Source organism: Nocardia sp. NPDC050697 (genome assembly GCF_040654395.1).
Taxonomy (GTDB): Bacteria; Actinomycetota; Actinomycetes; order Mycobacteriales; family Mycobacteriaceae; genus Nocardia.
This window is the reverse complement of record NZ_JBFAHY010000001.1, coordinates 1-112,430: the sequence shown is the minus strand read 5'-3', so window position 1 is coordinate 112,430 and position 112,430 is coordinate 1. Positions and strand designations below refer to the sequence as shown.

The 112,430-nt window shown below is 73.3% G+C and carries 109 protein-coding genes, 2 pseudogenes and 1 riboswitch (1 of these 112 running past the window's edge); of the genes and pseudogenes, 69 read left to right on the top strand and 42 right to left on the bottom strand.

Annotation, left to right across the window (positions count from 1 at the left end):
* Positions 1 to 238 carry the 5' end (the start) of a MarR family transcriptional regulator gene (locus AB0H71_RS00555; RefSeq protein WP_357013265.1) on the bottom strand. Its footprint begins 263 nt before the window's first position, so 238 of the gene's 501 nt are visible here — the first part of the coding sequence; the start codon lies at positions 236 to 238; its stop codon lies off the left edge, out of view.
* An 87-nt stretch (positions 239 to 325) separates the two neighbouring features.
* Here AB0H71_RS00555 and AB0H71_RS00550 point away from each other — a divergent pair, with 87 nt between their 5' ends.
* Positions 326 to 808, top strand: a complete 483-nt coding sequence (locus tag AB0H71_RS00550; protein WP_357013263.1) for a cupin domain-containing protein — start codon at positions 326 to 328, stop codon at positions 806 to 808.
* Between the two features lie 334 nt (positions 809 to 1,142).
* A complete protein-coding gene (locus tag AB0H71_RS00545) occupies positions 1,143 to 2,072 on the top strand; it encodes a hypothetical protein (protein WP_357013261.1) in 930 nt (309 codons plus the stop codon).
* A gap of 91 nt (positions 2,073 to 2,163) precedes the next feature.
* Here AB0H71_RS00545 and AB0H71_RS00540 read toward each other — a convergent pair.
* From AB0H71_RS00540 to AB0H71_RS00530, 3 genes and pseudogenes are all read right to left on the bottom strand, one after another.
* Positions 2,164 to 2,367 (bottom strand): annotated as a pseudogene (locus AB0H71_RS00540) (helix-turn-helix domain-containing protein); the annotation flags it as partial.
* A gap of 191 nt (positions 2,368 to 2,558) precedes the next feature.
* The gene (locus tag AB0H71_RS00535; protein WP_357013258.1) at positions 2,559 to 4,190 is read right to left on the bottom strand and encodes an ABC-F family ATP-binding cassette domain-containing protein; all 1,632 of its coding nucleotides are present in this window, start codon (positions 4,188 to 4,190) and stop codon (positions 2,559 to 2,561) included.
* A 181-nt stretch (positions 4,191 to 4,371) separates the two neighbouring features.
* A complete protein-coding gene (locus AB0H71_RS00530; protein ID WP_357013255.1) occupies positions 4,372 to 8,460 on the bottom strand; it encodes an MMPL family transporter in 4,089 nt (1,362 codons plus the stop codon).
* Positions 8,461 to 8,650: 190 nt separating this feature from the next.
* Here AB0H71_RS00530 and AB0H71_RS00525 point away from each other — a divergent pair, with 190 nt between their 5' ends.
* The 6 genes from AB0H71_RS00525 to AB0H71_RS00500 all read left to right on the top strand — a co-directional run bounded on the left by AB0H71_RS00525 (position 8,651) and on the right by AB0H71_RS00500 (position 13,733).
* The gene (locus AB0H71_RS00525; RefSeq protein WP_357013253.1) at positions 8,651 to 9,784 is read left to right on the top strand and encodes a lycopene cyclase family protein; all 1,134 of its coding nucleotides are present in this window, start codon (positions 8,651 to 8,653) and stop codon (positions 9,782 to 9,784) included.
* Positions 9,784 to 10,743: a Ku protein gene (locus AB0H71_RS00520; RefSeq protein WP_357013250.1), complete on the top strand. Its 960-nt coding sequence runs from the start codon at positions 9,784 to 9,786 to the stop codon at positions 10,741 to 10,743. The genes AB0H71_RS00525 and AB0H71_RS00520 overlap by 1 nt, the downstream gene beginning before the upstream one ends.
* 239 nt (positions 10,744 to 10,982) lie before the next feature.
* A complete protein-coding gene (locus AB0H71_RS00515; RefSeq protein WP_357013248.1) occupies positions 10,983 to 11,129 on the top strand; it encodes a hypothetical protein in 147 nt (48 codons plus the stop codon).
* A gap of 51 nt (positions 11,130 to 11,180) precedes the next feature.
* Complete coding sequence (locus AB0H71_RS00510) at positions 11,181 to 11,723, top strand: HNH endonuclease (protein WP_357013245.1); 543 nt, start codon at positions 11,181 to 11,183, stop codon at positions 11,721 to 11,723.
* Positions 11,724 to 11,744: 21 nt separating this feature from the next.
* Positions 11,745 to 12,002 (top strand): WhiB family transcriptional regulator, encoded by a 258-nt coding sequence (locus AB0H71_RS00505; protein WP_357013242.1) that lies wholly within the window; start codon positions 11,745 to 11,747, stop codon positions 12,000 to 12,002.
* 69 nt (positions 12,003 to 12,071) lie between these two features.
* Positions 12,072 to 13,733, top strand: coding sequence for a VWA domain-containing protein (locus AB0H71_RS00500; protein ID WP_357013239.1), 1,662 nt, complete (start codon positions 12,072 to 12,074; stop codon positions 13,731 to 13,733).
* Positions 13,734 to 13,772: 39 nt separating this feature from the next.
* Here the strand turns inward: AB0H71_RS00500 and gcvP are convergent, their stop codons facing one another.
* The 8 genes from gcvP to AB0H71_RS00460 all read right to left on the bottom strand — a co-directional run bounded on the left by gcvP (position 13,773) and on the right by AB0H71_RS00460 (position 22,325).
* Positions 13,773 to 16,571, bottom strand: a complete 2,799-nt coding sequence (gcvP, locus tag AB0H71_RS00495) for an aminomethyl-transferring glycine dehydrogenase (protein WP_357013236.1) — start codon at positions 16,569 to 16,571, stop codon at positions 13,773 to 13,775.
* A gap of 25 nt (positions 16,572 to 16,596) precedes the next feature.
* Positions 16,597 to 16,698, bottom strand: a riboswitch (glycine riboswitch).
* A gap of 195 nt (positions 16,699 to 16,893) precedes the next feature.
* Positions 16,894 to 18,246: a M14 family zinc carboxypeptidase gene (locus AB0H71_RS00490; protein WP_357013234.1), complete on the bottom strand. Its 1,353-nt coding sequence runs from the start codon at positions 18,244 to 18,246 to the stop codon at positions 16,894 to 16,896.
* Positions 18,247 to 18,332: 86 nt separating this feature from the next.
* Positions 18,333 to 18,890, bottom strand: a complete 558-nt coding sequence (locus tag AB0H71_RS00485; protein ID WP_357013231.1) for a MerR family transcriptional regulator — start codon at positions 18,888 to 18,890, stop codon at positions 18,333 to 18,335.
* 247 nt (positions 18,891 to 19,137) lie between these two features.
* Positions 19,138 to 19,611: a bifunctional nuclease family protein gene (locus tag AB0H71_RS00480; protein ID WP_067649689.1), complete on the bottom strand. Its 474-nt coding sequence runs from the start codon at positions 19,609 to 19,611 to the stop codon at positions 19,138 to 19,140.
* 163 nt (positions 19,612 to 19,774) lie between these two features.
* Complete coding sequence (locus AB0H71_RS00475; protein ID WP_357013228.1) at positions 19,775 to 20,533, bottom strand: MerR family transcriptional regulator; 759 nt, start codon at positions 20,531 to 20,533, stop codon at positions 19,775 to 19,777.
* 118 nt (positions 20,534 to 20,651) lie between these two features.
* The gene (gene garA / locus AB0H71_RS00470) at positions 20,652 to 21,137 is read right to left on the bottom strand and encodes a glycogen accumulation regulator GarA (protein ID WP_357013225.1); all 486 of its coding nucleotides are present in this window, start codon (positions 21,135 to 21,137) and stop codon (positions 20,652 to 20,654) included.
* 166 nt (positions 21,138 to 21,303) lie between these two features.
* Positions 21,304 to 21,702 (bottom strand): glycine cleavage system protein GcvH, encoded by a 399-nt coding sequence (gene gcvH / locus AB0H71_RS00465; protein WP_357013222.1) that lies wholly within the window; start codon positions 21,700 to 21,702, stop codon positions 21,304 to 21,306.
* Positions 21,699 to 22,325, bottom strand: coding sequence for a CDP-alcohol phosphatidyltransferase family protein (locus tag AB0H71_RS00460; RefSeq protein WP_357013220.1), 627 nt, complete (start codon positions 22,323 to 22,325; stop codon positions 21,699 to 21,701). The genes gcvH and AB0H71_RS00460 overlap by 4 nt, the downstream gene beginning before the upstream one ends.
* Positions 22,326 to 22,538: 213 nt before the next feature.
* On the opposite strand from AB0H71_RS00460, the gene AB0H71_RS00455 reads away from it, so the two are divergent.
* Together AB0H71_RS00455 and AB0H71_RS00450 are read left to right on the top strand one after the other, a co-directional pair.
* On the top strand, positions 22,539 to 23,888 hold the full coding sequence (locus AB0H71_RS00455) for a DUF2252 domain-containing protein (protein WP_357016069.1): 1,350 nt from the start codon (positions 22,539 to 22,541) through the stop codon (positions 23,886 to 23,888).
* A 54-nt stretch (positions 23,889 to 23,942) separates the two neighbouring features.
* Complete coding sequence (locus AB0H71_RS00450; RefSeq protein ID WP_357013218.1) at positions 23,943 to 24,821, top strand: nuclease-related domain-containing protein; 879 nt, start codon at positions 23,943 to 23,945, stop codon at positions 24,819 to 24,821.
* 38 nt (positions 24,822 to 24,859) lie between these two features.
* Here the strand turns inward: AB0H71_RS00450 and AB0H71_RS00445 are convergent, their stop codons facing one another.
* A complete protein-coding gene (locus AB0H71_RS00445; RefSeq protein WP_357013215.1) occupies positions 24,860 to 26,806 on the bottom strand; it encodes an acyl-CoA dehydrogenase in 1,947 nt (648 codons plus the stop codon).
* A 103-nt stretch (positions 26,807 to 26,909) separates the two neighbouring features.
* Between AB0H71_RS00445 and AB0H71_RS00440 the strand changes: the two genes are divergently transcribed.
* The 8 genes from AB0H71_RS00440 (at position 26,910) to AB0H71_RS00405 (ending at position 36,364) form a co-directional block, all read left to right on the top strand.
* On the top strand, positions 26,910 to 27,542 hold the full coding sequence (locus AB0H71_RS00440) for a TetR family transcriptional regulator (protein ID WP_357013212.1): 633 nt from the start codon (positions 26,910 to 26,912) through the stop codon (positions 27,540 to 27,542).
* Positions 27,539 to 28,447, top strand: coding sequence for an ABC transporter ATP-binding protein (locus tag AB0H71_RS00435; RefSeq protein WP_357013209.1), 909 nt, complete (start codon positions 27,539 to 27,541; stop codon positions 28,445 to 28,447). The genes AB0H71_RS00440 and AB0H71_RS00435 overlap by 4 nt, the downstream gene beginning before the upstream one ends.
* On the top strand, positions 28,444 to 30,054 hold the full coding sequence (locus tag AB0H71_RS00430; RefSeq protein ID WP_357013206.1) for an ABC transporter permease: 1,611 nt from the start codon (positions 28,444 to 28,446) through the stop codon (positions 30,052 to 30,054). Before AB0H71_RS00435 ends, AB0H71_RS00430 begins: the two co-directional genes overlap by 4 nt.
* 291 nt (positions 30,055 to 30,345) lie before the next feature.
* Positions 30,346 to 31,779 (top strand): threonine/serine exporter family protein, encoded by a 1,434-nt coding sequence (locus AB0H71_RS00425; protein ID WP_357016066.1) that lies wholly within the window; start codon positions 30,346 to 30,348, stop codon positions 31,777 to 31,779.
* 127 nt (positions 31,780 to 31,906) lie between these two features.
* Positions 31,907 to 32,569, top strand: coding sequence for a biliverdin-producing heme oxygenase (locus tag AB0H71_RS00420; protein WP_357013203.1), 663 nt, complete (start codon positions 31,907 to 31,909; stop codon positions 32,567 to 32,569).
* 352 nt (positions 32,570 to 32,921) lie between these two features.
* Complete coding sequence (locus AB0H71_RS00415; protein WP_357013201.1) at positions 32,922 to 33,980, top strand: SDR family oxidoreductase; 1,059 nt, start codon at positions 32,922 to 32,924, stop codon at positions 33,978 to 33,980.
* A 66-nt stretch (positions 33,981 to 34,046) separates the two neighbouring features.
* Positions 34,047 to 34,691 carry a TetR/AcrR family transcriptional regulator gene (locus tag AB0H71_RS00410; RefSeq protein ID WP_357013198.1) on the top strand — a complete coding sequence of 215 codons (645 nt, stop codon included), beginning with the start codon at positions 34,047 to 34,049 and terminating at the stop codon, positions 34,689 to 34,691.
* Positions 34,688 to 36,364 carry an FAD-binding dehydrogenase gene (locus AB0H71_RS00405; protein ID WP_357013195.1) on the top strand — a complete coding sequence of 559 codons (1,677 nt, stop codon included), beginning with the start codon at positions 34,688 to 34,690 and terminating at the stop codon, positions 36,362 to 36,364. The genes AB0H71_RS00410 and AB0H71_RS00405 overlap by 4 nt, the downstream gene beginning before the upstream one ends.
* Before the next feature lie 133 nt (positions 36,365 to 36,497).
* On the opposite strand, the gene AB0H71_RS00400 is transcribed toward AB0H71_RS00405, so the two are convergent.
* The 4 genes from AB0H71_RS00400 to AB0H71_RS00385 form a co-directional block, all read right to left on the bottom strand.
* Positions 36,498 to 37,319 carry an IclR family transcriptional regulator gene (locus AB0H71_RS00400; RefSeq protein ID WP_357013192.1) on the bottom strand — a complete coding sequence of 274 codons (822 nt, stop codon included), beginning with the start codon at positions 37,317 to 37,319 and terminating at the stop codon, positions 36,498 to 36,500.
* Between the two features lie 131 nt (positions 37,320 to 37,450).
* Positions 37,451 to 37,711 carry a three-helix bundle dimerization domain-containing protein gene (locus AB0H71_RS00395; protein ID WP_357013189.1) on the bottom strand — a complete coding sequence of 87 codons (261 nt, stop codon included), beginning with the start codon at positions 37,709 to 37,711 and terminating at the stop codon, positions 37,451 to 37,453.
* A 141-nt stretch (positions 37,712 to 37,852) separates the two neighbouring features.
* Positions 37,853 to 38,920, bottom strand: a complete 1,068-nt coding sequence (locus tag AB0H71_RS00390) for a diacylglycerol kinase (RefSeq protein ID WP_357013186.1) — start codon at positions 38,918 to 38,920, stop codon at positions 37,853 to 37,855.
* Between the two features lies 1 nt (position 38,921).
* The gene (locus AB0H71_RS00385; protein WP_357013183.1) at positions 38,922 to 39,713 is read right to left on the bottom strand and encodes an SDR family oxidoreductase; all 792 of its coding nucleotides are present in this window, start codon (positions 39,711 to 39,713) and stop codon (positions 38,922 to 38,924) included.
* 110 nt (positions 39,714 to 39,823) lie between these two features.
* Between AB0H71_RS00385 and AB0H71_RS00380 the strand changes: the two genes are divergently transcribed.
* The 6 genes from AB0H71_RS00380 to idi all read left to right on the top strand — a co-directional run bounded on the left by AB0H71_RS00380 (position 39,824) and on the right by idi (position 47,675).
* On the top strand, positions 39,824 to 40,678 hold the full coding sequence (locus tag AB0H71_RS00380; protein WP_357013180.1) for a helix-turn-helix domain-containing protein: 855 nt from the start codon (positions 39,824 to 39,826) through the stop codon (positions 40,676 to 40,678).
* 331 nt (positions 40,679 to 41,009) lie between these two features.
* Positions 41,010 to 42,431, top strand: coding sequence for a family 2B encapsulin nanocompartment shell protein (locus AB0H71_RS00375; protein WP_357013177.1), 1,422 nt, complete (start codon positions 41,010 to 41,012; stop codon positions 42,429 to 42,431).
* A gap of 4 nt (positions 42,432 to 42,435) precedes the next feature.
* Positions 42,436 to 44,697, top strand: coding sequence for a germacradienol/geosmin synthase (locus AB0H71_RS00370; protein ID WP_357013175.1), 2,262 nt, complete (start codon positions 42,436 to 42,438; stop codon positions 44,695 to 44,697).
* 20 nt (positions 44,698 to 44,717) lie between these two features.
* Complete coding sequence (locus AB0H71_RS00365; RefSeq protein ID WP_357016063.1) at positions 44,718 to 46,070, top strand: family 2B encapsulin nanocompartment shell protein; 1,353 nt, start codon at positions 44,718 to 44,720, stop codon at positions 46,068 to 46,070.
* Between the two features lie 37 nt (positions 46,071 to 46,107).
* On the top strand, positions 46,108 to 47,139 hold the full coding sequence (locus tag AB0H71_RS00360; protein WP_357013173.1) for a polyprenyl synthetase family protein: 1,032 nt from the start codon (positions 46,108 to 46,110) through the stop codon (positions 47,137 to 47,139).
* On the top strand, positions 47,136 to 47,675 hold the full coding sequence (idi, locus tag AB0H71_RS00355) for an isopentenyl-diphosphate Delta-isomerase (protein WP_357013170.1): 540 nt from the start codon (positions 47,136 to 47,138) through the stop codon (positions 47,673 to 47,675). Before AB0H71_RS00360 ends, idi begins: the two co-directional genes overlap by 4 nt.
* Here idi and AB0H71_RS00350 read toward each other — a convergent pair whose 3' ends face one another.
* A complete protein-coding gene (locus AB0H71_RS00350) occupies positions 47,676 to 48,047 on the bottom strand; it encodes a hypothetical protein (RefSeq protein WP_357013167.1) in 372 nt (123 codons plus the stop codon). It lies immediately after the preceding gene.
* Between the two features lie 82 nt (positions 48,048 to 48,129).
* Here AB0H71_RS00350 and AB0H71_RS00345 point away from each other — a divergent pair, with 82 nt between their 5' ends.
* Positions 48,130 to 48,765, top strand: a complete 636-nt coding sequence (locus AB0H71_RS00345) for a maleylpyruvate isomerase family mycothiol-dependent enzyme (RefSeq protein ID WP_357013164.1) — start codon at positions 48,130 to 48,132, stop codon at positions 48,763 to 48,765.
* A 114-nt stretch (positions 48,766 to 48,879) separates the two neighbouring features.
* Positions 48,880 to 49,551 carry a PaaI family thioesterase gene (locus tag AB0H71_RS00340; RefSeq protein ID WP_357013162.1) on the top strand — a complete coding sequence of 224 codons (672 nt, stop codon included), beginning with the start codon at positions 48,880 to 48,882 and terminating at the stop codon, positions 49,549 to 49,551.
* Here the strand turns inward: AB0H71_RS00340 and AB0H71_RS00335 are convergent, their stop codons facing one another.
* Genes AB0H71_RS00335 through AB0H71_RS00325 form a run of 3 tightly spaced genes read right to left on the bottom strand, consistent with a single transcriptional unit; the run spans position 49,552 to position 52,704 of the window.
* The gene (locus AB0H71_RS00335) at positions 49,552 to 50,715 is read right to left on the bottom strand and encodes a sulfotransferase (protein ID WP_357013160.1); all 1,164 of its coding nucleotides are present in this window, start codon (positions 50,713 to 50,715) and stop codon (positions 49,552 to 49,554) included.
* Positions 50,716 to 50,725: 10 nt separating this feature from the next.
* A complete protein-coding gene (locus AB0H71_RS00330) occupies positions 50,726 to 51,547 on the bottom strand; it encodes an SDR family oxidoreductase (protein ID WP_357013158.1) in 822 nt (273 codons plus the stop codon).
* Entirely contained in the window at positions 51,544 to 52,704 is a 1,161-nt protein-coding gene (locus tag AB0H71_RS00325; protein ID WP_357013156.1) for a hypothetical protein, read from the bottom strand. The genes AB0H71_RS00330 and AB0H71_RS00325 overlap by 4 nt, the downstream gene beginning before the upstream one ends.
* Before the next feature lie 85 nt (positions 52,705 to 52,789).
* Here AB0H71_RS00325 and AB0H71_RS00320 point away from each other — a divergent pair, with 85 nt between their 5' ends.
* The 12 genes from AB0H71_RS00320 (at position 52,790) to AB0H71_RS00265 (ending at position 67,586) form a co-directional block, all read left to right on the top strand.
* Positions 52,790 to 53,692 (top strand): helix-turn-helix domain-containing protein, encoded by a 903-nt coding sequence (locus AB0H71_RS00320; RefSeq protein ID WP_357013154.1) that lies wholly within the window; start codon positions 52,790 to 52,792, stop codon positions 53,690 to 53,692.
* Positions 53,693 to 53,733: 41 nt separating this feature from the next.
* Entirely contained in the window at positions 53,734 to 54,663 is a 930-nt protein-coding gene (gene cysD, locus AB0H71_RS00315) for a sulfate adenylyltransferase subunit CysD (RefSeq protein WP_357013151.1), read from the top strand.
* Entirely contained in the window at positions 54,663 to 56,489 is a 1,827-nt protein-coding gene (gene cysC, locus AB0H71_RS00310; protein WP_357013148.1) for an adenylyl-sulfate kinase, read from the top strand. The genes cysD and cysC overlap by 1 nt, the downstream gene beginning before the upstream one ends.
* 59 nt (positions 56,490 to 56,548) lie before the next feature.
* A complete protein-coding gene (locus tag AB0H71_RS00305) occupies positions 56,549 to 58,342 on the top strand; it encodes an acyl-CoA dehydrogenase (RefSeq protein WP_357013145.1) in 1,794 nt (597 codons plus the stop codon).
* The gene (locus tag AB0H71_RS00300; RefSeq protein ID WP_357013143.1) at positions 58,333 to 58,983 is read left to right on the top strand and encodes a QsdR family transcriptional regulator; all 651 of its coding nucleotides are present in this window, start codon (positions 58,333 to 58,335) and stop codon (positions 58,981 to 58,983) included. Before AB0H71_RS00305 ends, AB0H71_RS00300 begins: the two co-directional genes overlap by 10 nt.
* 178 nt (positions 58,984 to 59,161) lie before the next feature.
* Positions 59,162 to 59,956 (top strand): GntR family transcriptional regulator, encoded by a 795-nt coding sequence (locus tag AB0H71_RS00295; protein WP_357013140.1) that lies wholly within the window; start codon positions 59,162 to 59,164, stop codon positions 59,954 to 59,956.
* Positions 59,957 to 60,184, top strand: coding sequence for a ferredoxin family protein (locus AB0H71_RS00290; protein ID WP_357013138.1), 228 nt, complete (start codon positions 59,957 to 59,959; stop codon positions 60,182 to 60,184).
* A gap of 7 nt (positions 60,185 to 60,191) precedes the next feature.
* Positions 60,192 to 61,568: an ABC transporter substrate-binding protein gene (locus AB0H71_RS00285; protein WP_357013135.1), complete on the top strand. Its 1,377-nt coding sequence runs from the start codon at positions 60,192 to 60,194 to the stop codon at positions 61,566 to 61,568.
* Positions 61,565 to 62,542 carry an ABC transporter permease gene (locus AB0H71_RS00280; RefSeq protein ID WP_357013133.1) on the top strand — a complete coding sequence of 326 codons (978 nt, stop codon included), beginning with the start codon at positions 61,565 to 61,567 and terminating at the stop codon, positions 62,540 to 62,542. The genes AB0H71_RS00285 and AB0H71_RS00280 overlap by 4 nt, the downstream gene beginning before the upstream one ends.
* On the top strand, positions 62,539 to 63,276 hold the full coding sequence (locus tag AB0H71_RS00275; protein WP_357013130.1) for an ABC transporter ATP-binding protein: 738 nt from the start codon (positions 62,539 to 62,541) through the stop codon (positions 63,274 to 63,276). The genes AB0H71_RS00280 and AB0H71_RS00275 overlap by 4 nt, the downstream gene beginning before the upstream one ends.
* Before the next feature lie 244 nt (positions 63,277 to 63,520).
* Complete coding sequence (locus tag AB0H71_RS00270; protein WP_357013127.1) at positions 63,521 to 66,292, top strand: fumarate reductase/succinate dehydrogenase flavoprotein subunit; 2,772 nt, start codon at positions 63,521 to 63,523, stop codon at positions 66,290 to 66,292.
* Positions 66,293 to 66,386: 94 nt separating this feature from the next.
* Positions 66,387 to 67,586: a MarP family serine protease gene (locus AB0H71_RS00265; RefSeq protein WP_357013125.1), complete on the top strand. Its 1,200-nt coding sequence runs from the start codon at positions 66,387 to 66,389 to the stop codon at positions 67,584 to 67,586.
* A 7-nt stretch (positions 67,587 to 67,593) separates the two neighbouring features.
* Here the strand turns inward: AB0H71_RS00265 and AB0H71_RS00260 are convergent, their stop codons facing one another.
* The 3 genes from AB0H71_RS00260 to AB0H71_RS00250 form a co-directional block, all read right to left on the bottom strand.
* Complete coding sequence (locus tag AB0H71_RS00260; RefSeq protein ID WP_357013122.1) at positions 67,594 to 68,061, bottom strand: DUF4254 domain-containing protein; 468 nt, start codon at positions 68,059 to 68,061, stop codon at positions 67,594 to 67,596.
* A 114-nt stretch (positions 68,062 to 68,175) separates the two neighbouring features.
* Positions 68,176 to 68,769, bottom strand: coding sequence for a MarR family transcriptional regulator (locus AB0H71_RS00255; protein WP_357013119.1), 594 nt, complete (start codon positions 68,767 to 68,769; stop codon positions 68,176 to 68,178).
* A gap of 72 nt (positions 68,770 to 68,841) precedes the next feature.
* Positions 68,842 to 69,276 (bottom strand): organic hydroperoxide resistance protein, encoded by a 435-nt coding sequence (locus AB0H71_RS00250; RefSeq protein WP_357013117.1) that lies wholly within the window; start codon positions 69,274 to 69,276, stop codon positions 68,842 to 68,844.
* Positions 69,277 to 69,380: 104 nt separating this feature from the next.
* On the opposite strand from AB0H71_RS00250, the gene AB0H71_RS00245 reads away from it, so the two are divergent.
* Positions 69,381 to 69,734 carry a hypothetical protein gene (locus AB0H71_RS00245; RefSeq protein ID WP_357013115.1) on the top strand — a complete coding sequence of 118 codons (354 nt, stop codon included), beginning with the start codon at positions 69,381 to 69,383 and terminating at the stop codon, positions 69,732 to 69,734.
* Here the strand turns inward: AB0H71_RS00245 and AB0H71_RS00240 are convergent, their stop codons facing one another.
* Positions 69,735 to 70,472, bottom strand: coding sequence for an ATP-binding protein (locus tag AB0H71_RS00240; RefSeq protein WP_357013113.1), 738 nt, complete (start codon positions 70,470 to 70,472; stop codon positions 69,735 to 69,737). It lies immediately after the preceding gene.
* A 105-nt stretch (positions 70,473 to 70,577) separates the two neighbouring features.
* Here AB0H71_RS00240 and AB0H71_RS00235 point away from each other — a divergent pair, with 105 nt between their 5' ends.
* The gene (locus AB0H71_RS00235; RefSeq protein WP_357013111.1) at positions 70,578 to 71,042 is read left to right on the top strand and encodes a hypothetical protein; all 465 of its coding nucleotides are present in this window, start codon (positions 70,578 to 70,580) and stop codon (positions 71,040 to 71,042) included.
* A 10-nt stretch (positions 71,043 to 71,052) separates the two neighbouring features.
* Here the strand turns inward: AB0H71_RS00235 and AB0H71_RS00230 are convergent, their stop codons facing one another.
* On the bottom strand, positions 71,053 to 71,196 hold the full coding sequence (locus tag AB0H71_RS00230) for a hypothetical protein (RefSeq protein ID WP_357013109.1): 144 nt from the start codon (positions 71,194 to 71,196) through the stop codon (positions 71,053 to 71,055).
* A 311-nt stretch (positions 71,197 to 71,507) separates the two neighbouring features.
* On the opposite strand from AB0H71_RS00230, the gene AB0H71_RS00225 reads away from it, so the two are divergent.
* From AB0H71_RS00225 to AB0H71_RS00175, 11 genes are all read left to right on the top strand, one after another.
* A complete protein-coding gene (locus AB0H71_RS00225) occupies positions 71,508 to 71,864 on the top strand; it encodes an Lsr2 family protein (RefSeq protein ID WP_357013108.1) in 357 nt (118 codons plus the stop codon).
* Between the two features lie 140 nt (positions 71,865 to 72,004).
* The gene (locus AB0H71_RS00220) at positions 72,005 to 73,240 is read left to right on the top strand and encodes a transcriptional regulator (protein ID WP_357013106.1); all 1,236 of its coding nucleotides are present in this window, start codon (positions 72,005 to 72,007) and stop codon (positions 73,238 to 73,240) included.
* A gap of 179 nt (positions 73,241 to 73,419) precedes the next feature.
* Entirely contained in the window at positions 73,420 to 74,937 is a 1,518-nt protein-coding gene (gene adh / locus AB0H71_RS00215; RefSeq protein ID WP_357013104.1) for an aldehyde dehydrogenase, read from the top strand.
* Positions 74,937 to 75,335: a DUF779 domain-containing protein gene (locus AB0H71_RS00210; protein WP_357013102.1), complete on the top strand. Its 399-nt coding sequence runs from the start codon at positions 74,937 to 74,939 to the stop codon at positions 75,333 to 75,335. Before adh ends, AB0H71_RS00210 begins: the two co-directional genes overlap by 1 nt.
* Before the next feature lie 118 nt (positions 75,336 to 75,453).
* On the top strand, positions 75,454 to 76,098 hold the full coding sequence (locus AB0H71_RS00205; protein WP_357013100.1) for a hypothetical protein: 645 nt from the start codon (positions 75,454 to 75,456) through the stop codon (positions 76,096 to 76,098).
* An 18-nt stretch (positions 76,099 to 76,116) separates the two neighbouring features.
* Positions 76,117 to 76,782, top strand: coding sequence for a transcriptional repressor LexA (gene lexA, locus AB0H71_RS00200; RefSeq protein WP_357013098.1), 666 nt, complete (start codon positions 76,117 to 76,119; stop codon positions 76,780 to 76,782).
* A gap of 303 nt (positions 76,783 to 77,085) precedes the next feature.
* A complete protein-coding gene (locus AB0H71_RS00195) occupies positions 77,086 to 77,622 on the top strand; it encodes a hypothetical protein (RefSeq protein ID WP_357013095.1) in 537 nt (178 codons plus the stop codon).
* A 109-nt stretch (positions 77,623 to 77,731) separates the two neighbouring features.
* Complete coding sequence (locus AB0H71_RS00190) at positions 77,732 to 78,148, top strand: anti-sigma factor (protein WP_357013093.1); 417 nt, start codon at positions 77,732 to 77,734, stop codon at positions 78,146 to 78,148.
* Positions 78,149 to 78,265: 117 nt separating this feature from the next.
* Positions 78,266 to 79,537, top strand: a complete 1,272-nt coding sequence (locus tag AB0H71_RS00185) for a fused response regulator/phosphatase (protein ID WP_357013091.1) — start codon at positions 78,266 to 78,268, stop codon at positions 79,535 to 79,537.
* Complete coding sequence (locus tag AB0H71_RS00180) at positions 79,534 to 81,153, top strand: ATP-binding protein (RefSeq protein WP_357013089.1); 1,620 nt, start codon at positions 79,534 to 79,536, stop codon at positions 81,151 to 81,153. The genes AB0H71_RS00185 and AB0H71_RS00180 overlap by 4 nt, the downstream gene beginning before the upstream one ends.
* Positions 81,150 to 81,593, top strand: a complete 444-nt coding sequence (locus AB0H71_RS00175) for a response regulator (RefSeq protein ID WP_357013086.1) — start codon at positions 81,150 to 81,152, stop codon at positions 81,591 to 81,593. The genes AB0H71_RS00180 and AB0H71_RS00175 overlap by 4 nt, the downstream gene beginning before the upstream one ends.
* 186 nt (positions 81,594 to 81,779) lie before the next feature.
* On the opposite strand, the gene AB0H71_RS00170 is transcribed toward AB0H71_RS00175, so the two are convergent.
* Together AB0H71_RS00170 and AB0H71_RS00165 are read right to left on the bottom strand one after the other, a co-directional pair.
* Entirely contained in the window at positions 81,780 to 82,121 is a 342-nt protein-coding gene (locus AB0H71_RS00170; RefSeq protein WP_357013084.1) for an STAS domain-containing protein, read from the bottom strand.
* Positions 82,122 to 82,318: 197 nt separating this feature from the next.
* Positions 82,319 to 83,029: an oxygenase MpaB family protein gene (locus AB0H71_RS00165; RefSeq protein WP_357016060.1), complete on the bottom strand. Its 711-nt coding sequence runs from the start codon at positions 83,027 to 83,029 to the stop codon at positions 82,319 to 82,321.
* A gap of 178 nt (positions 83,030 to 83,207) precedes the next feature.
* On the opposite strand from AB0H71_RS00165, the gene AB0H71_RS00160 reads away from it, so the two are divergent.
* The gene (locus AB0H71_RS00160) at positions 83,208 to 84,656 is read left to right on the top strand and encodes an MDR family MFS transporter (protein ID WP_357013082.1); all 1,449 of its coding nucleotides are present in this window, start codon (positions 83,208 to 83,210) and stop codon (positions 84,654 to 84,656) included.
* Here AB0H71_RS00160 and AB0H71_RS00155 read toward each other — a convergent pair.
* Positions 84,653 to 85,318, bottom strand: coding sequence for a YoaK family protein (locus tag AB0H71_RS00155; protein ID WP_357013080.1), 666 nt, complete (start codon positions 85,316 to 85,318; stop codon positions 84,653 to 84,655). The two genes, AB0H71_RS00160 and AB0H71_RS00155, sit on opposite strands and share 4 nt — an antisense overlap.
* 165 nt (positions 85,319 to 85,483) lie before the next feature.
* The gene (locus tag AB0H71_RS00150) at positions 85,484 to 86,560 is read right to left on the bottom strand and encodes an NAD-dependent epimerase/dehydratase family protein (protein WP_357013079.1); all 1,077 of its coding nucleotides are present in this window, start codon (positions 86,558 to 86,560) and stop codon (positions 85,484 to 85,486) included.
* 165 nt (positions 86,561 to 86,725) lie between these two features.
* On the opposite strand from AB0H71_RS00150, the gene AB0H71_RS00145 reads away from it, so the two are divergent.
* The 4 genes from AB0H71_RS00145 to AB0H71_RS00130 all read left to right on the top strand — a co-directional run bounded on the left by AB0H71_RS00145 (position 86,726) and on the right by AB0H71_RS00130 (position 90,103).
* On the top strand, positions 86,726 to 87,484 hold the full coding sequence (locus tag AB0H71_RS00145) for a siderophore-interacting protein (RefSeq protein ID WP_357013078.1): 759 nt from the start codon (positions 86,726 to 86,728) through the stop codon (positions 87,482 to 87,484).
* A 72-nt stretch (positions 87,485 to 87,556) separates the two neighbouring features.
* Entirely contained in the window at positions 87,557 to 88,609 is a 1,053-nt protein-coding gene (locus AB0H71_RS00140; protein WP_357013077.1) for a Gfo/Idh/MocA family oxidoreductase, read from the top strand.
* Positions 88,610 to 88,665: 56 nt separating this feature from the next.
* The gene (locus AB0H71_RS00135) at positions 88,666 to 89,457 is read left to right on the top strand and encodes a M50 family metallopeptidase (protein ID WP_357013075.1); all 792 of its coding nucleotides are present in this window, start codon (positions 88,666 to 88,668) and stop codon (positions 89,455 to 89,457) included.
* An 82-nt stretch (positions 89,458 to 89,539) separates the two neighbouring features.
* On the top strand, positions 89,540 to 90,103 hold the full coding sequence (locus tag AB0H71_RS00130) for a type 1 glutamine amidotransferase domain-containing protein (RefSeq protein ID WP_357013074.1): 564 nt from the start codon (positions 89,540 to 89,542) through the stop codon (positions 90,101 to 90,103).
* Between the two features lie 111 nt (positions 90,104 to 90,214).
* Here the strand turns inward: AB0H71_RS00130 and AB0H71_RS00125 are convergent, their stop codons facing one another.
* Both AB0H71_RS00125 and AB0H71_RS00120 read right to left on the bottom strand, forming a co-directional pair.
* The gene (locus AB0H71_RS00125) at positions 90,215 to 90,691 is read right to left on the bottom strand and encodes a gluconokinase (RefSeq protein ID WP_357016057.1); all 477 of its coding nucleotides are present in this window, start codon (positions 90,689 to 90,691) and stop codon (positions 90,215 to 90,217) included.
* Between the two features lie 17 nt (positions 90,692 to 90,708).
* A complete protein-coding gene (locus AB0H71_RS00120; protein WP_357013073.1) occupies positions 90,709 to 91,536 on the bottom strand; it encodes an SDR family oxidoreductase in 828 nt (275 codons plus the stop codon).
* A gap of 64 nt (positions 91,537 to 91,600) precedes the next feature.
* On the opposite strand from AB0H71_RS00120, the gene AB0H71_RS00115 reads away from it, so the two are divergent.
* The 5 genes from AB0H71_RS00115 (at position 91,601) to AB0H71_RS00095 (ending at position 95,484) form a co-directional block, all read left to right on the top strand.
* Positions 91,601 to 92,518: an LLM class F420-dependent oxidoreductase gene (locus AB0H71_RS00115; protein WP_357013072.1), complete on the top strand. Its 918-nt coding sequence runs from the start codon at positions 91,601 to 91,603 to the stop codon at positions 92,516 to 92,518.
* A 105-nt stretch (positions 92,519 to 92,623) separates the two neighbouring features.
* Entirely contained in the window at positions 92,624 to 92,863 is a 240-nt protein-coding gene (locus AB0H71_RS00110; protein ID WP_357013071.1) for a CsbD family protein, read from the top strand.
* A gap of 125 nt (positions 92,864 to 92,988) precedes the next feature.
* The gene (locus tag AB0H71_RS00105; protein WP_357013070.1) at positions 92,989 to 93,819 is read left to right on the top strand and encodes a SigB/SigF/SigG family RNA polymerase sigma factor; all 831 of its coding nucleotides are present in this window, start codon (positions 92,989 to 92,991) and stop codon (positions 93,817 to 93,819) included.
* Positions 93,809 to 94,348: a CinA family protein gene (locus AB0H71_RS00100; RefSeq protein WP_357013069.1), complete on the top strand. Its 540-nt coding sequence runs from the start codon at positions 93,809 to 93,811 to the stop codon at positions 94,346 to 94,348. The genes AB0H71_RS00105 and AB0H71_RS00100 overlap by 11 nt, the downstream gene beginning before the upstream one ends.
* A 17-nt stretch (positions 94,349 to 94,365) precedes the next feature.
* Entirely contained in the window at positions 94,366 to 95,484 is a 1,119-nt protein-coding gene (locus AB0H71_RS00095) for a PQQ-dependent sugar dehydrogenase (RefSeq protein WP_357013068.1), read from the top strand.
* Between the two features lie 25 nt (positions 95,485 to 95,509).
* Here the strand turns inward: AB0H71_RS00095 and AB0H71_RS00090 are convergent.
* Both AB0H71_RS00090 and AB0H71_RS00085 read right to left on the bottom strand, forming a co-directional pair.
* Positions 95,510 to 95,854, bottom strand: a pseudogene (locus AB0H71_RS00090) (transglycosylase family protein); the annotation flags it as partial.
* A gap of 289 nt (positions 95,855 to 96,143) precedes the next feature.
* Positions 96,144 to 97,709 carry an NAD(P)/FAD-dependent oxidoreductase gene (locus AB0H71_RS00085; protein WP_357013067.1) on the bottom strand — a complete coding sequence of 522 codons (1,566 nt, stop codon included), beginning with the start codon at positions 97,707 to 97,709 and terminating at the stop codon, positions 96,144 to 96,146.
* Positions 97,710 to 97,885: 176 nt separating this feature from the next.
* On the opposite strand from AB0H71_RS00085, the gene AB0H71_RS00080 reads away from it, so the two are divergent.
* The gene (locus AB0H71_RS00080) at positions 97,886 to 98,110 is read left to right on the top strand and encodes a hypothetical protein (RefSeq protein WP_357013066.1); all 225 of its coding nucleotides are present in this window, start codon (positions 97,886 to 97,888) and stop codon (positions 98,108 to 98,110) included.
* A gap of 3 nt (positions 98,111 to 98,113) precedes the next feature.
* Here AB0H71_RS00080 and AB0H71_RS00075 read toward each other — a convergent pair whose 3' ends face one another.
* Both AB0H71_RS00075 and AB0H71_RS00070 read right to left on the bottom strand, forming a co-directional pair.
* Positions 98,114 to 98,563, bottom strand: a complete 450-nt coding sequence (locus AB0H71_RS00075) for a hypothetical protein (RefSeq protein ID WP_357013064.1) — start codon at positions 98,561 to 98,563, stop codon at positions 98,114 to 98,116.
* 113 nt (positions 98,564 to 98,676) lie between these two features.
* Positions 98,677 to 99,567, bottom strand: coding sequence for a universal stress protein (locus tag AB0H71_RS00070; RefSeq protein ID WP_357013062.1), 891 nt, complete (start codon positions 99,565 to 99,567; stop codon positions 98,677 to 98,679).
* 129 nt (positions 99,568 to 99,696) lie between these two features.
* Between AB0H71_RS00070 and AB0H71_RS00065 the strand changes: the two genes are divergently transcribed.
* The 5 genes from AB0H71_RS00065 (at position 99,697) to AB0H71_RS00045 (ending at position 104,709) form a co-directional block, all read left to right on the top strand.
* Positions 99,697 to 101,103: an amidase gene (locus tag AB0H71_RS00065; RefSeq protein ID WP_357013061.1), complete on the top strand. Its 1,407-nt coding sequence runs from the start codon at positions 99,697 to 99,699 to the stop codon at positions 101,101 to 101,103.
* A gap of 78 nt (positions 101,104 to 101,181) precedes the next feature.
* Positions 101,182 to 101,682 carry a hemerythrin domain-containing protein gene (locus tag AB0H71_RS00060; protein ID WP_357013060.1) on the top strand — a complete coding sequence of 167 codons (501 nt, stop codon included), beginning with the start codon at positions 101,182 to 101,184 and terminating at the stop codon, positions 101,680 to 101,682.
* Positions 101,682 to 102,812, top strand: a complete 1,131-nt coding sequence (locus AB0H71_RS00055) for a glutamate--cysteine ligase (RefSeq protein ID WP_357013059.1) — start codon at positions 101,682 to 101,684, stop codon at positions 102,810 to 102,812. The genes AB0H71_RS00060 and AB0H71_RS00055 overlap by 1 nt, the downstream gene beginning before the upstream one ends.
* A gap of 15 nt (positions 102,813 to 102,827) precedes the next feature.
* A complete protein-coding gene (locus AB0H71_RS00050; RefSeq protein WP_357013058.1) occupies positions 102,828 to 104,015 on the top strand; it encodes a zinc-dependent alcohol dehydrogenase in 1,188 nt (395 codons plus the stop codon).
* Positions 104,016 to 104,025: 10 nt separating this feature from the next.
* A complete protein-coding gene (locus tag AB0H71_RS00045; protein WP_357013057.1) occupies positions 104,026 to 104,709 on the top strand; it encodes a phosphoribosylanthranilate isomerase in 684 nt (227 codons plus the stop codon).
* Here AB0H71_RS00045 and AB0H71_RS00040 read toward each other — a convergent pair.
* The 5 genes from AB0H71_RS00040 to aztB all read right to left on the bottom strand — a co-directional run bounded on the left by AB0H71_RS00040 (position 104,684) and on the right by aztB (position 110,083).
* A complete protein-coding gene (locus AB0H71_RS00040) occupies positions 104,684 to 105,268 on the bottom strand; it encodes a dihydrofolate reductase family protein (RefSeq protein ID WP_357013056.1) in 585 nt (194 codons plus the stop codon). The genes AB0H71_RS00045 and AB0H71_RS00040 overlap by 26 nt on opposite strands.
* Positions 105,269 to 105,336: 68 nt before the next feature.
* Complete coding sequence (locus AB0H71_RS00035; RefSeq protein ID WP_357013054.1) at positions 105,337 to 105,999, bottom strand: S1 family peptidase; 663 nt, start codon at positions 105,997 to 105,999, stop codon at positions 105,337 to 105,339.
* Positions 106,000 to 106,083: 84 nt separating this feature from the next.
* Positions 106,084 to 107,220 (bottom strand): zinc metallochaperone AztD, encoded by a 1,137-nt coding sequence (aztD, locus tag AB0H71_RS00030; protein WP_357013053.1) that lies wholly within the window; start codon positions 107,218 to 107,220, stop codon positions 106,084 to 106,086.
* A 20-nt stretch (positions 107,221 to 107,240) separates the two neighbouring features.
* Positions 107,241 to 108,125 (bottom strand): zinc ABC transporter substrate-binding protein AztC, encoded by an 885-nt coding sequence (gene aztC, locus AB0H71_RS00025; protein WP_357013051.1) that lies wholly within the window; start codon positions 108,123 to 108,125, stop codon positions 107,241 to 107,243.
* Entirely contained in the window at positions 108,122 to 110,083 is a 1,962-nt protein-coding gene (aztB, locus tag AB0H71_RS00020; protein ID WP_357013050.1) for a zinc ABC transporter permease AztB, read from the bottom strand. Before aztB ends, aztC begins: the two co-directional genes overlap by 4 nt.
* Positions 110,084 to 110,142: 59 nt before the next feature.
* Here aztB and aztA point away from each other — a divergent pair, with 59 nt between their 5' ends.
* Complete coding sequence (aztA, locus tag AB0H71_RS00015; protein WP_357013049.1) at positions 110,143 to 110,937, top strand: zinc ABC transporter ATP-binding protein AztA; 795 nt, start codon at positions 110,143 to 110,145, stop codon at positions 110,935 to 110,937.
* Positions 110,938 to 110,993: 56 nt separating this feature from the next.
* Positions 110,994 to 111,887 carry an SGNH/GDSL hydrolase family protein gene (locus AB0H71_RS00010; RefSeq protein WP_357013048.1) on the top strand — a complete coding sequence of 298 codons (894 nt, stop codon included), beginning with the start codon at positions 110,994 to 110,996 and terminating at the stop codon, positions 111,885 to 111,887.
* A gap of 177 nt (positions 111,888 to 112,064) precedes the next feature.
* On the opposite strand, the gene AB0H71_RS00005 is transcribed toward AB0H71_RS00010, so the two are convergent.
* Positions 112,065 to 112,430 (bottom strand): ATP/GTP-binding protein (locus tag AB0H71_RS00005; protein WP_357013047.1); only part of this gene is annotated, 366 nt, incomplete at its 5' end.

The window sequence follows — 112,430 nt, the reverse complement described above, 5'->3', positions numbered from 1 at the left end:
TGTCGGCCAGCGCGGAGGGGTTCAGCGCGAAGGGCTCGCCCGAGCGGCGCAGCGCCGCCAGCACGTCGAACTCCCCGCGCTGTAGCCCGTGCGCGGTGAAGACCCCCTCGATCTCGCGGTCGAGCACCGCCGCGACCCGGCTCAGCCTGCCGACGATCGCCATCGCCGCCGTGTCCAGGTCCGGCCGCTCCCGCCGCCACTGCGCTTCGATCGCGTCGACCGCGTCCGGCTCCACCATGGACACCATCCTATTCGGTGCCTTATAGTTCGGTGGCTATATAGTTCGTCACCTAATTATATTGAGCCGAATCATCAGGAGCGCACCGTGAACGCCGTCATCCGCCACCCCGCCGACATCGAGACCCTGACCGCCAACGCCGTCACCATGCGGCTGCTCATCGACGCCGACGCGACCGGCGGCGCCCTGAACACCCTCGAGGTCACCATGCCGCGCGGCGCCGACGGGGCCAGTCCGCACTTCCACACCCGCTCCGACGAGCTCTTCTACATCGCCGACGGGGAGCTCCAGCTGCTCGCGGGCGACCGCATCGTCACCGTCGGCGCGGGCGGCTCGGTGCTGGTGCCGCGGCACATGCCGCACGCCTTCGGCGCCACCCCCGACAGCGGCGCCCGCATCCTGATCGCGCTGGTCCCCGGCGTGCGCCGCTTCGAGTACTTCCGCCTGCTCGAGCGGATCTCGCGCGGCGAATCGAACCTCGAGGAGCTGGCCGCGAGCCAGGAGGAGTACGACAACCACTTCGTCGACGCCCCGGACTGGTGGCGCGAACGCAACGCCAATCGCCGTTGACACCCCGGCATTACGCGCGCCCGAGCCGCGCCAAAGCCCCGTGGAACGCCCCGCCGGGCGCTATGCTTCGGACGTGTGCATCGGCCGCCCGCAAACTCGGGGCAGCAGGTGGCCAGTGACTCGGCGGGCACGGTGGCAGCGACGGCGCGGGTACCTCGACGAGCCGGTTCTCGCCGGATAGACCCAACCGTGAGCAGCAGCACCGAGCAGGACGGAGCCCCCCGTGATCGCGACCCGCCGTCCCGCCCGCGCCCGCTCGAGCCGGGATTCAGCCACCTCCGGATATCTACCGGCGAATTCTCCGCAATCGGGACGACGAGGGGGCTGACCGCCGGTGACACCACACGGGCCGAGCACGATCCTGGTCGTCGCCGACGCCGACGACCGGCACGCCGCGGCACTGGCGGCGACCGTACGAGAACAGCACGGCCTCACCGCCATCCGCCTCGACCCCCGCGAATTCCCCTCCCGCACCGGCAGTTTCCGGGTCGACCCGAGCGGCACCGCGCGCTCGCTCTCCCGGATCGTCGGGCTGGACGACGTGCGCTCGGTGTGGTGGCGGCGCACCACCGGGCACACCGTCCCGCACGCGGGCGGGGCCGAGGCGCAATCGGAGAGCGACGGCTTCCTGCAGGGGCTGCTCTGGTCCATCCCGGCGTACTGGGTCAACGACCCGGGCGCCGACCGCACGGCGTCCCGCCGCATCGTGCAGCTGGAGACCGCGCGGCGGGCCGGCTTCGCCATCCCGGAGACCCTGATCACGAACGATCCGGACGAGGCGCGCAGCTTCGTCGGCGGGCGGCCGGGGGCGGTGGTGCGCAAGCGCGGGAACGCCGGCGGCCGGGCCCGCACCCGGCTCTGCACCGACGCCGACCTCGGCGATATCGAGGCCATCCGGAACACCCCGACCGCGTTCCAGGACTACATCGCCGCCGAATGCGACCTGCGCGTGGTCTGGGTGGACGGGGTGGAGTGGGCGGTCCGGGTGGCGCCGGGCCACGGCGAGCGCGGCGCGCCCCCCGCCCACCTGCGTCCGGAGCGGCTGCCGGCCTCGGTGGGCAAGTCGCTCACCACGCTCATGGGCGCGCTCGGGCTCAGCTTCGGGGTGCTCGACCTGCGGATCGGCCTGGACGGCGAGTACTACTTCCTCGAAGTGGACCCGCAGGGCCGGTTCGCCCACCTGGCCACCAGGGCGGAGCTCCCCATCTTCCGCAGCCTGGCGAACCTGCTCGTCCTCGGGGACGGCGCGGTGGCCGACCTGTGAGCCGGGTGCTCGGCCGAACCACCGTGCGCCGCAATCGTTCCCGGGCACAGCCGAGCCACCCGGACGAGCCGGGCACCGCCTGGTATCGGCGCTAGGACGCTGCCTTGCGCCGGTTCGCACCGCCGCGGCTGCGCAATTGCACATCCGATTCCACGAGCACATTGTGGATGAAGCCGTACGAGCGGCCGGTCGACTGGGCCAGCGATCGGATGCTGGCTCCGGCTTCGTACTGCTTCTTGAGCTGGGACTGCAGCCGATCGCGGGACTTCCCGGTGACCCGGGTCCCCTTCGCGAGCGGCGGCTCACCGGCGACCTTCGCGCCGGCCGATCTGGTAGAGGCTGTCCTGGGCGCGGCAGTCTTGCCGGTTCCGGGCCGATCCTTGCGTGTGGGCCTGTCGCTCATTGGCTTCCTCCGAGTCGCCGAGCAGCGCTCATTCCAGGCTAGACAAGGCACCGGCCACGATCAACGGCGATTTGTGATGAAAGTCACGCGAGCTGAATCAATTCCAGATATTCGGCCGACCAGTGGTCCTCGGTGCCGTCCGGGAGCAGGATCACGCGCTCCGGATTCAGCGCCTCGGCCGCGCCCGGATCGTGCGTCACCAGCACCACCGCGCCCGCGTAGGTGCGCAGCGCGTCCAGCACCTGCTCGCGGGAGACCGGGTCCAGGTTGTTCGTCGGCTCGTCCAGCAGCAGCACGTTCGCCGCCGAGGAGACCAGCCCGGCCAGCGCCAGCCGGGTCTTCTCGCCGCCGGAGAGCGTGCCCGCGGGCTGCTCCAGCTGCGGCCCGGTGAACATGAAGGCGCCGAGCAGGCCACGCAGCTCCTGCTCGCCGGCGTCCGGCGCGGCGTGCCTGATGTTCTCCCAGACCGTCGCGCGGTCGTCCAGGGTGTCGTGCTCCTGGGCGAAGTAGCCGACCTTGAGCCCGTGCCCCGGGTCCAGCTGCCCGGCGCTCGGCTGCTCGACCCCGGCCAGCAGCCGCAGCAGCGTGGTCTTGCCCGCGCCGTTCAGCCCGAGCACCACCACCCGGCTGCCGCGGTCGATGGCCAGGTCGACGCCGGTGAAGATCTCCAGCGAGCCGTACATCTTGGTCAGGTTCGAGGCCATGAGCGGGGTCTTGCCGCAGGTGGCGGGCTCCGGGAACTTGATCCTGGCCACCTTGTCGGCCACCCGCACATCGTCCAGCTCGGCCAGCAGCCGGTCGGCGCGCTTCGCCATCTGTTGCGCCGCAGTGGCTTTCGTCGCCTTGGCGCCGAGCTTGGCGGCCTGCGCCTTGAGCGCGGAGGCCTTCTTCTCGGCATTGGCGCGCTCGCGGCGACGGCGCTGCTCGTCGGTGGCGCGCGCGTCCAGGTACTTCTGCCAGCCCATGTTGTAGATGTCGGCCTCGCCGCGCACGGCGTCCAGGAACCACACCTTGTTCACCACGTCGGCGAGCAGGTCGACGTCGTGGCTGATCACGATGAGCCCGCCGTCGTGGTTCTGCAGGAAGCCGCGCAGCCAGGTGATGGAGTCGGCGTCGAGGTGGTTGGTCGGCTCGTCCAGCAGCAGCACCGTGTCCGAGCGGCCGCCGCTGCCATCCGAGGCGGCGAAGAGGATCCTGGCCAGCTCGATGCGGCGGCGCTGACCGCCGGAGAGGGTGCGCAGCGCCTGGCCGAGCACCCGGTCCGGCAGCCCGAGGCTGCTGCAGATCCGGGCCGCCTCGCTCTCCGCCACGTACCCGCCGAGCGCGGAGAACCGCTCCTCCAGCCGGCCGTACTTGCGGACCGCGCGCTCCCGCTCGGCGTCGTCGGCGACCTCCGCCATCAGCGCCTGCTGCTTCTCCATCTGCCGGATCAGCGCGTCCAGGCCGCGCGCCGAGAGCACCCGATCCCTGGCCAGCACGTCCAGATCGCCCTCGCGCGGGTCCTGCGGGAGGTAGCCGACATCGCCCGAGCGGAGCACCGTGCCCGCATAGGGCTCGCCCTCGCCGGCCAGGATGCGCAGCGTGGTGGTCTTCCCCGCGCCGTTCCGGCCGACCAGGCCGATCCGGTCGCCGTTCTGCACCCGCAGCGCCGAGCCGGGCGCGGTGAGCAGGGTGCGGACTCCGGCCCGGACCTCCAGGTCGGTCGCGGTGATCACAGGAAAATCTCCTCGCTTTTCGTCTCGGACGGCGGGGGCGATCTTTCGCCTTTGCGCAGTGTGCGCGGCCCGCGCGCCCCGGAACCACCGATTTTACCGGTCGCCGGGAGGTGCTCTGCCGTCGCTACCGATCTGCTCGGGTGGAGTGCGCTGGTCACCGGGGTTCCCCGGGGGAGAGGGGCTAGGGGGTTTCCTCCGCCGCGGTGGTCTTGCGCGGGGTGCGCTCGGCCGGGGTTTTGGTCGCGCCGTTCGCGATGGGGGTCGCGGTTTTGCGCGCGGTCGTGCGCTTGGCCGGGGTTTTGCGGGCGGGAGTTTTCTTCGCGGGAGGGGTTGTGTTGGTCGAGGTTTCGGGTGCGGGTGACGTCGCGGTGGGAGTTGTTTCCGCGGCGGGAGTTGCGGGCGCGTCGGAGAAGAGCGGCAGGGGTGTCGGCGCCGCGGCGCCGGGCGACGGTTCGACCGCGGGCGTCGCGTCGGCCGAGAACTCCGGCTGAGCCGGGTCCGAGGAGGCCGGAGGCGCCGCCTTGCGAGTCGCCCGCTTGGCCGGAGCCCGCTTGGCCGCGGTGCCCGCAGCCCTCTTGCGCGCTGCGGTCCGCTTCGGCGGACGTGGCGTCGGCTCGGCCGCGGTCGAAGCCGCCTGCTCCGTCACCGTCGCGTCCACCGCGTCCGCGGGCGTCGGGTCCACGGCCGCCTGATCCACGGGCGCAGGAGTCGCGGGCGCAGGAGTCGCGGGCGTCAGGCCTACGGCCGCCGAGTCCACAGGCGTCGCGTCCGCCGTGCCCAGGTCGGTGGCCGTCGGGTCCGCAGGCTCGGGGCCGGTGGGCGTCGCGTCCGCAGGCGTCGCGTCGGCGACCGGTGACGCGGGCGCCTTGCGGGCGGTGGTCCGCTTGGCCGGAGTCTTCCGAGCCGCTGGCTTCTCGGCGGGAGCCGCTTGCGAAGCCGCCGTTTTGCGGGCAGTGGTCTTGCGCGGAGTGGCCTTCTCAACCGGCGCCGCTTCGTCCCCGGTGCTGGCAGGCGTCGGCGTAGCGGAGGTCTCGAGCGGGACCTCGGCTTGCGGAGCAGCCGACTTGCGCGCGGTCCTCCGCGGAGTGGCCTTCTTCGCGGGCGTCGCCTCGGCGGCGGGAGCTGGGGTTCCGCCCTCGACCGGCGCAGGAGTCACCGCCTTGCGCGCGGAGGTCTTCCGCGCCGCGGTCTTCTTCGCGGGCACCACCTCATCACCGACGGCGGCTGGAGCCACCTTCTTGGCGGGGGTCTTCCGCGCGGTCGCGCGCTTGGCCGGCGCCTCGGCCGCAGCGGCCGCCTTGCGCGGCGCGCGCTTGGCGGGCGCCTTCTCGGCGGGCTCATTCTCGGCGGGCGCCACCGAAAGATGTTCGCTGACAACAGATTCTGCCGCAACAGCCTTCCGCGGCGCGCGCTTCCGCACCGCCGCCTTCTCGACGGGCGCGGCGTCCGCCGCTGCGACACCAGCGGCGGCGTCACCGGACCCCACGACCGGGGGCGGCAGGTCATCAGTCGCGCCCGCATCGGTGGCAGCAGTCGCGTCACCCGACTCTGGAGCCGTCGGCAACACGCCATCCGTCGCCGCCTGACCGGTCTCTAGAGCCGTCGGCGGCACTCCATCCATCGCCTCCGCGGCAACGGCTGCAGCCGACTCACCGGCTTCTACAGCCGTCGGCAGGTCATCCGTCACCTCCGCGGCAACGGCAGCAGCCGACTCACCGGTCTCCACGGCTGTGGTCGGCCCATCATCGGTGGTAACCGTCTCGCCCTCGACTGCGGCAGTAGTCGCCGCTGAATCGACATCGGCAGCCGGAGCAGCATCCGCGCGGGCAGGCGCGGCCGTGGCCGGGCCGATCTCGGCGACGGGAGCGGCGACATCGCCCTCCGAGGTGGCCGACACCGCGCCTCCGACCCGCGCGGACGAGCCCACCCGCTCCGACCCGCCGCGCGGCACCGCCCGCGAACCGTTCCGCTCGCCAGCGGCCCGCTCCCGCTTCCCGGCCCGGAACGCCGACGGCTCCCGCGTCGAAACCCCGCCCGCGACCGGCACCGGAGCGGAAGAACCACTCGGCTTCTCGTCGATCAACCACCGCGCGGGAGTGTCGGCAACCGGAACCGGTTCCGGCGACCCCTCGTCGAAACCGAACCGCGCGTGCGCCCGGCGCAGGAATCCGGGCGCGTACCAGACGCGATCCCCGAGCACCTTCATCCCGGCGGGCAGGAGGAACCCGCGCACGAGGGTGGCGTCGACCAGCACGGCGAGCGGCAACCCGATGCCGAACGCCTTCATGAAGGTGATGTCGGAGGCGAGGAAGCCGAGCAGCACCAGGGAGATGAGCACGGCGGCGGCGGTGACGATGCGCCCGATCCGCTCCAGCCCGAGCGCCACCGCGGCCTCGCTGTCGCCGGTGCGCCGGTACTCCTCGCCGATCCGGCTGAGCAGGAAGACCTGGTAGTCCATGGCGAGGCCGAAGGCGACGCCGAAGAGCATGACCGGGACGGTGGGCGGCAGGTCACCGGTGACGGTGAAGTCGAGCAGCCCGGAGAGGTGCCCGTCCTGGAAGATCCAGACCAGGGCGCCGAAGGTGGCGGTGAGGCTGAGCGCGCTCAGGACGAGCGCCAGCACCGGGAGTACCACGCTGCCGGTGAGCAGGAAGAGCGCGACGAGCATGAACACGATCACGAAGCCGAGCGCCAAGGGCAGCGCGGCGGTGACCGAGGCCAGCGCGTCGCTGTTGGTCGCGGCGATGCCGCCGATCAGCACCGGCGAGGGGGCGGGCACGGCGCGCACCTCGTCGACCAGGCGGTCGAGCGCGGCGGGGTCGTCGGTGGCGGGGACGATGGTCAGGTAGGCGGCGCCGTCGGCGCCGAAGCCGGCGTGCAGCGCGCCGGGCGCGGCGAACTGCATGCCGCCGGCGTAGCTGCCGGTGACGGTGTCGACCCGGCGCACGTCGGGCAGGTCGGAGAGCGCGGTGGCGTACCCGCCGACGCCGTCGGCGGAGTCCGGCAGCACGGCGAAGAGCCCGTTCTGCTCGGTGATCCCGAACTCGGCGGCGAGCGTCTCGGCGATCTGCCGCGACGCCATCTCGCGCGGCAGCGCCCTCTCATCCGGGAAACCGAGGTTGACGTGCAGGAACGGCGCGCCGAGGAGCAGCAGCAGGGCGGCGACGGCGAGCCCGATGGGCAGCGGGCGGCGCATGACCACGGTGGCGAGCCGGTGCCAGAAGCCGTCGGCGGCGGCGCCGGTGGCGCGGCGCCGCGGCCGCAGCCGGCCGCGGTCGATGCGGTGGCCGAGCAGCAGCAGGAGCGCGGGCAGCACGGTCAGCGAGACCACCGCGGCGAGCGCCGCGACCAGCAGCCCGGCGTACCCCATCGAGCGCACCGCGACCAGCGGGAAGAACAGCAGCCCGGCGAGCGCGATGGCGACGGTGACGGCGGAGAAGGCGACGGTCCGCCCGGCGGAGCGCATGGTCGCGGTGAGCGCGGCCGCCGGCTCGGCGCCGCCGTCGAGTTCGTCGCGGAAGCGGCTGATCAGCAGCAGGCTGTAGTCGATGGCGAGGCCGAGGCCGAGCAGCGTGGCGACATTGCTCGCGGTGGCGGCGACATCGGTGAGGCTCGCGACGGCGGTGAGCGCGCCCACCGTGAGCAGCACGGTGACGGCGGCGACCACCAGCGGCAGCGCGGCGGCGACCAGCCCGCCGAAGACGAAGAGCAGCGCGATCAGCGTGACCGGGAAGGCGATGGATTCGCCGAGCAGCACGTCCTTCTCGGTCTGCTGCACGGTCTCGCGCAGCAGCATGGCGTAGCCGCCGACCCGGACCTCGACGGGGTCGTGCGCGCCGCCGAAGCGCTCGGCGAGATCGCCGATCCGCGCGTCCACCTCGGACTCGGTGCCGAGCACGCTGGCGACGATCAGCCCCTTGCCGCCGTCGGCGCTGCGCAGTGCTGCCGGTTTGCCGTCGGTCCAGTAGGAGCTGACGCGGGCGACGCCGGGCTCGGCGGCGAGGTCGCGGGCGAGAGCGCTCGCGGCGGCGCTCGCGGCGGGGTCGTCGACCGAGGAGCCGGTCTCGACGAGCAGCACCAGATTCGGCGCCGCCTCGCCGAAGGTGTCGCGCAGAACCGTTGCGGCACGGGCGGATTCGCTGCCCTGATCGCTGTAGCCCCCGCCCTGCACCTTGTCGAACAGGCCGGATCCGAACGCGCCGAGGCCGAGTGCGAGCGCCGCGAAGACGACGAGAATCACCCCGGCGCGGCGCCTGGTCAGTTCGAACACCGAGAGTCCCCTCGTCCTGCGATCGCTACGTTTCGCGCCGCCGACCTGGGCGATCATCGCCGCACCGGCCCGGCACGCGGCGATAGTAACAATGCCCGCCGCAACGTTGCTGAGCGCGAAGGTGATTCCCGTCGCACCCGGGCGGCGGCGCCGGCGGACGATAGGCTGCCCGCGAAACCGGAGGAGCAGTATGGCGGATTCCGCACACGCGGCGGCGACGTTCGACATCGTGGTCTGCGGGCAGGGCCCGGCCGGGCGCGCGCTCGCGCACCGGTGCCTGGCGCACGGACTCACGGTGGCGGTGGTCGATCCGGCGCCGGAGCGGCGCTGGCGGGCCACCTACGCGGTGTGGGCGGACGAGCTCCCCGGCTGGCTGGACCGCGGAGTCGTGGCGGCGACGGTGCCGGAGCCGGTGGCCTGGGGGCGCCGCGAGCACCGCCTGGCCCGCGCCTACGCGGTGCTCGACACCGGGCGGCTGCAGGACGCGCTTTCCCCCGCGGGTGCGGCGGTCTTCCCCGACCGGGCGGTGCGGTGCGAGCCGCACCGCGTCACCCTGGCCTCCGGCACGGAGCTGCGCGGCGACCGGGTCATCGACGCACGCGGGCTGCGCCGCGACCCGGCCCGCGCCGAGCAGACCGCGCACGGCGTACTGGTCCCCGCCGACCGGGTGCGCGGCACCGAGACGCTCTTCATGGACTGGCGCCGGGACAACGGCGCCGACCCGGCCGCACCGCCCTCCTTCCTCTACGCGGTCCCGCTCGACGCGGGCACCGTGCTGCTCGAGGAGACCTGCCTGGCCGGCCGCCCCGCCCTGGACGACGCCGAACTGCGCCGCCGCCTGCACCGCCGCCTCGCCGCCCGCTCCATCGCCCTGACCGGCACCGAGGAGATTGAGCGGGTCCGCTTCCCGGTGCAGGGCGGGCGGCCGGGGCCGGAGCGCTTCGGCGCGGCGGGCGGCCTGCTGCACCCGGCCACCGGCTACAGCGTCGCCGCGTCGCTCGCCGCCGCCGACACCGCCGCCACCGGCGGGATGTATTGGACCCCGCGGGCACGGGCGGTCGCGGCGCTGCGCGCGGCCGGGCTGCGGGCGCTGCTCGCGCTGCCACCGGAGCGGGTCCCGGACTTCTTCGACGCCTTCTTCACCCTCCCCGCACACCGCCAGCGCGCCTACCTCTCGGGCCCGGACGACCTGACCGGGGTGCTCGCCGCCATGGCGGGGCTCTTCCCGCAACTTCCCCGCAGCACCCGGCTCACGGTGGCTCGCGCAACCCTCGACCTGCGCGTCCGCTCGCAGAGACCGGGCGGTTCGGCCATGATGGAGTGATGCGGGCTATCTGGAAGGGCTCGATCGCGTTCGGGCTGGTGAACGTCCCGGTGAAGGTGTACACCGCCACCGAGGACCACGACATCCGGTTCCATCAGGTGCACGCCAAGGACGGCGGGCGGATCAAGTACGACCGGGTGTGCAGCGTGTGCGGGGAATCCGTGCAGTACGCCGATATCGACAAGGCCTACGAATCGCCGGAGGGCGCGAAGGTGGTGCTCACCGACGAGGACTTCGCCAAGCTCCCCGCGGCGGAGAAGCACGAGATCCCGGTGCTGCAGTTCGTGCCGTCCGAGCAGATCGACCCGATCCTGTTCGAGAAGAGCTACTACCTGGAGCCGGACTCGACCACCCCCAAGGCGTACGTGTTGCTCGCCGCGACCCTGGAGCGCATCGACCGCACCGCGCTCGTGCACTTCACGCTGCGCCAGAAGACCAGGCTGGCCGCGCTCCGGGTGCACGACGGGGTGCTGCTGCTGCAGACCCTGCTCTGGCCGGACGAGGTGCGCGCGGTGGACTTCGAGTCGCTGCAGGACGCCTCCAAGCCGCGCCCGCAGGAGATCTCCATGGCGGAGACGCTGGTGGAGTCGATGTCCGACGACTTCGAGCCCGAGCAGTTCACCGACGAGTACCAGATCGAGCTGCGCAAGGTGCTGGACGAGGCCATCGCCAATGGCTCGGACACCCTGGTCAGCCGCCCGGAGCCGGAGAAGGAGCAGGTCGACGCCGAGGTGGTGGATCTGGTGGCGGCGCTGCAGCGCAGTCTCGAGGCCAGTGGCCGCCGGGCCGCGGGCGGTGGCGCCGCGAAGAAAGCGCCCGCGAAGAAGACGGCGAGCAAGGCCGCCAAGGAGCCGGCGAAGAAGACCGCCGCCAAGAAGACCGCGAGCAAGAGCACCGCGAAGAAGACCACCGCGCGCAAGGCGCCCGCCAAGAAGGCGCAGGAACGCAAGGGCGCCTGACACCTCCGGCGCCGGGCGGCCTGCTGTCCGAGCAGCTGTACGGGCACGACGCCCACGTTGGCGGCCCGCAGGGACGGCTGGTTCGTCTTCGACGACGGCACCCACACCGACCTCGGCAGGCTGCGCTGAGCCGCGCCTGCGGCCGGAAAAAAATGAGCGGACAGCCGCCGATCCGGTGTGCCACCATGTCCGCATACCGCCGATCGGGCGGAACGAGCACAGCGAAGGAGGTGACGGCCGTGATCGACATCAGCCCCGGAGACGGGATGCGCAGCGTGCACCGGAACGGCCGTCGCCTGGCCGAGGCCGCGGCGGGCACCGAATCGCGGACACCGCCCGGCTACCGGCCGCAGCGGTACGGCGTCCCGGGTACCCCGGCCGCCTGACCAGCGCCTCCCCTCTCCCCTCGTTCACCCGACCCCGAAGGCCGGTGTCCCATGACGCTCTCCGTCGTCCCCTCGCACCCTCCCCCCACCACCGAGAACTGGATCCACGCCAGCGTGCTCGTGCTGAATGCCAGCTACGAGGCGCTGCACGAGGTCACCGCCGACCGCGCCGTCACCCTGGTGCTCGCCGGGGCGGCGGAGGCCATGTTCGCCCGCGAGCCCTACTTCCCGATCCGCTCGCAGCGGCACGAGATCGCGCTGCCGGAGACCATCCGGCTGCTGCGGTACGTGCACGTGGCGCAGCGGCCCGCCGTGCACGACGAGAGCCCGGCGACCGCGGCGGGCGTGCTGCGCCGGGACGACCGGCGCTGCGGCTACTGCGGCGCGCGGGCGCACACCGTCGACCACATCCGGCCGCGCAGCCGGGGCGGCCCGAACACCTGGGGCAACCTCGTCGCCTGCTGCGCGCCGTGCAATACCGCCAAGGCGAACCGGACGCCGGAGGAGGCGGGGCTGACCCTGCTCTGGCAGCCGAAGGCCCCCGACCCGCTGGCCAAGCGGCAGCGGGACATCTGGCGCCGGCTCGCCGAGTGACCACCGAGAAAGGAGAAGGACGTGACCGTCGACACCACTACCACTCTGGCCACACTGCTCCCGCTCTCGGACGCGCGGGGCTGGCACCGGGCCGCCTGCCGGGGTGACCCGAACCACGAGGCGTGGTTCCCGTACCCGTCGGAAGACTTCGGCTACGCCCGGGCGATCTGCGCGAATTGCCCGATTCGCGCCGGGTGCGCGGAGTTCGCCGCGGACACCGGCCAGTCCGGGGTCTGGGGCGGGCACGAGTACGACCGCGGCCGGCTCGTGCGGGAGTGAACGGTGCGGGCCGCCGCCGGAACAGCGGTGGCGGCGCGCACCCCCGCCTGCCACATAGACTGCCGCTCCGTGGGAACTCATCGCAGCAGCGAATCCGGTTCGCGGGGCGTCAGCGCAGGCGTGATCGCCGCAGTGGTGGCGGTGGTGGTGCTGATCGTGGCGGTCGTCGGCTGGTTCCAGCTGCGCGACCGCGGCGACAGCCGCGACACCGCCGCCGCCGCGGAGTGCGTGGAGGGCACCGCCACGCTGGACGTGACGGTCGACCCGGTGCTCGCCGACCCGGTCCGGGCGATCGCCGACCGCTACAACGCCACCGCGCCCCGGGTGCGCGACCACTGCGCCGAGGTGCACGTGACCGCGCGCGCCTCCGCCGATGTGGCCGCCGCCTTCGCGTCGGGTACCTGGACCTCGCCGCTGGGGGCGCAGCCCGCACTCTGGATCCCGGACTCCACCCGCTCGGTCGAGGCGGTCCGGGTGCCGGGGCTGATCGAGGGCAACCCGACCTCGGTGGCGACCAGCGCCATCGTGCTCGCCGTCGCCGAGCCGCTGCGCGCCGCGCTCGACCAGGCCAAGGCGGCGTGGTCGGATCTGCCCCGGCTGCAGCAGGGGTCGCTGAGCGAGATCGGGCTGAGCGGTTGGGGCGGGCTGCGGATGGCGCTGCCCGCCGGCGACACCTCGACCGCGGCGGCGGTCGCCGTCGGCTCCTCGCTCTCCGGCGCCGACCCGCTCACCCTCGACGCCGCGCGCACCGGCCAGGTGGTCTCGGCCATCTCGGTGCTCGCCGCCGAGGCACCGCAGTCCGCGGACCCGCTGACCGCGCTCATCCAGGCCGCCTCCGGCAACCCGGACGCCCCCGTGCACGCCGTCGCCGCCACCGAGCAGCAGGTGAAGGCGCAGGCCGGGGCCGCGATCTACCGGCCGATCGGGGCCGCGCCGCTGGCCGACTACCCGGCCGCGCTGATGACCGGCGGCTGGGTGGACGAGACCGAGAACCTGATCGCCGGGCTCTTCACCGACTACCTGCGCGCCCCGGCGCAGTCCGCGCTGCTCGCCCAGGCCGGGTTCACCGCCCCCATGGCCGCGCCGACGCCGGACAAGGCCACGCTCGACGCCGTGCGGCAGACCGTGGAGAACCCGGTGCTCGGGGTGAGCACCACGGTGCTGCTCGACGTCTCGTCGTCCATGGGCGCCAAGGAGGGCACCATGACCCGGCTGGCGAACGCGCTGGCCGCGCTGCGCTCCACCCTCACCACCCTGCCGCCGGAGTTCGGGCTCGGCGTCTGGACCTTCGGCAAGAACCTGGACGGCGGCAAGCCGTACCAGGTGCAGACCCCGACCGCCGCGCTCACCGACGCCCAGCGCAGCACGCTGGACACGGCGCTCGGCGCGGTCAAGCCCTCGGAGTCCAAGACCGACCAGGCGTACCCGGCGCTGCTCGCCGCCTACCAGGAGGTGACGGCGAAGCCCGCCGCGGGCCGCACCAACTCCATCCTGCTCATCACCGACGGCCCGGACGACGACTCCGCCATCACCGGCGCCCAGCTGCTCGCCCGGATCGCGGAGGCGAAGGGGGCCACGCCGGTGCGGGTCGACGTGGTGGCCATCGGCACCGGCGACGGCGACACCCTGCGCACCCTCGCCGCGAACACCGGCGGCACCTACGCCACGGTGCCCGGCACCAACGACCTGAAGTTCGGCACCGCCGTGGTGCAGGCGCTCACCAACCCCTGATCGTGCGGGCGTAGACCGCGATGGTCTCGGGCACCCCGGTCACTCGGCGTACGCCTCGACCGGCGGGCAGGAGCAGACCAGGTTGCGGTCGCCGAAGGCGCCGTCGATGCGGCGCACCGGCGGCCACACCTTGGCGCGGGTGTGCGCGACCCCGCGCGGGTACACCGCGACCTCCCGGGAGTACGGGTGGCTCCACTCCCCGACCAGCGAGGCGGCGGTGTGCGGGGCGCCGCGCAGCGGGTTGTCGTCGGCGGGCCAGGCCCCGGAGCCGACCTGGTCGATCTCCCGGCGGATGGCGATCATGGCATCGCAGAACTCGTCCAGCTCGGCCAGGTTCTCGCTCTCGGTCGGCTCCACCATGAGCGTCCCGGCCACCGGGAAGCTCATGGTCGGCGCGTGGAAGCCGTAGTCGGCCAGCCGCTTCGCGACATCGTCGACGGTGACGCCGGTGCGCTTGGTGATGGCGCGCAGGTCCAGGATGCACTCGTGCGCGACCATGCCGTGCTCGCCGGTGTAGAGCACCGGGAAGTGCTCGTCCAGCCGCCGGGCGATGTAGTTGGCCGAGGCGATGGCGGTGAGGGTGGCGCGGCGCAGCCCGTCGGCGCCCATCATCCGGATGTAGGCCCAGGTGATCGGCAGGATCGAGGCGGAGCCGTAGTGCGCGGCGGAGACCGCGTGCGAGCCGCTCTCCAGCGGGTCGCCGGGCAGGTAGGCGGCGAGGTGCGAGCGCACCGCCACCGGGCCGACGCCGGGCCCGCCGCCGCCGTGCGGGATGCAGAAGGTCTTGTGCAGGTTGAGGTGGCTGACGTCGCCGCCGAAGCGGCCCGGCCGGGCCAGCCCGACCAGCGCGTTCAGATTGGCGCCGTCCACGTAGACCTGCCCGCCCGCGTCGTGCACCAGCGCGCAGAGCTCGGCGACCCCGTGCTCGTAGACGCCGTGCGTGGAGGGGTAGGTGATCATGATGCAGGCCAGCCGCTCGGCGTGGTCGCCGATCTTGGCGCGCAGGTCGTCCAGGTCGACGTCGCCGTTCTCCCGGCAGCGCACCACCTCCACCCGCAGCCCGGCCATGGCCGCCGAGGCGGCATTGGTGCCGTGCGCGCTGGACGGGATGAGGCAGGTGTCGCGGTGCGTGTCGCCGCGATCCAGGTGGTAGCGGCGGATGGCGAGCAGCCCGGCGTACTCGCCCTGGCTGCCCGCGTTGGGCTGCAGGCTCACCGCGTCGTAGCCGGTGATGGCGCAGAGCCAGCCCTCCAGGTCGGCGATCAGCCGCAGCGTCCCGGCCGCGTCGGCCGCGGGGGCGTAGGGGTGCAGCCGGGCGAAGCCGGGCCAGGTGATCGGCTCCATCTCGGCGGTGGCATTGAGCTTCATGGTGCAGGAGCCGAGCGGGATCATGCTGCGGTCCAGCGCGATGTCCCTGTCCGAGAGCGCGCGCAGGTAGCGCAGCATGGCGGTCTCGGTGTGGTACCGGGTGAAGGCCGGGTGCGTCAGGTACGCGGAGCTGCGGGATTCGATGCCGACCGGCTCGCCGCCGGATTCGGCCGCCGCGCCGAAGGACTCCAGCACCGCGGCGATGTGCGCGCCGGTGGTGGCCTCGTCGCAGGCGACGGCGACGTGGTCGGCGTCGACCCGGCGCAGGTTGATGCCGCGCGAGCGGGCCTTGTCCAGCACCGCGTCCGCGCCGCCGGGGACGTGCGCGAGCACGGTGTCGAAGAAGCTCCCGTGCACCACGGCCGCGCCGAGCCCGGCGGCCAGCGTGGCGGCGTGGCCGTGCACCCGGCGCGCGATGGCGCGCAGCCCGTCGGCGCCGTGGTAGCTCGCGTACATGGCGGCCACGATGGCGAGCAGCACCTGGGCGGTGCAGATATTGGAGGTGGCGCGCTCCCGGCGGATGTGCTGCTCGCGGGTCTGCAGCGCCAGCCGGTAGGCGGGGGCGCCGTCGGCGTCCACCGAGACCCCGACCAGCCGGCCCGGCAGCTGCCTGGCGTGCGCGGTGCGCACCGCGAGGTAGCCGGCGTGCGGGCCGCCGAACCCCATGGGCACGCCGAAGCGCTGGGTGGTGCCGAAGCAGACGTCCGCGCCCTGCTCGCCGGGCGGCGTCACCAGGGTCGCGGCCAGCAGGTCGGCACCGGCCGCGACCAGCGCGCCGCGCTCGTGCGCGGCGGTGACCAGCGCGGTCCAATCCACGATCCGGCCGGAGGCGCCCGGTGTCTGCACGAGCACGCCGAAGAAGTCGCCGTCCGGGAGTTCGCCGTCGCTCAAGTCGGCGACCACGATCTCCAGGCCGAGCGGCTCGGCCCTGGTCGCGAGGACGGTATGGGTCTGCGGGAAGACGTCGGCGTCCACCAGCACCCGGCTGCTCTTCGAGCGGCTCGCGCGGTGCAGCAGCGTCATGGCCTCGGCGGCGGCGGTGGCCTCGTCCAGCATGGAGGCGTTGGCGACCTCCATGCCGGTCAGGTCGCAGACCATGGTCTGGAAGTTGAGCAGCGCCTCCAGCCTGCCCTGGCTGATCTCCGGCTGGTAGGGGGTGTAGGCGGTGTACCAGGCCGGGTTCTCCAGCAGGTTGCGGAGCAGCACCGGCGGGGTCAGGGTGTCGTAGTAGCCGAGCCCGATCATGGAGGTGGCGACGGTGTTCGCGGCGGCGAGCTCGGCCAGCTCGGCCAGCACCTCGTGTTCGCTCGCGGCGGGGGGAAGCACATCGAGGCCGCCGCCGTCCAGGATGTCGGCGGGCAGCGCGGCGGTGGCGAGGGCATCCAGCGAGGCGACGCCGGTGACGTCGAGCAGCCGGGCGACCTCGGCCGCGTCGGGGCCGATGTGGCGGTCGGCGAAGGAACGGGTCACGGCAACTCCAGGGTCGGGCGGCGGGCCCTCCCCCTCTGTCGTGGTGCCTGAGAGATTCGGCGGCCGGATCCGGCCCCTTTCCCCATCGGCGGGCGGCCCGGAGCCACCGCTTTCCAGAGGCGCCGGTGACCGCACGGTCCCTGGTGCCTGAGAGATTGACGGGGAGGTGCTGCTCCTTCGGCGCCCGGACCTCGTCGGTCCGGAACTCTCCCGCACGGCGACGACGCCCCGTCAGTCTAAGCCGCTACGCCCGCACCCGGCGTCCGCCTGCGCCGGTCTGTAGCGCTCGTCACGTCCCGCGCGCTCTCCCGGGAGGCCGGATTCACACCGGCAATCCCGCACGTACCCGGCCCGCGGCGAGCACGACGGCCGCTGCCTGGACCGCGACCAGCCGGTCGATCGGCACCCGGCGGCCGGGGGCGCCGGTGTCGATGGCCGCGCACCACTCGGCGAAGACCGCGGCGAACCGGTCCCGCTCGGCCGCGATGCGCGGCGAGTTCCCGGCCTCGGCGGCGAGCAACCGGCTCAGCATGCCGCCCACCCGGAGCCGCAGCATGCCGGTCCAGACGTACTTCTCCACGAAGATCTCACCGAGCGTGGCGGGCCGCTCCCGGCCGAGCGCCTCCTTGGCCGCGGCCAGCCCGGGGATATTGCCGAGCACCGCGCGCACCGCCCGCTCGAACGGGCTCCGCCCGCTCAGCTCCCCCGCCAGCCGGTGCAGCACCGCGCCGACGAGCACCCCGGTCTCCCGGTACTCGGCGGCGGTGGCGGCGAGCACCTCGGCCAGCGAGCGATCGCCGGGGGTGCGGTCGGCGACCCGCGGGTCGATCCACAGCGGCAACTCGCTGACCAGCAGCGCGGAGCCGAACCGGGCGGAGTAGTCGCGGCTGCCCCCGCCGCCGAGCGCCGCCACCGGCTCCACCCCGGCGGCGGCGAGCACCTCGGCCATCTGCCCGAACGGCGGCAGCTCGAAGACGCCGGGCGCCCAGACCCGCGCGCCGGGCGAGTCCGGTTCCCCCCGGTGCAGCGGCAGCCCGGCGGCCTCCAGCAGCCCGGTGAGCGCCGCCCAGTACCCGGGGTCGCCGCCGGTGGTGTAGAAGAACCCGCCGCCGAACTCGGCATTGTGCAGCGAGGCGATGAGCGCGGGTTCGGTGCGGTCGATGAGCGCCATGAGCGCCTCGGTCTCCGGCAGCGGCACCCCGACCCGGTGCCCGCGCCAGGTGGTCGGGAAGCACCACTCGGGCTGCTCGGCGGCGGGCGGGCGGTAGAAGTGCCGCGCGACCGCGGTGCGGGTGTGCGGCCCGGCGTACCACTCCTCGTTCAGCCGGGTGCCGTCCGGGTCGACGCAGAGCACGAAGTGCCAGGTGGCGCCGAGGCAGTCGTGCTCGGCCGCGGCCAGCCTGCCGAGCAGGTGCCGGATGGTGGCGAGCCCGATCGGCTCGTTCGGGTGCGGGTTGCCGAAGACCAGGATGTCGTGGCCGCCCGACCCCACGCGGACCGCGCGGATCGGGGTGCCGCCGCGGGAGCGGCCGAGATCGCTGATCCGCACCCGGCCCGGGTGCGCGGCGGCGAGCCGGTCGGCGAAGGCGTACAGCTCGTCCACCGTGGGGAAGGCATCGATCGGGTCGACCCGGCCGACGACCTCGGCCACCCCCATCACGTCCCCCTGGCTCACGTCCCCCCTCTACCTGCCGATCCGCACCGCCGCTCCGCGCGAGCACCGGCCGGCCCTCCCGGCCCGGCGCCGCGCGTCCCCGTGAATCAGCCGGTCTTGCGGTTCAATTTCGCCTTGCGCCGGTACGCCAGCTCGTCCTCGGGGCGATCGGTGGCCGAGGTGGCCCGCTCCGCCGGGAAGTTGGCGATCACGCCGGTGAGTTCCCGCATGGCGCCGCTCACCGCGATTCCGAAGACGCCCTGCCCGCCCTGCAGTAAATCGACGACCTCCTCGGCCGACGTGCATTCGTAGACCGACGTGCCGTCGGAGAACAGCGTGATCCCGGCCAGATCCTGCACGCCCCTGCTGCGCAGATGATCGACCGCGATCCGGATGTTCTGTAGGGAAATACCGGCGTCGAGCAGACGCTTCACGATCTTCAGGACCAGGATGTCCTTGAAGGAATAGAGCCGCTGGCTCCCCGAGCCCGCCGCACCGCGGACGGACGGCACCACCAGGCCGGTTCTGGCCCAGTAATCGAGCTGACGATAGGTGATGCCGGCCACCTGGCAGGCGCTGGGCACGCGGTATCCGACGAGATCGTCGGGCACCGTGTCGTCGGGAAACAGGCCTGGCTGTACGACGTCCTGCGATTCCTCTGCCACTGACCACTCCCTTGCTACGCGACGCCGCACCCGACCGGCGCGCACCCGATGCATTCCGGCACCGGGCCGCGCACACCTCACGGCTTGGTCACCGTCCGGCTTTGTCACCACCGCTTCCCCGCACCTGGGGTCCCGGTCCAACTTTCGAGATTACTCTTCCTGATTCTCCGGGGAAGGGCATCATCGAACCAAACGCGACGCGCGGTCAATGTCTCGACCTGTACCTCAGGTCAAGACATTTTCCGGCTCAGCTGTCGGTGGCCTTGAAATCATCGGGCGAAACCGACTCCAGGAATTCCTTGAATTTCTCGACCTCGTCCTCGCGCTCGTCCGGCATCACCAGCCCGGCCTCCTCGAGCACCGGCTCCTCGGCGTAGATCGGGCAGCCGACGCGCAGCGCGATGGCCACCGAGTCGGAGGGGCGGGCCGAGATCCGCTTGTCGTTGTCGAACACCAGGTCGGCGTAGAAGGTGCCCTCCTGCAGGTCCACGATCCGGACCTCCTTGAGGGTGTGCCCGAGCTCGGAGACGATGAGCTTGATCAGGTCGTGGGTGAGCGGCCGGATCGGGGTCACGCCCTCCTGCTCCAGCACGATCGCGGTGGCCTCGGCCTGCCCGATCCAGATCGGCAGGTACCGGTCGCCGGAGACCTCGCGGAGCAGCAGCACGGGCTGGTTCTGTGGCTGCTCCACACGGATGCCGATCACGCGCATTTCGCTCATCGCACTGCCTCCCATACCTCGCCGGCCAACCGGCATGACGCCGCGGAGCTCGCCGCACCACGAGTCTAAGCGAATTCCGAGCGGCACCGCGATGACGCGGATCCGGCGCGCGGCGGGCCGGAAGACCGTTGCCCCAGCAAGACCGGGGTCCGGCGGCGCCCGGTCAGCCGCCGAGCGCGCGCACGCCCGCCTTCACCAGGCAGGCGTGCAGGGTGAGCGAGAGCGCGGCCAGCTCGCGCACGGTCTCGTCGGCGCGCTCGCGCGCGCCCGCGTCCCTGCTCTTGGCGATCGGCGCGACGATCTGGGCCACCAGCGCGGCCTCCCGGTCGGCGGCCAGCTTGAAGGCGCGCAGGTGCCTGGCCTCCAGCCCGAACTCGGCCATCGCCCGGGCGACCCGCGCCAGGGTGACGGCGTCGCCGTCGAAGAAGCCCGCCGCGCCGGGGGTGATCAACCCCGCGCGGATCAGGTCGTTGAGGAAGGCGTCGGTGATCTCCGCCTGGGCGAGCAGGTCGGCCCTGGTCACCCGGATCTCGTGGTCCACTCGCAGCTCGTCCGCGCTGATCTCCCCCGGAACGACGCCGAGCCGGCGCGGCGGCGGCACGCTCGCCGGACCGCGCGGCGCGCGGTCGGCCGGACGCTCCGGCGCCGCCGCCCGCGCGCGCGCCTCGCGCACGCCGAGCGTCGCGGCGCCGCTGTCGATCGCTTCGAGCTGCTCCTTGATCACCTTGAGCGGGAGGTACTGGTCCCGCTGCGCGGTGAGCACGAAGCGCAGCCGCTCGCAGTCCGCCACCGAGAAGCGGCGGTACCCGGAGGGCGTGCGCTCGGGGCGGATGAGCCCCTCGGATTCCAGGAAGCGGATCTTGGAGATGGTGATGTCCGGGAAATCGGGGCGCAGCAGATCCAGCACGGAGCCGATCGACATCCCTCCGCGTGCCCACTGCGCCGCCCCGGTCACCGCAATTCGTCCCTTTCCGTCCGGAACCGTGCGCGGCGCCCGCGACCCGGCGGTGACCCACCGCCCGGCCCCGGCGCCGCCGGTCTCACAGGCTGCCCGCGCCCGTCGACGGCTCGTTCACCGAGGCGCGCGGCCCGGTGAGGAAGACCAGACGGAACTTGCCGATCTGTACCTCGTCGCCGTTCTGCAGCTCCGAGGAGTCCACCGGCTCCCGGTTGACGTAGGTGCCGTTCAGGCTGCCGACATCGACCACCTGGAACGAATCGTCGTCCTGCCGGAACTCGGCGTGCCGACGGCTCACGGTGACGTCGTCGAGAAAGATGTCGCTGTCCGGATGGCGGCCCGCCGACGTGGTCGGCTGATCCAGCAGGAACCGCGAACCCGCGTTGGGACCCCGCTTGACGACCAGGAGGGCGGCCCCGACGGGCAGCCCCTCGACCCCCTGCACCGGCTGTTCGCCGGTCGGCTCTGCGGAGCGCGACGCGTCGACCTCGTTCAGGAAATCCGCGCGGAAGACCGACGTGGTCTCGGCCGCGCTCTCCCCGTAACCCGGGTCATTGTTCTCGCTCACCGTTTCTCTCCTCCTCGAACCTGATTATCCATGCAAGCAGGTGAAGCCATGTCCGACACGAGCGTGTCGCGACGCCGGATTCTCGCACTCGGCGACGGCCGATGGCGTTGGCATCGACCGTACCCTGCCAGGGTGTCGCTGTGCAGGGAGAACCGGGAAGGCCGGATCAGCCCCCGATAACTCCTCGATAACCCTCCGCGTCGAGCAGTTCACCGAGCGTTTTCCCGAGGTCGCCGGCGTCGGCGACCTCCAGCTCGAAGAGCCACCCGGCGTCGTAGGGGTCACTGTTCAGCGTCTCCGGCGCCGACCCCAGATCCTCGTTCACCGCAACGATTCTCGCGGCCAGCGGGGCGTAGATGTCGGAGACGCTCTTGGTGGACTCCACCTCCGCGATGCCGTCCCCCGCGGCGACCTCCTTGTCGACCTCGGGCAACTGCACGAACACGACGTCACCCAGTTGTGACTGGGCGTAGTCGGTGATGCCGACCCGGACCCGCGCCGGGCCGACCACGCGCACCCACTCGTGCTCCTCGGTGTACCGCAGGTCCTCCGGAGTCAGGGTCACGGGCCGTCCTTTCGTCGTGAACGTCGGGGCAACTCTATGCGAGGACCGCCGCCCGCGACCGGCGGGATCGCCCTCGCCACCGCGACGGCCTTCCCGAGGTAGAGCAGGCCGGTCCAGACGTACACGGCCGTGCCCCAGATCAACAGGGCACCGCCGAAGGCCCGTCCGAAACCGTCGGCGGGCCAGTCCATCTCCCCCGCCAGCAGCCAGGGCAGCGCCGACATGAGCGCGAAGGTGGCGGCCTTGCCCAGGTAGATCACCTCGGGCGGGGGCAGCTCGCGGCGCCGGTAGATCGGGAGCGTGGCGGTGAGGACCAGGTCCCGGCCGACCAGGAGCAGCGCCACCCAGAGCGGCAGCAGGTCGCGCAGCACGAAGGCGGCCAGCGTGGTCACCAGGAAGAGCCGGTCGACGAAGGGGTCGAGCAGCGCGCCGAGCTTCGAGGACTGGTCGAGCAGCCGGGCCAGTTTCCCGTCCAGGAAATCGGTGACGCCGCTGGCGATCAGCAGCGCGAAGGCCCAGCCGTCGGCCTGCTCGACCAGCAGCAGCCAGAGGAAGACCGGGACGCCGACCAGCCGCAGCACACTCAGCACGTTGGGCACGGTGAGGATCCGGTCGCTCGTCACGCCCCGTGCTTACCGCACCGGCCGCCGCGGCGCCACGGCCGGGCCGGTGTTTCCGCGACCCGGGTTCGCGGGAGTGTGCTCGAGATCATCTCGCCGCCACGCGCGAACCGGACGTTCCGGACGAGCGCCGTCGGCGGGCCGGGCAACCGGCTAGCGTATTCTTTCGTGTCCGATGAGCTGCTCGACCTGCGCACCTACCTCCCCGCCGCGGAGATGCGCGAGCGCGGCCGCGCGCTGCGGCAGCGGACGCCGCTCATCGCCCGCGACCGGCCCGCCGCGGGGGCGCACCGGCCCGCGGTGCTCGATTTCCTCGAGGCCAGCAACCGGGGGCGGCTCGCGCACCTGATCCCGCTGCGGATGGGACGGATGGCGGCATCGCCGTTCAGCTTCTATCGCGGCGCGGCCGGGCTGATGGCCGCCGACCTGGCCGGCGGCCCCGACTCCGGGCTCACCGCGCAGCTCTGCGGCGACGCGCACGCCGCCAACTTCGGGCTCTACGGCAGCGCCACCGGCGAGATCATCATGGACATCAACGACTTCGACGAGACCGTCGAGGGGCCGTGGGAGTGGGATCTGGAGCGGCTCGCGGCCAGCCTGGTGCTGGCCGGGCGGGTGGCGGGGGCGAGCGAGGACGACTGCCGCGCCGCCGCCCGCGACGCGGCGCGCTCCTACCGCAGGGCCGTGGACGAGCTGGCCGAGCTGCCCTTCATGCAGTCCTGGTGCGCGCTGCCGGACGAGTCGGTGCTGGAGCGGGCGCAGGCGCACGGGCTCATCGACGACTTCGAGAAGGCCGCCAAGAAGGCGCGCAAGAACACCAGCGCCAAGGTCGTCGCCAAGTGGGTGGAGGAGCGCGACGAGCACGGCGACGGGCTGCGCAGGCACCGCTTCGTCAGCGACCCGCCGCTGCTGACCCGGGTCGAGGAGAGCGTGCGCGAGGCGGTGCTCGGCGGGCTGGAGCGGTACGGCGCCTCGCTGCGCGAATCGCGGCGCAACCTGCTCTCCCGGTTCGCGCTCTCCGATGTGGCGTTCCGGATCGTCGGCACCGGCAGCGTGGGGCTGCGCACCTACGTGGCGCTGCTGCACGGCAACCACGGCGAGTCGCTGGTGCTCCAGGTGAAGCAGGCGATCCCCTCCTCGCTCGCGCCGTTCCTGCCGGGGACCCCGCCCGCGCACAACGGTGAGCGAATCGTGCAGGGCGCCAGACTGGTTCAGGTGGACACCGACATCCTGCTCGGCTGGACCTCGTTCGACCCGGACGGCACCGGCACCGAGCTGCCCTTCATCGTGCGGCAGTTCCGCAACTCCAAGGGCAGCATCGACCCGGCCGGGCTGACCAGCCAGGACCTGGACGACTACGGCAGGCTGGCCGGCGCCCTGCTGGCCAGGGCGCACACCCGCTCGCTCGACCCGCGGCTGCTCGCCGGGTACCTCGGCGACGACGCGGAATTCGACACCGCGATCGAGAATTTCGCGGTGCGCTACGCCGACCGCACCGAGGCCGACCACGCCGAGCTGACCGCGGCCATTCGCTCCGGCGTTGTCGCGGCGGAGGAGCCCCGGTAATTTCGAGTACGTCACTTTCGACGCGAAGGGCGGTTCTCTCGAATGCTCGTCCGCATGCAGAACTCCGGGGGCAGCAATGCCGAACGCGCCCTGCTCGACTGGTTGCGCACCTGGAAGGACCCGCGCAGCCCGCACGGCGTCGCCACGCTGAATGTCAGCCTGTTCCACACCAATCGGCTCTTCCCGCTGGACGCGGTGATCTGGACGCCGACCAGCTGCGTGATCATCGAGGCCGAGGCGCTCGCCGCGCGCCAGGACGGGGTGCTGCGCATCCCGCTGAACGGGCCGTGGACCATCGACGGCGAACCGGCCGCGCTGGAGGGGCGGGATCGGCGCACCCCGCTGGAGCGGTCCCGGGAGCACACCTTCGCGCTGCAGGACTGGCTCTCCGCGCGCGGGCTCGGGCAGCGGGTGGTGCACGGGCTGGCGCTGGTGGTGCCGGTGCGCGGCGCCGACGTCTCGGTCGAGCAGGGGTGGAGCGATCCGAGTTTCGACGTCATCCTCGGCGACGACCCGGAGCGGCTGCGGCACTACTTCCAGACGCTCGCGGTGCAGGAGAAGCACCTGTGGACGGCGAACGACGTCGCCGTCGCCTTCCGCGGCCTCGGCATCCTGCCCTACCTGCCCGCCCCGCAGGAGCTGCTGAACGAGGGGTTCCTCGGGCCCATCGACATCACGCTCTGGCACGGCGGGCCGAACCAGGCGCAGGCCGAGGCGTACGCCGCCGAGCAGGCGGCGGGCACCGACACCCGCCTCCCCCTGCTCTCCGTGCAGACCCCCTGGTACAGCCCCTGGAAGCTGTACCCGCGCAAGCACGGCGACATCGACTTCGGCCAGGCGGTCATGCGCACCGGGCTCGCCCTCGGCATGCTCGTCGCCTTCGTCTGGATCCTCTGGTTCGTCGTCACGGCCATCCTCACCGTCGCCACCTGAGCCGGACCCCGGCGAGGGGTCCGGCTCGGCGGCGGGGATCAGGTGCGGTCGTAGACGCTGGCGTCGCTGAGGAGGGCGGCGCGGAGCATGGCATCGGGGACGCCCATGGCGTCGACCAGGGTGAGGACGTCGGGGCGGAGGCGGTCGACGAGCTCGTTGACGCCGCGGCGCACCGCCTTGGCCCGCTCCACCGACATGAAGCGGTGCATGATGTACCAGTCCGCGTTCTCCTCCAGGGTGGAGAAGACGAAGAGGTCGCAGACGGTCTCGGCGAGGGCGCGGGCCTCCGGGTCCTCGATGTCGGCGATGCCCTCGATGAATGCCTCCAGCACGAGCCGGTCGATGTGCGCGGTGCCCGCGGTCAGGATGTGGTCCTGGGCGTTGTTGAAGGCCTCGAAGGGGCCGGTCTCCTGTGCCCTGGCGCGCAGCCGGTGCGCGGCGGTGCGCACCAGGTAGTCCTCGCGGTCGGCGAAGAGCGAGAGCTGGGTGGAGCGGCGGGCGAGGTCGCCCTCGTCCACCACGTCGTCGCCGCGGTCGCGCAGCGTCTGGATGAGCTGGCGCACGCCGGAGCGCTTGCGCACCACGTCGCCGGCGGTGGTGGCGACGAAGCGCACCCAGCCGAGCGCGTCCAGGTCGCGCACCTCGTCGGCGTAGGCGGTGAGCAGCTCCTTGGCGACGAGCTGGGTGAGCACCACGTTGTCGCCCTCGAAGGTGGTGAAGACGTCGGTGTCGGCCTTAAGCGTCACCAGCCGGTTCTCGGTGAGGTACCCGGCGCCGCCGCAGGCCTCGCGGCACTCCTGGATGGCCCTGGTGGCGTGTTTGGTCTGCGCCACCTTGAGCCCGGCGGCGCGCTTCTCCAGCGCCCGCTGCGAACTGGTGTCCAGGTCCTGCCCGGTCTGGATGAGGTGCATCCGGCGCACCAGGTCGTTCTGCGCGAAGGCCAGCGCGTAGGACTTGGCGATCAGCGGGATCAGCCTGCGCTGATGTGACCGGTAGTCCATGAGCACGACCTCCTCGCCGGTGTCCGGGTCGGAGAACTGCTTGCGCTGCACCGCGTACTTGACCGCGATGCTGAGCGCCACCCGCGCGCCCGCCGCGGCCGCGCCCCCCACGCTGATCCGGCCGCGCACCAGGGTGCCGAGGGTGGTGAAGAAGCGCCTGCTCGGGTTCTCGATATCGGAGGTGTACGCGCCGTCCGGGGTGACGTCGGCGTACCGGTTGAGCAGGTTCTCCCGCGGGATCCGCACCTGGTCGAAGACGATGCGGCCGTTGTCGACGCCGGGCAGCCCGCCCTTGAGGCCGTCGTCGGAGGTGGTGACGCCGGGCAGGTCGTTCCCCTCCTCGTCCCGGATCGGCACCAGGAAGCAGTGCACGCCCTTGCTCTCGCCGCCGGTGATGAGCTGGGCGAAGACCGCCGCCATCCGGGCGTGCTCGGCGGCGCCGCCGATGTAGTCCTTGCGCGCCGACGGGGTCGGCGAGTGCACCACGAACTCCTGGGTCTCCGGGTCGTAGGTGGCGGTGGTCTCCAGGCTCTGCACGTCGCTGCCGTGGCCGGTCTCGGTCATGGCGAAACAGCCGAGCAGGTCGAGTGAGATGAGCCTGCGCACGTACTCGCGGTGCCGCTCGGTGCCGAGGTTCTCCACCGCGCCGCCGAAGAGCCCCCACTGCACGCCGGATTTCACCCAGAGCGAGAGGTCGGCGTAGGCCAGCATCTCCAGCCCGACCACGGCGGCGCCGGGCTCGCCGGTGCCGCCGTTCTCCCGGCGGAAGTTGCGGTCCGCGAAGCCGAGCTTCGTGATCTCCCGCATCTGCTCGAGGACCCGGGCGCGGGCCGCTTTGGAGTCGAGCGTCGGGTCGCCGGCGAACTTGTCGTCCGCCAGCGCCGCTCTGGCCTCCTCCCGGACGGCGCCCCACGGACCGTCCAGAGCACCGCGCAGGTGCGTGATCACCGGGTTCTCAGTCGTCGTCGACGTGCCGCTCTCCATATTTCAGACGATAGCCCGCCGGATGCCGGGCAAACCGTGACGAACATCGTGTCGCTGCGGCGCGCCCCTTGTGGGCTGAACGCTTGTTCAATATGCTGAACGAGTGTTCAACGAGCGCTCGGACCTCAGCACCGCAGCCCGCATCCGCGATGCGGCCGTGCTGGAGTTCGGGCGCACCGGCTTCGGGGTCGGCGTCCGGGCCATCGCGGCGCGCGCCGGGGTCTCCCCCGGCCTGGTCAACCACCATTTCGGCTCCAAGGAGGGGTTGCGCCGGGCCTGTGACGACTATGTGCTCGGCTTCGTCCGCGATCAGAAGATGCAGGTGCTGACCGGGGGCGATATGGCGGGCGGGATGCTCACCGCCATGGCCGAGCTGGAGGAGTTCGCGCCGCTCTTCGCCTACCTGGTGCGCAGCCTGGAGGACGGCGGGCCGCTGGCGGATTCGCTCTTCGAGCACATGGTCGCCGACGCGGTCACGTACACCGAGCAGGCGGTGGCGGCCGGAATCGTCAAGCCGAGCCGCGATCCGGCGGCCCGCGCGCGCTACCTCATGCTGCTCAATCTCGGCGCCACGCTGCTCTACCTGCGCATGCGGCGCAGCCGCGAACCCGAGCTCGACGATCGGCAGGCGCTGCGCGATCTCATGTCCGAGCTCACCCTTCCGGCGCTGGAGATGTACACCCAGGGCCTGCTCACCGACCCCGCCGTTCTCGATTCCTTCACCCAGGAGAAGTGATGTCCGTTATCGACATCGAGGGCTTGCGTAAGACCTTCGGCCACGCCACCGCGCTCGACGGGCTCGACCTGTCCGTCGCCGAGGGCGAGATCCACGGCTTCCTCGGCCCCAACGGGGCCGGCAAGTCGACCACCATCCGGGTGCTGCTCGGGCTACTGCGCGCGACCTCGGGCCAGGTCGCGCTGCTCGGCCGCGACCCGTGGCGCGATGCCGTGGCGCTGCACCGGCAGCTGGCCTACGTGCCCGGCGACGTCACGCTGTGGCCCTCGCTCTCCGGCGGCGAGACCATCGACCTGCTGGCCCGGCTGCGCGGCGGGATCGACCCCGAACGCCGCGCGGAGCTGATCGAGCGCTTCGACTTCGACCCGCGCAAGAAGGCGCGCACCTACTCCAAGGGCAATCGGCAGAAGGTCGCGCTGATCTCGGCCTTCGCCTCCGACGTCCCGCTGCTGCTGCTCGACGAGCCGACGTCGGGGCTGGATCCGCTCATGGAGCAGGTCTTCCGGGAGTGCGTGCGGGAGGCGGGTGCGCGCGGGGCGACGGTGCTGCTCTCCAGCCACATCCTCGCCGAGGTGGAGGCGCTGTGCGAGCGGGTCACCATCATCCGGGCCGGGAGGACGGTGGAGAGCGGGTCGCTGGCCGAGATGCGGCACCTGAGCCGCACCTCGATCACCGCCGAGCTGACCGGGGATCCCGGGGATGTGGCGGCGCTGCCCGGCGTCGCCGATGTGCGGCGCGCGGGCTCGACGCTGACGTTGCAGGTGGATGGGGAGCACCTGGGCGCGATCGTCCGGCTGCTCGGCGATACCGGGGTGCGCAGCCTCACCAGCGCGCCCCCGACCTTGGAGGAGCTGTTCCTGCGGCACTACAGCGCCGACGGTGACCGGGCGGAGGTCGGGGCGTGAGTACGATCGCCGCGCCCGCCCGGTTCGAGGATCTCACCGGGACCGGCCATCTGCTGCGGCTGTACCTGCGCCGGGATCGAGTCGTCGCGCCGCTGTGGGTGCTGGTGATCGGGCTCATGCCTGCACTGCAGCTGGTCAGCGTGAAGGACCTGTACTCCTCCCCGGAGCAGCTCGAGCAGTTCGCCGCGACCACCGCCGCGAGCCCGGCGCTGCTGGCCATGTACGGCCCGGTGTTCGGCACCTCGCTCGGCTCGATCGGCACCTGGAAGGCCGGGGCGATGTACACCGTCATCGCCATCGCCACGGTGCTCACCGTCATCAGGCACACCAGGGTCGAGGAGGAGACCGGGCGCGCGGAGCTGCTCGGCGCCACCGGCATCGGCCGCTTCGCCGGGCTCACCGCCGCGCTGCTGCTCACCGGCGGCGGGTCGCTGCTGGCCGGGCTGGTCTGCGCGCTCGCACTGCTCGGCAGCGGCGAGCCACTCGCCGGGTCGGTCGCCTGGGGTGCGGCGCTGGCCGCGTCCGGGCTGGTCTGGGCCGGGATCGCCGCGGTCGCGGCGCAGGCGAGCACCGGCGCGCGGGTGGCGCGCGGGATCGCCTTCGCCGCGCTCGGCACCGCCTTCGCGCTGCGCGCGGCGGGCGACGCGGGCAATGGCGTGCTCTCCTGGTTCTCCCCCATCGGCTGGTGCCTGCAGATCCGCCCCGACGCCCAGGAGCGCTGGTGGGTGCTGCTGCCGCTGCTCACCGTCGCGATCTTCGCGGCCGGGTTCGCCTACGCGCTGCTGGACCGGCGCGACACCGGCGCCGGGCTGCTCGCCGAGCGCCCCGGCCGCCCGGCCGCGAAGAACAAGCTCAACGGCCCGTTCGGGCTGGCCGCCCGGTTGCAGCGCGGCGCACTGCTCGGCTGGGCCGTCGGCTTCGCGCTCTACGGGCTGCTGATCGGCGGCGCGGTCGGCAGCGTCGGCGACATGCTCGGCGACAACGAGACGCTGTCGCAGATGATGGACCGCATGGGCGGCTCGTCGGCGCTGGAGGACTCCTTCATCACCTACGCGCTGACCCTGCTCGCCGCGGTCGCCGCCGCCTACTCGGTCTCGGCGGTGCTGCGGCTGCACGACGAGGAGACCAGCTCCCGCATGGAGGCCACCCTGGCCGGCGCGGTGAGCCGGCCCCGCCTCGCCGCCGCGCACCTGACCTTCGCCCTCGCCGGACCCGCGCTGCTGCTCTTCGTCGCCAGCGTCGCCATCGGCCTGGTCTACGCCCCGCAGACCGCCGACCCGGAGCACACCTTCGACGCCACGGTGGCCGCGGCGGCCGTGCAGCTGCCCGCGGTCTGGGTGGTCACCGGCATCGCGACCGCGCTCTACGGGCTGCTGCCCCGCTTCGCGCCGTTCGCCTGGGGTGTGCTCAGCGCCATGATCGTCCTCTACTTCGTCGGCTCGCTCGGCGCGCTGCCGCAGTGGGTCATGGACCTGGTCCCGTTCACGCACCCGCCCAAGCTGCCCGGCGCGGAATTCACCGCCGGACCGCTGCTCTGGTTGCTCGCGATCGCCACGATTCTGCTCGGGGCGGGGGTGACCGGCTTCCGACGGCGTGATCTGCGCTGACACCGACCGGTCCGGGTGTGATCGGAGCCATTTCCGGCCGGGGGCGGATGCGGCACCCCCGATGACGTGACTACTTTCGCGGGCATGGTGCGAGGAGTTTTTCCCGGGGTCGACCCCGCCCGCGACGGTCGCGGGCCGGGCCGGGCCCCGCGCGCCGATGTCCTCGGTGGCGGATCCGGAGTGGATGCGCTCTCGCGCGGCGTCGGCGCCGACGAGACAGCGGGCGGCGCGACCGCCCGGAGCACGCGACAGCACGGGTGGCGGCGCGGGCCGTGGCGCAAACGGAGCCGGGTGTCGCCGGTGGTCAGCCAGGCGGTCGGGCTGCTGGTCGCCGACCGGCAGGCCACCGCCGACACCATCGTCTCCGCGCCCGCCCCGCTGCAACCCATCGACCTCGGCGACGACGCCCAGGTCACCGAGGTGCTCGACCTGGCGGTCCGGGTCGGCGAGGTGGTGCTCGCCTCCGGCACCGGCGTGGTCGACACCACCACCCAGGTGCAATTCATCGCCGCCACCTACGGCCTGGCCAAGGTCGACGTCGACGTCACCTACGACAGCATCCGGATCTGGGCCGACCGCGGCTCGCTGCTGCCGCCGGCCAGCACCATGCGGGTGGTGCGCTACCGCTCGCTGGACTTCACCCGGCTCGCCGCGGTGGACCGGCTGACCCGGCGCATCCGCTCGGAGATCGTGCCGCCCGGCGACGCGCGGGCCGCGCTGGACGCCATCACCACCGCGCCGCACCCCTACCAGCGCTGGGCGGCGACGCTGGGCTGGTCGCTGCTGGCCGCCTCGATCGCCGCGCTGCTCGGCGCGGGGCCGATCGTGGCGCTGCTCGCCTTCCTGACCACCGCCGCCATCGACCGCACCAACCGGCTGCTGAACCGGTTCGGCCTGCCCTTCTTCTTCCAGCACATGGTGGGCGGGATGCTGGCCGCCGCGCCCGCGGTCGGCCTGGCCGCGGTGGCGGGGCCACTCGGCCTCGCGGTGGATCCGACGCTCATCATCGCGGCCGGGATCACCGTGCTGCTCTCCGGGTTGTCGCTGGTCGGCTCGGTGCAGGACGCCATAACCGGGGCGCCGATCACCGCCGCGGCGCGGATGCTCGAGGTGGTCATGATGACCGGCGCGATCATCGCCGGGATCGCGCTGGCGCTGCGGGTCGGCGAGGTGATCGCGACCCCGGTGCTGCCGGTGGACATGAGCCCGGCGCGGGCGCTCACCGACCTGCCGGTGCAGATCATCGCGGGTGCGGTCGCGGCGCTCGCCTTCGCGCTGGCCTGCTACGCGGAGCGGCGCGCGCTGGCCGCGGCGGCGTTCAGCGGGGCTGCGGGCACCATCTGCTACGTGGTGGCCGGGCACATCGGCTTCGGGCCGGTCACCGGCTCCGGCTTCGCGGCCGTCGTGGTGGGGCTCGCCGGTGGTCTCATGGCGCGCCGCGCGCTGACCCCGCCGCTGGTGGTCGCGGTCGCCGGGATCACCCCGCTGCTGCCCGGCCTCGCGCTGTACCGGGGGCTGTACGGGCTGCTCAACGACCAGCTGCTGCTCGGCTTCAACCAGCTCTTCGGCGCCATCGGCGTCGGCTGCGCGCTGGCCGCCGGTGTCACGCTGGGCGAGTGGGTCGACCGGACCGTGCGCAAGCCGCGCATCTTGCGGCGCTTCGGCGCACTGCGCAAGCCGATCGTCGTGCGGCGCCCGAAGATCTCGCTGCGCCGGAAGCGCTGAGCCCGCGCCGCGCTCCGGGGATCCTGCCCGAGGCTGCTGCGGCCGGCACACCCGCCCGGTATCGTTCGTAGCGTCAATCAGGTCCTCCGGCGGGTGCCGGGCGGCGAGTCGAGGTGGAGGCCCGCTCATGTCGGATACGGTTCCGTTCTCCGTTCAGATCCGTACCGCCACCGAGCGGCAGCACACCGAGGCGGAGAACTCCCGCTTCATGGCCGACATGCTCGGCGGCATGCTCGGTCTCGACTCCTACCAGCGCTACACCGGCCAGCTGTGGTTCGTGTACCGGGCGCTGGAGGGCCGCTGGGCCGAGCTCGCCGGCGACCCGGTGGCGGGGCCGTTCATCAAGCCGGAGCTGGCCCGCACCGCCGAACTCGAGCGCGACCTGACCCACCTGGTCGGCCCGGACTGGCGCGACGGCCTCACCCCGCTCCCGGCGACCGCCGCCTACGCCGCCCGCATCGACGAGTGCGCCCGCGACTGGCCGGCCGGCTACATCGCCCACCACTACACCCGCTACCTCGGTGATCTCTCCGGCGGCCAGGTGATCCGCGGCACCGCGGAGAAGCTGTGGGACCTGCCGCACCGCGGCGACGGCGTGCGCTTCTACGTCTTCGAGGGCGTGCGCAACCCGGCCGCGTTCAAGCGCGAATACCGCGCCCTGCTGGACGAATTGCAGCTCGACGACCTGGAGCGGCGCCGGGTGCTGGACGAGGGGCAGCGGGCCTTCGCGCTGAACACCGCGGTCTTCGCCGAGCTCGACGCCGAGTTCGCCGAGCGCCGCCTCTCCTGACACCAGATCGACACATATCGCGTAATCGCCTGCGACACTTGATAATAGCCGCCACAGCGCGGTCGACCCGGTAACAGATCACATTGCCCGGGGTGCGGGTTCACCATTACCATCGACTATCAATCGGGACGATGACGTTCCACCCGCGGGGCCGACAGGCAGAACGCTCGCCATTGCCCCCGCACTCGGTTCCCCGCACCTCAACTGCCCGGATGCCGGTGTCGCACACCCTGTCCGGCGTGTGACGCCGCACACACCGGCCGGTCCGTACCCAACCTCGGGCCGCGGCGTGGGGAACCACAGGGGAGGCACCGCCGCCTCCGCACGCACCCCAGCCGACCCCGGAGGAGTCATGGTTTCCTATATCGTCACCGGCGGCAGCGAGTTCCTGCGCGGGCGAGTCGTGCGGCAACTGCTCGACGCCGACGGCTCGGCCGTCGTGCACGTGCCGACCGACCGCACCGGCGCCACCCTGCTCGCGCTGCCCGCCGGGGTCCGGGTGCCGCAGCGCGAGGTCGCCGCGGTCGACCACATCGTGCACCTCGGCCCGGCGAGCGCCGCCGCCGAGCAGGCGCACCACGTCACCGAGCTGCGCTGGACCCTGGCCTCGGCCGCGCGGCTCGGCGCCACCCTGAACTACCTCTCCTCGGTCGCCGTCGCGGGCGCGCACCCCGGCCGCTTCTTCGAGGACGACTTCGATATCGGCCAGCCGCTCACCTGCGCCGCGCACCGGCTGGCCTTCGCCGCCGAGGAGCTGGTGCGGCGCGCCCGCGACGTGCACTGGCGGATCTTCCGCTCCGGCGTGCTCTCCGGCGATTCGCGCACCGGCGAGATCGACCGAGCCGGCGGCACCGCGCCCTTCCTCGCCGCCGTCGCCCGGCTCACCGGGCTCCCCGCCGACCTGCCGCTGATCCTGCCGGACTGGGGCACCACCAATGTGGTCCCGGTGGACTACGTGGCCTCCGCGCTGGCCGAGCTGGTGCGCAGACCCGGCCAGCACAGCCGCACCTTCCACCTCGTGAACCCGGCCAGGCAGGGCTTCGGCGAGCTGTACGCGGCGCTGGCGCGCGCGGCGGGCGCCCCGCGCGGGATCGCGGTGCCGGGCAGTGCGCTGCTCTTCGACCGGCTCGCCAAGCTGCCCGGCTACCCGCTGCTCCGCGACCACGTGCTCGACCTGCTCGGCATCCCCGCGCACGCCCCGGCCCAGGTCCGGGTGCCCGCCGAGTTCATCGACGACACCACCCGCGCCCGGCTGCGGCACACCGGCATCGCGGTGCCCGGCTTCGACAGCTACGCCGACCGGCTCTGGACGCACTGGCGGAGCGAGGCCGAGACCGCCCCGCTCGCGCTGACGACCGTGCACCGCGGCACCGCCGCTCCCGCCCCGCGCCGCGCGCTGGCCGAGGTCTGATCGCCGTTCCACTCTCGATACACGGACGTATCTGATACGTTCGCGTATCGAGAGGAAGGGGCGGCGATGCCCGCGATCGGCGGCAAACGGGTCACCAGGCGGCGCGAGGAGACGCGCGCCCGGCTGCTCACCGCCGCCTACGAGGTCTTCGCCGAGGACGGCTTCGGCCGCGCCACCGTCGAGAAGGTCTGCGAGCGCGCCGGCTTCACCCGCGGCGCCTTCTACTCCAACTTCACCTCGCTGGACGAGCTCTTCCTCGCCATGTGGGAGCAGCGCTCGGCCGCCATGGTCGCCGGGGTGGCCGCCGCGCTCGACGAGCTGGCCACCGACGCGGAGCCCGACCTCACCGCCATGGTCGCGCGCTTCGAGCGGGCCGTCCCGGTGGACGAGCCCTGGTACCGGATCACCGCCGAATTCACCACGCACGCGCTGCGCAACCCCGCGCTGCGGCGGGTCACCGCCGCCCGCGAGGAGGCGATCGTGGCCGCGCTGGTGCCGACCGTGGTCGCCGCGCTCGCCCGCACCGGCCGCGCCGTGCCCGACCCGGCCGGGCTCGGCCGCGCGCTGGTCGCGGTGCACGACGGCACCAGCCTGCAGGTCGTGCTCGCCCCCGACGACCCCGCGGTGCGGCGCGAGCGCACCGAACTCTTCCGGCGGGTGGTGCTGGCCTACAGCACGCCCCGGCGGACCACCACGGAAGGAAACCCATGACATCGATCGGTAGCGACCCCGAGGTGATCGTCGTCGGGGCCGGGCTGGCCGGGCTCGTCGCCACCTACGAGCTCACCAGGGCCGGGCACCGGGTGCGCGTGCTCGACCAGGAGAACCGGGCCAACCTGGGCGGGCAGGCGTTCTGGTCGCTGGGCGGGCTCTTCCTGGTCGACACCCCCGAGCAGCGCAGGCTCGGCATCGAGGACAGCTACGAGCTGGCGCTGCAGGACTGGTACGGCTCGGCCGGGTTCGACCGCGACGACGAGGACCGCTGGGCGCGCCGCTGGGCCGAGGCCTACGTGCGCTTCGCCGCCACCGAGAAGCGCGAGTACCTGCGCGAACTCGGGCTGCGGGTGACGCCGCTGGTCGGCTGGGCCGAGCGCGGCGGCGCGCTCGCCGATGGCCACGGCAACTCGGTGCCGCGCTTCCACCTCACCTGGGGCACCGGCCCCGAGGTGGTGCGGGTCTTCCTGGAGCCGGTGCTCGAGGCCGAGCGGCGCGGGCTGGTGACCTTCGAGTTCCGGCACCGGGTGGACGAACTCGTGGTGGCGGAGGGCAGCGTCACCGGGGTGCGCGGCAGCGTGCTGGAGCCGAGCGAGCTGGAGCGCGGGCAGGCCTCCTCGCGCGAGGTCACCGGGGAGTTCGAGTTCCACGGCAGGGCGGTGGTGGTGACCTCGGGCGGGATCGGGCACAACCACGACCTGATCCGGCGCAACTGGCCCACCGAGCGGCTCGGGAAGTGCCCGGAGACGCTGATCTCCGGGGTGCCCGCGCACGTCGACGGCCGGATGCTCGGCATCTCCGAGGCCGCGGGCGGGCGGATCGTGAACCGCGACCGCATGTGGCACTACACCGAGGGCATCGTCAACTGGGACCCGATCTGGCCGGACCACGCCATCCGGATCATCCCCGGCCCCTCCGCGCTCTGGTTCGACGCCGACGGCAAGCGGCTGCCCGCCCCCTGCTTCCCCGGCTTCGACACCAACAGCACCATGAAGGCCATCCTGGCGGGCGGCCACGACTACTCCTGGTTCGTGCTCACCCAGTCGATCATCGAGAAGGAGTTCGCGCTCTCGGGCTCCGAGCAGAACCCGGACGTCACCGGCAAGGACCTCAAGCTGGTGCTGAAGAGCCGGGTGGCCAGGGGCGCGCCCGGCCCGGTCGAGGCGTTCAAGAGGCACGGCGTCGACTTCGTGGTCGCCGACACGCTGCCCGCCCTGGTCGACGGCATGAACGCGATCGCCCGCGGGCCCGAGCTGGACCACGACGAGCTGGAGCGCCAGATCGTCGCCCGCGACCGCGAGATCACCAATAAGTTCACCAAGGACGCCCAGGTCATGGCGATCCACAATGCCCGCAACTTCTTCGGCGACAAGGCGGGGCGGGTCGCCAAGCCGCACCGCATCCTGGACCCCGAGGCGGGGCCGCTGATCGCGGTCCGGCTGAACATCCTCACCCGCAAGACGCTCGGCGGGCTGCAGACCGACCTCGACTCCCGGGTGATCGGCCCGGACGGCGGTCCGCTGCCCGGGCTCTGGGCCGCGGGCGAGGTCGCCGGGTTCGGCGGTGGCGGGGTGCACGGGTACAACGCGCTGGAGGGCACCTTCCTCGGCGGCTGCATCTTCTCCGGCCGCTCGGCCGGGCGGGCGATCGCCGCCGAGCTGTCGCGCTGACACGGTGGCTCAGCCGCCGGGCGGGCTCAGCCGGGGGGCGGGCTCCAGCCGCCGAGCAGGCTCAGCCGCCGGGCGGGATCAGCCGCCGGGCGGGATCCGGCCGCAGGCTGCCGCGCCGAGGCGGTGGCGGGGGTCAGTGCCTGCCGGGGGGCTGCGGGCGCAGCGAGCGCCCGCACTCCTGGGCCACCTCGACCAGCAGCCCGGCGAGCCGGGCGGTGTCCAGGGCGGGGAGCTCGGCGCCCGCGCGGGCGGAGAGCGAGAGCGCGGCGACCACCGAGCCGCGGGCCCGCACCGGGACGGCGACGCAGGTGACGCCGGTGAAGGACTCCTCGCTGTCCACCGCGACGCACTGCCTGCCGCGGATGCGGGAGAGCTCGCGGTTCAGCTCCACCCGGTCGCAGATGGTGCGCGGGGTGAGCCGGGGCAGCGGCTCCCTGGACGCGGCGACGACGCCGCGCTCCTGGGCGGCGAGCATGGCCTTGCCGAGCGCGGTGCTGTGCGCGGGCATCCGGCCGCCGAGCCGGGTGGGCAGGGTGGGGCCGGAGCGGCCGACCTTGTCCAGGTAGAGCACGTCGCGGCCGTCGAGCACGCCGAGGTGGCCGACCATGTCGGCGCGGTGCGCGAGGTCGTGCAGCAGCGGGCTGACCAGCTCCCTGACCTCGTTGTGGTCGGCGGCGAGGCCGCCGAGCTCCAGGGTGCGGGAGCCGAGCCGGTAGCCGCCGGGGGCGTGCGCCAGCCAGCGCAGCTTGATCATCTGGTCCAGGATGCGGTGCACCGTGGAGCGCGGCAGCCCGGTGCGCTCGCAGAGCTCGACCAGGGTGAGGGCGGGCGAGGCGGCGTCGAAGGCCTCCAGGATCAGCGTCATCCGCTCGATCATCGAGACCGGCGCGGTGCCGGGGCAGCGGCCGATCGGCCTGGTCGCGTGGTCCGCGTGGGGTAGCGCGTCGACCGTCATCACACATCCTCCAAAGACTGGCGGCACCAGCTTAGGGGGATTCCCGTTGGGCACACACCATTCCCGGCGGTTCCCGCGTGTGACGTGTCACAGAATGCGGCGAAGCGACCGGGCAGCTACCCCGGCCCGGATCAGGATTCCGCGCGCTCGGACTCCGCCGCGTCCTGCAGCTGCTCCCGGGTGTTGCGCTCGGCGAGCAGCGGCAGGAAGGTGTCGACGGTGGCGCCCTCGGCGACCTCCTCGTAGGAGTCGTGCAGTGCGCGCTCGATGGCCGCTTCGTCGGCGACGTCGCCGTACTCCTGCTCCAGGCGGCGCGCGGCCGCCTGCAGGGCGACGTCGGGGTCGAGGGTGGGGTCGTGCTGCGGGGACGGGGCGATGTGCTCGTCGCTCATCGGAGACTCCTCGGGGTGCGGGCTCGGCACGGCGCGGTTCCCCCGTGCCGTTCGACCGGTTACCCGGCGGGTCCGGCGAGACACCGCGCCCGGGGTGAACACCCGGCACCGCTCCGGTTAACAGCGGTGCCGGGTGCGGAGTCAGCGCGCGGCGGGCGCGGTGATGAGCGGGATGTCGAGCGCGGTGAGGATGCCGGGGGCGGCGGCGACCACGGCGGGCACCGCGTTCACGATCCGCATGGCGGTGCCGACCAGGGTGGCGTAGTTGTGGTCGCCATGGCGGCTGGAGGCGACGAGATCCAGCGCGTACGACGGCTCGCCGGTGATCCGCACCTGGTAGCAGCCCTCCGGGTGGGTGGGCTGCGGCCACTCCGGGCAGAGGTCGGGGCGCAGCCGGGTGACGTGCTCGAGCACCGTGACCACCCGCTCCCCCACCATGCCGCGCACCTCGAAGCGCAGCGCCGCCGCGCTGCCCTGCTCGATGTGCCCGGTGGCGATGTCGAAGTCCTCCGGCGCGGGCGCGCGCTCGTAGGTCTCGGTGACGGCGTCCAGCTCGACCCCGATCCCGGCGGCGAGCTGCCGCACCACGCTGCCCCAGGCGAGCGCGAGCACGCCGGGTTGCAGCAGCATGGGGGTCTCGTCCAGCGGTTTGCCGAACCCCATGATGTCGACCATGACCGCGCGGTTGTCGTAGCTGGCGTAATCCACGATCTCCAGGCAGCGCACCTGCTCGACCGAGAGGCAGGTGCCGGTGAGCGCGAGCGGGAGCAGGTCGTTGGCGAAGCCGGGGTCGATGCCGTTCACCCAGAGCGTGGCGCCGCCGGCCGCCGCGGCCTCCTCGATCGGGCGCAGCAGGTCGTCCGGGAGCACGCCGTACGGGTACTGGAAGAAGACCGGGGCGCAGGCCACCACGTCGACCCCGGCGCGCAGGATCGCCGCCAGCTCCTGCACCGCCTCGAACAGGCGGTTGTCGGTCATGGCGCAGTAGACGACGCAGTCCGGATTCGCCGCGAGCAGCGCGGCGGTGTCGGTGGTGGCGGCGACGCCGGCGGGATCGGGCAGCCCGGCGAGGGTGGCGGCGTCCACCCCGGCCTTGGCGTCGGAGCTGACCCGCACGCCGGCGAGTTCCAGCTCGGGGTGGGCGATGATGCCGGCCAGGGCGTGCCGCCCCACATTGCCGGTGCCGAAGAGCGCTACGCGAAGTGTCATGTCACAGATCCGCAATCGGGAGTTCGAGGTTGGGGGTGATCAGGCCGCCGTCGGCCTCCAGCACCTTGCCGGTGAGGTAGGCGCCCGCGGGCGAGGCCAGGTAGACGGCGGCGGCGGCGATGTCCTCCGGGGCGCCGAGCCGGCGCAGCGGGGTGTGCTTCTCGATCTCGCCGCGCATGCCGGGGTCGTTCGCCACGAACTCCAGCGCCGAGGTGTGGATGGCGCCGGGGGCGATGGCGTTCACCCGGATGCGCGGGTTCAGGTCGAGCGCGGCCAGCCGGGTGTAGTGCGCGAGCGCGGCCTTGGCGGTGCCGTAGGCGGCGAAGGCGCGGCCGGGCAGCCTGCCCATGGTCGAGGTGATGTTGATGATCGAGCCCTCGCCCGCGTGCTCCAGGATGTGCGGGACGGCGGCCCTGGTGAGCGCGTGCGCGGTGCCGACATTGAACTCGAAGGCCGCGGTCAGCGCCTTCGGGGTCAGGTCCAGCAGCGGGGTGGGCGGGGCGCCGCCGACATTGTTGACCACGATGTCGAGCCGGTCGAAGCGGGCGACGGCGGCGTCCGCGAGCCCGGCGACCGCGTCCAGGTCGCGCAGGTCGGCCGGGACGACGTGCGCCTGCCTGCCGCGCGCGCTGACCCGCTCGGCCACCTCGTGCAGCTGGTCCTCGGTGCGCGCCGAGATCAGCACGTCCGCGCCTGCCTCAGCGAAGGCGAGCGCGATGGCGGCGCCGAGTCCGCGGCCCGCGCCGGTGACCACGGCGACCTTGCCGTCGAGCCGGAATCTGTCGAGGATCATTTCCCTCCCTCTTGTCGAATATTCGACATAAGAACGACTAATATTCGTCATGGTACGAACCAGTGCGCGCGGATCACAAGGGCTCGCGCGGATTTGCTCCGGAGGTCGCCGTGGAACGCTCGCCCTCGCCGCCGACCCGGCGGGTGCTGGACGTGCTCACGCTGCTCGCGGATGCCACCGAGCCGCTGCCGGTGGCGGCGGTGGCGGACCGGCTCGGGCTGGCCCGCGCCACGGTCACCGCGATCCTGGCCGAGCTGGATGCCGCAGGCTGGGCGCAGCGCGACGCCGAGCGGCGCTACCGGCTCGGCCCCGCCCCCGCCGCGCTCCTCGGCGCCGCCCCGGAGACCGGCGTCGCCGAGGCGCTGGCCGCGCTGGTGGCCCGCACCGGCGCGGGCGCGACGCTCGCCCGGGTGGACAGCGACGGCATCACCGTGCTCGCGGTGCGGCACGGGCCGGGCCGGGATATCGCGGGCGTGCCGCTCGGGCATCGCCTGCCGATCCGCTTCCCGGTGGGGGCCGCGGTGCTGCCGTGGCGGCCGCGCGCCGAGCTGCGGCGCTGGCTCGCCACCGCGGCGGACGGCGAGCGCGCGGCCGCGCTGCCGGAGCTGGTGCGGGAGCGCGGGGTCGCGGTGTTCGGGCCGCGCCCCGAGGACGGGAACACCGTCGAGCTGCTCGCCGATCTGCTCACCGCGCTCGGCCCGGAGATGCTGGAGCCGCGGCTGCGCACCCGCACCCTGCGCGGGCTCAGCGAGCTGACCGCCAGGCCCTACACCGCCGCCGACCTGGACTCCGCCGACCCGCTGCCGGTGAGCTACCTGGCCGCGCCGGTCTTCACCGGTGCCGTCGCCACGCACGAGGTACAGCTGGGCCCGCTGCGCGCCGCCGTCCCGCGGGCCGAGCGCGACGAGTACGTGGCCGCGACAATCGCTGCCGCACAGCGGATCAGCGCGGCGCTCGGCGCGTAGCGGCGCGTCGAACGGCGGAACTCTCTGCGACACAGCGGTTCACGCCGTCCCCCCGCCCGTGTCTCGTGCGAATCGGTGACGCCCGTCCGGTTTCCGGCCCTCCGCACCGGGCGGCACGCGGCGGAGCTCGCCGCCGGCCCGATCACCGGTCGGTAAAAGGGCGCAAAGTTGTTTCTCACCAACATTTTTCGGCACTGGCGGCGGCGTGCCGATCTAAGCTACCATCGGGAGCGCACCACTTCTTAACCGGGGGATTGCTGCTCTAGCCCTCCGTGTTCGCGCTCGGACGTCATCTGCTGCACGCACGCATACCGCGAAACGAGAGAAGCCCATGACTGAACTGGCTGAACCGGTGTCCGCACTCGACGAGGCTCCGCAGCTGAGCCTCAGCACCGATGCCGCGCGAAATCTCGCGACCACCACCAAGTCCACTCCGCAAATGCAGGGCATCACCTCGCGGTGGCTGCTGCGTTTGCTGCCCTGGGTGCAGACCGACGGCGGCGTGTACCGCGTCAACCGGCGGCTCACCTACACCCTCGGCGACGGCCTGATCACCTGCGTCACCACCGCGGGCGAGACGAAGGTGCTCGCGCCCGATCTGCGCGAGCTGCGCTACCTGCGCGATTTCGCCGACGACGACGCGCTGCGGGCGCTCGCCGACCGCTTCGTCGAACGGCGGTACGAGCGCGGCGAGGTCATCGCCGAGGCCGGGAGCCCGGCGGAGGAGCTGGTGGTGCTCGCGCACGGCAAGGCCGAGAAGCGCGGCACCGGCCGGTACGGCGAGGACACCCGCCTCGAGGTGTTCTCCACCGGGCGGTTCTTCGGTGAGCAGCTGGTCGCCGGGGACGACACGCCCGCGGAGTTCACCGTCAGGGCGCTCACCCCGTGCACCGTCCTCGTCCTCACCGAGCGGGCGCTGGCCGAGGCGGGCGAGCGCATCGCGCCGCTGCGCGCGCACGCCAGGACCGCCCGGCTGGCCGAGACCACCCGGAACGGCGCGGCCAACCCGTACGGCGAGGCCTCGATCGACCTGCTCTCCGCGCACCAGGGCGAGCCGCAGCTGCCGGGCACCTTCGTGGACTACGAATTGTCCCCGCGGGAATACGAATTGAGCGTCGCGCAGACCGTGCTGCGGGTGCACAGCCGGGTCGCCGACCTCTACAACAAGCCGATGGACCAGATCGAGCAGCAGCTGCGGCTCACCATCGAGGCGCTGCGCGAGCGGCAGGAGGACGAGACGGTCAACAACCGCGACTTCGGGCTGCTGCACAATGCCGCGCCGGAGCAGCGGATCAGCACCCGCTCCGGCCCGCCGACCCCGGACGACCTGGACGAGCTGCTGGCCACGGTGTGGAAGGAGCCGAGCTTCCTGCTCGCGCACCCGAAGGCCATCGCCGCCTTCGGCGCCGAGTGCAGCAAGCGCGGCATCTACCCGTCGAGCACCGAGCTGAACGGGCACCGGGTGCCGTCCTGGCGCGGGATCCCGCTGCTGCCCTGCAACAAGCTCGGCGTCTCCGCGACCCGCACCACCTCGATCCTGCTGCTGCGCACCGGCGAGGCCGCGCAGGGCGTGATCGGGCTGCGGCAGACCGGGATCCCGGACGAGTACGAGCCGGGGCTGAACGTGCGCTTCATGGGCGTCGACGACCGGGCCATCATCTCCTACCTGGTCAGCACCTACTACTCGGCGGCGATCCTGGTGCCGGACGCGCTCGGCGTCCTCGACGACGTGCAGCTCGGCGCCGAGAGCTGAGCTCGTGCAGCCCTTCGAACTGCCGGAGTTCTACACCGCGCACCCGGCCCGGCTGAACCCGCACGTGGAGACCGCGCGCACGCACACCAAGCGGTGGGCCTACGAAATGGGGATGCTCGGCGACACCGTCGGCGGCGCGGTGGTGTGGGACGAGCCCACCTTCGACGGCATGGACTACGCCGGGCTGTGCGCGTACACCCACCCGGAGGCGGACGCGCCGACCCTGAACACCGTGACCGACTGGTACACCTGGGTCTTCTACTTCGACGACCACTTCCTGGAGCGGTTCAAGCGCACCGGCGACCTGAGCGGCGCGCGCGAGTACCTCGACCGGCTGGCGACCTTCATGCCCGCCGACGGCGCCGCCGCGCCGGAGCCGGCGAACCCGGACGAGCGCGGGCTCGGCGATCTGTGGGCGCGGACGGTGCCCGCCATGTCGGCGGGGTGGCGCGAGCGGTTCGCGCAGAGCACCAGGAACCTGCTGCTGGACTGCGTGTGGGAGCTGCGCAATATCAATACCGCGCGGGTGCCGAACCCGATCGACTACATCGAGATGCGGCGCAAGGTCGGCGGCGCGCCGTGGTCGGCGGATCTGGTGGAGTACGCGCGCGGCACCGAGATCCCGGAGCCGCTGGCCGGGACGCGGGCGATGCGGGTGCTGAAGGACACCTTCTCGGACGCGGTGCACCTGCGCAACGACATCTTCTCCTACCAGCGCGAGACCGAGCAGGAGGGCGAGGTGAACAATGGCGTGCTGGTGGTGGAGCGGTTCTTCGGCTGCTCGCCGCAGCAGGCCGCGGATATCGTCAACGACCAGCTCACCTCGCGCATGCACCAGTTCGAGAACACGGTGCTGACCGAGCTGCCGGTGCTCTTCGAGGAGCGCGCGCTGGACGCTCCGCAGCGCGCGGCGGCGCTCTCCTACGCGCAGGGGTTACAGGACTGGCAGTCCGGCGGGCACGAGTGGCACCTGCGCTCCAACCGCTACATGAACGCCGCGGCGGGCACGCGCTCGATGCCGCTGGGGCCGAGCGGAATCGGCACGGTGCTCGCCCGGCCCGGGTTCTGGCGCGGGCTGGCCGGGCCGGGCGGCGCCCGCAGCCACACCCCGGTGCCGTTCCCGCGCACCGGCCCGCTGCCGCTGCCCGAGTTCGACGTCCCGTTCGATCTCGGGCTGAGCCCGCACCTCGGCGCCGCGCGGGCGGCGAGCGTCGAGTGGGCCGAGCGGGTGGGGTTCCACGCCCCGCTGCCGGAGCTGGGCGGGCGGCGGCTGTGGACCGCGGCCGACACCGCCGGCTTCGATTTCGCGCTGTGCTCGGCCGGGCTCGACCCGGACGCGGACGCGGCCGCGCTCACCCTCTCCGCGGAGTGGCTGACCTGGGGCACCTGGGGTGACGACTACTTCCCGGTGGTCTTCCCGGCCGCCGGCGGGGCCGGGTCGATGGCGGCGGCGAAGGCGTGCGCCGCCCGGCTGGCGCGGTTCATGCCGGTCGAGCCGGGGGCGGGGCCGGCGCCGAGCAACGCGCTGGAGCGCGGGCTCGCCGACCTCTGGCCGCGGACCGCGGGGCCGATGCCGCCCGCGGCCAGGCACACCTTCGCGGCGGCGGTGAACTCCATGGTGGAGAGCTGGCTGTGGGAGCTCGCCAACCACATCCAGCACCGGGTGCCCGATCCGGTGGACTACCTGGAGATGCGGCGCCGCACCTTCGGCTCGGATCTCACCATCGCGCTCTCCAAGCTGGCCCGCGGCGGCAGCGTGCCGGAGGCGGTGTTCGAGTCGAGCACCATGCGCGGCATCGAGCACGCCGCCCAGGACTACGGCTGCCTGATCAACGACCTCTTCTCCTACCAGAAGGAGATCGAGTACGAGGGCGAGCTGCACAATGCGGTGCTGGTGGTCGAGGTGTTCTTCGGCTGCGGGCGGGAGCGGGCGGCCGCCGTGGTCGACGACCTCATGCGGGCCAGGATGCGGCAGTTCCAGCGGCTGGTCGCCGAGGAGCTGCCGGTGCTCTTCGAGCTGCACGGGCTCGATGCCGAGGCCCGCGCCGGGGTCACCGGCTACATCGGCGAGCTGCGCGACTGGATCGCCGGCATCCTGCACTGGCACCGCGGCACCAGCCGGTACCGGCCGGAGAACCTGCGCTACCCGGTCGGGCACGCCACCCCGCGGCTCGGCGCGCCGCGCGGGCTCGGCACCGCCGCGGCCCGCCTCGCCCCGCGCGCGCCCGGCCACCGCCCGACCGTCGAGGGAAGGACCGCTTCGTGAGCACAGCCGATTCCGCGGAGGTGCGCACCGCACTCCACCCCGAGGCGGCGCGGACCCTCGCCACCACCACCAAATCCGTCCCGCAGATGCGGGGCAGCACCCCGCGCTGGCTGCTGCGCATGCTGCCCTGGGTCGAGGTGGCGGGCGGCACCTACCGGGTGAACCGGCGGCGCACCTACACCGTCGGCGACGGCCGCATCACCAGCACCGCCGCCGGCGGCCAGTACCGGCTGGTCCCCGCCGAACTCCAGGAGCTGCGGGCGCTGCGCGGGCTCGACGAGGACGCGCTGCGCACCATCGCCACCGCCTTCCGGCAGCGCGAGTACCGGGCCGGGGAGACGCTGTGCGAGTTCGGCAACGAGGTCGACGGCGTCCACGTGATCGCGCACGGCCGGGTGACCGTCGGCGTGCCGGACGCGTACGGCGAGCGGGTCCGGCTGGAGGTGGCCGACGGAGGCGCGCACCTCGGCGCCGAGCTGCTCGCCGGTTCCCGGCCGATCTGGGAGTTCACCGCCACCGCCGAGACGGCCTGCACGGTGCTCACCCTGCCGCGCGAGCGCCTCGACCCGCTGCGCGCCGAGATCCCCGGGCTCGCGGCACATCTCGCCGGCTTCCGTGAGGTGACCGGCACCGACAGACACGGCCAGGCGGCGATCGATCTCGCCGCGGGCCACGACGGCGAGCCCGCCGTCCCTGGCACCTACGTCGACTACGAGCCGCGGCCGCGGGAGTACCGGCTCGGCGTCGCGCAGCTGCGGCTGCGGGTGCACACCCGCGTCACCGACCTCTACAACACGCCGATGAACCAGCTCGAGCAGCAGCTGCGGCTGGCGGTGGCGGCGCTGCTGGAGCGGCAGGAGCGCGACCTGCTCACGCACCCCGATTTCGGCCTGCTGCACAGCATCGACGCCACGCAGCGGGTGGTCCCGGCGAGCGGCCCGCCGACCCCGGAGGATCTGGACCGGCTGCTGGCCCGCCGCCGCAAGACCGCGTTCTTCCTCGCGCATCCGCGGGTGATCGCGCAGTTCGGCCGGGAGTGCACCGCGCGCGGCCTCTACCCGGAGCCGACGCTGGTCGAGGGGGCACGGGTGCAGGCGTGGCGGGATACCCCGCTGCTGCCCTCGGACAAGATCCCGATCTCCCGCGCCGGGACCAGCACCGTCCTGGCCCTGCGGATCGGCGAGCGTGACGACGGCGTGATCGGGCTGCGGCAGACCGGGGTGCCGGACGAGTACCGCCCCGGAATCTCGGTGCGCTTCACCGGAATCGACGACCACGCGGTCGCCACCTACCTGGTGAGCGCGAACCACGCCGCCGCGGTGCTGGTGCCGGACGCGCTCGGCGCGCTCACCGGCGTGCAGCTGAGTCTGTGACCACCCCCATCCCTGCGAACCGATCAGGACACCGCTCATGACCCGGGAAATCGCCAAGGATCACCACACCGACACCGTCGCCCGCGGCCGCGCGGCCTGCGCCGCGACCCTGCGCACCGCCGTGCACACCATGCCGCCCACCGTCCGGCACATCGCCGGGTACCACTTCGGCTGGTGGGATCGGGACGGCAGACCCGAGCAGCAGCCGGGCGGCAAGGCGCTGCGCCCGGCCTTCGTGCTGGCGGCCACCATCCTCACCGGCGGCGCCATCGAGGACGCCGGGAATGCCGCGGCCGCGGTCGAACTCGTGCACAACTTCTCGCTGCTGCACGACGACGTCATGGACCGCGACACCACCCGCAGGCACCGGCCGACGGCGTGGGCAGTCTTCGGCATCGGCCCCGCCATCCTCGCCGGCGACGCGCTCGCCTCGCAGGCCTTCGCCCTGCTCACCGCCACCGCCGACGCGCGAGCCGCGGCCGCGGCCGAGCTGCTCGACCGCGCGGTGCTGGAGCTGGTCGAGGGCCAGTGCGCGGACCTGAGTTTCGAGGGGCGGCGGGACGTGACCGTCGCCGAGTGCCTGGCGATGACCGACCGGAAGACCGGCGCGCTCTTCGGCTGCGCCGCCGAGCTCGGCGGGCTCTTCGGCGGCGCGGGGCCGGGCGAGCTGCTCCGGCTGCGCGAGATCGGCAGGCTGGTCGGCCGCGCCTTCCAGCACGTCGACGACCTGCTCGGGATCTGGGGTGACGCGCACAGCACCGGCAAGCCGGTGCACTCCGATCTGCGCCGCAGGAAGAAGTCGCTGCCGGTGGTGTTCGCGCTGAACTCCGGCACCGAGGCGGGAGCCGCGCTCGCCGCGCTCTACCACCGGGAGCAGCCGCTGGACGACGCCGAGCTGCGCACGGCGGCCGACCTGGTCGAGGCGGCGGGTGGCCGGGCGTGGAGCCGGGAGCAGGCGGCGGAGCTCTGCGCGGGCGCCAGGTCGATGATCGCCGAGCTGGCGATCGATCCGGCGGCCGGTGCGGAGCTGGACCGGCTGGCCGCGCTGGCCGCGGACCGCACGTGGTGAGCCGGGAGCTGCTGCCGGTGGAGCTGGTGGACGGCACCGGGATCGCCGTCGGCAGCTGCTCGGTGGCGCAGGCGCACCGCTCCCCCGGCCTGCTGCACCGCGCCTTCTCGGTGCTGCTCCTCGACGGCTCGGGGCGGGTGCTGCTGCAGCAGCGGGCGGCGGCGAAGACCCGCTTCCCGCTGCGCTGGGCCAACAGCTGCTGCGGCCATCCGGCGCCGGGGCAGCCGGTGACCGAGGCCGCCGGGATCCGGCTCGGCGAGGAGCTCGGGCTCGGCGCCGAGCTGCGCGAGGCGGGCACCTTCACCTACCGGGCCGCCGACCCGGGGACCGGCCGGGTGGAGTACGAGTTCGACCACGTGGTGACCGGGCTGCACCTCGGCACCGAACTCCGGCCCGACCCGGCCGAGGTCGCCGACTACGCCTGGGTGGAGCCGGCGCTGGTGAGCCGGGACCTGGTCGAGCACCCGGAGCGGTACGCGCCGTGGCTGGGCGGGGTGCTCGAGCTCGCCGTCCTCACCCACCTCGACCGGTGCTGATCAGGGCTCGTCGGCGTCGAGCGCGGCGATCTCGGCGTCGAAGCGGGCCAGCGCGTCGTCCATGACGCCGAGCGCGGCGTCGAAGCCGCCGAAGCCGTCGAGCAGGCCGGTGAGCTCGTCGCGGAGCGCGTGCAGCTCCGCGACGGCCGGGTCGACGCGCGACCAGGCCACGCTCCGGTGCCACCACGCCGCACCGTCCAGCCAGGACACCAGGACGTCGCGGACCAGCACGGCGTCGGGCGTGTAGAGCTGGAACCGGTCGCCGCCGTCGCCGTGCTCGAGTTCGTACACCCCGTCCGGCAGCCGCCGGGCCAGGATGTGGCCGGTGCCGCGGCGGATCTCCAGCAGCGGTGTGCGGTTCTCGGCAGACACGCGCCCGAGTGTCGCAGATACCGATGACTCCGGGGGCCGCGCACCGTCTCCCTTCGGGAAGCAGAATCCCGGAGGGAGAGATATGTCCGAAACCGAGGTGCGCGCTGCCATCGCGGCCGAGCGCACCGAGCTGGCCGCGGTCTTCGCCGGGCTCGACGCGGCGGCATGGGAGGCGCCGACGCTCTGCGCCGGGTGGCGGCCGCGCGAGGTGCTCGCGCACATGACCATGGCCTACCGCCTGTCACTGCCGCGCTTCGCGCTGGATATGGCGAAGGCGCGCGGGAACTTCAACCGCATGGCCGATCGCCGAGCCCGCGCCGACGCCGCCGCGCTCACCCCCGAGGAGCTGGTGGCGAGCCTGCGCGACAATGCCGACCATCCCTGGAAGCCGCCGCGCAGCGGGTACGAGGCGACGCTGGCGCACGAGGTGATCCACGGAATGGACATCACGGTGGCGCTCGGGTTGCCGCGCCGGGTTCCGGTCGAGCGGGTCGCCGTGGTGCTCGCCGGCACCAAGGCCGAGCAGGTCCGGTACTTCGGCACCGACCTGTCCGGCGTCGAGCTCCGCGCCGACGACCTGGATTGGAGTTTGTCGGGCGACGACCCGCAGTCGGTGGTCACCGGTCCCGCCCAAGACCTGCTGCTCGTCCTCTGCGGGCGCAGACTCCCGCCCGGACGGCTCTCCGGCTCGGCGGCCGCCAGGTACGAGGCCCGATAGCGCGGGGGCGGGCGGGGTGCGCGGCCGCGCCGCCGCGCGGGCGGAGTGTGCCGCTGCTCACCTCTACCGCTCCCGCCTGCGAAGCGACCATCCGGTTACCGTTACCGTGAGGGGATGAACGAACAGCGGCTCGACCCGGCGCTGCCCAGCGCCGACCACCACGAAGGCGGCTTCCGGCCGATGGTCGAGCTGATCGAGGCCAACGCGGCGGCGGACGCGCAGAAGCGCGGCGGCGAGCTCTACGGCGACTTCATCGAGCAGGTCCGGCTGCTCATGGACCGGGCCCGGATGGCCGACCCCGGCGACGAACTCTCCCAGCACGTGATCACCCAGCTCACCAAGCTGAACGACGAGCTGGCCGGCGCCACGGTGGACGAGTGGTCGCTGCCCAACTGGACCCGCAACGACCTGCCCGCCCGCGGCAACCTGACGCTGCCGCCCTACGAGGTGGATTCCGCCGACGCCACCGGCGTGCACGCCCGCATCACCTTCCGCGCCTTCCACCTCGGCGGCAACGCGGCCGCGCACGGCGGCCACATCGCGCTCGGCTTCGACGACCTGCTCGGCATGGCGGCCGCGCTCACCTCCGGCTCGGTCACCCGCACCGCCTCGCTCACCGTCGACTACCGTGCCATCACCCCCCTCGACAAGCCCCTGGCCCTGCATGCCTGGACCGAGCGGCAGGAGGGCCGCAAGGTCTTCGTGCGCGCCACCCTGCACGACGGCGAGCGGCTCTGCGCCGAGGCGCACGGGCTGTTCATCGTGCTCAAGCCGGGCCAGCAGTAGTCAGCCGAAGTGCGCGGCGCGGTACGCCGCGAAGCGCTCGTCCACCTGCCCGGCGGTGAGGCCGTAGTCGTCCAGCGTGTACCGGTGCTGCGGGCGGGCCGCGCCGGAGGTGCTCCGGCTGTGCAGCGCGCTCATCTTCTGCTCGGCGGCGGGGGTCAGGTCGATGCCGAAGTGCCGGTAGATGCCGCGCACCGCGGCGAGCGGGTCGGCGACGAAATCGTCGTAGTAGACGTCGATGAACTGCGCCGGATCGTACTTCGCCCGATCCGCCAGGAAGCTGTCCGCGCCGCGCGCCCACAGCTCGAGCTGGGTGCTGCCGACCACGTCGCCGCGGAACTTCTCGGACCACCCCTCGCTGGCCTTCTCGTTCAGGCTGCACACCGAGGCGATGATGGTGCTCGGTTCGCGGTGCAGCTGCACCACCAGCGCGTCCGGGTAGACCGCGAAGAGCGCGTCGAGCGCGAAGAGGTGGCTCGGGTTCTTCAGCACCCAGCGCTGCCCGGCGTCGGGTAACCCGATGAGCTGCAGGTTCTTCCGGTGCCGCTGATAGGCGGGGGTCCAGTCCTGCTCGCGCAGCCAGCCGGAGTAGGTGGGCAGGTAGGCCAGGCACTCGTAGGAGATGGACATGGCCGACTGCCGGAGCAGCTGCCAGCACTCCTCCACCTGATCGGCCGAGATGTGGTGCACGCCCATGAACTCCGGATGCTCCACGTGATGTTTCTCGTACCCGGCCGAGATGCCCTGGTACACCGGGTTCTCCGCCCAGGTGGCGCGCGGCGGGCGCGGCTGCGGCATCTCGGTGAGCCACATCTCCAGCCCCTGGTGCATGGGGTCGGCGGTGAGCAGCCGGTGCACCGCGGTCGTGCCGGAGCGCGGCAGCCCGGTGACGAAGATCGGGCGCTCGATCGGCACCCGCGCGTGCTCCGGGTACCGCTGCCAGGCGCTCTCGCTCAGCGCCCTGGCGATCAGCCCGCCGCGCAGCATGGCCCGGTTGATCTTGTTCCCCCAGGGCGTGAGTTCGGCGTCGGCGGCGTACGACTCCAGCAGCACGGAGAGCCCCGCCCGGTAGTCGTCGGCGCCGAAATCCTCCAGCCCGATCACCTTCGTCGCCGAGGCGTGCAGGTCGTCGATCGTGCCGATCTCGGCACGGCCCATCGTGGTCATGGCAGGGCTCCTAGTGGTGGAATTCGCCGGCGTTGACGTCGAGACACGCGCCGGTGACGATGCGGGAGAGCGGGGAGGCGAAGAAGAGCACCGCGTCGGCGATCTCGTCCGGCTCCGGCAGTTTGCGCAGGTCGGTGCTCTCGGCGGTTTCGGCGTAGACCTCCTCGTGGGTGATCCCGCGCTCCTTGGCCTGGTAGTCGAAGTACCACTTCAGGTTGCCCGCGTAGATGTAGCCGGGGGCCACCGAGTTCACCCGGATGCCCTGCGGGCCCAGTTCGGTGGCGAGGCTCTGCGCCAGCGCCAGCAGACTCGCCTTGGCCATCTTGTACGGCCCGAAGGTGCGCCTGGAGTGCCGCAGCACCGCTGAGTTGATCATCACGACCGAGCCCTTCGCCGCGGCGAGCGCGGGCACGAAGAGCCGGGTGAGCCGCAGCGCGGCGAGCACATTGGTCTCGAACCCGGCCCGCACGCCGTCCAGCTCGACGGTGGCGAGGTCGGTGATGGGCGGGATGGCGAAGGCATTGTTCACCAGCGCGTCCACCCGGCCGAGCTGCTCCACCGTGGTGCGCACCAGGTTCTCGGCGGCGGCCTCGTCGGTGATGTCGGTCGGCACGACCAGTGCCTTCCGGCCGATCTCCCGGACCTCGGCGGCGACCTTGTCCAGCCGCTTCTCGGTGCGCGAGGCGAGCACGACGTCGGCGCCGGCCCGCGCGGCCCTGACCGCGATCGAGCGGCCGAGCCCGGGGCCGATCCCGGAGACGACGACGACCTTGCCGGTCAGCAGCCCGGCCCCGCCCAGCGCCGCGTCGGCGGCGGTATCGTGGTCGCTCATCCCAGCATCCGATCCGCGTGCGCGCGCTGGCGGAAGGCGATCCGCTCGCGCCACTGCTCGGGGGTGACCCGGGCCTCCTCGTAGTAGGGCAGCTGCTCCGGGAGTTCGTCGAAGGAGACGAGCTGCACCTCCGGCCCGTCCTCCGGTTTCAGATCGCGGGCCAGCCGCTGCCAGCGGAACTGCAGGTAGCCGCGGTCGTGGCCGGTGCGCTCGACCCAGTTGGCGAGCCCGGGGTCGCGCTCGCTGATCACCAGCCGGATCTTGCCGTCCGGGTCCACCCGGGACTGGTCGGCGTTCAGGCTGGTCTGGTGGTTGATGTAGTCCAGCGAGAGGTACCAGATCGTGCCGAGCTGGAAGCCCTGGTAGGGGGCGTCGGACTTGGGCACGGTCAAAATAAGCACCTGGTCGTCGGTGAGGTCGTAGTGGCCAACCGAGGAGAACTGGGTGGAGAGCCCGCCCGGGGTGCGGCGCGGCTCGGTCATGGTGTTGACCGGCAGGTTCAGGTAGAACCACTCCGGGAAGGCGAGGAAGGTGCGCAGCCGGGAGGTCAGGTTCCTGGCCGCCACCTGGTACCGCTTGGCCAGCAGGTCGCGGGTGAGCGCAGGCGGCGCGTCCCCGACGGTGTCCACCCGCTCGATCCGGATGGTGCCGGGCCGCTCCGACCAGTCGCCGTAGACCTCGCGCACCGCGAGCATGGACGAATCCGGCGCGAGCTGCACGTAGCCGGGGCGGGCCGGGCCGGGGCCGAAGCGGATCTGGTAGCTGCCGTCCGGGGCGATATCCAGCTCGCGGTCGTCGAAGGCGGTCTGGCTGTCCGGCACCTCGGCGGGGGTGTAATTGCCGTTGAGCACCTGGAAGCTCAGGTCGCGGGTGGTGCCGCGGACGCCGGTGACCAGGTACTCCGCCTCCGGGCGGAGGAAGGCGTGGAAGTACAGGGTGTCCGGGTTGTCCAGCCCCATCTTGGTGTAGGGGCCGGTGGACCTGGCGAAGAAGGGGAAGTCGCGGTCGTAGGCCCAGGCCAGCTGGAGCGCGGCGCGAATGCTGCCGCCCAGATAGTCGAAGCCCTCGACGAGGTCCTGTTCGGTCTTCACCTGCGCGGCCGAGGTGATGATCTCCTCGGCCTCGGCGATCGCCTCCGCGAACGGCTTGCTGAGCACGTAGCCTCCAGGTCGTGTTCCATATATGTACCGACGTGGTACATTTCGTCCAACCGAAGATTAGAACTTGTTCTAGGAGTGGTCAATGGTCGCGATCGGAGACGGCACCGTCGCCCGGCGCTCCGCCCCCACCGTCCGGGTGCTGCAAGTGCTGGATTTCCTGGTCGCCAACGGCGGCTCGCGGTACGGCCTCTCCGAGATCGCGCGGGCGCTCGGGCTCGCCAAACCCACCTGCCTGGGCATTCTCACCGAGCTCACCGCCGCCGGGTACCTGATCCGGGATCCGCGCACCCGCGGCTACGGCCTCGGCCCGGCGCTGATCGGGGCCGGGCGGGCGGCCCAGGAGAACTTCGCGGTCTCCGCGCTTGCCCGCGCCGAGCTGGAGCCGCTGAGCGTGCGGTACCGCACCACCTGCACGGCATCGGCGGTGGTCGGGGACAAGATCGTGGTGCTGGAGGGCACCGGCCCGGGCCGGGTGCAGGTGGGCGCCACCTACCCGTTCGCGCCGCCGGTCGGGCTCATGTACGTGCTCTGGGATACCGACGCCGCCTTCGACGCCTGGCTGCGCACCCCGGCCACGGTGCCGCTGGAGCAGGACGAGCGGCGGCTGCGCACGGTGGTGGCGGAGTGCCGCGAACGCGGGTACCTGATCGAGAGCGTCTCCGCCGCGGGCAGGCGGCTGTACTCGCTGCTGGCCGGCGCCGCGGGCCGGGACATGCCCGCCGAGCTGCGCGAACTCGTCGCCGAGCTGGTGACGAGCCTGGGCGAGCGGGTGTACCTGGGCAGCGATCTGCGGCCGCGCAAGGAGCACCCGGTGAGCCTGCTCGCCGCGCCCACCTACGACGAGCGCGGCAGGCAGAGCATGGTGCTCACGATGTACGTCGGCCGGGCGGTCACCGGCGCCGAGATCGAGCGCCGCGGCACCGCGCTCGCGGCCGCGGCCGATGCCGTCACCGCGGCGGCGGGCGGGCGCGCGCCGCTGCGCTGAAGCGTTGACGGTTCGATAGAAACGTGTTCTAGTTTTGTCTCGTGAGCCCGAACCAGAAGTCCGCTACCGGCTGGGAGCTGTCGCATCTCGACGCGCTCGAGGCCGAATCGGTGCACATCTTCCGCGAGGTGGCCGCCACCTTCGAACGCCCCGTGCTGCTCTTCTCCGGCGGCAAGGACTCGGTGGTCATGCTGCACCTGGCCGCCAAGGCGTTCTGGCCGGCGCCGCTGCCCTTCCCGGTGCTGCACGTCGACACCGGCCACAACTTCGACGAGGTGATCGCCTACCGCGACGAGACCGCCGCGCGGCTCGGGCTGCGGCTGCTGGTCGGCAGCGTGCAGGAGGACATCGACGCGGGCCGAGTCACCGAGGAGACCGGCCCGCGCGCCAGCCGCAACCGGCTGCAGACGCACACCCTGCTGCGCTCCATCCGGGAGGGCGGCTTCGACGCGGTCTTCGGCGGCGCCAGGCGCGACGAGGAGAAGGCGCGCGCCAAGGAGCGGGTCTTCAGCTTCCGCGACGAGTACGGCCAGTGGGACCCGCGCAACCAGCGCCCCGAGCTCTGGAACCTGTACAACGGCAGGCACCGCCGCGGCGAGCACATCCGGGTCTTCCCGCTCTCCAACTGGACCGAGCTGGATATCTGGAGCTACATCGCCGCCGAGGAGATCGCGCTGCCGCCGCTCTACTACGCGCACCGCAGGGACGTCGTGCAGCGCGACGGGATGCTGCTGGCGCGCACCAGGTTCCTGGAGTTGCTCGACGGCGAGCAGCCCTACGAGGCCACCGTCCGGTTCCGCACCGTCGGCGACGCCACCTGCACCGGCTGCGTGGAGTCGGCTGCCGCGACCCCGGACGAGGTGGTGCTCGAGGTGGCCGCCACCCGGGTCACCGAACGCGGCGCCACCCGCGCCGACGACCGCATCTCCGAGGCGGGGATGGAAGACCGCAAACGCGAGGGGTACTTCTGATGACCACCCTGCTCCGGCTGGCCACCGCGGGCAGCGTCGACGACGGCAAGTCGACGCTGATCGGGCGCCTGCTCTTCGATTCCAAGGCGATCTTCGCCGACCAGCTCGCCGCGGTGGAGCGCACCAGCAGGGAGCGCGGCGCGGGCCAGACCGACCTGTCGCTGCTCACCGACGGCCTGCGCGCCGAGCGCGAGCAGGGCATCACCATCGATGTCGCGCACCGCTACTTCACCACGCCCCGGCGCAAATTCGTCATCGCCGACACCCCCGGCCACATCCAGTACACCCGCAACATGGTGACCGGCGCCTCCACCGCCGATGTCGCGCTGATCCTGGTCGACGCGCGCAAGGGCATCGTCGAGCAGACCCGCAGGCACGCCTTCCTGGCCGGGCTGCTCGGCGTGGCGCACCTGGTGCTCTGCGTGAACAAGATGGACCTGGCGGAGTGGAGCCAGGAGCGCTTCGAGGAGATCAAAGACGACTTCACCCGCTTCGCGGCCCGGCTGGAGGTCAGCGACCTGACCTTCATCCCCATGTCGGCGCTGCACGGCGACAATATCGTGCACCGCGGCGCGAGCATGCCCTGGTACGAGGGGACGCCGCTGCTGCACCACCTGGAGCAGGTGCACATCGCCTCGGACCGCAACCTGATCGACGCCCGGCTGCCGGTGCAGTACGTGACCCGCACGCACAACCCGGATTTCCGCGGCTACGCCGGCACCGTCGCTGGTGGTGTCTTCAAGCCGGGCGACGAGGTCACCGTGCTGCCGTCGGGATTCAGCAGCACGGTGGCGGCGCTCTACGGCCCCGGCGGCGCACCGCTGGCCGAGGCCTTCCCGCCGCAGGCGGTGACGGTGCAGCTCGCCGACGAGCTGGACGTGGCCCGCGGCGACCTGCTCTGCCGTCCGGCGAACCGCCCGCAGTCCGCCCGCGACCTGGACGCCATGGTCTGCTGGTTCGCCGAGGAGAGCGCGCTCACCCCCGGCGCCACCTACACCCTGCGGCACACCACCCGCGCCGAACCGGTGCAGGTGCAGCGGCTCGACTACCGGCTCGACGTCAACACCCTGCACCGCGACGAGGAGGCGAACGCGCTCGGGCTCAACGAGATCGGCCGGGTGCAGCTGCGCACCCGGCGGCCGCTGCTCTTCGACCCGTACCGGCGCAACCGCAGCACCGGCAGCTTCGTGCTGGTCGACGACGCCACCAACAACACCGTGGCGGCCGGCATGATCACCGGGCCGACGCCGACCACCTCGGGGGTGGTGTGGCACCGCAGCGCGGTCGAGCGCACCGAGCGCGCCACCCGCGGCGGCACCGTCTGGCTCACCGGGCTCTCCGCCTCCGGGAAGTCCACCGTCGCGGTGGAGCTGGAGCGCAGGCTGGTGAACTCGGGCCGCCCCGCCTTCCTGCTCGACGGCGACAACCTGCGGCACGGCCTCAATGCCGACCTCGGCTTCGCGCCGGAGGACCGCACCGAGAACATCCGCCGGGTGGCCGAGGTGGCCAAGCTCTTCGCCGAGGCCGGGGTACTCGCGGTGGTCTCGCTGATCAGCCCGTACCGGGAGGATCGGGAGCGGGCCAGGCGGGCGCACCTGGCGGCCGGGCTTCCCTTCCTGGAGATCTTCGTCGACACGCCGCTCGCGGTGTGCGAGGCTCGCGATCCCAAGGGGCTCTACGCCAAGGCGCGCGCGGGCGAGGTGCGCGGCTTCACCGGGATCGACGCGCCGTACGAGGCGCCGGAGCAGCCCGACCTGGTGCTGCGGCCCGATGACGGCGACCCGGCCGAGCAGGCGGCGCGGATCGCGGAGCTGCTGGGGTTCTGATCCGGCGGGGTGCGCATATTTGATACTCTGCGCGGTACGTGTCTCGAAAGGACGGGCGTATGCGCACCCTGCTGCTCAACCCTCGCGATCTGGAGTTCCTGCTCTACCAGTGGCTCGACGTCGAGGCGCTGACGAAGCACCCGCGCTTCGCCGAGCACTCGCGGGAGACCTTCGACGCGGTGCTGGCGCTGAGCGCCGAGATCGCGGAGACGCACTTCGCGCCGCACAACAAGAAGGCCGATGCCAACGAGCCGAAGTTCGTGGACGGCAAGGTGGAGCTGATTCCCGAGGTGGCGACGGCGCTGCGGGCCTTCGCCGAGGCCGGGCTGCCCGGCGCCACGGTGGCGGCCGAGCTCGGCGGCATCCAGCTGCCCGCCGTCGTCGCGCAGGCCTCCTTCGCCTGGTTCCACGCCGCCAATACCGGCACCGCCGCCTATCCCTTCCTCACCATCGCCAATGCGAATCTGCTGCTCGCGCACGGCGAGCAGTACGTGGAGCGGTTCGTGCGGCCCATGCTGGAGGGCCGCTTCTTCGGCACCATGTGCCTCTCCGAGCCGCAGGCCGGGTCGTCGCTGGCCGACATCACCACGCGCGCCGAGCCGCAGGGCGACGGCAGCTACCGGCTCTTCGGCACCAAGATGTGGATCTCCGGCGGCGACCACGAGCTGGGCGAGAACATCGTGCACCTGGTGCTGGCACGGATCCCGGGCGGCCCCGCGGGGACCAAGGGGATCTCGCTGTTCGTGGTGCCGCGCTTCCTGGTCGGTGCGGACGGCACGCTCGGCGAGCGCAACGATGTCACGCTGGCCGGGCTGAACCACAAGATGGGGTTCCGCGGCACCGTCAACACGCTGCTGAACTTCGGCGAGGGCACGCACACCCCCGGCGGCGCGGCCGGGGCGATCGGGTACCTGGTCGGCACCGAGCACCGCGGGCTGAGCCTGATGTTCCACATGATGAACGAGGCGCGGATCGGGGTCGGGCTGGTGGCGACCGCGCTCGGCTACACCGGGTACCTCAAGTCGCTGGAGTACGCGCGCGGCAGGCCGCAGGGGCGGGCCAAGATCGGCGCCGACCCGGCGAGCCCGCAGCGGCCGATCGTGGAGCACGCCGACGTGCGGCGCATGCTGCTGGCGCAGAAGAGCTACGCCGAGGGGGCGCTGGCGCTGGTGCTGTACTGCGCCCGGCTGGTGGACGAGCAGCGGATCGCGGAGAACGAGGAGGAGCGGCGGGCGCTCGGGCTGCTGCTCGACATCCTCACGCCGATCGCCAAGAGCTGGCCGTCGCAGTGGTGCCTGACCGCCAACGACCTGGCCATCCAGGTGCTCGGCGGGTACGGGTACACCCGGGAGTACGACGTCGAGCAGCACTACCGGGACAACCGGCTCAACCCCATTCACGAGGGGACGCACGGCATCCAGGGGCTGGACCTGCTCGGGCGCAAGGTGACGCAGCAGGGCGGCGCGAGCCTGCTGGCGCTGGACGCGCGGATCAGGGCGACGCTGGATGCCGCCGCCGCGGCCGGAGGCGAGGCGGCCGCTCTCGGGACCGGGCTCGGGGCAGTCTGGCAGCGGCTGACCGAGGTGACCGCCGGGCTCTTCGCGAGCGGGGACATCGAGGCGGCGCTGGCCAACAGCAGCGTCTACCTCGAGGTGTTCGGGCACACCGTGGTGGCGTGGATCTGGCTGGAGCAGTACCTCGCCGCCGCCGGCGGTGACGATGCCTTCCACGAGGGGAAGCGGCAGGCGGCGCGGTACTTCCACCGGTACGAGCTGCCCAAGACGGGGGCCGGGCTGGACCTGCTGGCGAGCCTCGATCGGACCACGCTCGAGATGCGCGCGGAGTGGTTCTGAGCGGGCCGGCGGGCGGCGTCGTCGAGCCGCCGCGCGATCCGGGCTCGCGGCCACGGGCGCCGCGGCGGCCGGGGCGGCCCGCCGCGGCCACCCCCGCGGAGGTCGTGGCGGCGGCGCGGGCCGCGTTCCTGGCGGGCGAGCGGATCGACGTGCAGTCCATCGCCGCCGGGCTCGGGTTGAGCCGGGCCTCGGTGTACCGCTGGTACGGGTCGCGCGAGGGGTTGCTCGGGGCGGTGCTGGCCGGTGAGTACGAGGCGCTCGTCGCGCGGGCCGACAGCCGCAGGCGCAGCGCGGGCGCGCACCGCGTGCTCGAGGTGCTGGCCCGGGTCAACCGCTGGATGAGCGACAACGAACCCTTCCGCCGCTACTTCGAGCACGAGCAGCGGGCCGGGCTGCGCACCCTCACCGCCGGCGACGGGCCGGTGCAGCCGCGGGCCGTGCGCGCCGTCGAGGAGCTGGTGCAGCGCGCCGTCCGGGACGACGGGTACGAGCCGCCCATGCCGCCCGATCTGCTCGCCTACGCCATGGTGCGGCTCGGCGAGGCGTTTCTCTACAACGACAGCGCCGTCGGGATCACCGGCGACGTCGAGCGGTTGCGCACGGTCCAGGCGGCGCTGCTGGGGTTGCCCGCCGAGCGCTGAGCGGCCGGCGGGCCGTTCCGATCACCGTGATCGCAAGTCCCCGCCGCTGCGGCGGGGTGGCGCAATGACCGGAGCCACGCTGGTCGCGCCCACCCCGCCCCGGCGTATTCCGGGCGGGTGAACGCGGTTCGCGCGCACTCCGGTCAGCGCGCCCACCGCGGCCCGTTATCGTCGGTTCATGCAGGTCAGAGGTGTGAATCCGGTTCCCGAGCAGGGCGAGCCGTCCGGGCAGGCGCCGGTGCGGCGGCTGCGGGCGGATCAGGCGCGCCGGGTGGCGGATGTGCTGCGGCACCAGATCCACACCGGCGCCTTCCCGGACGGGCTGCCCGCGGAGGCACAGCTGGCGGAGGAGTTCGAGACCTCGCGCAATACCGTGCGGGAGGCGCTGGCGCTGCTGCGCGACGAGGGGCTGATCGACCGCGCGCCCCGGGTCGGCACCCGGGTGGCGAACCGCAAGTACGACCACGGCCTCGACGCCCTGCTCGGCCTGCAGGAGACGCTCAAGGGGCACGGCACCGTGCGCAACGAGGTGCGCGCCGCCACCCGGATCACCGCGCCGCCCGCGGTCGCGCGCAGGCTCCGGCTGGAGCCGGGCGAGCGGGTGGTCTACCTGGAGCGGCTGCGCTACCTGGGCGACAGCCCGCTCAGCCTGGACCTGACCTACCTGGCCCCCGACATCGGCGCCGCGATCCTCGACCTGGACCTGGCCGGCACCGACATCTTCGTGCTCATCGAGCAGGTCAGCGGCCAGTCGCTGGGCTCGGCCGACCTGGCGCTGGAGGCGGTCTCCGCCGACCCGCACACCGCCGCGACCCTGGAGACCACCGACGGCGCCGCGCTGCTCATGCTGGAGCGGCTCACCCGGCTGGAGGACGGCAGGCCGGTGGATCTCGAGTACATCCGGATGCGCGGCGACCGGATCACCATGCGGGGCAGCCTGTCCCGCACCGCACCCGAGTGGAAGGTCCTGTAGATGGCCCTCGCGAACAACCGCGCCGACGTGCCGGTGACCATCGACGAATCGCTCTGTATCGAGGGCTGCACGCTCTGCGTCGAGATCTGCCCGCTCGACTCGCTCGCCATCGACACCAGCACCGGCAAGGCGTTCATGCACGTGGACGAGTGCTGGTACTGCGGGCCGTGCGCCGCCCGCTGCCCCACCGGTGCCGTCACCGTCAACATGCCGTATCTCCTGAGGTGAATGATTCATGAAACGCCTGATCGCGGTGGCTGCCGCCGCCGCTCTCGCCCTGACCGGCTGCTCGCTGGAGCAGACCGCCGCGGGCGGCGACACCGTGCGCGTCGTCGTCGGCTACCAGTCCAAGACCATCAACACCGTCACCGCGGGCACCCTGCTGCGCGCCCAGGGCTACCTGGAGCAGCGGCTGAAGCAGATCACCGACGCGGGCGGCGCGACGTACGAGGTGGAGTGGCAGGACTACGACACCGGCGCGCCGATCACCGCGCAGATGGTGGCGGAGAAGATCGATATCGGCTCGATGGGCGATTACCCGCTGCTCATCAACGGCTCCCGCACCCAGGCCAACGAGCGCTCGCGCACCGACTTCGTCTCGGTCACCGGGTACAACCCGAAGGGCGCGCTGAACATGGTCGTGGTGCCGCCGGATTCGCGCGCCACCACGCTCACCGACCTGCGCGGGCAGAAGATCTCGGCCAGCGTCGGCTCGGCCGGGCACGGCACGCTGGTGCAGGCGCTCACCCGCGCCGGGGTGGACCCGGGGACCGGGGTGGAGGTGCTGAACCAGCAGCCGCAGGTGGGGGCATCGGCGCTGGAGTCCGGGCAGGTGGCGGCGCTCTCGCAGTTCGTGGCCTGGCCCGGGCTGCTGGTCTTCCAGGACAAGGCCAAGCTGCTCTACGACGGCGCCGAGCTGAACGTGCCCACCTTCCACGGCGTCGTCGCCAGGCAGGACTACACGAAGCAGCACCCGGAGGTGCTCGACGCCTTCCTGCAGGCGCAGCTGGACGCCACCGAGTTCCTGCACGGCAAGCCGCTGGAGGCGGCGAAGATCGTGGCGGACGGGTCGGGGCTGCCGCAGGAGGTGGTGTACCTCTACAACGGTCCCGGTGGCACCTCCTTCGACACCACGCTCAAGCCGAGCCTGATCGCGGCCTTCAAGGACGACGTGCGGTACCTGAAGTCCATCGGTGACTTCGCCGAGCTCGATATCGACGGCTTCGTCGACGATGCCGCGCTGCGCAAGGCCTTCGCCGAGCGCGGGGGCACCACCTACGACGCCGCGCTGGCCGACAACGCCAACGCGACCACCGGCTCCGGCAACGAGGTGTGGGTGGACGGGCAGCAGCAGACCCGGCCCGCCGCCGATCCGACCGAGCTGCTCCGCATCGTGAAACAGGCCCGAGCCCAGGGCTCCACGGTGCGCACCGCGTACGTGCTCGACGCCGAGCTCGGGACGCGCTGGTTCGCGAACGAGTCGGTGTGGCTGCGGGACGGGGACCGGTTCCTGCCCTTCACCACCGAGGCGGCGGCGCAGCGGTACCGGGCCGCGCACCCCGGCGCGGCCCCGGTCAGCTATGACCAGGCGGTCCAAGAGGTGCGGGCATGACGCGCACCGAGGCGGCCACCGCGCCGGGCGGCGGCGCCGCGGCGACCACGTCCGGCGCCGCGCAGCCGGATACCGGGGCGGACTCCGCGCCGCTCGGCTCCCGTCCGGCGACCGCACCGGACCCGGCGCCCACGCTGGTCGAAGCCGGACCCGCGGCGGCCGCGCTGGCCCCGGCCCAGGCGAAGACCACCGGCTCCCCCTGGCCGGGCCGGATCACCAAGCTCGCCTCGGTGCTCGCCGCCATCGGCGTCTGGCAACTGCTCACGGCGAACGACGTCCGGCTCTGGCTCCGCTTCGACACGCTGCCCACGGTCACCGAGATCCTCACCGCCTTCGGCCGCCGGCTCGGCACCGACACCTACTTCCTCGACCTGGCCCAGTCGCTCATCCGCATCCTCAGCGGCTTCGGCCTGGCCACGGTGGCGGGCGTGCTCACCGGAATCGCGCTCGGCCGCTCGCGGAAGTTCGCGAACGTGGTCGGCCCGCTCACCGAGCTGGCCCGTCCGGTCCCGGCCATCGCGGTGGTGCCGATCGCCATCCTGCTCTTCCCGGACGACGAGGCGGGCATCGTCTTCATCACCTTCCTCGCCGCCTACTTCCCGATCATGGTCAGCACCAGGCACGCGGTGCGCGCGCTGCCGACGCTCTGGGAGGACTCGGTGCGCACGCTCGGCGGCAGCCGCTGGGACGTGCTGCTGCGGGTGGTCTTCCCCGGCTCGCTGCCCGGGGTATTCGGCGGGCTCTCGGTCGGCCTCGGGGTGGCGTGGATCTGCCTCATCTCCGCGGAGATGATCTCCGGCCAGCTCGGGATCGGCTACCGCACGTGGCAGGCCTACACCATCGTCGACTACCCCGGCGTCTTCGTCGGCATCATCACCATCGGCGTGCTCGGCTTCGGCACCTCGGCCGCGGTGGAGCTGCTCGGCAGGCGGGTCACCCGCTGGCTGCCGCGCGGAGAGGAGAACGCGCGATGACCACGGCGAACCGCACCGGCATGAAGCTCGCCCTCGCCGACGTGCACCTCTCCTACGGCGGCGACCCGGTGATCGCCGGGCTCACCCTCGACGTGCGGCCGGGCGAGATCCTGGTGCTCACCGGCCCCTCCGGGTGCGGCAAGTCGACGGTGCTGCGCGCGCTGGCCGGGCTGCTCGCGCCGGACTCCGGAACCGTGCTCGCCGACGGCGAGCCGGTGCGCACCACCTCGCGCGACCGGGCGGTGGTGTTCCAGGACAACGCGCTGCTGCCGTGGCGGACCGTGCGGACCAATATCGAGCTGGCGTTGAAGCTGCGCGGCGAGCCGAGGCAGGGGCGCCGGGCGGCGGCGGAGCGGTGGATCGACGAGGTCGGGCTGACCGGGTTCGGCGACTTCCTGCCCAAGAGCCTCTCCGGCGGGATGCGGCAGCGGGTGCAGCTGGCGCGCGGGCTGGCCGGGGCGCCGCGCGCGGTCATGATGGACGAGCCGTTCGGTGCGCTCGACACCCAGACCCGCGCCACCGTGCAGCGGCTGCTCATCGACACCTGGCACACGCACCCCGCCACCGTCGTCTTCGTCACCCACGACGTGGACGAGGCGCTGTTGCTCGGCGACCGGGTCGCCGTGCTCGGCCGGGCCGGGCAGCCGCTGCGCGCGCTGATCGATATCCCGGACCCGCGCACCGGCGCCGACCGCTCCGCCGAGCGCGCCCGGATCGTGGCGGCGCTCTCGTGAAGGGCTGCTGTCCGCGCCCCGACGCATCCTCCGCCGGAGACCAGCCGCGCGGCTCCCGATCCGGCGGCTCACTCCGGCTCAGCGGCCCGGGACCCCTACCCGCGCCGCGCACCAAGTCGCCCGCAGCGGGGCGTGACCCCGCGGTACCGGCTCCGACCGGAGCACTCCTCCGGACGACCACGTCCCGCGGCCGCGCCCGGATCCGGTGCGCGACCCCGCACTCCCCGACCGTTGGAGGCCCCGCATGACCGCCCCCGCTCCGACGCCGAGCATCCCCGACCTCGCCGACGCTATCCGCCTGGACTGCGACGTCCTGGTGATCGGCGGCGGCACCGCGGGCACCATGGCCGCGCTCTCCGCCGCCGAGCGCGGCGCGAACGTGCTGCTGCTGGAGAAGGCGCACGTGCGGCACTCCGGCGCGCTCGCCATGGGCATGGACGGCGTGAACAATGCCGTCGTCCCCGGCAAGGCCGAGCCGGAGGACTACGTCGCCGAGATCACCCGCGCCAACGACGGCATCGTGGACCAGCGCACCGTCTACCAGACGGCCACCCGCGGCTTCGCCATGGTGCAGCGGCTGGAGCGGTACGGGGTGAAGTTCGAGAAGGACGCGTACGGCGAGTACGCGGTGCGCCGGGTGCACCGCTCGGGCTCCTACGTGCTGCCCATGCCGGAGGGCAAGGACGTCAAGAAGGCGCTGTACCGGGTGCTGCGCCAGCGCACCATGCGCGAGCGCATCCGGATCGAGAACCGGCTCATGCCGGTCCGGGTGCTCACCGACGGCGGCCGCGCGGTCGGCGCCGCCGCCCTGAACACCCGCACCGGCGAGTTCGTCACCGTGGGCGCCAAGGCGGTGATCCTGGCGACCGGCCCGTGCGGCCGCCTCGGGCTGCCCGCCTCCGGCTACCTCTACGGCACCTACGAGAACCCGACCAACGCCGGCGACGGCTACTCCATGGCCTACCACGCCGGCGCGGAACTCTCCGGCATCGAGTGCTTCCAGATCAACCCGCTGATCAAGGATTACAACGGCCCGGCCTGCGCCTACGTCGCCAACCCGTTCGGCGGGTACCAGGTGAACGCGCACGGCGAGCGCTTCGTCGACTCCGACTACTGGTCGGGCGCGATGATGGCCGAGGTCAAGCGGGAGATCGAATCCGCCCGCGGCCCCATCTACCTCAAGGTGTCGCACCTGCCGGAGGAGACGCTCTCCACCCTGGAGGGCATCCTGCACACCACCGAGCGGCCGACCCGCGGCACCTTCCACGCCAATCGCGGCCACGACTACCGCACCCACGACATCGAGATGCACATCTCCGAGATCGGGCTCTGCGGCGGGCATTCGGCGTCCGGGGTGTGGGTGGACGACCACGCCCGCACCACCGTCCCCGGGCTGTACGCGGCGGGCGACCTGGCCTGCGTGCCGCACAACTACATGATCGGCGCCTTCGTCTACGGCGATCTCGCCGGTGAGCACGCGGCCTCCACGCTCGACGGGCTGGAGGCCCCCGCCGAGCTCCCCGCCGGCCAGCTGGCCGCGGCGCACGAGCTGATCTACCGGCCGCTGCGCAATCCGGAGGGGCCGCCGCAGCCCCAGGTGGAGTACAAGCTGCGCCGCTTCGTCAACGACTACGTGGCGCCGCCGAAGACCGCGGCCAAGCTCTCGCTGGCGGTGGAGACCTTCGAGCGCATGCGCACCGAGGTCGCCGGGATCGGGGCGCGCACCGCGCACGAGCTCATGCGCGCCGCGGAGGTGTCGTTCATCCGGGACTGCGCGGAGATGGCGGCGCGCAGCTCGCTGACCCGCACCGAATCCCGCTGGGGGCTCTACCACGACCGCGCCGACCTGCCCGAGCGCGACGACGTCGACTGGCGCTACCACCTGAACCTGCGCAAGAACGGCGCGGGCGAGATGGAGTTCGTCAAGCGCGCGGTGGCGCCGTACCTGGTGCCGGTGCCGGAGTTCGACGACGTGCCGGGCGCGCTGCCGGCCGAGGTGCCGGTGCGCACCCCGGAGCCGGTGGTGGCCCGCGGTACCGGGCAGCCGGCGCCGGAGCGGATCGAGCCGGTGCTGCGCGAGGAGGCGCCCTCGCCGCGGATCGTCACGCTGCTGGCGCTGGACGCGCCGGACGTCGCCGAGCTGGAGCCGTACCTCGGCGATCCCGACCCGGTGGTGCGGGTGGCCGCGCTCTCGGTGCTCACCGAGCACACCCCGGAGGGCTTCGCCGGCGCGCTCATCCGGGCGCTGGACGACGCCGCGGTCACCGTGCGCCGTGCCGCCGCGGACAGCCTGCGCGAGCTGGTGGAGGTGCTGCCCGAGCACGCCGGGCTGCCGGAGCGGATCGGCTCGCCCGACGCCGGGGTGCGCGCCACCGTGGTTGATCTCGTGCGCGCGCTGCGCGGCGGCTCCCCGGAATGGTTCGCCGCCGCGGCGCGCGATCCGCACCACCGGGTGCGGCTGGAGGCGGTGCGCGGGCTCGTCTCGCTGGACCAGGCCGAAGGTGTCGCCGCGCTGGCGGGCGACCCCAACCGCGAGGTGCGCGTCGTCGTGGCGCAGGGGCTGGCCGAGATCGGACCGGTGGCCGTCGCGGCCGGTGCCCGCCCGGTCATCCGCACCCTCGCCGCCGACCCCGACGCCCTGGTCCGCGCCGCCGCCCTCGCCGCCTTCGGCCCGCTCGGCGCCGAGGGGCCGCTGGAACCACTTCCGGGACGCAAGAAAGCCCCCGCCCCCGGCGACGATGTGGCCCTGCTGATCGCGGCGCTCTCCGACACCGCCTGGCAGGTCAGGGTGGGCGCGGCCAAGGGGCTGGCCGGGGCGGCCCCGGACGCCGCGATCCCGGCCCTGAGCACCGCGCTGGACGATCCGCACCTGGATGTGCGCAAGGCGGCGGTACTGTCGGTGAGCGCTCGTGCCGAGCGGGACGACGCGCAGGACGCGCTGGCCCGCGCGGTACACGACAGCGATGCCGATGTCAGGGCGTACGCGCGCCGCGCGGCGCGGTTGCTGCCCCGGTGACGGCTCGCTAGTTTGGCGGCGTGACCGTGGCCGGCCCCCGAGCGGCCCGCGGTTGCCGGGCGCGGTCGGCCCGGTGGTGGGTCGGCTCGGACCGGTGGACGGGAGACGCGGCGTGACGGTGGCGATCTGGCTCGATCTCGTCGTGCTCGGCGCCGCGGTGCTCGCCGCGCTGGCGGGCTGGCGGCGCGGCGCGATCGTCGGGCTGCTCGGCTTCGCCGGGGTGATTCTCGGCGCCGTGCTCGGCGCGCTGCTGGCGGGCGGGGTGCTGCACCGGGTGCAGCCGGGCTGGCCCCGGCTCACCGTGGTGGTCGCGGTGGTCGCGATCTTCCTGATCACCGGCGAGCTGATCGGCCACCGCATCGGCCGCTCGGCCAGGAACGCCGTGCGCGGCAGCGGAACCAGGCGGGCCGACGCGATCGGCGGTGCGCTCACGCACGCCGCCGCGGTGCCGGTGCTGGTCTGGCTGGTGGCGGGCGCCCTGGCCGGCTCCGCGCAGGCGCAGGCGGTGCAGGGCTCGGTGGTGCTGCGCACCGTGGACGACCTGGCCCCCGGCTGGGCCGCCGGGCTGCCGGAGCGAATCGCCGAGCCGCTGCGCGACGCCGGGCTGCCCGCCGCCTCCAGCTGGCCGCGCGAGGAGACCCCGCGCTCCCGGGAACAGCCGGACCCGGCGGCGGCCGGGCTGCCGCTCACCGCCGCGCTGGAGCCGAGCGTGCTCCGGATCCGCGATATCGCCGCGGACTGCGGACTGCGCCAGACCGGAAGCGGTTTCGTGATCGCCCCGGAGCGGGTGCTGACCAACGCGCACGTGGTCGCGGGCGCCACCGATATCTCCGTGGACACCGCCGACGGCCCGCTCGACGCCCAGGTGGTGCAGTTCGAGCCGGCCATCGATATCGCGGTGCTCGCCGTCCCCGGGCTCACCGCGGCCCCGGTGCCGATCGCGCCGCTGCCCGCCGAGCCGGGCGCCGACGCCGTGGTCCTCGGCTACCCGCAGGGCGGCCCGTACACCGCGAGCGCGGCCCGGGTGCGGAGCCGGCTGCAGCGCCCGGTGCGCGACATCTACCGCACCGCGGGCGTGGAGCGGAAGTTCTACGCGGTGGCGGGCGAGATCCGCGGCGGCAATTCCGGTGGCCCGCTGGTGGATCCGCAGGGCCGGGTGCTCGGCGTGGTCTTCGGGGTGGACGAGGAGCGCGGCGAACTCGGCTACGCCTCCGCGCTGCCCGACGTCCTGGAGCAGCTGGGCGGACGCTGGCACGCGGGCACCCCCGTCGGCGCCGGGAACTGCGCCCCCTGACCCCGGCTCAGCGGGGCAGCGCGAGCCAGCCGCTCTCCAGCGCCGCGCTCAGCTCGCCGTAGCCGATCTCCTGCTCGGCCAGCGCGGTCCAGGCCGCGTGCATCTCGTCGCTGCCCGGGTCGATGGTCATGAGCAGGTCGAAGGCGCGCTCACAGGCGGCCGCCATCCGGTCGAGGACGGTGCCGAGCGTCTCCGGGTGGCGCCGCACCCCGGCGCGCGGCGCGGGCAGGTTGCGCCGCACCCAGCCGTCGATGCGGCGCACCAGCTCGGTGCGCTCGCGATCGAATTCGGCGGCCCGGGCGGGCAGCCTGCGCCGGGCCCGGTGCAGCTGGGCCAGCGCGTGCGCCTCCCGGCAGAGCGGGCCCTGGAGGTAGTGGCCGCGCAGCGCGGCCAGCAGCTCGTCCTTGGACGGGAGCACCGGATCGGCCGGCGGCTCGGTCTCGGGCAGCGCGCGCCGGACCTGGTGCGCTGTCATCGGACCGACCTCCCGTCCACGGCGACACGAGTCACATCACCCCGGATTCACGCGCTATGCCCACCGGAAACCGTGGCGCAGATCGCGTTTCTCCGGCCGTGACATGACGGGTGGTCAGCCCCGCGCGCCGGCCACCGCGGGCGGGCGTAGCCGCTCCGGGGCGAGCGCGGAGAGCTCCGCGGCGTGCTGCCGATCGGCGGTGATGGCATCCAGCCGCCTGCCGAGCGCTTTGACCTCGTCGCGCAGCGCGATCACCCGGTCCAGCGGGTAATCCACCTCGGCCAGCACGGATTCCACCATGCGGCGGGCCTGGCGCTGCAGCGCGCGGCCCGCCTCGGTGGCGCGCAGCTCCACCGCGCGCCGGTCGTGCGCGCTGCGCACGCTCTCCACCAGGCCGTGCGCCTGCAACCGCTGGATGAGCGGGGAGACGGTGCCGTAGTCGAGGTGCAGCTTCTCGCCGAGCTCGCGCATGGTCATGCCGGGGCGCTCCCAGAGCGCCAGCAGCGCCAGGTACTGCGGGTAGGTCACCCGCATCTCGTCCAGGAAGGGACGGTAGGCCGCGGTCATCGAGCGGGAGGTGGAGTAGAGCGCGAAGCAGAGCTGTGCGGTGAGCGAGAGCGGGTCGGCGCCGGGTAGCGCGGCCCCTGCGCTCCGGTGCGGGCGGAATTCGGATTCTCGGGCGGTATCGGGCAACGGTGCCTCGGACATAGCTGCACTGTACGCATTCCGCCGACCCGGGCGGGCCGGGTCGGCGGGGTATACCGCGCGGTCTGCGCCGGATCAGCTCGCGGCGCTGGTCTCGGCCACCTTCAGCTGCACGTCGACATTGCCGCGGGTGGCATTGGAGTAGGGGCACACCTGATGCGCGGCGGTCACCAGCTCCTCGGCGCGGGCGGTCTCGACGCCGGGCAGCGCGACGGTCAGGGTGACGGCGAGCCCGAAACCGGTGCCGTCCGGGCCGATGCCGACCTCGCCGGTCACCGACGAGTCGGCGATGGTGACCTTCTCCCGCCGCGCGACCACCTGCAGCGCGCTGTGGAAGCAGGCGGCGTACCCGGCGGCGAAGAGCTGCTCGGGGTTGGTGCCCGCACCGCCGGAGCCGCCCATCTCGGCCGGGATCACCAGATCCAGGTCGAGCGCGGCGTCGGAGGAGGTGACGTGGCCCCCTCGGCCGGCGCCGGTCGCGGTGGCCGTCGCGGTGTACAGGATCTTCATCGTCGAACTCCTCGGGGGTCGTGTTCGTCGGACCATTCCGACAGTAGCGAGCAATTCAGTTGTGCACAATGTTTGTGACGAGCCCCTCCGGCAATCCGGGGCCCGTGGTGAACGACGTCGAGAAGCGCTGGAACGACCCGGGCGCCGTGCGCGGCGCGGCCCGCTACCTGGCGGCGGTGCTGGTGGTCACCGCCGCGGTCTTCGGGGTCTGCGTGCTCTGGGCGAGCGGCCGGGACGCGTGCGCGGGCGACCGCATGCTCTGCGACACCGCGGCGCAGGGCGTCACGCTGCTCGCGCCCGCGGCGGCGCTGCTGCTCGGCGCGATCGGCGCCTTCGTGCAGACCTTCCGGGTGTGGCGGCGCGGCGGCGGCTGGCCGATCTGGCAGGGCGCGGGCTGGTTCGCCCTCGTGCTCTTCATGGCCTACCTGTCGATCGGCGGCGGCGCGCTGGCCGGGTGATCACACCGGCAGCGTCGCCCACACCACCTTCCCGGACGGCCAGCGCGGCGCGCAGCCCCACGCCCTGGCGAGGTCGGCGACGACGTGCAGCCCGTACGCCTGCACCTCGCCCGCGGCGGGCTCGCGCAGCACGGCGGGGTGCGGATCGGCGTCGGCCACCGCGACGGTGAGCCCGTCCGCCCGCAGCTCCAGCCGGACCCCGACGTCGCCCGCACCGTGCCGCACCGCGTTCTCCACCAGCTCGGTGACGAGCAGCTGCGCGTCGGTGAAGATCTCGGCGGTGCGCCAGCGCACGCACATCCGGGCCACGAACTCGCGCGCGCACTGGGCGCTGGCCGCGGCGGCGGCCATGTCCAGCCGGGCCCGGTGCCCGCGCGGCACCGGGGGCGCCGCGGCCAGCGCGGCCGCCTCGGACTCCAGCACCGGCACCCGGCGCACCGCGGCCGCCACCCGGCGGCGCAGCGGCTCGGCCGCGGCGACCAGCAGGATCGGCACCCCCGGCCAGTCACCCACCCGGAACCGGACCACGCTGAAGACTGTGAGCGCGCCGTCGTCGGTGCACTCCAGCTCGTCCAGCGCGACGATCAGCGCCCGTGGCTGCTCCACGGCGAACCGCACCAGGTCGGCGCCGAAGCGCCGGGAGGTCTCGGCGTCCAGCACACCGCGCGGCCGCAGCACCGCGCACTCCCCCGTGACTTCGGGCCGCCAGGACACCGTCCCGCCACTGATCCGCTCCACTCGGATCGGCTACCCGTCCGCACCGCGCTCAACCGCGATTCACGGCCGGGCCAGCGGGTATAGCGGCCGCACAGCATCAGGGGACGATCGAGAAAGGGACGCCACATGACCGAAACGGCCACCGAGAGCACCGCGATCACCGACCACCCGTCCCCCGAGCATCGCAGGCCGCCCGGGGTCGACGACGCCGCGGTCGCGGCGGGCGGCAAGCTCTCCGAGGCGCTGGAGACCATCGAGCGCGCCCGCGGCCACCTCTACGAGCTGCATCAGCTGATCGGCGGCGCCGACCTGCGGCTGGACGAGGCGGTGTCGAAGTTCCGGGAGGCCGGGCACCCGGAGATCGCGGAGCGCATCGAGCGCGACCTGATCGGCCGCAATGTGCTGCCGGGGCGGTGGACCTTCCAGATCGTCGAGGAGTTCGACGACGGCTACTACGCGCACTTCCGGGAGATCGAACGGGATGTCCGCGACACGCTGTTCGACGGCAGGCGCCACCTATTCGAGGCGGAGATGAAGGAAGCCAGGCGGACGCACGGGCGCAAGGGCCATTCGGCCGTTCCCCCGGAGTAGGAATAGCGGGTCAGCTGCCCGCGGGGCGCTCGGGCAGTTCGACGGCGGCGCGCCGCGCTTCCAGCCAGAAGGTGGCACCCACCGTGAGGTAGGAGGCGACCACCGCGAGCACGGGAAGACCAAGGACCATCAGCAACACCGGGAACATCGACATGACCCGTGCCCCTCTCCGCCGCGTACGCGTGCTCCGTCCCGCGCCCGCTACCCGGGCCCGGGGGCGCCACCTGCGCCTGCTCGGCTATTACCCCTAACTCATCGCCACACGCGATCCATACCGCAACACCCCTGTGAATTGGGTCACCGGCGCGCGGCAAATTCCCGGGGCCGCCACCGGCGGCAATTCCCGGTGCCGGCCGGGGTGCGAATTCGCTATCGATTACCGAACACCGCGGCACCGCGCAACGCGGAATGGGATGTAATGTCGTGCTGTCGAATCCGGCGTCCGGAAAGGGGCAAAACACAAGCATGGCCAAGAAGGTCATCGTCCAGACCATCGACGATCTCGACGGCGAGTCGGTCGCGGACGAAACGATCGAGTTCGCGCTCGACGGAGTCGGTTACGAAATCGATCTGTCCAGCGCCAACGCGAAGAAGCTGCGCGACGAGCTGGAGTCGTGGGCCAAGCACGCCCGCCGGGTGAGCGGCAGACGGCGCCAGCCCAAGAACCCCGCCCCGCGCGCCAAGTCCGCGGACAACCGCGAGCAGACCGCCGCGATCCGGGAGTGGGCCCGCAGCAACGGGTTCGAGGTCTCCGCCCGTGGCCGGATCCCGGCCGAGGTGCAGCAGGCCTACCGCGCCGCGAACAGCGACGCGGAGGGCTGACCCGCCGCGCGGCAGGCGGGCCGACGCACCGTTTCCCCGGCCCGCCCCCGCTCGCGCCCGATTTCCGGCCCCGTGCGGCGCCGCGCCGGGCAGAATGGTGGTCGGCGCACCACCGAACCCAACGACCCCAGGATCGCGGGATGGCCCAGCGGCGTAGCCTCTCGCAGCGACGAGCTGCCCTCGAAGCGGAATGGACCCGCCGGGTCCCCCGCCCGCCGGGCCCGGATGTCATCCGGCCCCCGGCCGAACTCGCGCGGCCCGGCGCGCTCGACTCCGCGGTGGCGCAGTCCTGGGCGCGCTCGCTGCGCACCGTCGATCCCGGCCGGGAGCACGCGCCCGGCGACGCCGTCGACGTCCGGACCCGCTGGGCCGCGTCCCCGCTGCGCACCCCCGTCCTGGAACTCGCCGATCAGCTGCGCGCGGTGGCCGACGGCTCCGGCTTCGTCGCCGCCGTCACCGACGAGAGCGGCACCATTCTCTGGTCCTACGGCGGGCCGGTCATGCGCCGCCGCGCCGAACAGGTGAACTTCGCCCCCGGCGGCCGCTGGGACGAGCCGCACATGGGCACCAACGCGCTCTCGCTGGCGCTGCGCACCGAGCGGCCGCACACCGTCTTCTCCGCCGAGCACCTGGTCGCCGCGTTGCACGGCTGGGTCTGCTACTGCGCGCCGATCCACGGCCCGGACGGCAGGCAGCTCGGCGTGCTCGACCTCTCCACCGCCTGGGACCGGGCGCACCCGCTCGCCATGTCCACCGCCATGGCGCTGGCCACCGCGATCGAGGCGCGGGTGCGGGCCGGTGCGCCCGCCGCGCCCGGGATGCGGCTGCGCTGCCTCGGCGGCGCCGAGCTGGTGCGCGCGGGCGGGCCGGTGCGGCTGCGCCCCCGGCACCTGGAGATCCTCACGCTGCTGGCGCTGGAGCCGGAGGGGTTCACGCACGAGCGGCTGCACTTCGCGGTCTACGGCGACCGGCCGGTGGGGACGAGCACGCTCAAGTCGGAGATGTCGTACCTGCGCCGGGCCACCGACGGGGAGATCAGCAGCCGGGTCTACCGGCTGGCGCACCCGCCCGCCTGCGATGCCGTCGAGCTGCTCGCCGCGCTGGAGTCCGGGGACACCGGCACCGCCGTCGAGCTGTACCGGGGGCCGCTGCTGCCGGGATCGGACACCCCCGGAATCGTCACGTGGCGGGACCATCTGGAGGTGGCCATCCGCACCGCCGTGCTCTCCAGCCCCGACCCCGCGCACGCCCTGCGCTACGGCGAGTTCGCCGCCGCCGATATCGCCGTGCACGAGCACGCCCTCACCCTCCTCGCCCCCGGCGACACGAGGCGTGCCATCGCCGCAGCTCGGCTCCACTCCGCCTTGCGCGACTGAAAGCCCGATTCTGCCGCGCGTGATCCGCACTGCGCCCGACGCGCCCGCGCGCGTGGCAGGCCGCCGCCGCGACAGCGGAGACGGCGTCAACGTTTCCCCAACCTCGGCGGCGCATAGTGACACGCGTCACGGCCGTGCGCCGTGGGTTCACTGTCGCCAACAGCGAGGAGTCGTCCGCCATGATCTACGCGAAGCCGGGAGCCGAGGGCAGCGTCGTCGAGTACGCCCGCCGATACGACAACTTCATCGGCGGTGACTGGGTGGCCCCGGCGGAGGGCCGCTACTTCGAGAACCCCTCCCCGGTGGACGGCGCCACCTTCACCGAGGTCGCCCGCTCCACCGCCCCCGACGTCGACCGCGCGCTGGACGCCGCGCACCAGGCCGCCGAGGGCTGGGGCCGCACCTCCACCACCGAGCGCGCCAATATCCTGAACCGCATCGCCGACCGCATCGAGGAGAACCTCACCGCGCTCGCCGTCGCGGAGACCTGGGAGAACGGCAAGCCGGTCCGCGAGACGCTCGCCGCCGACCTGCCGCTCGCCGTCGACCACTTCCGCTACTTCGCCGGCGCGCTGCGCGCCCAGGAGGGCGGCATCTCGGAGATCGACGGCGACACCGTCGCCTACCACTTCCACGAGCCGCTCGGCGTGGTCGGCCAGATCATCCCGTGGAACTTCCCGATCCTCATGGCCACCTGGAAGCTGGCCCCGGCGCTGGCCGCGGGCAATGCCGTCGTGCTCAAGCCGGCCGAGCAGACCCCGGCCTCCATCCTCAAGGTGGTCGAGCTCATCGCCGACCTGCTTCCGCCCGGCGTGCTGAACGTGGTCAACGGCTTCGGTGTGGAGGCGGGTAAGCCGCTGGCCTCCAGCCCGCGGGTGGCCAAGATCGCGTTCACCGGCGAGACCACCACCGGCCGGCTGATCATGCAGTACGCCAGCGAGAACATCATCCCGGTCACCCTCGAGCTCGGCGGCAAGAGCCCGAACATCTTCCTGCCCGACGTGGCCGCCGCGGACGACGAGTTCTTCGACAAGGCGATCGAGGGCTTCGTCATGTTCGCGCTGAACCAGGGCGAGGTCTGCACCTGCCCGTCCCGCGCGCTGGTGCACTCCTCGATCTACGACGAGTTCATGGAGCGGGCGGTGGCGCGCACCGAGGCGATCGTGAGCGGCAACCCGCTCGACGATGCCACCATGATCGGCGCGCAGGCCAGCAACGACCAGTTCGAGAAGATCCTCTCCTACATCGATATCGGGCGGCAGGAGGGCGCCGAGGTGCTCACCGGCGGCGGCACCCGCTCGGTGGACGGGCTGCCGAACGGGTTCTACGTCGAGCCGACCATCTTCAAGGGCCGCAACGACATGCGGATCTTCCAGGAGGAGATCTTCGGCCCGGTGGTCTCGGTGACGACCTTCGACTCGGTGGACGAGGCGCTCAAGATCGCCAACGACACCCTGTACGGGCTCGGCGCCGGTGTCTGGTCGCGGGATATGAACACCGCCTACCGGCTGGGCCGGGAGATCAAGGCGGGCCGGGTCTGGACCAACTGCTACCACGCCTACCCGGCGCACGCGGCGTTCGGCGGCTACAAGAAGTCGGGCATCGGGCGGGAGAACCACCGCATGATGCTGGAGCACTACCAGCAGACCAAGAACCTGCTGGTCAGCTACTCCCCCAATAAGCAGGGCTTCTTCTGATGGCGGTGCCCCGGGTGGAGCTCACCGACACGGCGACCGAGCTGCTGCGCGCCCTGACGGCGCAGCACGGGCCGGTGATGTTCCACCAGTCCGGCGGTTGCTGCGACGGCAGTGCGCCGATGTGCTATCCGCGCACCGAGTTCCGGGTCGGCTCGGCCGACGTGCTGCTCGGGCGGGTGGCCGGCGACACCCCGTTCTGGATGAGCGCGGACCAGTACGAGTACTGGAAGCACACGCACCTCACCGTGGACGTGGTGCCCGGCCGGGGCAGCGGCTTCTCGCTGGAGGCGCCGGAGGGGGTGCGGTTCCTCATCCGGTCGCGGCTGCTCACCGACGACGAGGTGCTGGCGCTGGCCGCGGAGCCGCCGCCGGCCACCGGGGCCGAGTACGAGGGATAGCCCCCGCAGCGGTGGGCCGGGCACCGCGCGGGTGCCCGGCCTGCCGCGCGTTCCGGCGCCGAGCCAGCCCCGGTGCGGCCAGGTTAAGAAAACGGACCGATCGGGTACTCGAAGAGACATGAGACCGATAGAGACCCGGGAAAGGGAGGACACGGCGCCGCCCGCGGTGGGCGGGTCCGGCCACCACACCGGCGGGCACCAGTGGCGGCGCATCCGCGACGTGATCGCGTCGCGGACCGTGGCCGACGGTGCGCGACCGGTCTCCATCGACATCGGGGCACCGCAGGTCGCCGCCGAGACGCAGGGGGTGGTGTGCGGGTTCCGCATCGCGGGGCTCGGCGAGCGCTGGGCCGCGGGCACCGACTCGCTGGCCGCGCTCTACCGCGCGCTGCTCGGCGTCGCCGACGACCTGGCCGCCGCCAATAGCCGCGGCGCCCGCTTCGAGCTGCTCGACCCGGCCGACCTCGCCTTCCCGGCCCCGGCCACCGGCTCCACCCAGCGCCCGGCCGACCCGGAGCACACCCCGCAGTCGCTGGTCGCCGCGCGCACCCTGCACGGCGCGGACGGCCCGTACTCCATCATCATCGGCCGCCCGTACCCGTCCGAGGACGGGCGGTACGCGCTCTGCTGGTTCCACATCAGTGAACATCGCCCCGCCGTCGCCTCCGGGGTGGACGGGATCCAGGCGCTGCTCACCGCGTTCCGGATGATCGCCGGGCTGCGCGACCTGCCCGCGGACTGGCCGGTCAGCCGGCTCGCCTGAGGGCTCTAGTATTCCCCGGTGACCCGCTTCCGCCAGCCCGCCCTCGACCTCGACCTCCCCGACACCTCGGTGCTGCCGCCCCGGCAGCGGCAGATCCTCGCCGCCATCCGGGATTGGGCCGTCGCGCACGGGTATTCGCCCTCCACCAGGCAGATCGGCGACGCGGTCGGGCTGCGCTCCACCTCCACCGTCTCCCGGCACCTGCGCGACCTGGAGGAGCGCGGCTTCCTGCGCCGCGGCCCCGCCGCCACCCGGCCCATCGACGTCCGGCTCTTCCTCGCCACCGACGGCCAGCGCGCCGGCTCCCCCGGCTCCGTGCCGGTGCCGCTGCTCGGCGAGATCGCCGCGGGCACCCCGATCACCGCCGAGGAGCAGCTGGACGAGGTGCTCGACCTGCCGCTCGAGCTGGTCGGGCGCGGGGAGGTCTTCGCGCTCCGGGTGCGCGGCGACTCCATGGTCGAGGCCGCCATCTGCGACGGCGACACCGTGGTGGTGCGGCGCCAGCCGGACGCGCACTCCGGCGAGATCGTGGCCGCGCTACTGGACGGCGAGGCCACCGTGAAGGTGCTGCGCCGCCGCGGCGGCCACGTCTACCTGGAGCCGCGCAACCCCGCCTACCCCGTGCTGGACGGCGACGAGGCGGCGGTGCTCGGCAAGGTCGTCTCGGTGCTGCGCCGGGTCTGAGCCCCTTAAGGCGCGCCGTGAATCCGGCCGCGCGTGCGGCGTTTCCCGCCCGAGTTCGCCGAAACGATTGCCCCGCATCGCAGCTCACGCGAGAATGAGCGGGCCGAGTGCCCCCGTGGCACTCCGGCACGCAGGGGACGCACCGGCCGCGCGCCGAGTTCGATCCCGCGCCGGCGGGCCGGTCGAGAACCACCGGCCGCACCGCGGGCGCGTGCGCCGCGCTCGGCGTGGCCGGATCTCCCGCTCGGGTGCCGCGCGGCCGTATCGAACTCGGCCGCCGTTGCCGAGAGACAGTGGGGAATCATGAGAGTCGATCGAATCGCCGCCACCGCCGTGCTCGCCGCCGCCGCCACCGCGGCCGCCGCCGGGGTGGTGCAGGCCGCGCCCGCCCCGGCCGCCGATCCCGCCGTCGCGGTGCAGGGCAGCGAGCAGGGCATCGCCTTCAGCACCGCGCCCGCCGCCGACGGCAGGCTGGTCACCACCGTGGCCGCCGGCGCCTTCGCCGTCACCGGCGGGGCCGTCACGCTCAGCGACGCGGCGGGCACCGTCGTGGCCGCGCTCCCGCTCACCGTGCAGACCGCGGGCGGCGCGGTCGAGCTGCGGCCGGTGGTCGCCGACGCCGGGCGCACGCTCACCCTCACCCCGGTCTCCGCGACCGGCGAGGTGCGGCCGGTGCAGGACGAGACGACCGCGCGCAAGCAGTACAACGCCGGGGTCGGCGCGATCATCGGGGCCGGGATCGGCGCGGTGATCGGCTTCTTCCTCGGCGGGGTCGGGGCGCTGGTCACGGTGCCGATCGGGGCCGGGATCGGGGCGCTCATCGGGTTCTCCACCCCGTGAGCGAAGTCCCGTCGCTGCCCGCGCGGCGCGCCTGTCCCTCCCGGACGGGCGCGCCGCGCGCGTTGCGGAGCGGGTCTCCCGGCGCGGCGCGGGCGGGGGCGGACCCGTGGTGACGGTGCCCGAGCCCGACCTCGCCGCGCCGGAGGACACCGTTGTGACGGTGCGGATCCCGGCGGCGGTGGAGCGGCTGCCCACCCTGCGCGCGCTTGCGGTCGCGACGGCGGTGGCGGCCGGGTTCGAGGCGCGCGAGTCCGGGGAGGTGCGGGACGCGCTGTACCGGATCGCCGAGGCATTGCTGACCCGCACCGTTCCGGGCAGCGCCGTGGACGGCAGGCTCACCGGCCGCGCCGGAACCGTGCTGGTCCGGCTCCAGGCGGTGACCAGGGCCGGCCCCATCCCGCGGCACGCCGTCGGCGCTGCCACCCCGTCGCTGACGCACAGCGCCGCCGCCTTCCGCGCGGCGTTCGACGGCGCCGCTGGCGGCCACCCGACCGTGGTCGACCTCTGCTGGAGCCGCCCGGAGTGAGACCGGGTGCGCCACGCCGCCGATCCGCGTGCGCGAGGGCCCGCCGGATGTGGCACAGTTGCGCGGCGGCACCGGTGAGCCCATCGGTCCCGCGGGACGAGCGAGGAGGCGAGGCGCATGCTTTCCGGGCAGCGGGAGTCGGCGGGCGACGCCGCACGCGCGGAGGCCGAACGCGTCGCGGCGGGACTCGCGCACTCCGCCACCGACTTCCAGGATCGCACCGGGCCCGCCGTGCTGCTGGTCGAGGACGACCGGGCGGACGCGCTGCTGGTCGAGGAGCTGGTCGCGGACGGCGCGCCCGGCCTCCGGATGACCTGGGTGCGCACCATGGCCGAGGCGGGCGAGCACCTGGAGCGGCACCGCCCGGACTGCGTACTGCTCGACCTGCACCTGCCCGACGCCAGCGGCATGGAGGCGGTGGCCCGGATCCGCGGCTTCACCGACCGGGTCGCCATCGTGGTGCTCACCGGCCTGGACGAGGAGCAGACCGGGCTCGCCGCGGTCGCCGCGGGCGCGCAGGACTACCTGGTCAAGGGCCGGGTGGAGCCGGAGCTGTTCGGCCGCGCGGTGCGCTACGCCATCCAGCGCAAGCAGACCGAGGCCGCCGCCGTCGCGCTGCGCGCGAGCCAGATGCAGGCGCAGGAGAACTCCCGGCTGGAGCGCGGGCTGCTGCCCACCCCGCTGCTGCGCGGCGAGCGGGTCGCCGACATCTACACCCGGTACCGCCCCGGCCGCGCCTACGCGCTGCTCGGCGGCGACTTCTACGACGTGGTGCAGGACGCCGACGGCACCGTGCACGCGCTGATCGGCGATGTCGCCGGGCACGGCCCGGACGAGGCCGCGATCGGCGTCGCGCTCCGGCTGGCCTGGCGCACCCTCGTGCTCAGCGGGATCAGCGGCTCCAGGCAGCTGGAGTTGCTGGAGGAGGTGCTGCTGGCCGAGCGCGCGGGCAACCACACCTTCGCCACCCTGACCACGCTGGTGCTGGATCCGCGCAAGCGGGTGGCGCGGGTGATCCGCGCCGGGCACCCCGGCATGCTGGCCCGCACCGACTCCGGCACCGACTGGGTGGAGGTGGCGGGCGGCCCCGCGCTCGGGCTGCTGCCCGGCCGCGCGGTCTGGCCAAGCCACCAGTACCCCATGAGCGAGGACACCGGGCTGGTGCTCTTCACCGACGGCCTCTACGAGGGCCACATCGGCCCCGGCAACCAGCGGCTCGGCGAGGACGGGCTCTACGAGCTGGTCGCCTCGGTGCCGCGGATCGATCCGAATGTCTTCATCGACGCGCTGATCGCCAAGGTCGAGGCGATGGCCGACGAGCACGGCGGCCTCGCCGACGACGTCGCGGTCATGTACCTGCGCTGGGCGCGGCCGGAAGCCGGCGCATGAGCGGCGCCGCGAACGGCGTCTCCGGCCGGTACACCGTCCAGACCTGGTTCCAGCTGGTGCTCGGGGCCATGGTGCTGATCGTGCTGCTCGGCGGCGCCGCGGGCGCCCAGGTGATCGCCGACACCAACAACAGCACCGACCGGCTGCTCGACCGGGTCCAGCCCGCCGCCGCCGAGGCCTACCTGCTGCAGGGCGCGCTGATCAACCAGGAGACCGGGGTGCGCGGCTTCGCCATCGCCGCCGATCCGCAGTTCCTGCAGCCCTACACCATCGGCAGGCAGGAGGAGGAGCGCGCCGCCGCCCGGATCCGCGCGCTCGTCGGCGACGACCCCGCGCTCATGGCCGGCCTGGACACCGTCGAGCGGCTGGCCGACGAGTGGCGCGCGGCCTACGCGGACCCGGTCACCGATGCCACCAGCCCCGCGGCGGCCAGGGAGGTCGCGGACGCGGGCGTGGAGCGCAGCAAGGACCTCTTCGACCAGCTGCGCGCCGAGTTCACCACGCAGAACGCGGGTTTCGCCGCGGCGCTGGTGCGGGACCGCCAGGACCTCGCCCGGACCAGGGACATCAGGAACGCCGTGCTCGGCGGGGTGGTCGGGATCTTCGTGCTGGCCGCGGTGCTGCTCACGGTGATCGTGCGCCGGCTGGTGGCGGCGCCGCTGGCCGAGCTGGAGCGGGCCTCGCTGCAGGTCGCCGGGGGCGAGTTCGACCACCACATCGAGGCGCGTGGCCCGTCGGATCTGCGGACGGTGGCCGAGGCGGTGGAGGACATGCGGCGCCGGATCGTGGCGGAGTTGCAGTCCTCGCGGGCGCAGGAGGCCAAGCTGGTCGAGCAGGCCGCGGATCTGGACGCGCAGACGGTGGAGCTGCGGCGGTCGAACCAGGAGCTGGAGCAGTTCGCCTACGTGGCCTCGCACGACCTGCAGGAGCCGCTGCGCAAGGTGGCGTCGTTCTGTCAGCTGCTGGAGAAGCGGTACGGCGATCAGCTCGACGACCGGGGCAAGCAGTACATCGACTTCGCCGTCGACGGTGCCAAGCGGATGCAGGTGCTGATCAACGACCTGCTCACCTTCTCCCGGGTCGGCAGGCTCACCGACGCCGCCGAGCCGATCCCGCTGGACGACACCCTGGACAAGGCGCTGACCAACCTGGCCTCCATCGTCGAGGAGACCGGCACCGAGCTGCGGCGGCCGGAGCGGCTGCCGGAGATCGTCGGCGACCGCACGCTGCTCACCATGCTGTGGCAGAACCTGATCGGCAACGCGGTGAAGTTCGCGGCGCCGGGCCGTGCGCCGGTGATCGAGGTGGCGGTCACCGAGGACGGCGCCGAGCACCGGTTCCAGGTGACCGACAACGGCATCGGCATCGCGCCGGAGTTCGCGGAGAAGGTCTTCGTCATCTTCCAGCGGCTGCACAACCGGGAGGAGTACTCGGGCACCGGCATCGGGCTGGCGATCTGCAAGAAGATCGTGGAGTTCCACGGCGGCCGGATCTGGATCGACACCGAGTACACCGGCGGCGCGCGCTTCTGCTTCACTCTTCCACGCACGGCCGACCTCGAATCGTCCATCGGGACCGGGGCCGACGAGACCACCGACACCGAGGAGCCCTCGTGACGAGTTCCGGCCAGCCCATCGACATCCTGCTGGTGGAGGACGACCCCGGCGACGAGCTCATGACCCGGGAAGCCTTCGAGGACAACAAGATCGGCAACAACCTCTACGTCGCGCACGACGGCGAGGAGGCGCTGGAGTTCCTCTACCGGCAGGGGCCGTGGGGGGAGGCGCCGCGGCCGGATCTGATCCTGCTCGATCTGAACCTGCCGAAGTACGACGGGCGGCAGGTGCTGGAGCGGATCAAGTCCGATCCCGATCTGGCGTCGATTCCCGTCGTGGTGCTCACCACCTCCGCGGCGGAGGAGGACATTCTGCGCAGTTACAAACTGCACGCCAATGCCTACGTGACGAAGCCGGTCGATCTGGATCAGTTCGTCGCGGCGATCAAGCAGATCGATGATTTCTTCGTGCAGGTGGTTCGGCTGCCGCGGCAGAGGTAGGGGTTTTTTCCCGGGGCTCCGCCCCGGGTGCCCCGGTAGCCGCACGCGGCGTGCGCCGTGAATGGGGTAGCCGGCTGGCGGGTACCCGCACCGCGTGACAGCACCCGGCGGCCCGGGTGCCGCACTACTGTTCCCCGCGGGGGACGTGCTCGCGCCGGGACTATGGAGCTCCCGGCGCGCGACCCGTCACTCGGACGGGCGAACCTCCTCCGACGCGAGCGCGTCGTCCCTGGTCGCGAAGACCTGGAGCACCCGGTCCAGCCCGGTGATCTCGATCGGCCTGCGCACCGGCTCGGACGCGACCACCCGTAGCGAGCGCTCCGGCGCGGCCTCGGCGGCCACGAGCAGCACGCTGAGCCCGGCGGAGCCGAAGAACCCGACGCCGGACAGATCCACCACCAGTACGGGCGGCTCCGCCCGCAACGCCTCCTCCACCGCCGACTGCAGGTCGGGCGCCGACGCCATGTCGATCTCACCCGCCGCCGTCAGCACGACGGTCGACCCGACCGTCTCGGTACGGACGTCCAACGCCCTGTCCTCAGCGCTCACCGGGCGACCGCTCCGTCAGTGTCCGGGATCATCATCAACAACCTCCGCCAATGTCGAGGCTGCCCACGTGCCCGTGGCTGGACACCGGGTGGCCTTCAGCGGCCAAACTACCCCATCGGCGCGCGCCGATCCGACACACCGACGTGGACGGGCCGTTTCGGTGCCCGCCGCTGTCGCTACCGGCGCGCGGCGGGGATCAGCCTGGCCCGCGGGGTGAGCCCGGCGGCAACCGTACGCACCGCGGCGGCGTGTGCGGCGCTCGCCGCGCGATCCCCCGGCCGCAGCGGCACGTCGAGCAGTTCCCTGGTGCGCGGGTGCAGCAGGGTGCGCAGCGCCGGGCCCGGCAGGGTGCGCGGCCACCAGGCGTCCGGGCGCAGCAGCGCGGGGGTGAGCAGGGCGCTGTCCGGGGTGACCGCGAGCTCGGTGGCGCAGACCCGGTCCAGGTACGCGGTGAAGCCCGCCCAGGTGTCCGGCATGGGCCGCGCGGAGATGCCGTAGCGCAGGTACCAGCGGCGGCAGTCGGCGTAGAGCTCCTCCTTCTCGGCCCCGCGGAGCGGGCGGGCGAAGGTCTCGATGGCGGTGACCAGGGTGTCCACGTAGGTGGCGTGCTGGAAGAAGAACAGCTCGGGGGTGAGGCCGTGGTAGCGGCGGCCCCCGCTGTCCACGCCGTGCACCAGCTCGTGGCCGTAGCGGATGGCCGGGTGCGGATCGCGCGGGGTGTAGGCCAGGTGCACCAGGTGCGAGACCACCCGCTTCTTGTGGTGCCAGAGCGAGCTGGGGGCGTGCGCGACGATGGCGGCGGCCACCGAGGGGTGCAGGATCTGCAGCCCGACCGCGCGCGGCAGCGCCAGCGCGAAGCGGCGGTCGCCGAGGTAGCGGCCGAGCAGTGAATCGGCATCGGGGGCGATGCCGCGGAGCCGGGACGGGTCGATGCGGCACCTCCGACTAGATGAGACAGATTGCCTCTCACTCTATCAGCGGATGATCGGCGGAAACCCGCGTGCGCGCGCCGTATCCGGCCCGATAAATTCGATAGCGATTCGAACGATTCCGAGGAGCGCTGCCGTGTCCACCGACGCCCCCGTGTCCACGACCCCGGCGGGCGGGGTCGGGTTCCGCTCCGAGCGCGGGCCGATCCTGGCCGCCATGATGCTGGCCTCCGGGCTGATCGCGCTGGACTCCACCATCCTGGCCACCGCGGTGCCCGCGATCACCGCGAGCGTCGGCGGCTTCGACCGCTTCCCCTGGCTGTTCTCGGTGTACCTGCTCGCGCAGGCGGTGACGGTGCCGCTCTACGGCAAGCTGGCCGACGCGGTGGGGCGCAGGCCGGTGCTGCTCGGCGGGATCGCGATCTTCGCGCTCGGCTCACTGCTCTGCGGGCTGGCCACCGGGATGACCTGGCTCATCGTCTTCCGCGCGGTGCAGGGGATCGGCGCGGGCGCCATCATGCCGATGACCATGACCATGGCGAGCGATCTCTACACGCTGCGCGAGCGGGCCACCGTGCAGGGGTACATGGCCAGCGTGTGGGCCGCCTCCTCGGTGCTCGGGCCGCTGCTCGGCGGGCTCTTCGCCGACTACCTGGACTGGCGCTGGATCTTCCTGGTGAACCTGCCGCTCTCCGCGGTCGCCGCGTGGATGCTGGTGCGGCACTTCCACGAACGGCGAACCCGCGAGCGCGGCCCGATCGACGTGCTCGGCGCGGCGCTGCTCACCCTCGGCGCGGGCGCGCTCATCCTCGGGCTGCTGGAGGGCGGCACCAGCTGGGCCTGGAGCTCCCCGGCCGGGCTCGGTGTCTTCGCCGGGGGCGGGCTGGCGCTGCTGCTCTTCGTGCCGGCGGAGCGGCGGGCGCGGGATCCGATCCTGCCGCTCGGGCTCTTCACCCGGCGTCCGGTGCTGGCCGCCGCCGCGGTCTCGCTGCTGGTGGGGGCGGTGCTGCTGGGCGTGACGTCGTTCGTGCCGACCTTCGCCCAGGGTGTGCTCGGGGCGAGCGCGCTGGCCGCCGGGCTCACCGTCGGGGTGCTGACCCTGGGGTGGCCGGTCACGGCGTCCCAGGCGGGGCGGTTCTACCTGCGCATCGGCTTCCGCCGGACCGCGCTGCTGGGCAGCCTGCTCTGCACCGCGGGCGCCGGGTCGACGCTGCTGATCTCGGCGGCGTCGCCGCTGTGGCAGGTGGCGCTCTCCTGCTTCCTGATCGGCGCCGGGCTCGGCATGGTCTCCACGCCGACGCTCATCGCGGCGCAGTCGCACGCGCCGTGGGGTGAGCGCGGGGTGGTGACCTCGACCGTCATGTTCACCCGCTCGATCGGCAGCGCGGTCGGCGTCGCGATCTTCGGCGCGCTGGTGAATGCCAGGGTCGGCGACATCGACCCGCCGCGCCCCGCCGACCTCGCGGCGGGAACGCACCTGGTGTTCATCGCCGTCGTGGTGGCGGCGGTGGCGATGATCGCGGCCTGCGCGCTGGTGGTGGAGCCGCCCCCGGAGGGAACGCCGCGCGGCGCGGCGGAGAGCTAGCGCAGGACGCGGTGGCCGGCGACGGCGACGCCGGCGGTGAGGGCGGCGGCCAACCCCATGGGCACGGCGAGGTGCAGGCGGAGCAGGACGGCGCCGGTCATGGCGCCGAGGAAGATGGCGGCGATGGCGCCGAGGCGGCGATTCCAGACCGCCGCCGCGCCGCCGCGCACCAGCGACTCACCGGCCAGCGCGGTAAGCGTGGAGGTGACGACGACGGTGGTCATCTCGCGCACCGCGAGGGCCCGCGCCACCATGGCCTGCTGCCCCATCACCGCCGCGGTCGCCGCCGCCACCGGCACCTGCACGGCGGGGGTGTCGAGCGCGCTCACCAGCACCAGCGCGACGGTGAGCGCGGCCAGGATCGCCGCGCCGGTGCCGAGCAGCGCGGTGATCCGCGAGTTCCACCGCTCCGGCGGCTCGCGCAGCGCGAACCCGGCGGCGAAGGCGCCCGCGCCGAAGGCCACCAGCGCGACCAGCGGGCCGAGCACCGGGAGCCCGTCGGCCCCGGCCAGCCCCAGGGCGAGGATGACGATATTGCCGGTCATATTGCCGGTGAAGACGCGGTCCAGGCCGAGGTAGCCGACGGCGTCGACGACGCCGGTCACGAAGGTGAGGACCGCGGTGAGGGCGAGTGCCGTGTCCGGGAGGTGCGGTCGGGTCACGGTGTCCTCTCTCGCGGTTCGGTCGGCGCGGAGGATCGTCGCACGGAGCCGAAGATGCGGGCCGCGAGGGTTCGCGCCGCGTGAACCGGGCCACGCGGCGCGGAGCATCAGCCCTCCGCGCCGACAGTGTGGCCCGCGCGGGTAGGGGCGCGACTCGCGCGCGGTTCAGCCCGCGACCGGCTCCCGGTCGACCGGGTCGTACCCCCCGATCCCGGAGCGCAGTTCGCGCCAGCGGAAGCGCCCGCCCGCATCGGTGGCCAGCGCGGGCGTCGGCCCACCGGCACCGTCGCGCAACCCGTCGAGCAGCTCGCGCAGCGCCTCGACCGCGGTGTACCGCGGCCGCCAGCGCAGCTCGGCGGCGGCCCGCCCGCTGTCCAGCACCGGCAGCCGGAGGAAGGCGGCGAAGAGCTCGGGGGCGGCGGGGGCGAGCCGGAGCCCCCAGGCCGCGGCGACGGCACCGTGGAAGACCCGGTCCGGCACGGTGATCGGCCTGGCGCCGAAGACCCGGGCGAGCCGGGCGCGGTCCAGCACCGGCTCGGCGGCCAGGTTGAACGGCCCGCCCACCTCGCGGGTGAGCGCGGCGCGCGCGGCGGCGGCGACATCGGTGGCGTGCACCGCCTGCATGGTGAGGCCGGCGGGCAGCGGCAGCAGCGGAACGGCCCCGGTGCGCAGCAACCGGTTCGGGAAGAACGGCCCGAGGAAGAGCCTGCGCTGCTCGGCGGCGGCCGCCCGCTGGAACACGAAGGCTGGGCGCAGCCGGACGATCCGGCAGCCGGGGTGCTCCCACTCGAAGGTGTCGAGCAGCCGCTCCACGTACGCCTTCTCCCTGGTGTAGGCGGCGGTCGGCCTGCCGTCGGTGGGCCAGCTCTCGGCCACCGGGCGCAGGTCGGCGCGGGGCGAGTAGGCGCCGACCGAGGAGGTGTAGATCAGCGTGGGCACCGCGGCGGCGGCGACCGCGCGCAGCACCCGCTCGGTGCCGGTGACATTGCCGCGCCAGGTGTCCAGCGGGGCGTGCATGGGCTGCATCATCCAGGCCAGGTGCACCACGGCGTCCGCGCCCGCGCAGATCGGGGCCAGGTCGTCGGTGCGGATGTCGGCGCGCACCCACTCCACGCCGGGCGTGGGCTCGGCCGGGATCCGCCGGGCCACCGCCCTGATCTTGTCGACGGCGGGATCCGCGAGCAGTGCGGCGAGCACCGCGGTGCCCACATTGCCCGACGCGCCGAACACCACGGTTCGCATTCCGTCCTCCTCGGTCGGTTCTCCTGCCCCCGCCCTACCCCCGCCACCACGCCGCACACCGGCGGTTTCCGCGGCGCGCCTGCCCACCAGGGCGGGAACCTCCGCGCGGGCCTCGGGGCGTAGCGTAGTAAGGCAACCCTTATTGCCGATATCGGAGGTAGCCCCGTGGCTCGACCCCGCACCACCCTCACCGTGTTGCGCACCGAACAGCTCACCCCGCACCTGATCCGGGTGCACTTCGGCGGCCCCGGCTTCGCGGCGTTCCGCCCCGGCGAGCACAGCGACTCCTACATCAAGCTGCTCTTCCCGCAGGAGGACGGCACCGAGGTGCAGCGCACGTACACGGTGCGCAGCGTCGACGTCGAGGCGGGCACGCTGGCCGCCGACTTCGTCTACCACGGCGCCGAGGGCATCGCCGGGCCGTGGGCCGCCTCGGTCCAGCCGGGCACCACCATCGACGTCTTCGGCCCCGGCGGCGCCTACTCGCCGCGCGCGGACGCGGACTGGCACCTGCTCGCCGGGGACGAGGCGGCGCTGCCCGCCATCGCGGCCGGGCTGGAGGCCATGCCCGCGGACGCCGTCGGACTGGCGTTCGTCGAGGTGGCGGGGCCGGAGGAGGAGCTGGGGCTGGAGAAGCCGGACGGCATCGAGCTCACCTGGCTGCATCGCGGGGCCCGGCCGCCGGGCGAGCTGCTCGCCGAGGCGGTGCGCGAGGCCAAGTGGCGGGACGGGCAGGTGCAGGTCTTCGTGCACGGCGAGGCGCAGGCCGTGATGCACGAGATCCGGCGCTACGTGCGCCGGGAACGGAATGTGCCCGCCGAGTGGGCGGCCTCGATCTCCGGGTACTGGCGCCGGGGGCGGACCGAGGAGGGGTTCCGGCAGTGGAAGTCGGAGCTCAAGAAGTCCGAGGAGGCCACCGCCTGACCGCCCGGCGCGTCGCGGCCGAATCGTGCCGGATTCCCGGCGGCTGGCGCCCGCGGCGGTAGCGTCGAGCCCATGAGCGCCCTCGATGTCGCGATCATCGGCTACGGCCTGGCCGGGTCGGTCTTCCACGCCCCGCTCATCGCGGCCGACCCCCGGCTCCGCGTCGGCACCGTGGTGACGGGGTCGGCCGAGCGGGCCGAGCAGGCCCGCCGCGAGCACCCCGGCGTCCGCGTCCTCCCCGACCCCGGCGCGCTCTTCGCCGACCCGGCGGGTACCGCCCTCGTGGTCGTCGCCTCCCCCAACCGCACGCACGCCCCGCTGGCCGGGCGGGCGCTCGACGCGGGCCTCCCGGTGGTGGTGGACAAGCCGTTCACGGTGACCGTCGCCGAGGCCGAGGAGCTCGTCACCCGCGCGGACGCGGGCGGGCTGCTGCTCACCGTGTTCCAGAACCGGCGCTGGGACGGCGATTTCCGCACGGCCCGCCGCCTGGTCGAGGAGGGCGTGCTGGGGCGGGTGCACCGGTTCGAGAGCCGCTTCGAACGCTGGCGCCCGACGCCGAAGGGCGGCTGGCGCGAGGTCGGCGGCCCGGCCGACGCGGCTGGCATCCTCTACGATCTCGGCCCGCACCTGGTCGACCAGGCGCTCGTCCTGAACGGCCCGGTCACCGCGGTGTACTGCGAGCTGGACCGGCTGCGGCCGGGCATCAGCACCGACGACGACGCCTTCGTCGCCCTGCACCACGCCTCCGGAGCCCGCTCCCACCTCTGGGCCAGCGCCCTGGCCCCGCGGTTCGGCCCCCGCTTCCGCATTCTCGGCGACCGCGCCGGATACCAGGTCGACGGCCTCGACCCGCAGGAGGCGGCGCTCCGCGACGGCCGCCGCCCGGACGACGGAAAGCCCTGGGGCACGGTCGATTCCGCACACTGGGGTACCGTCGGCGCGGAGCCCGACGCCGAGCCGGTGCCCACCCTCCCCGGCGACTACCCGGCCTTCTACACCGGTGTGGCCGCCGCGCTGCTGGACGGCGCGCCCGCCCCCGTCGACCCCCGCGACGCCGTCACCGGCCTGCGCATCCTGGCGGCCGCCCGCCGCTCCGCCGAATCCGGCGCGGTCGAGCGGCTGTAGCGCGCCAACCCGCTTGCCGGGCACCGCGATCGGGCCCGGCCCGGTAGGGTGCGGCGGTGGACTCCGCCGAGTTGATCGACCGGGGCAGGTCGCTCGCCGACAACCTGACCTCGACCCAGCTGCCGCCGCCGTGGTGGCTGGTGCTCGTCACCGGCGCGGTGGCCTTCGCCCTGGTGGCCTACACGCCGGTCTGGCGGGTCACCCGCGCCGCGGTGACCATCGCGCACGAGGGCGGGCACGCCGGGGTCGCGCTGCTCTCCGGCCGCAGGCTGAGCGCCATCACGCTGCACTCCGACACCTCGGGGCTCACGGTCTCCAGCGGCAAGCCGTACGGCATCGGCATGATCCTCACCGCGTTCGCCGGGTATCCGGCGCCGCCGCTGGTGGGGCTGGGTTTCGCGGCGCTGCTCGGCGCCGATCGGATCACCCTGGTGCTGTGGACGACGATCGTGCTGCTCGCGGCCATGCTGATCAAGATCCGCAACCTGTACGGCGCGCTCACGGTGTTCGTCGCCGGCGGTGCGGTGTTCGCCGTCTCCTGGTTCGGCAGCGACCTGCTGCAGGCCGGGTTCGCCTACCTGACCACCTGGTTCCTGCTGATCGCCGGGATCAGGCCGGTGGTCGAGCTGCAGCGCACCCGCAGCCGGGACGGCTCCCGGGATTCCGACGCCGACCAGCTGGCCCGGCTGACCCGGCTGCCCGCCGTCCTCTGGGTGCTGATCTTCGCCGCCGTCGCCATGTTCGCCCTGCTCATCGGGGGGCGCATGCTGCTCGCCGATGCCACCGGGGTGTGCGTGCCGTACCTCTCCGACGCCCGCTGCCCCGGCCCCGAGGTCACCGCTCCGTAGCCGCGCCGGGGTTTGCGCCCGCCCGCTCGCGGCACGCCTACCGCGAAGGCACGACCCGGCTCACGGAAGGAGCGAACCCACCATGACCGCGAACCTCGACGGCGTGCGGGCCCTGATCATCACCTCGCAGACCGGGGTGGAGCACGACGAACTCCACGACCCCAAGCAGTGGCTGCTCGGCAAGAACGCCACCGTCGTGCACGCCGCACCGGAAGCCGGCGACGTGCAGACCTTCCGGCACGACACCGAGAAGGACGAGGTCGCCACCGCCGACACCGCGCTGGCCGACGTCTCCGCCGCCGACTTCGACATCCTGGTCGTCCCCGGCGGCACGGTGAACGCCGACAAGCTGCGCACCGAGCCGAAGGCGGTCGAGCTGGCCACCGCCTTCGCGCACGCGGGCAAGCCCATCGCGGCCATCTGCCACGGCCCGTGGCTGCTGGTCGAGGCCGGGCTGGTGCGCGGCAAGACGCTCACCTCCTACCCCTCGCTGCGCACCGATATCGGCAATGCCGGCGGCGCCTGGGTGGACGAGGCGGTGGTGCGCTCCACCGACGACGGCTGGACGCTGATCACCTCCCGCAACCCGGGCGACCTGCCCGACTTCGAGACCGCCATCGGCTCCCAGCTGGCCGCCGCGGGCTGACCCGGGGCACCGGCGCGGCCCGGATCATCTGCCACGAGGGCGCGGACGGAATGACCAGCGGTCACGCCGAGCTGAGCGCCTTCGTCCAGCGCTGGTTCGGCAGCCCCGCCCTCACCCCGGCGGAAGGCTCCTGACCGCCGATTCCAGCAGCGCGGCGAGCTCGTCCGGCGGGCCCGAGGCGGGAATCGTCCAGCCGGGCTCGTCCGGGCGCAGCGGCTCCAGCGCCGCCAGCTGGCTGTCCAGCAGGCTCGCGGGCATGAAGTGGCCGCGCCGGGCGGCGAGCCTGCGCGCCAGCTCCGCGCGCGCGACGTCGAGGTGCGCGAACAGCACCCCGGACACCAGCTCGCGCAGCCGATCCCGGTAGCGCAGCGCCAGCGCCGAGCAGCTCAGCACCCCGCCGGTGGCGGCCAGCCGGGCGCCCGCAGCGGCCAGCCACGGCCACCGGTCGGCGTCGGTGAGCGGGATCCCGGCGCGCATCTTGGCCAGGTTGGCGGCCGGGTGCAGGTCGTCGCCCTCGAGGAACGGCACCCCGAGCCGGGCCGCGAGCAGCGCGCCGACGGTGCTCTTCCCGCTGCCGGAGACCCCCATGAGCACCAGCGGCGGGATCAGGGCGTGCGCCACTGCTCGTCGGTGAGCCGCTCGCTCGCCTGCGGCCCCATGAGCAGCATGCCGCCGTCCACCACGTAGGAGGCGCCGGTGACGTACCCGGCGGCGGGCGTGGTGAGGAAGGCGACCACCGCCGCCACCTCCTCCGCGTGCCCCGGCCTGCCCAGCGGGTAGCCGGGGCGCGGCCGCGCGCGGGGGTCGGTGTCCTCCTGCCCGGTCATCGGCGTCGCGATCTCCCCCGGCGCGACCGAGTTCACCGTGATGCCGTGCTCGGCCAGCTCCAGCGCGAGCACCTTGGTGAGCGCGCCGAGCCCGGCCTTGGCCGCGCAGTACGGCGCCGCGCCGACCCGCGGGGCGTGTTCGTGCACGCTGGTGATGTTGACGATGCGGCCGCCGCGCCCGCCCGCGATCATCCGGGCCGCGGCGCGCTGCGCACAGAGGAAGGCGCCGTCCAGGTCGACGCTCAGCACCGAGCGCCAGGTGTCGAAGTCCAGCTCCATGACCGTCGTCGCGCTGCCGGTGCCGGAGCAGTTCACCAGGACGTCGAGGCCGCCGAGTTCGTCGGCGAGCTCGTCCACCGCGTCGGCGGCGGCGGGTAGCTCGGTGAGGTCCAGGTGCCGGACGGCGGCGGTGACGCCGTGCTCGCGGGCCGCAGCGGCGGTCTCCTCGGCGCCCGCCCGGTCCTCGTGGTACGTGACGCCGACGTCGACACCGCCGCCGGCCAGCGCCAGCGCGATGGCGCGGCCGATCCCGGAGTCCGATCCGGTCACCACGGCGCGGCGCGGCGCCCCGGTCCGTTCCTGTGCCAGCGGTGCGATGGTTGCCATGCGCGGCGGCTACCCGGCCGCGCGCCCGCCACACACCCCCGCCACCTGCGGCAGGATGGTCGGCATGGAACTGCGTATCTTCACCGAACCGCAGCAGGGCGCCGACTACGACACCCTGCTGACCGTCGCGCGCACCGCCGAGGCTCTGGGGTACGACGCGTTCTTCCGCTCCGACCACTACCTGGCCATGGGCGGCGCCGACGGGCTGCCCGGCCCCACCGATGCCTGGATCACGCTGGCCGGGCTGGCCCGCGACACCTCCCGCATCCGGCTCGGCACCCTGGTCACCGCCGCCACCTTCCGGCTGCCGGGCCCGCTCGCCATCCAGGTGGCGCAGGTGGACCGGATGTCCGGCGGGCGGGTCGAATTCGGGCTCGGCTCCGGCTGGTACGCCGATGAGCACACCGCCTACGGCATCCCCTTCCCGGACCGGCGGCTGGCCCGGCTGGAGGAGCAGCTGGCCATCGTCACCGGGCTGTGGTCGACCAAGCCGGGCGACACCTTCGACTACAGCGGCGAGTTCTACACGCTCACGGACTCCCCCGCGCTGCCCAAGCCGGTGCAGGACCCGATCCCGGTGCTGGTCGGCGGTGCGGGCCCGGCCCGGACCCCGCGGCTGGCCGCCCGGTACGCCAGCGAGTTCAATATGCCGTTCGCCTCGATCGAGGACTCCGCCGCGCAGTTCGACCGGGTGCGCACCGCGGTCGCCGAGCACGGCCGCCGGGACGATCTGGTCTACTCCAACGCCCTGATCGCCTGTGTCGGCGGCGATGACGCGGAGGTCGCTCGCCGGGCCGCCGCCATCGGCCGCGAGGTGGACGAGCTCAAGCGGAACGGCCTCGCGGGGTCGCCCGCCGAGGTCGTCGACAAGCTCGGCCGCTACGTCGAGATCGGCACCAGCCGGGTCTACCTGCAGATCCTCGATCTCCAGGACCTCGACCACCTGGCGCTCGTCGCCGAGCAGGTGCTGCCGCACCTGTGATCCCCGCCTCGAATGCCAACAATTTGCCGGGATAACCCGATTCGATCCGCTACCCACGGGTAAGCCACCGGATGTCAGCAGTGATCCCGAGTTTCGGAGGACATCGTGGCCGAGAACACCAGTGGACCCCGCGAGGGCATCAAGGGCGTTGTCGAGGACGTGAAGGGCAAGGTCAAGGAGGCCGCCGGAATCGTCACCGGGAGCGATCGCCTGGAGGGCGAGGGGCGGGCCCAGCAGGACAAGGCCGAGTCCCAGCGTGAGGTCGCCCAGAAGGAGGCCGAGGCCGAGAAGGCCCGTGCCGAGGCGAATCTGGACGAGGCGCGGCAGCGCGGATACCAGAACTGAGTCGTGTCGGCGGCCCGAGAGGGCGCGGGTGGGCTGTCCGGACGGGCAGCCCACCTTCCGTCGGTTCGGGCAGGGAACCGGCGCGGCAGCACATCCACCACGAGATCGAACGCGAGGTTTTCCCGATGACGCGCGAGACCACCGCGGCCCGCTCCGGCCCGGCCGCGGGTTCGACCGACAGCTACGAGAATATCGAACCCTGGTTCGAGAAGCTGGCCGCGCTCGCGCCGGGCGACCCGAACCGGGAGCCCCTGCGCCGCGAGATCATCGGCCGCTGTCTCCCGCTGGCGACGCACATCGCGCGCAAGTTCTCCGGGCGCGGCGAGTCCTTCGACGACCTGCTGCAGATCGCCCGGCTCGGGCTGGTGCTCGCGGTGGACCGCTTCGACGTCGAGCGCGGCTCGTCCTTCCTCTCCTTCGCGGTACCGACCGTGATGGGTGAGGTCCGCAGGCACTTCCGGGACCACACCTGGTCGCTGCGGGTGCCGCGGCGGCTCAAGGAGGTGCAGCTGCGGATCGGCCCCGCGGTGGAGGCGCTCTCGCACTCCCTCGGCCGGATGCCGACCGCCCGCGAGATCGCGGCCGACCTGGAGCTCGACCTCGCCGAGGTGACCCAGGCCATGGTGGCGGGCAATGCCTACCAGACCAACTCCATCGACGCCGCGAGCACCGACGACGGCGAGAACACCCCGCTCGCGCTGCGCGACACCCTCGGCTCCGTCGAGCCCTCGTACCAGCTGCTGGAGGACGCCATCGCGGTGCGCCCGCTGCTGGCGGCGCTGCCGGAGCGCGAGCGCGAGGTGCTGGTCCTGCGGTTCTTCGAGAACAAGACGCAGACCCAGATCGCCGCGCACCTCGGCGTCTCGCAGATGCAGGTGTCGCGGATCCTGACCAAGACGCTCGCCACGCTGCGCGCGCAGGCGCTCGGCGACGAGGCGGCCGGCCGTGTCGCCTGAGCCGGCCGGCGAGCAGCCGGAGGTCCCCGAGTCCGAGCGCACCGCGGCGCTGGCCGAGCGGGTCGCCGCGGAGAGCGCCCGCACCGGGCGCACCGTCGCGGTCGCCGAATCGCTGACCGCGGGGCGGATCGCCGCCGCGCTCGGCGCCGCCCCCGACTCCGGCACCTGGTTCCGCGGCGGCGTCGTCGCGTACGCCGCCGAGGTCAAGCGCACGGTGCTCGGTGTGCCGGATGTTCCGGTGGTGACCGCGACCGCCGCCGGGACCATGGCCACCGGCGTGCGCGGGCTGCTCGGCGCCGATGTCGGGGTCGCGGTGACCGGGGTCGGCGGGCCGGGCGCGCAGGACGGCGAGCCCGCCGGGTCGGTGTGGTTCGGGGTGGCGATCGGCGGCGACACCGCGACCTGCCACCACGTCTTCGACGGCGATCCGGTCGAGGTGCTGGAGCAGACCGTCACCCGCGCGCTGGAGTTGCTGCGCGACGCGGTGGCGACGGGGCACGCGGAGCTCGGCGACCCGATGTCCGAATAATCCGGATAGTGGACGGTATGCGCCTTCGCCGCCCCGCCCGCGCCCTGATCGCCGCCTGTGTCGCTGCCGCGGCCGTCGCCTGCGGCGCGGCCGATCCGGACGACTTCCCGCCGCCGCCCAGCGGCTTCGGCACCGGCCCGCTCGCGACCCCGGCCGCGCCGAGCAGTCCGGGCGGCACCCCGGACCTGGAGACACCGGCCGAGGTGGGCACCGGGCTCGACGTGCCGTGGGGGATCGCCTTCCGGCCTGACGGCACCGCCTTCGTCGCCGAGCGGGACACCGGCCGCATCCTCCGGATCGCGCCCGGCGGCGGCCCCGCCGAACCCGTCTACCAGGTCCCCGGCGTGGTGGCGCGCGGCGAGGGCGGGCTGCTCGGCCTCGCCGTCTCCCCCGCCGACCCGGAGCTGCTGTACGCCTACTTCACCGCGGAGTCCGACAACCGCATCGTGCGGTTCCGGCTCGGCGCGCAGCCGCAGGTGGTGTTCCAGGGGCTGGCCAGGGCCGGGAACCACAATGGCGGGCGGATCGCCTTCGGCCCGGACGGCCTGCTCTACGTCGGCACCGGCGATGCCGGGGAGCCGCGCCGCGCCCCCGACCCCGCCGACCCGAGCGGCAAGATCCTGCGGCTCACCCCGGACGGGCAGCCCGCGCCGGGCAATCCGGAGCCCGGCTCGCCGGTCTACAGCCGCGGGCACCGCAATGTACAGGGGCTGGCCTGGGATTCTCGCGGCAGGCTCTTCGCGGCCGAGTTCGGGCAGAATCGGCTGGACGAGATCAACCTGATCGAGCCGGGCCGCGACTACGGCTGGCCGGCGGTGGAGGGCACGGGCGGCGCCGCTCGCGGCTACGCCGACCCGCTGGTCACCTGGGGTACCGACGAGGCGTCGCCCTCCGGCATCGCCATCGCGGGCGACACGCTCTACGTCGCGGCGCTGCGCGGGGAGCGGCTGTGGACGGTGCCGATCGAGCCCGCCGCGCTCGGCACGCCGCGCGCGGTGCTCGACGGCCGCTACGGCCGCTTGCGCACCGTCGCCGTCGCACCGGACGGGGCGCTCTGGCTGAGCACCTCGAACACCGACGGCCGCGGCGACCTCCGGGACGGCGACGACCGGATCGTGCGCTTTCCCGCGCGCTGATCCGGCCGCCGGAGGTCTCGGGTCAGAGGTACTGGCCGCAGACCGGCCACGCACCGGCACCCTGGGTGGCGAGCACGTTCTCGGCCACCCGGATCTGCTCCGCGCGGCTGGCGTTGTGCGGCATGCCGCTGCCGCCGTTGGCGGACCAGGTGCTCGGGGTGAACTGCAGCCCGCCGTAGTAGCCGTTGCCGGTATTGGTCGACCAGTTGCCGCCGCTCTCGCACTGGGCCACCCGGTCCCAGTTGTTGCCCGCGGCCGAGGCGGTCGCGGCCATCCCGAACGGCACCGCCGCGAGTGCGCCGGTGACCGCCGCCACGCCGAGGGCGCGGCCGATGGTCCGGGTCTGCTTGGTCTTCCGCTGCTGGGACATGCGCTTCCTTCCCTGCGCCCGCCGGTCCGCATCGCGAACCCCCGCCCCCGGGACGATCTCGGGGTCCGCCGGACCGCGGGGCGGGGTTGCTGGCTTACGCCGGTCCGGCTCGGGCTGCGCGCTGAGCACAACCGGGAGCGACGATAACGAAGCAATCTCGGCAGATCACGCACCGATAACTGCATCGTCATTCGAATTGTTTCGGCGATTTACCGCGATTATTCCCAGGTGAAAAGCATCTTCCGGCCCCGACCAAAACCGCGATTTCCGGGAGAAACAGTGACGATTGTCACTGCGTTTTCGTGTCCTCGAACACGGCCATGGCCGCGTTGTGCCCGCCGATGCCGCTCACCCCGCCGCCGCGCAGCGCGCCCGCGCCGCAGCAGAGCACCCCGTCGCGCCCGGTCGCCACGCCCCAGCGGGTGGCCGGGTCGGGGTCGGCGGCGTCCTCGCGGTAGGGAAAGGCCAGGTCACCGTGGAAGATGTGGCCGCCGGGGAGCCCCACCTCGCGCTCCAGGTCGAGTGGCGACTTGGCCTCCAGGCACGGGTTGCCCGCGGCGTCGCGGGCCAGGCAGCCCGCGATGGGCTCGGCCAGGACCGCGTCGAGCCGGGCCAGTGCGGCGGCCACCGCGCGCTCGCGCGCCGATTCCGGATCGGCCTCGAACAATCGCGCGGGGGTGTGCAGGCCGAAAAGGGTGAGGGTGTGCATTCCGCGTTCGGCGGAATGGCGATCGAGAATGGACGGGTCGGTCACGGTATGGCAATAGATCTCCGAGGGCAGCGCCGCGGGGAGCACGCCCGCCGCGGCCGCCCGATACGCATCGGCCAGTTGGGAATACGTCTCGGCGATATGGAAGGTGCCCGAGAATGCCTCGCGCGGCGTGATTTCCGGGTCGCGCAGCCGGGGCAGCCGATCCAGCACCATATTGATCTTGAGTTGCGCGCCCTCCGGTTTCGGGCCCGGCGCGCGGCCGAGCAGCCGATCCAGTTCGTAGGGCGCGGCATTCACCAGGATGTGCCCGGCGGCCAGCTCCCCCGCCGCGCCCGTCGCGGTATCGGTGTAGGCGACCCCGCCGGTCTCGATCCCGGTGACCGCGCACCCGGTGACGATCTCCGCTCCGGCCCGCGCCGCGGCCGCGGCGAGTTCGGCGGTGAGCGCGCCCATGCCGCCGATCGGGACGTCCCAGTCGCCGGTGCCGCCGCCGATCACGTGGTAGAGGAAGCAGCGGTTCTGCCGCAGCGACGGGTCGTGCGCGTGCGTGAGGGTGCCGATGAGCGCGTCGGTGAAGACCACTCCGCGCACCACGTCATCGGTGAAGGTGCGCTCGATCAAGGCGCCGAGCGGTTCCTCGAACACCGCCGCCCAGAGCTCGTCGTCGCCGATCCGGGCGCGCAGCTCGGCGCGGGTGGGCAGCGGTTCGGTGAGGGTCGGGAAGACGGCGCGGGCCAGCGCGCCGGTGCGGGCGCCGAACTCGGCCCAGGCGCGGTGCTCGCGGTCGGCGCCGGTGATCCGGCGGAAGCTCGCGGCGGTGCGCGCCCGGTCGCCGGTGTCCACCAGCAGCCCGGTGTCGCCGACCGGGGTGTACGAGGAGATCCGGCGGCGCGCGGTGCGCAAGCTCAGCCCGAGGTCGGCGACGATGCGGGCGGGGAGCAGGCTCACCAGGTACGAGTAGCGGGAGAGCCGGGCGCCGACCCCGGGGAAGGTCCGCGCCGAGACGGCGGCGCCGCCGGTGTGCCCGGAGCGCTCCAGCACCGCCACCCGGCGGCCCGCCCGCGCCAGGTAGGCCGCCGCGACCAGGCCGTTGTGCCCGCCGCCGACGACCACCGCGTCATAGTTCCCGTGTTCCGGCCGCATGCACCCTCGTTACCACCCCGGGCGCGGCACCGGTGACCGGCGACACGCCGGAAACCAGCACAACGGCTGGACTCCGGCGCTGTGAGTGTCCCCGACTCCGTGCTGACCGGCAGCTTTCCGGTGATCCCGCTCCTACCGTGAGGTGGACCACACTTCCCACCTTCCGAGAGCGACCCATGACCCATATCGACAGCCCCGCAGTGGTCTACTCGCGCGAGAGCGAGATCCTCGACTACTTCGGCAAATGCGAGGCGTGCGGCTACCCGGCCCGCGCCTCGGCCACCACCGAGATGCTGGCCGGCGGCGGGGTGCAGACCTCCGTGGTCGCCGCCTGCTCGCTGCCCTGCGGCTGGACCGGCCGGGTCCCGCTCACCACCATGACCGGGCGGGTGCGGCGCTGACCCTCAGCCGCCGTTGACCACGCAGGCGTAGCCGAGGTGCACGCCGGTGCCGACCCGGACCTCGCCCGCCACGGTCGGCTCCCGGTCCGGTGCCTGGACGGCCTCCAGCCGGTGCGGCCCCGGCACCGCCGGGATCCAGGTGAAGAGCGCGTTGCCGCTGTCCGGCACGCGCACCGCGATCGGGATGCCGTTGTCCAGCAGCGTGACCGGCTCCAGCGCGTTCGTCACTAGCACCTGCACGGTGTAGGTGCAGCCGGTGCCGTAGGTGGTGGACGAGCCGAAGTTGATATCGCCGAGCACCCGCATCTGGGTGGCGGTGGCGGCGGCCTCCGGTGCGGCGGCCGCGGCGAACGCTCCGGCGAGCGCCAGCGCCAGCGCTACCGGCAGGGCGTCACGCCGGGTTCTGCCACCCGGTGGCAGGGAGTCCGAGGCGTGCCGGACAGCACGGGGCACAGCGCGATCCATGGCGGTCCCTTCGACGTCGGAGGGCGAGCGGACCTCGATCTTCGCCCGCCCGCCGGGCCCGGCGAGCCGGAATCGCGGAGCACGCTGCCCCGCAACGGCGTTCAGCCCGCCGCCCGCACCACCACGATCGGGATGTCCACCGAGTGCAGCAGCCCATTGCTGGTGGAGCCGAGCAGCATGCCGGTGAAGCCGCCGCGGCCGCGGCTGCCCACCACCACCAGCTGGGCGTTCGCCGATTCGTCGAGCAGCGAGCGCACCGGCCGGTCGGCCACCACGATGCGGCGCACCGGTACGTCCGGGTACCGCTCGGCGTACCCGGCCAGGCTCTCGGCGAGCCCGGCCCGCTCGCTCTCGCGCACCCCCTCCCAGTCGTCGATCGGCAGCTCCAGCCCGCTGGTGTCGCGCCAGGCGTGCAGCGCGGTCAGCCCGACCCCGCGGAACGCGGCCTCGGCGAAGGCGACCTCGAGCGCGCCGACGCTGTTCGCGGTGCCGTCCACCCCGACGAGCACGGGTTTGCGGGCGGCCACCGGATCGGTGGCGGCCGGGGTGCGCACCACCGCGACCGGGCAGTGCGCGTGCCCGGCCACCGCGGTGCTCACCGAGCCGAGCAGCCCGCGCCGGAAGGCGCCGAGCCCGCGGCTGCCGAGTACCAGCCGGTGCGCGGTGCGCGAGCGGTCCAGCAGCGTGGGCACGATGAAGTCGAAGGTCAGCTCGGCGGTGACGGTGATCGGGCCGCCTGCCGTCGCCTCGGCGATCCGGGCGGCCTCGCGCAGCGCCTGTTCGCCCTGGTCACGCAGCCAATCGCGCTCACCCTCCGGCAGCGTCGGGTGCTCGCCGTAGCCGAACGGGACGGCCATCGAGCAGAGCAGGTGCAGCGGGCGGCCGTGCAGCCGCGCGTCCACGGCGGCCCAGGCGGCGGCGTGGAACGCCGTCTCCGAGCCGTCTACCGCGGCGACGATCGGGGCGTTCGGGGCGGGTGTCGGTTCCGGCACGATACTTCCTCTCCGTCGGGGAAATCCCCCTCCATCATTCCCCGCGCCCGGCCCAGCGCGTGCAGCTGTCGCCGTGGTGTTGCGCACCGTAGCGTTCACCCCGATAACCAGGCGGAAGGGAGCCGAACCATGACGGATTCCACGGCCGCTCCAGCGCCGTACGCCGGAGTTGCCGAGACCGCCGCCGAGGTGCGCGCGGGCAAGACCACCGCCGCGGAGGCGGTGGACCAGGCGCTGGCCCGGATCGAGCGCGCCGAGCCGCGGCTGCGCGCCTTCGTGCGGGTCACCGCCGAGCGGGCGCGGGCGGAGGCCGCCGAACTGGATGCGCGGCAGGCCGCGGGCGCGCCGCTCGGCCCGCTGCACGGCGTCCCGATGGCGGTCAAGGACGAGCTCGACGTGGCCGGGGTGCCGACCGGCTACGGCGGCGCCGCCGGTGGCGGCCCCGCCACCGCCGACGCCGAGGTGGTGCGGCGGCTGCGGGCGGCCGGTGCGGTGATCGTCGGCAAGACCGCCATGCCGGAGTTCGGCATCTGGCCCTACACCGAGAGCGAGGCGCACGGCCACACCCACAACCCCTGGTCGCACGGGCACACCCCCGGCGGGTCGAGCGGCGGCTCCGCGGCGGCGGTCGCGGCCGGGCTGGTCCCCGCGGCCACCGGCGCCGACAGCGGCGGCTCGATCCGCATCCCGGCCGCCTGCTGCGGGGTGTTCGGGCTGAAACCGCAGCGCGGCCGGGTCAGCAGCGCCCCCCGGCCCGACCTGTGGGGCGCGCTCGGCACCGTCGGCGTGCTCACCCGCACGGTGGCGGACAGCGCGCTGCTCTACGACGTGCTCGCGGGCACCGTCGCCGCCGACCGCTGGCACGCCCCCGCGCCCGCCTCCCCCTACGCCGATCCGGAGCCGGGGCCGCGGCTGCGGATCGGGCTGCTGCTGCGCACCGCCGTCCCCGGCTGCGCCGCGGCGCCCTCCTGCGTGGCCGCGGTGCGGGAGACCGCCGCGGCGCTGGCCGGGCTCGGCCACGAGATCGTCGAGGACCGGTACCGGCTCCCCGACCCCACCGGCACCTTCCTGCCGCAGGTGCTCGGCGGCGTCCGGCTGGACGCGGACCGGATGCCGCACCCCGAGCTGCTGGAGCGCCGCACCCGCGCCGTCGTCCGGCTGGGCCGGGTCGCGGTGCCGCCGCCGGTGCTGCGCTGGGCCGAGCGGCGCGGGGAGCGGCTCACCGCCCGGGTCTGCACCCTCTTCGACCGCTACGACGTGCTGCTCACCCCCACCCTGACCGGCCCGCCGCCGCCGATCGGCCGGATGGACGGCGCGGGCATGCTGCGCGGCGCCCTGCGCGCGGTGCCGATGGTCGCCTACACCGCGCTCTGGAATGTCTGCGGCAACCCGGCCGCCGCCGTGCCCGCCGGTTTCGACGGGGGGCTGCCGCGCAGTGTCCAGCTGGTCGCGCCGCCGAGCGGGGAGCACACCCTGCTGCGGCTCGCCACCGAGCTGGAGCGGGTCCGGCCGTGGGCGGCGGTGCCGCCGCTCTGACCCCGGCGGCGCACGGTTTCGCCGCGCGCCGACCGGGCATCTCGCCTGCACCCGGACAGCCCACCGAGGAGGAACCCCATGTCCAGCGACGCCATCGTGCTGCTCCGCGAGGACCACAAGCAGATTCGCAAGCTCTTCCGCGAGTTCGAGAAGGCGGGCGACGACGCCAACGCCACCAAGGGCCGCGTGATCGACAAGGTGATCGAGGCGCTCACCGTGCACACCTACATCGAGAACGAGGCCATGTACCCGGAGGTGCGCAAGCTGGTGCCGGAGCTTGAGGACGACATCCTGGAGTCCTACGAGGAGCACCACGTCGCCGACATCCTGGTCTTCGAGCTCTCCCTGCTGAAGCCGGAGGACGAGCGCTTCACCGCCAAGGCGAAGGTGCTCATCGAGAACGTCGACCACCACATCGACGAGGAGGAGCAGGAGTGGTTCCCCAAGGTGCGGGAGGCGCTCGGCCGCAAGCAGTTGCAGGAGATCGGGGCGCGGATGGCGGAGCTGCGGGAGAAGGCGCCGCGCAAACCGTCGCAGCCGTCGGCGCTGAAGAAGGCCGTCCACGCGGTCACGGCCTGATGGACGAGCTCACCATGGGCGTCGAGGAGGAGTTCCTGCTCGTCGACCCGGAGACCGGCGCCCCCGCCGCCGCCAACCGCGCGGTCGCCGAGACCGCCGCGGCCGAGGGCGTCGAGCTCCAGCTCGAACTCACCCGCTGCCAGGTCGAGACCAGCTCCGACGTGCACACCGACGCCGCCGCGCTCGACGCCCAGCTGCACGAGCTGCGCGGCGCCGTCGCGCACTGTGCCGAGCGCAACCGGGCCACCCTGCTCGCGGTGGCCGCGCCGCCGACCGTGCCGCACGAGTTCCCGATCACCGACACCCCGCGCTACCGCGCCATCGGCGAGGCCTTCGGCATGATCGCGCACGAGCAGGGGCTCTCCGGCTGCCACGTGCACGTCGGGGTGCCGGATCGGGAGGAGGCGGTGCGGGTGAGCAATCACCTGCGCCCGTGGCTGCCGGTGCTGCTCGCGCTCAGCGCCAACTCGGCGATCTACCGCGGCTCCGACACCGGCTACGCGAGCTGGCGCAGCATTCTCTGGCGGCGCTGGCCGAGCGCGGGCCCGCCGCCCTATTTCCGCTCGGTGCGCGAGTACGACGCCACGGTGGACACCATGCTCGCCTGCGGCAGCATCCTGGACCGCAAGATGGTCTATTGGGACGTCCGCCCGTCGCTGTCGTTCCCGACCGTCGAGGTCAGGGTGGGCGACGTGCCCGCGACCGCGCGCGAGAGCACCCTGCTCGCGCTGCTGGTCCGCGGCCTGGTCCGGCACGCGCGCAAGGCCCTCGCGCGCGGCGAGGAGGCCCCGGAGATCCCGCACGAGATCCTGCGCGCCGCCTACTGGACCGCCGCCCGCAACGGGCTGGACGGCGAGGCGCTGGAGCCGGTCTCCGGCCGGGTGCTGCCCCTCCCCGCCCTGCTCGACGAGCTGGTCGAGGGGATCACCCCCGAACTGGACGAGCTCGGCGACCGCGCCTTCGTCACCGACACCCTCGCCGAGGTGCTGGCCCGCGGCAACGGCGCCCGCAGGCAGCGCCGCGCCTACGCCGCCGGCCACGACCCCGCCGCCGTGATCGCCGAGCTGCGCCGCGCCACGCTGGAGGGTTGCCGGTTTTCGCCCGGCGCTCCCCGGGTAGCCGCCCGCTGACGACGAGGAGGATGCATGAAAGCGGTCACCTGGCAGGGCAAGCGCAAGGTCTCGGTGGACACCGTGCCCGACCCGAGGATCTCCGAACCCACCGACGCGGTCATCCGGGTCACCTCCACCGCCATCTGCGGCTCCGACCTGCACCTGTACGAAGTGCTCGGGCCGTTCATGAGCCCCGGTGACATCCTCGGCCACGAGCCCATGGGGATCGTCGAGGAGGTCGGCAGCGAGGTGCGGTCGGTCAAGGTCGGCGACCGGGTGGTGATCCCGTTCCAGATCAGCTGCGGGCACTGCTTCATGTGCGACCAGGGGCTCTCCACCCAGTGCGAGACCACCCAGGTGCGCGAGCAGGGGTCCGGCGCGGCGCTCTTCGGCTACTCGCGGCTGTACGGGCAGGTGCCCGGCGGGCAGGCGCAGTACCTGCGGGTGCCGTACGTCGACCACACCCACATCCAGGTGCCCGCCGGGCCGCCCGACGACCGCTTCCTGTACCTCTCCGACGTGCTGCCCACCGCCTGGCAGGCCGTGCAGTACGCGGGAATCCCCGACGGCGGGTCGGTGACCGTGCTCGGGCTCGGCCCGATCGGCGACATGAGCTGCCGGATCGCCGCGCACCTCGGGTACCGGGTGATCGGCGTGGATCGGGTACCGGAGCGGCTGGCCCGGGTCGCCGCCCGCGGCATCGAGACCATCGACTTCGGCGACGTGGGCGGGTCGCTCGGCGAGGTGATCCGCGACCGCACGCAGGGCCGCGGCACCGACACCGTGATCGACGCCGTCGGGATGGAGGCGCACGGCTCCCCCGTCGCCTCGTTCGCCCAGAAGACCACGGGGTTCCTGCCCGACTCGGTCGCGGAGAAGCTGATGAACACCGCCGGTGTGGACCGGCTCGCCGCGTTGGAGTCGGCGATCGACATCGTGCGCCGCGGCGGCACCATCTCGCTCGTCGGCGTCTACGGCGGCATGGCCGACCCGCTTCCGCTGCGCGTGCTCTTCGACAAGCAGATCCAGTTGCGCATGGGGCAGGCGAACGTCAAGCGCTGGGCGCCGGAGATCCTTCCGCTGCTCACCGACGACGACCCGCTCGGGGTGGAAACCTTCGCCACCCACCGTCTTCCGCTGATCGGGGCGCCGCAGGCGTACGAGAAGTTCCAGCAGAAGAAGGACGGGGTGGTCAAGGTGGTGCTCGACCCGGCGGCCTAGTGTTTCGCCGGTGACCGTTCGCGCGAAGATCTGCGGGATTCGTTCTCCGGCGGATCTGCGTGTCGCGGTGGAAGCCGGGGCGGACGCGGTCGGGTTCATCTGCGGGGTCACGCACTACAGCGAGGACGCCCTCACCCCCGATCGCGCCGCCGAGCTTTCCGCTCGCACACCACCTTTCGTAACGCGAGTGCTCGTCACGCACCTGGAAGACGCTGCGTCTGTTCTCGCCCTCGCGGATGAGGTCGGCGTCGATGTCATCCAGGTGCACGGTGTGGTCACCGCCGAGACGCTCCGGGCCGTACTTTCGCAGGCCCGCGGCCGCAAGGTGCTGCGCGCGGTCCACGTCGTCGGGCCCGACGCGGTCGACACGGCCATTCACGCAGCCGCGCATTGCGATAGCGTCCTCCTCGACTCGCGCACCGCCGACCGCCTCGGTGGCACCGGCGCGACGCACGATTGGTCGATCAGCGCGGAAATCGTGCGCGCGCTGCGGGCAATCGGCCGCCCGGTGATCCTCGCGGGCGGGCTCCATCCCGGCAATGTCGCCGAGGCCATCGCGGTGGTCCGCCCCGACGCCGTCGACGTGAACAGCGGAGTCGAGACCCCCACCGGGGACAAAGACGCCCAGGCGTGTTCAGCCTTCGTCGGCGCGGCCCACAGCAACGGCGTCAACGCCGCGAGTAATGGGCGATGATGACGCCGGTGGCGGTGGTGACACTGCGGGTGAGTTCGAATTCGGTGAGCGGGGCCGCCCCGTCGAAGAGGCGGGTGCCGGTGCCGAGGGTGAGGGGGTGGATGAGGAGGGTGTACCGGTCGATGAGGGCGGCGGCGTGCAGGCTGCGGACGAGGGCGGCGCTGCCGATAATGGCGAGATTGTTGCCGGGGGTCGCCTTGAGCTCGGCGACGCTCTCGGCGGCATCACCGGGGAGCAGGATGGAGTTCTGCCAAGCGTCCACATCGGGCAGTGTCGTGGAGGCGACGTATTTGGTGGCGGCGTTCATGTGCGTGCTGAAGGGATTGCCGTCGGTCGCGGTTCCCCACGCCCGGTGAAAATCCGCCCAGGTGCGGCGGCCGAAGAGCATATCGCCGGGCTCCCCCATGCCGGCCGCCATTTCCGCGCCCATGATCTCGTCGTTGTACTTCGCACCCCACCCGCCGTGCTCGAACCCACCGCGGGTGTCCTCGTCGGGACGACCGAGCCCCTGAACCACCCCGTCGAGCGTGACGAACATGGTGACCGAGATAGTGCGCATACGCTTCCTTCCGCCGCCTGACATCGACAGCGGTGCAGACGGCGCCAAGGCGCGAAAGTAATCGGAGCTCAGAGCGGGTGGAACCCCGCCCCGACGGCGCCGCGCGCGTCGAGGTCGGCGATGATGGCCGCCATGGTGGTCCCGACCTCGGGGCCGAGGCACCCGACCGCGAGATATGCGTTGACCATGCCGACCAGCGTGCTGCCGACCATGACCGGCGCCCCGGAGTCCCCTTCGAGCACGCACAGCTGGGTCCAGGTCTCCTGCGCGGTGTTCAGGACATCGCCCCAGGCGACACCGCAGGTCTCGCCGCTGGTGCGGCCCTTCTTGCAGACCACGGCGGGGAACTGGGCCGGCGCGCCGATGCCGGTGATGGTGGCATTGCCGACCCGGTTCACGGGGGTCACCTTGGCGGGGTCGAACTGGATGACGGCGTAATCCAGGTTCGGGTCGGAGTGCACGAAGCGGCCGACGACGCCGAGGTCGTGGTCCCGCTCGGCGACGACGGTGGCGCCCGCGTCGCCGCAGTGCCCCGCGGTCAGCCCGACCAGGCGGCCAGCGGCGTCGTAGCCGATGGTGGTGACGGTGCACTGCGCGGTGTTGTCGACGACGATGCCGGAGCCCCCGCCCAGCGCGACGGGGGCCTCCTGCGCGGCCGCGGCGCCCGCGCCGAGCGGGACGAGGGCGAGCGCGGCACCCGCGGTGACGGCCCGGGCGAGGCTGCGGTTCATGTCGGTCTCCCGTCGTCCCGCGGGGCGCGCGTCGTCCCCGTCGTATTCCTCGTCTACCCGGGCCGCCCCCGGGGGAAACGGCGCTCAGTGGCCGGGCTGCACCCCGCTCAGCTCGTTCGGCACGCCGGGCAGCCGCACGGTGGCGGTGCGTTCGCCGCTGTCCAGGTCGATGCGGTGCAGCTGCTCGGTGGCGGGGTCGGTGACGTAGGCGGCGCCGTCGCGGACGAAGAGCGCGGGGCGGGGCTGCTGCCAGTCCAGCGGCTCCTGCCAGGCCGCGAGCACGGGGATGCTTCGGGCGACGGTGGCGCTGACCGGGTCGATGACGTGCAGCGCGCCGTCGGTGCCGAGCACCAGCGCCGCGCCGCCGGGACCGCGGCCGAGCGAGCGGAAGGTGTAGCTGGTGCCGAGGTCGACGAGGCGGAGCCCGCCGGTGGCGGTGTCGATCAGCGAGACCTGCTGCGGGCGTTCGAGTTCCGCGTCCTTGTCGCGCTTGTAGTCGCCGAGCACGACCGGCGATTCGGCGCTGCCCGCCTGGTTGCCGATCCGGCCGTACGGGGTCGGGCTGGTGACCTTGGTGATCACGCCGTTCCGATAGACCAGCGCGCCGTTCTGGCAGCCGATCACCACCGCCTCGCCCTGCGCGGTGGCCTCGCCGTGCACGCCGGGGCAGTCCTCGCTGCGGGCGATCTCGCGGCGCTCGGCGTCGAGCACGAGCATGCCGGTGCGCCGCTCCTCGGTGCCGAGCGAGACCACGAGCCGGCCGTCGGCGAGCTCGATGGCGACCCCGTGGTGCGGGTCGGCGGTGGTGTAGACCTCGGTCTCCGGGCTGCCGCCGGCCAGCGCGGCGGTGTCGAAGGCGGTGACCTCGCCGCTGCCGTCGGCGAAGAGCACGGTGCGCCCGGCGTGCCGCACCACGTGGCCGGGCTTCGCCGCCGGGAACTCGGTGCCGGTGAACCGCCCGGTGGTGGCGTCCAGCACCCGGAAGGCCGAGCCGCTGGTCACGACGATGTGGCGGTCGTCGCCCGCGGGGTTGAGCCGGGTGAAGCCGTCCAGGTCGACGGTGTGGGCGAGCTCGAGCGTGGTGCCGTCCAGCACCGCGATGCCGCCGTCGTAGGTCACGATCACCGGGTTCGCGACGGGGGCGGGCCCGTCGTCGCTGCCGCAGGCGGTCGCGGTGAGCGCCAGCGCGCAGGCACCGGCCGCGAGTGCGCGGAACTTCATGTGCTACCTCATCTTTCGGATCACCCGGCGATGATGGCGTCGGTGTTGGCGCGCATCATGTCCAGGTAGGTGGGGGCGCCGCCGTCGGGCGGGGTGAGCGATTCGGTGTGCAGGGCGGTGACTCGCACCCGGACGCCGGCTTGTTCGGCGAGGACGCGGGCGAGCCGGTCGGGCTGCGCGGAGTCGGCGAAGATCGTGGTCACCCCGGCCGCGCGAACCGCGGTCGCGAGTTCGGCCAGGTCGGCGGCGCTGGGCGAGGCGAGCGCGCTGCCGCCGGGCAGGACCACGCCGATCACGCCTAGCCCGAAGCGTGCGGCGAGGTAGCCGAAGACGTGGTGGTTGGTGACCAGTTCACGGCGCTCGGCGGGGAGCGCGGCGAAGCGCTGGGTCATCCAGCGGTCCAGCTCGTCCAGGCGGGTCAGGTAGGCGTCGGTGCGGGTGCGGACGGCGGTTTCGTCGATGCCGGGGACATCGGCGAGCACGCGGTCGCGGATGGCCTCGACCGCCGTGCGCACCCGGGCCGGGTCGGTCCAGAAGTGCGGGTCGGGGTTGGTGCTGTCCCGGTACGGCAGAGGGTTCACCTGCTCCCCGACCAGCAGGGCCGGGGTGCCCGCCGCGGCCGCGGACTCGACGTGGCGCAGCACGCCCTCCTCCAGGCCGAGGCCGTTGGCGACGATCAGCGCGGCCCGCTCCAGGCCCGCCGCCTGCTTGGCGGAGACGCCGAACGAGTGCGGATCGCCGCCGGTCGGCATGAGCACCGTGACCGGAGCGGCGTCGCCGACCACCGCGCGGGTGAGGTCGCCGAGCAGATCGGTGGTCACCACGATCTCGCCGCGCTCGGCGGCGGCTCCGCAGGCGGTGACCAGCGTGAGGGCGGCGAGTACCGCCGTGAGCAGGCGCTTCATCGTCCGGCCTGGGCGAGGTGCGAGGGAGTGATGTCGAGCGGGAACTCGCGGGCGACACGCAGGGCGTCCAGGTAGTCGATCTCGTACACGGTGCGGCGCTCCGGGTCGGTGAGGTAGGCGCGGGTGGTGTCGACGGCGATCCGGGCGGGGGCGCCGGGGGTGGTGAAGGGGCGGCGGGCGAGTTCTCTGCCGGTGGTCGGGTCGAGGGCGCGGAGGACGCCGTCGGGGTTCAGCGCGAGGACCGGGGTGCCCTCGCCCGCCGTGGCGGCGGCGAGGAGCGGACCGGTGTCGAAGCGGGTCCAGGTGCCGCGGGCGACGTCGAGGAGCCAGAGGCCGTCGTCTCCCGCCGGGGCGGTGAGGGTGCTCGCGCCGGGGCGCTGGGTGAAGGTGGTGGCTCGGTCTTCCGGCGTTGTGCCGGGTGGGTACGGGATCGTGCGGGCGGTCTCGCCGGTGATGACGAGGGCGCCGGTGGCGCAGGCGAATACGGCGCCGCGCCTGGTCACTGCCGTGCCGCGGGGGTCGGGACACGGGGCATCGAAGGTGCGGCGCACGGTTCCGTCGCGGTCGCGCAGTTCGGCCCGGCCGGTGGCGGGGTCGACGGTTACGAGGGCGCCGTCGATCGGGAGGGTGGGGCCGGGCAGGGTCAGTGGGGCGGGGATGCGGCCCGCGTCGAGCGCGGTGCGGTCGAGGATGGTCGCCGTGCTCCCGGAATTGAGCACGGCGGCGGCGCGATCGGCGGCGGCCGTGAAGACGGTGGGCGCGGTGAAGTCTCCGCGGGCGGCGGGGGTGGTGCGGTAGTAGTGCACGTGGTCGTCGTGATCGACCGTCCAGGCGCCCGCGTCGGCGATCCGGACGGTCCCGGGGGCGGAGAGGTAGACGTAGCGGCCATCGCTCGCGGCGGCGGCGAGGCCGGGGAGCGGGTCGAGGTCGGTGATCTCCTCGGTGATCAGGTCGAGGACGCGGATCGCGCCGTTTCCGGCGTCGGCGAGGACGAGGCGGGGCTGCGCCTCGGCGGTCTCCTCGGCACCCTCGACATAGCCGTGCGGAACCTCGGTTTCCGCGGCGGGCGCCGGGTGGGCGGCACAGCCGGCCACGACCGCGGCGGCTGCCGCGACCGCCACAGCGGGGCGTGCGCCCCGCCGCACCCGCTCGCGCACCGCCGCCACCAGCGCCGAACCGAAGAACAGCCCGACCGCGCAGGCCGCGATGGTGGCCCCGGCCGCGGTGCCCGCATGCCAGGAGACCAGTAACCCGAAAACCGTCGCCACCGCGCCGAAGACCGCCGCCAGAACCATGGTGGTCGGGATGCGGTGCACCCAGTAGGTGGCGGCGGCGGGCGGGGCGATCAGCAACCCGAAGACCAGCAGCGTCCCGGCCAGGTGGAACGAGCCGACGACAGCCAGCGTCACCAGGGCGAGCAGCCCGGTCCGGGCGAGCCGCGGCCGCAGCCCGAGCGTCTCGGCGATGCGCGGGTCGAAGGTGAGCGCGGTGAACCCGCGGTGCCCGGCGGCGGCGAGCCCCGCGGCGAGCAGTACCGCGCCCGCCAGCAGCAGGAGGTCGCCCGCGTCGATGGCGAGCACGTCGCCGAACAGGTAGCCGGTGAGGTCGACGGCGAAGCTCTCCGAGCGGGAGACGATCACCACGCCGAGCGAGAGCATGGCGATGAAGAGCAGCCCGATCGCCACGTCCGGCGTGAACCGGCGGTTCCGGCCGAGCACCGAGACCCCGGCGGCCATCGCCACCGCGCTCACCGCGGCCCCGGCGAGCAGATTGCCACCCAGTAGCGCGGCGAGCGCGACGCCGGGGAGCATGCCGTGCGCCATGGCCTCGCCGAGGAATGCCATGCCGCGCACCACCACCCACGTTCCGGCGATGGCGCACAGGCAGGAGACGAGCAGCCCGCCCCAGAGTGCGCGTTGCACGAAGGTCACCGCGAAGGGGTCGACGAGCCAGTCCATGAAGCGACACCCTAGAATGCAAATGATTTTCATTTCAACTGTAGTGACAGGGGACACAGATGGGCGCCGAGGTGCGGTTGACCGGGGTCGTCGCCGGCTACGAGGGCGCGCCGGTGCTGCACGGGGTGGACGCGGTACTCCCAGCCGGGAGGGTGACGGCGCTGGTCGGCGCGAACGGGTCAGGCAAGTCGACGCTGCTCTCGGTACTCGCCGGGGTGCTGGCGCCGACGGCGGGGACGGTGGTGCGGCCGCTCGGGCGGCCCGCGCTCGTGGTGCAGCACAGTGCGGTGCCGCCGACCCTGCCGATCACCGTGCGGGAGACGGTGGCGATGGGGCGCTGGGGCGAGCGCGGGTGGTGGCGCAGGCTCACGCGGGGCGATCGCGCCCTGGTGGACGAGGCACTGGACGCGCTCGGGCTCGGCGCGCTGGCCGCGCGCCGGTTGGACACGCTCTCCGGCGGGCAGCGGCAGCGGGCCCTGCTCGCCCAGGCATTGGCGGCTCGTTCGCGGTTGCTGCTGCTCGACGAGCCGGGGACGGCGCTGGATGCCGAGGCCCGCGCCGCCGTGCACACGGCGCTCGACCTGGCTCGGGAGCGGGGAGTCACCGTCGTGCACGCCACCCACGACCGGGACGATGCGCTGCGCGCGGACTACTGCGTCGCGCTGGCCGGAGGCCGGGTCACGGAGTCGGGCACGCCGCAGGACGTGCTGCGCGCCACCGGCCTGTCGAGCATGTCATCGGCCGCCGTCGACGCGACAGACCCGTCCGACTCGCCGGACACGTCTCCGACCGGCATGCGAGACGGCGTCTTGACGCCCGACGTGGCCTGGGCCACACTTCCTACCAGCCGGTAGCCGGACGCTGGTGTCCGGTGGTCCTCCGTGTTCCGGCACAGGCGAGGATTCGAATCATGCAGCAGTCTCGTCGGTCTCGCGCTCTCCGCGTCGCGGCCGCGGCGGTGGGGGCGGGTGCGTTCGCGGTGGCGGGGGCCGGTGCCGCGCCGGCGGCGCCGCAGCCCGAGGTGTACGTCGCGCTGGGCGACTCGTTCTCGGCGGGTTCCGGCATCGCGCCGTCGGCGCCGGCAAGCGGGATTCCGGGCGACTGCACCCGCTCGGCGCTGAACTACCCCAAGCTGGTGGCGCAGGCGCTGCGGCCGAGCGAGTTCCGGGATGTCACCTGCGGCGCGGCGGTGAGCGGCGACCTGGCGGGCAGGCAGTTCGGGTTGAGCGGGCTGGCGGCGCCGCAGTACGACGCGCTGACCGCGGACACCACGCTGGTGACGCTCGGCATGGGCGGGAACGATATCGGGCTGGTCCAGCTCGGGGTGAGCTGTATCAATCCGCTGCCGGAGCCGAACGGCGTCTCCTGCGCGGCGGTGCAGACCGCGGGCGGGCGGGACCGGGTGGGTGAGCAGATCGAGCGCTTCGCCCCGACCTACGGGGTGATGATCGAGGAGATCCGGCGCCGCTCCCCCGCGGCCACCATCGTGCTGGTCGGGTATCCGATCGGTATCCGCGACGGGGGGTGCCCGGCGAGCCAGCCCGCGTGGGCGGCGGATGCCACCTATCTGCAGGGCAAGATCAACCAGCTGAACGATGTCATGCGGCGGGAAGCGGGCGAGCACGGGGCGGTGTACGTCGATCTGGAGCCGTCCACGCAGGGGCACGACGTGTGCGCGGAGCCGGGGGCGAGCTGGATGGTGGGCGCGCTGCCGACCTCGGCCGATGCCATCGTTCCGCTGCATCCGAACGCGGCCGGCCATCGGAATACCGCCAAGCAGGTCCTGTCCGCGCTCGGCCGCTGAGCGGTCCGGCTCGTCGTCCCACGCGCGGAGCCGCTCGGAGCGGTCGCCCGCACGCCGAGTCGCTCGGGAAGCGCTGTCACGGTGCCGGCTCGATCCCGTTGCGGACCAGCGGCTCGCCGATGTCGGGTACCGCCCCGAGCTCGAGCCCGGCACCCCGGCTGACGTCGACCGCCCGATTCACATCCGCGATTCGAGCCGATGGAAGAGGAACTCCACGAGCGTGATCAACGACCGCAGGCAGGTACTGCGATCCCGGGCGTCGAGCCGGACGAGCGGCGTCTCCGGTGCGAGGTCGAGTGCGTCGCGGACCTCCTCCAGCGGGTAACTGCGCGCCCCGTCGAACTCGTTGATCCCCACCGCGTACGGCACCCCGCGCTCCTCCAGCACCGACAACACCTCATCGGCCTTGTCGATCCGGCGGGTATCGATCAACACCAGCGCGCCCAGAGCACCCCGCGCCAGCTCCTCCCACAGCGGCACGAACCGCTGCTGACCCGGCGTGCCGAACAAATACAACGCCAGCTGCGGATTCAACGTGATCCG

Bases quoted from the DNA above. Each gene is read 5' to 3' on its own strand.
- AB0H71_RS00525 (WP_357013253.1), top strand. From the start codon at position 8,651: ATGGCGGATTCCGCACACGCGGCGGCGACGTTCGACATCGTGGTCTGC.
- AB0H71_RS00520 (WP_357013250.1), top strand. From the start codon at position 9,784: ATGCGGGCTATCTGGAAGGGCTCGATCGCGTTCGGGCTGGTGAACGTC.
- AB0H71_RS00510 (WP_357013245.1), top strand. From the start codon at position 11,181: ATGACGCTCTCCGTCGTCCCCTCGCACCCTCCCCCCACCACCGAGAAC.
- AB0H71_RS00480 (WP_067649689.1), bottom strand. From the start codon at position 19,611: ATGAGCGAAATGCGCGTGATCGGCATCCGTGTGGAGCAGCCACAGAAC.
- AB0H71_RS00475 (WP_357013228.1), bottom strand. From the start codon at position 20,533: ATGTCGATCGGCTCCGTGCTGGATCTGCTGCGCCCCGATTTCCCGGAC.
- AB0H71_RS00455 (WP_357016069.1), top strand. From the start codon at position 22,539: ATGCGCGAGCGCGGCCGCGCGCTGCGGCAGCGGACGCCGCTCATCGCC.
- AB0H71_RS00450 (WP_357013218.1), top strand. From the start codon at position 23,943: ATGCAGAACTCCGGGGGCAGCAATGCCGAACGCGCCCTGCTCGACTGG.
- AB0H71_RS00445 (WP_357013215.1), bottom strand. From the start codon at position 26,806: ATGGAGAGCGGCACGTCGACGACGACTGAGAACCCGGTGATCACGCAC.
- AB0H71_RS00420 (WP_357013203.1), top strand. From the start codon at position 31,907: ATGTCGGATACGGTTCCGTTCTCCGTTCAGATCCGTACCGCCACCGAG.
- AB0H71_RS00415 (WP_357013201.1), top strand. From the start codon at position 32,922: ATGGTTTCCTATATCGTCACCGGCGGCAGCGAGTTCCTGCGCGGGCGA.
- AB0H71_RS00410 (WP_357013198.1), top strand. From the start codon at position 34,047: ATGCCCGCGATCGGCGGCAAACGGGTCACCAGGCGGCGCGAGGAGACG.
- AB0H71_RS00405 (WP_357013195.1), top strand. From the start codon at position 34,688: ATGACATCGATCGGTAGCGACCCCGAGGTGATCGTCGTCGGGGCCGGG.
- AB0H71_RS00400 (WP_357013192.1), bottom strand. From the start codon at position 37,319: ATGACGGTCGACGCGCTACCCCACGCGGACCACGCGACCAGGCCGATC.
- AB0H71_RS00395 (WP_357013189.1), bottom strand. From the start codon at position 37,711: ATGAGCGACGAGCACATCGCCCCGTCCCCGCAGCACGACCCCACCCTC.
- AB0H71_RS00390 (WP_357013186.1), bottom strand. From the start codon at position 38,920: ATGACACTTCGCGTAGCGCTCTTCGGCACCGGCAATGTGGGGCGGCAC.
- AB0H71_RS00385 (WP_357013183.1), bottom strand. From the start codon at position 39,713: ATGATCCTCGACAGATTCCGGCTCGACGGCAAGGTCGCCGTGGTCACC.
- AB0H71_RS00375 (WP_357013177.1), top strand. From the start codon at position 41,010: ATGACTGAACTGGCTGAACCGGTGTCCGCACTCGACGAGGCTCCGCAG.
- AB0H71_RS00360 (WP_357013173.1), top strand. From the start codon at position 46,108: ATGACCCGGGAAATCGCCAAGGATCACCACACCGACACCGTCGCCCGC.
- AB0H71_RS00345 (WP_357013164.1), top strand. From the start codon at position 48,130: ATGTCCGAAACCGAGGTGCGCGCTGCCATCGCGGCCGAGCGCACCGAG.
- AB0H71_RS00340 (WP_357013162.1), top strand. From the start codon at position 48,880: ATGAACGAACAGCGGCTCGACCCGGCGCTGCCCAGCGCCGACCACCAC.
- AB0H71_RS00335 (WP_357013160.1), bottom strand. From the start codon at position 50,715: ATGACCACGATGGGCCGTGCCGAGATCGGCACGATCGACGACCTGCAC.
- AB0H71_RS00330 (WP_357013158.1), bottom strand. From the start codon at position 51,547: ATGAGCGACCACGATACCGCCGCCGACGCGGCGCTGGGCGGGGCCGGG.
- AB0H71_RS00320 (WP_357013154.1), top strand. From the start codon at position 52,790: ATGGTCGCGATCGGAGACGGCACCGTCGCCCGGCGCTCCGCCCCCACC.
- cysC (WP_357013148.1), top strand. From the start codon at position 54,663: ATGACCACCCTGCTCCGGCTGGCCACCGCGGGCAGCGTCGACGACGGC.
- AB0H71_RS00305 (WP_357013145.1), top strand. From the start codon at position 56,549: ATGCGCACCCTGCTGCTCAACCCTCGCGATCTGGAGTTCCTGCTCTAC.
- AB0H71_RS00295 (WP_357013140.1), top strand. From the start codon at position 59,162: ATGCAGGTCAGAGGTGTGAATCCGGTTCCCGAGCAGGGCGAGCCGTCC.
- AB0H71_RS00290 (WP_357013138.1), top strand. From the start codon at position 59,957: ATGGCCCTCGCGAACAACCGCGCCGACGTGCCGGTGACCATCGACGAA.
- AB0H71_RS00285 (WP_357013135.1), top strand. From the start codon at position 60,192: ATGAAACGCCTGATCGCGGTGGCTGCCGCCGCCGCTCTCGCCCTGACC.
- AB0H71_RS00280 (WP_357013133.1), top strand. From the start codon at position 61,565: ATGACGCGCACCGAGGCGGCCACCGCGCCGGGCGGCGGCGCCGCGGCG.
- AB0H71_RS00275 (WP_357013130.1), top strand. From the start codon at position 62,539: ATGACCACGGCGAACCGCACCGGCATGAAGCTCGCCCTCGCCGACGTG.
- AB0H71_RS00270 (WP_357013127.1), top strand. From the start codon at position 63,521: ATGACCGCCCCCGCTCCGACGCCGAGCATCCCCGACCTCGCCGACGCT.
- AB0H71_RS00260 (WP_357013122.1), bottom strand. From the start codon at position 68,061: ATGACAGCGCACCAGGTCCGGCGCGCGCTGCCCGAGACCGAGCCGCCG.
- AB0H71_RS00255 (WP_357013119.1), bottom strand. From the start codon at position 68,769: ATGTCCGAGGCACCGTTGCCCGATACCGCCCGAGAATCCGAATTCCGC.
- AB0H71_RS00250 (WP_357013117.1), bottom strand. From the start codon at position 69,276: ATGAAGATCCTGTACACCGCGACGGCCACCGCGACCGGCGCCGGCCGA.
- AB0H71_RS00235 (WP_357013111.1), top strand. From the start codon at position 70,578: ATGACCGAAACGGCCACCGAGAGCACCGCGATCACCGACCACCCGTCC.
- AB0H71_RS00230 (WP_357013109.1), bottom strand. From the start codon at position 71,196: ATGTCGATGTTCCCGGTGTTGCTGATGGTCCTTGGTCTTCCCGTGCTC.
- AB0H71_RS00225 (WP_357013108.1), top strand. From the start codon at position 71,508: ATGGCCAAGAAGGTCATCGTCCAGACCATCGACGATCTCGACGGCGAG.
- AB0H71_RS00220 (WP_357013106.1), top strand. From the start codon at position 72,005: ATGGCCCAGCGGCGTAGCCTCTCGCAGCGACGAGCTGCCCTCGAAGCG.
- adh (WP_357013104.1), top strand. From the start codon at position 73,420: ATGATCTACGCGAAGCCGGGAGCCGAGGGCAGCGTCGTCGAGTACGCC.
- AB0H71_RS00210 (WP_357013102.1), top strand. From the start codon at position 74,937: ATGGCGGTGCCCCGGGTGGAGCTCACCGACACGGCGACCGAGCTGCTG.
- AB0H71_RS00205 (WP_357013100.1), top strand. From the start codon at position 75,454: ATGAGACCGATAGAGACCCGGGAAAGGGAGGACACGGCGCCGCCCGCG.
- AB0H71_RS00195 (WP_357013095.1), top strand. From the start codon at position 77,086: ATGAGAGTCGATCGAATCGCCGCCACCGCCGTGCTCGCCGCCGCCGCC.
- AB0H71_RS00185 (WP_357013091.1), top strand. From the start codon at position 78,266: ATGCTTTCCGGGCAGCGGGAGTCGGCGGGCGACGCCGCACGCGCGGAG.
- AB0H71_RS00180 (WP_357013089.1), top strand. From the start codon at position 79,534: ATGAGCGGCGCCGCGAACGGCGTCTCCGGCCGGTACACCGTCCAGACC.
- AB0H71_RS00150 (WP_357013079.1), bottom strand. From the start codon at position 86,560: ATGCGAACCGTGGTGTTCGGCGCGTCGGGCAATGTGGGCACCGCGGTG.
- AB0H71_RS00140 (WP_357013077.1), top strand. From the start codon at position 87,557: ATGAGCGCCCTCGATGTCGCGATCATCGGCTACGGCCTGGCCGGGTCG.
- AB0H71_RS00130 (WP_357013074.1), top strand. From the start codon at position 89,540: ATGACCGCGAACCTCGACGGCGTGCGGGCCCTGATCATCACCTCGCAG.
- AB0H71_RS00125 (WP_357016057.1), bottom strand. From the start codon at position 90,691: ATGGGGGTCTCCGGCAGCGGGAAGAGCACCGTCGGCGCGCTGCTCGCG.
- AB0H71_RS00120 (WP_357013073.1), bottom strand. From the start codon at position 91,536: ATGGCAACCATCGCACCGCTGGCACAGGAACGGACCGGGGCGCCGCGC.
- AB0H71_RS00115 (WP_357013072.1), top strand. From the start codon at position 91,601: ATGGAACTGCGTATCTTCACCGAACCGCAGCAGGGCGCCGACTACGAC.
- AB0H71_RS00105 (WP_357013070.1), top strand. From the start codon at position 92,989: ATGACGCGCGAGACCACCGCGGCCCGCTCCGGCCCGGCCGCGGGTTCG.
- AB0H71_RS00095 (WP_357013068.1), top strand. From the start codon at position 94,366: ATGCGCCTTCGCCGCCCCGCCCGCGCCCTGATCGCCGCCTGTGTCGCT.
- AB0H71_RS00085 (WP_357013067.1), bottom strand. From the start codon at position 97,709: ATGCGGCCGGAACACGGGAACTATGACGCGGTGGTCGTCGGCGGCGGG.
- AB0H71_RS00080 (WP_357013066.1), top strand. From the start codon at position 97,886: ATGACCCATATCGACAGCCCCGCAGTGGTCTACTCGCGCGAGAGCGAG.
- AB0H71_RS00065 (WP_357013061.1), top strand. From the start codon at position 99,697: ATGACGGATTCCACGGCCGCTCCAGCGCCGTACGCCGGAGTTGCCGAG.
- AB0H71_RS00060 (WP_357013060.1), top strand. From the start codon at position 101,182: ATGTCCAGCGACGCCATCGTGCTGCTCCGCGAGGACCACAAGCAGATT.
- AB0H71_RS00055 (WP_357013059.1), top strand. From the start codon at position 101,682: ATGGACGAGCTCACCATGGGCGTCGAGGAGGAGTTCCTGCTCGTCGAC.
- AB0H71_RS00050 (WP_357013058.1), top strand. From the start codon at position 102,828: ATGAAAGCGGTCACCTGGCAGGGCAAGCGCAAGGTCTCGGTGGACACC.
- AB0H71_RS00040 (WP_357013056.1), bottom strand. From the start codon at position 105,268: ATGCGCACTATCTCGGTCACCATGTTCGTCACGCTCGACGGGGTGGTT.
- AB0H71_RS00035 (WP_357013054.1), bottom strand. From the start codon at position 105,999: ATGAACCGCAGCCTCGCCCGGGCCGTCACCGCGGGTGCCGCGCTCGCC.
- aztD (WP_357013053.1), bottom strand. From the start codon at position 107,220: ATGAAGTTCCGCGCACTCGCGGCCGGTGCCTGCGCGCTGGCGCTCACC.
- aztC (WP_357013051.1), bottom strand. From the start codon at position 108,125: ATGAAGCGCCTGCTCACGGCGGTACTCGCCGCCCTCACGCTGGTCACC.
- aztB (WP_357013050.1), bottom strand. From the start codon at position 110,083: ATGGACTGGCTCGTCGACCCCTTCGCGGTGACCTTCGTGCAACGCGCA.
- aztA (WP_357013049.1), top strand. From the start codon at position 110,143: ATGGGCGCCGAGGTGCGGTTGACCGGGGTCGTCGCCGGCTACGAGGGC.
- AB0H71_RS00010 (WP_357013048.1), top strand. From the start codon at position 110,994: ATGCAGCAGTCTCGTCGGTCTCGCGCTCTCCGCGTCGCGGCCGCGGCG.